Consider the following 85,083-nt stretch of genomic DNA (forward strand, 5'->3'; position numbering starts at 1 on the left):
CCCGGTGGTAAAAAGGTGGCTGATATTACGTCTAAAGGCAACGTGGGTAAGTGGACCGCACAGGAGTTTATGACCGCGTTGCGTACGGGTAGCACGCCGGAAGGGCTGATGCTGAAGAACGATGAGATGCCGTGGAACATGACGGCCCAATATTCCGATGAGGAGCTGCAGGCGTTGTTTTTGTATCTGAAAAGCCTGTAGAACCCAGTATAAAGGCAAAGCCCCATTGACATCGTCAATGGGGCTTTGCCTTTATATCTTCGGGAGGCTGGTTACACCTGTTTTTTGTCTTTGCTGAAGAGGTCGGAGATTTTGTCTTTGGCATCTTCCGCCCAGTCTTCCGCTTTATCTTTCCAGTCCTCTGCTTTGTCTTTCACATCATCGAGGAAGTCGTTGGCTTTGTCCATAAAACCTTCTTTCTTTTCGCCGGGCTTGTCAGACATATTGGCAAACCAGGTATCTACAGTACCCGCAATAAAGGGAGGAAGTTTGCCTTTCACATATTCTTTGATCACTTCAATCGACTGGGCGGCCTGTTCAGGGGTAAGGCCGGCTTTGGCCTGTAGTTGCTGAATAAGTTCCTGCATAATAGTGGGTTTTAAAGGTTATTACAAATTACGGATTACAGATTACCGATTACGAATTACGAATGGGGCCCTTTTAAAGGAGGTTATCTTAATAACCCTGTTATCGAAAGTGCTTCATTCGTAATTCGTAACGCGTACTCCGTAATTGATTATGCTACTTTGAGCTTAGATAAAGTAGACTGTTCCAGTTTGGCCTGGGCGTAGTCTTTCGTCAGCGCAAAAGTGGTTTCGTTGGCGGATGGCAGTTCATACATGGCATCGCTCAGTACCACTTCACAGATAGACCGGAGGCCGCGGGCGCCCAGTTTGTATTCCATGGCTTTGTCCACGATGTATTCGATCGCTTCGGCTTCCACCTGGAGTTCTATGTTTTCGATAGAGAACAGTTTCTTGTATTGTTTGATCAGCGCGTTCTTCGGCTCGGTGAGGATCGCTTTCAGGGTGTCGCGGTCCAGCGAGTTGAGATAGGTCACTACCGGCAGACGTCCCAGTAATTCGGGGATCAGGCCGAAGGATTTCAGGTCCTGGGAATTTACATACCGGAGGATCTGTTTTCTGTTCTCTTCTTCTTTGTCTTTGTTGACAGTGAAGCCGATGGAGTGGGTTTGTACTCTTCTGCTGATGATGCGGTCTATACCGTCAAAAGCGCCGCCGCAGATGAACAAGATGTTGCTGGTGTTCAGCTTGATCAGTTTCTGTTCGGGATGTTTACGGCCGCCCTGCGGGGGAACCAGTACTTCGGCGCCTTCCAGCAGTTTGAGTAAGCCCTGTTGAACGCCCTCGCCGCTTACATCACGGGTGATGGAAGGGTTATCGTTTTTACGGGCAATTTTATCGATTTCATCGATGTATACGATGCCGCGTTCAGCAGCTTCCACGTCGTAGTTACACACCTGCAGCAGGCGGCTGAGGATACTTTCCACGTCTTCCCCTACATAGCCGGCTTCCGTGAATACGGTGGCATCTACGATGGTGAAGGGCACGTTGAGCTGTTTGGCGATGGATTTGGCCAGCAGGGTTTTACCGGTGCCGGTTTCACCGACCATGATGATGTTGGATTTTTCAATTTCCACTTCATCGTCTCCTATCTGCTGGTTGAGCCTTTTGTAGTGATTGTAAACCGCTACGGCCAGTATTTTTTTAGCATCGTCCTGCCCGATCACGTATTCATCCAGGAACTTTTTCATGTCCATGGGCTTGGCTACTTTGGGCATAGCGCTGGCGGTAGTAGGTGCAGATTTTTTGCCGGGAGTGAAAAGCTCCGCGTCAATGATCTCCTGCGCGTTGGCCACACAGTTTTCACAGATATGTCCTTCTGCGCCCGCAATCAGTATCTGCACATCATCTTTGGAGCGGCTGCAGAAAGAACAACGAATTTTCGATTCTTTCATTTTGAGAATAAATTATTTTTCGACGAATCTCAAGTCCTGCAATCTCGTTACAGGGTTACAAATTTACACTAAAAATCCGGGTAGGCGGAAAATAAAACAGCCCCGCCTGAGGCGGGACTGTTAAAGTTATCTTAACCGGCCAGGGTGTTCCTGATCAGTCCGGATATTGTCGTTGTTGCGGGATAAATCAAGCATTCTCAGGATTTAACAATTAGTAATTATGCTATATCTGTTGTTTCTTGATGCCCGGCTACCGGATTACTGGGGAGTATCCAGTTGTTTTTTCGGATTTTTCTGAAGAACGTCGTCAATGATGCCGTATTCTTTGGCTTCATCAGCGGTCATCCAGTAGTCACGGTCAGAATCTTTTTCCACTTTTTTCACGGGTTGACCGCAGTGGCCGGCAATGATTTCGTTCAGCTCTTTTTTCAGCTTAACGAACTCACGCGCAGTGATTTCGATGTCAGAAGTCTGGCCTTCAGCCCCGCCGTGAGGCTGGTGGATCATTACACGGGCGTGTTTCAGGGCAGTACGTTTGCCTTTGGTGCCGGCTACCAGCAGTACAGCGCCGAAAGAGGCGGCCATACCGGTACAGATAGTGGCTACGTCAGGAGAAATGATCTGCATGGTGTCATAAATGCCCAGGCCTGCGTATACGCTGCCACCGGGGCTATTGATGTACATCTGAATATCACGGTTGCGATCGGAAGACTCCAGGAACAGTAACTGTGCGGTGATAACGTTCGCCACATAGTCATTTACCGGGTCGCCGAGGAAAATGATACGATCAGCCATCAGCCTGGAGAATACGTCCATCTGCGTCATATTCATCTGGCGTTCTTCCAGGATGTAGGGAGTCAGGCTGTTGATAGAGTGGCTCTTGGCATAGCTGTCTACTACCAGGCTGCTGATTCCGCGGTGTTTAATGGCATATCTTCTGAATTCGTCGTTATTAATGTTCATGATGGTGATGTTTATGAGGTAAATTAACAAATTCTTCTGCTTTGATTTCCTCTTCTTTCACGTTCACCTTGGTCTCAGCCCAGTCAAACAACTTGGCGGTGATCATTTCGCGGTAAGTCTGGTCAACAAATTTTTCGTCCTGCAGCAGGCGGTCCAGGTAGCTGTCCAGCCATTCAGCTCCATCAGCGGCAGCACCGCCGTAGTAGCCCAGTACTTTTTGTTTGGCGTTCTCTCTCAGGTCTTCGAAAGAAACTTCCAGTTTATTGTCACGAACCAGTTTATCGCTGATCAGCGTCCAGCGCAGTTGGTGGTCGAAACCCGGGAATTCTTTTTCAGCTTCTTCTGCGGTTTTAGGTTTTTCACCACCTACCTGCAGCCAGCGTTTCAGGAAATCCTTTGGTAATTCGATCGGCGTTTCGTGAACCAGCACTTCAAACAGGTCGTTGTGCATGTGGTTGCGGCTTTCTGAATCCCAGTATTTCGCGATCTCTTCTTTCAGTTTAGCGCGGAAAGCTTCTTCAGTGGTGATGCTGTCAGCAGGATAAACTTCTTTGAAGAACTCTTCGTTCAATGCTCTTTTTTCGATCAGGGTGATCTTGGTGATGGTCAGTTTGAAGTGCTTTTTAGCGGCTTCTTTATCGCCGGTTTCAAAGCCCAGGTCTTTCAGGATCCAGCCCAAACGTTGTTCATCGAAAGATTTGCCCAGTTCGATAACAATGCTGTCGTTGATTTTTTTGCCTTTCAGCTCAGCCTGAACAGCGTCAGTGAAGTATTTTACCAGCAGGCTGTTTTCTTTGGTGATACCACCTTCCACTACATTGCCTTTAGCATCAGCTTCCTCGAAAGTAACATTGATGATGTCGTCTTCGGTGGAAACAGCTTCTGCTTCAGAAGGTTTGCCGCCTTTCAGCTGTAAACGCTGCAATTCGTCGTTTACCATCTCGTCGGTTACGGCTACTTTGTAACGGGTAAGGGTGGTTTTGTTGCTCTCGAGCGGAGTTACCTCAAAAGATGGTTTCAGACCTACTTCAAACTCGAAGGCATATTCTTCCGGATTAGCAAAATCGAGGTTTTTAGCAGTTTTTTCCAGAGAGAGCGGCTGACCGAAGATCTCCAGTTTCTCTGCCTGTACATAACCCATCAGTTCTTTTTCCACGGTTTTCAGCACTTCGTCGCCGAAAATGGCAGGACCGTGCATCTTCTTAACCATACCTGCAGGCACCATTCCTTTACGGAAGCCCGGGATGTTTGCATTTTTGCTGAATTGTTTTACTGCTTTGTCAAAATTAGGAAGGTAATCTTCCTGGCTCACTTTCACAGTGATCTTATCGTTCAATAAACCAATGTTTTCTCTGGTAACGGTTGCCATAATTGAATTGTATAAAAATGTTCTTTAAGAAGCAATAATGATTCCTTGTTTGATTTTCTGCCATGAAGTCACAAACGGCAAGCAGGAATGGCAGGAAACTAAAAAATAATAAAAGACAATTGATTAGGTGAGAGTGCGTCAGATAGGAACGCAGTGACAATGTAAGTGAAGGAAAGCATAGCATTATCACGTTGCCATATTGACACATTGCCACTTAATGTAAAGTGTCCGGGTGGAGGGACTCGAACCCCCATGCCTTGCGGCACCAGATCCTAAGTCTGGCATGTCTACCAATTTCACCACACCCGGAACTGATAAAAATAAGAACTTTTGCTTTTCAGCCGTCAGCCCCGAGAGCCGCGTGAAAATAATAAAAAAAGCAGTCCTTTCTTGCTCAAAAAGGACTGCAAAGGTATTATTTTCTATGAATTAAAAAAATTTGTGAACAGAATCCGGGAGAAAGGTCCCGGCGGTATGGCTTACAGCCAGCCCATGGCGGAAAAGCGGCCATTCAGCCTGCTGTCGGTCTCCAGCCATCGGCCGGCAATAGTGGCATACAGGCTGCGGAAATCGGTCTGCACCGGCAGGTGCCCTCCGGCCAGCGTACAGGGCTCAATTCCCCACTGCTTCAACCGGCTGCCGAAAATATAGACCTGCCCGCCCTCGCCATGGTCGGTACCCCGGCGCACGTTCTCGCCTACACTGCGGCCAAACTCCGACCAGGTCACTACCAGCGTATTTTCCAGCTGTCCGCCCCGCTCCAGCTGCTGAAGGAAACGGCTGACTCCCTGCGCATAAACGCCCAGCAGCCCGTCGTGCTGCACCCGCTGGAACTGGTGGGTGTCAAAACCATCCAGCGCTACATGATAAACACGGGTGGCATCTCCCTGTATGATCCTGCGGGTGATATCTTCCAGGGAAACATCAAAATCCTGTTCTCCGTAATCTGCTACAGGTGTGCCGGCGGGCAACCAGTGATTGGCTTGCAGCCCCTGGCAGCAGCCGGTACGCCAGATCTCCCCGGAATGATAATGGGAAGGGTCGGTATCCGGATAACCTACCTGTTGCAAGACGAGCAACTGCCGCCGCTCGTAAAAGGGCAACAGCTCCTTCAGCGCCGGATGGAAGCCCCAGCCATCGGCCACCGGCAATACTTCGTTCGCCGGAACAGCCAGCTGCGGCCGCTGCTCATAATATTGCGGCTGTCCATACGGGACCACGGTATTCAGCCCGTCATTGCCGCCCTGCAGGCGGATAAAAACCACCCTGCGCCCTGCAGCCGCCATCGGCGCTCTGCCGGCGGCAGCCTGCATAAAGGCTGGTAACAACAACATGCCGGATGCCAGGCCCGACTGCCTTAAAAAATCTCTCCTTTTCATACTGGCTGTTTTGATGTTTTATATCCGTTGAGGCCATAAAACAGGATGTAGAGATAACAGATAACCGGTACCAGGAATGCCATCTGCCAGGTGGCATGGTCTTTCAGCAGGCCCTGGGCATAGGAAATCACGGCCCCGCCGCAAATAGCGGTGGACAACAGTCCCGATGCCGCCGTGGTATGACGGCCCACGCCTTCTACAGAAAGCGAAAAAATAGTGGCAAACATCACCGCATTGCATAAGCCTACGGCGATCATGCTCCATACTGCCACCAGGCCGGTAGTGCTCACGGACAACAGGATCAGTGCCACAGCCCCTGCGGCGCATACGGCCAGCACCTTCGCCGGCGGCAGCACGCGTAACAGGCCCGCACCGGCTAAACGCCCTGCCAGCATACCTCCCCAGTAAAACGCCACGTAGTTGTTGGCTACGTTCTCGGGAACGTCTAAAAGATCGGTGATGTAGTTGGTCAGAAAAGTACCAATAGACACCTCCGCACCTACGTACACGAATATCCCGATAATGCCGAAACGCAGGTTCCGGTGGGAGAAAACGCCTTTGCCTCCGTCGTGGCCGGCTTTACCGTCGCTGCCAGCGGTGCTGATAACGGGAAGGGACAAACGAGAAACGACGAAGGCGATCAGCAGCAGCAGCGCAGCAATGCCCAGGTAGGGATACCTGACCGCTTCGCTGGACGCATGCGATTCTTCCAGCTTCGCCAGGATAAAATGAGCGCCGAACAACGGCGCCACCGTAGTGCCCACAGACCCTACGCCCTGTATCATCGTCAGCCGTGCGGAGGCGGTATTGGCCGGCCCCAGCGCCGTGATGTAAGGGTTGGCGGCCACCTGCAGCAGTACTATGCCAATGGCGATCACGAACAGCGCGGCAAGGAACAGCACATACTGATGATATACAGAAGCCGGGTAAAATAACAGTCCGCCCACGGCCGCAATAGCAAAGCCCAGCACCATCCCCTTCTTGTAACCGGTACGGCTCACGATCCTGCCGGCAGGCACGGACATGATGCCGTAGGTGAGAAAGAAATAAAACTGCACCAGCGACGACTGGGAATAACTCAGGGTGAACCCTTTCTTGAAAAAGGGCACCAGCGTATCATTCAGACAGGTGATGAAACCCATCATGAAATACAGTACGGCCAATGAAATCAGCGCGGGCATGTAAGACTGCCTGCTGCCGGCGACCGTGGCAGATGACTGGTTAGTGGTGGATATTATCGCCATAATTATTTTGGTTGAGTAGATAATGTTTGTCTGGCCGCCAGCTGCTGCAGCGTGTTCCAGCTCTGGTAAAGCCCTCTTGGCACATGGAAACAGCCTTTCCATTTACCGCCTTTGAGTGGAAGCAATGGTTGTCCCTGCCTGTTAAGATAACCAAACCATTCACCATTTTCAGGATCAGGGAAATGTTTCCAGGTATAATCGTGTACTTTTTTAAACCATTCCCAGCATTTTTCGTCGCCGGTATGCAGGTAACCTTTCAGCAGGCTGATGATGGTTTCAATGTGCACCCACCAGAGCTTCTGGTCCCACTCCAGCTGCTGCGGCGGATATCCTTTTACATCCAGGAAATAGAAGATGCCTCCGTGTTCCTTGTCCCATCCGTATTCCAGCAGGTTCAGCGCGATGTCTTTGGCTTTGGCGATCAGCGCGGTATCGTTGGTGCGGGTAGCCAGGTCCATCACAAACCACATGGCTTCCAGGCCGTGGCCGGGATTGATCAGCCGGCCCTCGAAAGAGTCCGAGAGCTGACCTTCGGGCGTGATGTTTTCCATGATCAGCCCGGTGTCCGGTTGATAAAAGACTTCCATTACCGTATGGATACCTTTTTGAATGGTGTCTTCCACCAGCTGTTTGTCCAGCAGGGATTCCATCTCCAGCACAAGATTACAGAGGATCATGGGCAGGGCGAAATTCTGCAGCGGACGGGTATCGGCGATGGCTTTCGAATAATGTCCTTTCGGGTTGTCCTGCCGGCGGAGAATATGATGAAAGGTGCTGATGGCGATGTCGCTGTAGTCCGCGTTACCGGTGGCCTGGTACAGCTGTCCGAAGGCCATGGCAGCGAAGCAGTCTGAGAAAATGTTGTAGGGCGCTGTCAGTGGTTCACCGGTGCGGGTGAGCGAAAAGTACCAGCTGCCGTCTTGATCGCGGCCGTGTTTCCGGAGAAATTCCGCGCCCTGGACGGCTATATCCAGCCATTCCTGTTTTTGTTCCACCTTGTTGTACAGCATGGCGAAACACCATACTTCCCGGCATTGCAGCCAGATGAATTTGTCGGTGTCGAAGACTTTACCGTCCCTGTCGAGGCAGGTAAAGTAGCCGCCGTACTGCATGTCGGGCGAATGTTGCATCCAGAAAGGGATAACGTCATTCAAAAGGTTGTTGCGGTATAACGCGGCATAATCGTGAAATTCCATTGTTCTGTTCATGCATCAGAGGGTTTTGAGGTATTCTTTATAGCGGTTATAGAGGTGCCCGGCCTGCAGGTAAGCGGACTGGGGGCTCATGAAATGGGAAAATTCGAAGGTGATGGCTTTGTCGTAGCCTGCTTTACGGGCGGCTTCCAGTTTCATGCGCAGCTTTTCGAACTTGATGGGCATGAATTTGATGGGCATGTCGCGGTCGAAGGATTCCGCGTTGGTCCAGCATTGGATGCCGTAACGGTCGGCCATCCTTTTGTTTACGGCAAAGAAATCGGGCAGTTCATGGAATTCGATGTGGCCATCCTGGAAGGCTACGGCGTCTACCACGTCTTTGATGCCATCGAATATTTCACTCCACTCGCTTTCATGTTGTTTCAGCGACACGGCGTCTTCCTTGGTGATGGTGGAGGAGGCGGCCATCACGGCCTTTTTGCCGTCTATCCAGGGAGAAATGAGCGTGGGCAGGTTGTTGGAGATGTCTTTGCAATGTTTGCCCAGTTTGGCGTAGAGGTCTATCACTTTACCGGTGCGGCGGCTGACTTCCTGCGTAAGGTACCAGCCCTGGAAGGATTTATAATGACCATAATTTTTCCATACTTCATCGATCACTTTCAGGTTGATGTCCACCTCTTTCTGGAAATCGCCTTTCCACCAGTATTTACCGGAGTCGTAGAGGCCGAAGTAGAATTTCATGTGGTGTTTGTCGGCCAGTTCGAGGAACATCTTTACCAGGTCCACCGGGGGTTCATAGCCGCCTTCCTCCTGCATGACCACTTTGGAAGGGTAGGTGAGCCAGCGTTGGAACCCGCTGCGGATGAGGAATACCGTGTCTATGCCGACGGCTTTCATGTGGGAGAAGTCGGCGTCCCATTCTGCGCGGCCCCAGTTCTGGTGGGGGATATCGTGACTGATTTCGTCAAGGAAAGTGCCTGTTATTTTCATAATGCAGTTGTTTTTATGGTTGAATTGCGCCGGTGAAGGACACGGGAATATCAAACGGGTGAAGGAAATGATCGGTCAGCACAGCGGCCATTTCGCGGTTGAGCGGCTGGTCGTTGCGCAGGGGGGTGCTGAGCTGCAGCTGTTGCCAGGCGGTGGCCAGCTGATCGGTGGTGACGGTGGCGCCGGCCGCCTGCAGTGCTTTCAGCAGGAACGCCGGAGTGAGGTCCTGCCCGGTGGGCGCCAGTTTGCGGGTGGCCGGGTAATAGCTGAGCAACCCTTGTGTGAATTCGTATTCACTGATGGGACGCTGTGGATAAAACCAGGTTTGGTTGGCCCATGTGTAGGGTATGCCGGTGCCGCGAAGGATACCGGTGGCGCCTATACGCTGTATGGCATCGAAGTGGGGATGTTCTTTCGGCACGTCGATGTAGGGCATCAGGTATACCCCGGCTTTCAGCAGGGCTTGTTGCACCTGTCTGACGGCCACTTGCCTGGGGGGTATTTTTTGTTGCAGGGAGATGGCCGCCAGCGCGCCGGCGGCCTGGCCCAGCTGTAAAACTACCGGTTGCAGGCGGGTGGCGCCGTTGACAATGTTAGTGACGCTGATGCTTTTCTCCGCTACGATCAGGTCGTCTGTAGTGGCGGGTATCAGCGATCCCAGCGGAATATTGTAAGAGGGTACTTTGGCTTTGGAGAAATCTATTTTCGGTACGGCCGGATCTTTTTCCTGGTGATGATCGATCGGATAGTCTCCCACGGCAATGCCTGTACGATAATAAGCTTCCGGCTGATCGAAGGGATGTGCCACATGATTAAAACCCAGTGTGGCGATGCCTTTGAGGCGACGGGCTTCCCGGTAGTAAGGGATCATGGGCAGTTTGTCGGCTGTGGGATATTCATCGTCTGCGAGGCCGAGGTGTTTGTATCCCAGTTCGGTTTGCAGGTAATAGAGATAACGGAGGGTGTGCAGTTTGGCCTGCTGCAGGGCTTTGGTGCGGGCTTCGCGGGTCATTTCGATGACGTTGAGCGGGTAGTCGTTGCCGCAGCCGGGCCAGTTGATCATGTATTTATGATTGGGCAGTTTGCCGTACTGCATCATGTGGTCGCAGTTCATTTTACCACCGCCGTTACCGCTGTAAGGATCGTCGTTGGCGCAGCAGCAGCGGAAGATGCCGGGATCGTATCCGGCAGGGCGGGGGATGGTTTTATCGGCGCCGGCGCCATAATCTTTCAGGGTGGCCACGTAGGTAAGCACCTGGATGTAATCATTGGCTTTGAGCGGGGCGACGGCTTCGCCGGTTTCGAGGCGGCTGTCCATGCCGGTGCGGTAGCCGGTATGGGTGGCGGCCATGACGTCGCCCAGTTCGGTGGCGTCTATGACCAGCGGAGCTTCGATGGTGCCGCGGCGTTTGTTACGGATAAAGTTCACCTGCCAGCGGCCGTTTATTTTTTGGATACTTGTCCAGCTGGTGTTGAAAAGCACCTGCAGCTGTTTTTCCCGGGCGGCCAGTTGTTGCAGGATGCGGTTGCCGACAGACGGTTCGAAGAGGGTGTTGCTTACCCAGCCGGTGGCGACAGCTTTAGGGCCGCCGTAGTGCTGGTACAGCTGTTCGCGGAATTCGCCCCAGAGGCCGGATGGCAGGGCATTGTTGCCGTCGATGGCGGATACGCCGGCGGCGGTGAGCATGCCTCCGAGCCAGGCTGTTTCTTCCAGGATGGTGACCTTTACGCCCATGCGGGCCGCCTGTATGCCGGCGGTGGTGCCGCTGGCGCCTCCTCCGATGATGAGGAGGTCTGTTTGCTGCGACTGGGCGCTGAGTTGCCAGGTAAGCAGACAAAGAAGCTGGCTGATAAATATGCGTCTGATAGCAATCATAAGAACCGGATAGGCGACTAAAATAAAAAATTTAATTACTAACTGGTAATACTAATTAATAAAATTTATTTATTCTTGCTAAATAATAAAATAATTTTTGAAATATTGTGAATTTCTGTAAATAATCAGTTTGATTACGCCCGCTTTTAATAATTATTAAGAATAACGTTATTAACTTGGTCCCTCAATTAAGTAAAGCACACTATATATGGCTAAAACCTTTTTCGAAGAACTGAACAATGAAAATGTTACCGGGGTAGCCTATAAAAACATTAACCTGAAGAAAGCCGCCCTGGCCTACTTCGCCAACATCGGCAATGCCACCATTGCCGACATGTGTAAGCAGCTGAACCTCAGCGCCCCCAAAGTAACCACCCTGCTCAACGATCTGATCCAGGACGGACTGGTAAAAGATTATGGAAAAGTGGAATCCACCGGCGGCCGTAAGCCCAATTTGTACGGCCTGGTGCCTGATTCCGCCTTCTTTATCGGGGTAGATGTCAAACAGCATCATCTCAACCTGGGACTGTCTGACCTGCAGAAAAACCTGATCTGCACGGAAGAAAACATCCCTTATAAACTGGATAACAACAAAGCGTCCCTGGAAGAACTTTGTACGCTTATCAGCAACTTTATCAACGGGCTGCCTGTACCAAGGGAAAAAATACTGGGCATCGGCATTAACCTTTCCGGGCGAATCAATTACGCCACCGGGTATAGCTACAGTTTCTTTTATTTTGATGAGGAACCGCTCAGCAAAATTATCGAGACCAAAATAGGCATCCGCGTTTTCCTGGAAAACGACTCCCGGGCTATGGCCTATGGGGAATTCTGCTCCGATGCCGTACACGGGGAACGCAATGTGCTTTTCCTGAACCTGGACTATGGGATTGGTATGGGCGTGCTGATAGACGGCCAGTTGTACTACGGGAAATCTGGCTACAGCGGTGAAGTTGGGCATATTCCCCTGTTCGACAATGAAATCATCTGTCACTGTGGAAAAAAGGGCTGTCTCGAAACAGAAGCTTCCGGTTGGGCGCTCACCCGTATGTTCCAGGAAAAACTGCGGGAAGGCTCCTCGTCTATGCTCAGCCGCAGGCCGGGCGCACCGGACAACATCCAGCTGGAAGATATTATCGACGCCGCCATTCACGACGATGTACTGGCGATAGAACTGATCGCCAAAATAGGAGAGAACCTCGGCCGTGGTATTGCGCTGCTGATCAATATTTTCAACCCTGAACTGGTGATCCTGGGCGGAAGCCTGGCTGCCACACAGGATTACATCCGGCTGCCCATCAAAAGCGCCGTCAATAAATACTCACTCAGCCTGGTGAACAACGATACCAAGCTGCGGATCTCCAGCCTCGGCGAAAAATCGGGTATTATCGGCGCATGCCTGCTGGTAAGGAATAAAGTGCTGATTAACTAACACCCGCAGGTTCACGCAAAGGCGTCACGCAAAGGCGCCAAGCAGCAAAGCACGCAAAGAATACAATATAAGTGAGCAGAGAAAGCAAAGGAGCGGAGATCAAATTTGATCTCCGCTCCTTTGCTTTCTTATTTAAACTTAAAAAAATCTTTGCGTGCTTTGCTGCTTGGCGCCTTTGCGTGACGCCTTACTCTTTTTTCTTCCTCAGAAATGAAAACAGTCCCCCGTTATTTTTCAGTCCTGCTTTTTTGTTGACCGCCGGCTGGAAGCCCGGGTCTTTCTCAAGAATACGGTCGATGGTTTTCCGGCAGGCGGCCAGATCGCCTTTTCCTTCCTGTGCCAGCGCTATGCTGTAGTAGAAAGCGGAGGATTCTGCGTCCCAGCTCCAGTTCATCTCTTTGTAGGTTTGCACGCACTGGTTGGCATGCAACAGGGCGTTGTCATAATCCTGCAATCCGAGGTAGGCTTCTGCGAGGAAGGAATACACGCCGCAGCGGTTGTTGGGCGAGTTGTCCGATTCATCACCATGGGACATGATGTCAAGGGTTTGCAGCATATCCTGGATGGCGGCATCATAGCGTCCCAGTTTAAGGGCTGCTTTTCCCCTGAAGTAGTAGATTTTCATCTGCGATACCAGCGGCAGTTTAGCGATACCGCCAATGGATATACGATTATTCACAGCGCCGATGCAGTGTTCATACTGGCCGTTGTCATAATACAGGTACATCAGGTTGAAATAGGCGTCGCTGTCGTCCGGTTTTTCTTCGAGATGTTTTTCCAGTGCGAGGATCCTTTCGTGCAGGTCGTCCTGGCTGTCTGTCTTGATAAAGGCGCGGCCGGTTTTGATGCGGTCTATATTGTAAATGATGATATCTCTTTCTTCTTCTTCCAGTTCATCCATGTCGCCGGCTATCCATTCTTCGTATTCCGCCAGGATCTTGTTGTACAGCGCCATAGCTTCATCGTAGCGTTCGAGCGCGGTGAGGTCTTCGATGATCCGTTCATGGATGGATACGTAGTATACCAGCGGCAGGGTGGAGATGAAAGTGTTGAGGATCATCTGCCGGTCGGCCACGGCTTCGGCATATTTGCCCAGCTGGTGAAACGCATCTGCTCGGGATTCCAGCTGTTCCCAGAACGGCGACATATTGTAGCCAACGCTGTGGATGTGGATAGCTTCTTCGTATGCGCCCAGTTCGAACAGGGTGATGCCGTAGTTGTTGCAGCACATGGCAAAGTGATGTGGATGGCCGGCATAGGAGGAGCCTGTATTTTCGTACCAGTACGGATAATACAGGGTGTAGGCTTTCTGGTAAAGGTATTTTTTCAGTTGCGTCAGTATCTGCCGGGTGGTGGCGTCCTGTTCGTCCTGCAGCAGTTCATTGCATACCACGCCGGCGGTATACCAGTCGTAGGCGATGGGGTAATCGATGTCGGTCCAGTTGTCGGGGAACTGTCCGTGTGTTTTATAATGGGCATAATACCACCGGATAATGGTGGACGGGTAAGGGCGGAGGGCCATGGCTTTCTCGTAATAAGGCAGCGATTCGCTGAAGCTGCCGATATTAAAGAGGGCCGTAGCGGTGAAGTGATAAAAGTAACTTTCTTCCGGGTATAGCGCGATGAAGCGTTTGCCGGTGGAGATCTGCTCCAGCGTACCGTCGGCCTCATCTTCTCCGTAAAACTGGTGCCAGAAGTCGATGGTGCCCCAGCAGAATTCCCTGGCCAGGGCCGGGTGCCGTACGCCCTGGTCCAGCAGCGTTTTCACCTGTTGCAGGATTTTCAGCATGTCTTCCTCTTCCTGTTCACCGGAGGTGCTGGCGATATGCAGCATTTCCGCTGCGAAATCGTAATCCGCCATTTCCAGGGCGAAATGCAGGGTGGAGAGGGTCCTGTTATTGTAAACGGTGCATTGGAACGCCTGCCGGTAATAGTCCAGTGCGGTGGGTTTATGATCGTTATGGTAGTATACGTCGCCGATGCGGGTGTAGCATTGGAACTTTGCCACGTTGAGCTGCGGAAGATCATCGTGGTAGAGCGCCTGGTAAATTTCCAGGTTGCGTTGCATATCGGCCAGCGCCTTGTCTGTTTCGTTGAGCAGCACCCATATCTGAAAGCGGTATAGCAATGCTTTGGTAATCAGCTCGTCGTCGCCGTTGTCGATGATCAACTGGCAGTCTTCCAATGTTTCTTCGGCTTTATCGTTGATGACATTGGCGCCCATATAGGCACGGTGTACCCTCGCCTGAACGTGTTGAGGGTCATGTTCCAGCGCTTTGGTGAATGCTTCGTATGCAGTTTGGTATGCAGTGATCATTTCCTCCCTGTCTTCCGCGGATTTGGCTATTTCCAGCCGGCACTTGCCCATCAGGTACCACGCCGCGGCTTCTGCCGGGTGCTCTTCCAGATATGTCTCCAGTTCAATTGTCGCTACCGTGTATGCCTGTTCCTGATATAGCCTTTCCAGATCTTCCAGATTCATAATACCATTAGATTAGAACGTGCAATTTATTAAGTTTGAAGCAGGTTGTCCAGCTTCACAAACAATTTCTGAATATTAAAATCGTTTATATATATTTATTGAATTAATCAGGATGCTGTAAAATTTCACTGCCTGTACAGGAAAGTCTTAATGGGTGCGTGTTTGGGGGTTGACTTTCCAAGTCCTGTCAGGTCTTCCGGCAATAAAAAAACGAATATCTTAACAATAATAAATATCCGGCCATGCAATTCCTTGCAAGGCCTTTTTTAATGCGGTGTAGCTACAGGGAATATTGAATAGTATGCTCCAGTATGCCTTTTAGCAGCTGATTCAGTTCATGCAGGCTATTGGGCTTGGTAATAAAATAAGAAGCGCCCAGTGCACGGGTTTCCTTTTTATCAGATTCATGGGACGACGTGGTATAGATAATAACCGGGATATGACGAAGATGTCCTATCTGCCGCAGCTCTGCAAGGAACTGCTTGCCGTCTACCCGCGGCATGTTCAGGTCCAGGAAGATCAGATCCGGTACTAACCCCGCTTCCAGCTTGGCCAGGGCATCTTCACCGTTGATGGCTTCATTGTAAATAATATCCGGCACTAATTCCTTCAACACGTCGCCAAATATCATCCTGTCATCAATATCATCATCAATTAAAAGTACAGAGGAATACTTACAGCTCACCATATGAGATTTAGAATAAAGACAAATTTATGATTTTGTTGTTATTTTCATAGCACTGGTTTATTCTTAGGTATACGGTTTGTGAAGCCATTTACCCGGTATTTATTTTTTCCTGATTAAAATTAAACGAGCTCAGGCGGATGAAGAAATTTTTTATGCAGCTGCCACTGCCCAGGAAGTTATTCCTGATTGCTATTGTTCCCTTGGTATGCCTTATTTATCTGGGTATTCAGATATTCAACAAACAAAGTGAGGATATCCGCAGTATCGAAAACCTGCTACAGGACGTCAATACAGCTGCCACTATCATGAAAGTGGCCGATGAAATACACATGGAACGCCGCTCCAGCGTCAACTATGTGCTGGGCAACTATTCCATGAACGACCTGTTGATGCAGCGGGCCAAAACAGACCTCTCTATTGACGCGGTGAAATCCCGTCTGCTGGCGGCCGACAGCCGCTTTTTTACTTATTCGCTGCTCAATACGCTCCCGAAAAAAAGGAAAGAGATCGACAATAAGACCATGCCACAGCGGGAAGTGCTCGATTATTATTCCAACCTGATCTTCCGGCTCAACAACCTCGCACACGCCAGTACGCCGGATATCGCGGTGCTGAAAGCCCTGCAGCAGGATCTCAACTCCCAGTACCTGCTGGCGCAGATGGCGGCCTATCAGGGGTTGATACGAATGGACATCTACTACTTTATCCTGAAAAAGGAAGTCTGGCCGGATGATTTCTCCCGTATCGAGAATAACAACGACATGTATACCTCGCTGCGGGCCGAATTCCTCGATAAATCCTCCCCCGCCTATGCCGCCGCGCTCCTGAAAGCGGAGAAAAGCAACGAGTCGGTCATCACCACGGACTTCATCACCAGTACCATCAAGAACAGGAAAATAGATACGCTTTTTAATGCGGACTCCTGGTGGGACAATTCCAGCATGGCGGTGGACCAGCTGAAACAACTGCAACGCAGTATTGTGGACAAGGTAAGCAAAGAGGCCCGTTCTATTTCCCAGAAAGAGAACGAACTCAAAACACGTTACCTTGTTTTCCTTGTTCTGATCGTGGTGATCGTCATCGCCTTTGTTACCTATACCATCAAAACCATCACGGAAAGTTTGAACATACTCCGTTCCGCAGCCGATAAGATCGCTAAAGGCATGAGCGGCGAAGCGCCAGATATCCGTACCAAGGATGCCATCGGCAGCCTCGCCAAATCGTTGACCGCTATCGACATAACAGGCCAGGACCTGGCCACTGCCGCGGACAGCATCGGCAGAGGGGATTTTAATATCGACGTGAAGCCCCGCAGTACTGACGATACGCTTGGTAACGCGATCGTGCAGATGGCAGCCGACCTGAAACTGTTCCGCGAGGAAAACAAACAGGAGATATGGGTGCAGGCCGGTCTCAATAAGATCAACGAAACGCTGCTGACAGAAAGGGACATGCAATCGCTCACCAATGATGCCCTGTCAGACCTGGTGAATTACACCGGCGCGCAAACAGGCGTGCTGTACATCCGCCAGAATGGTGATCTGCATTTCTCCGCAGGCCATGCCCTGTCAGACCAGTACCCGGCGCCTCCCGTGATTGCTGCCGGCAAAACCCTGATGGGACAAGCGTTGCAGCAACGGGGGCTGATCCATCTCCGCGAAGCCCCTGATGATTTCCTGCATATCGCCGGCGGGACCGCCTCGGCTAAACCAGGGCACGTGCTCATTATGCCGCTGATACATGCCGGCATCGCCGAAGGCGTGGTAGAGATAGGGTCGCTGTTCCCCTTCTCTGAAAGCGCCCTGAAATACCTGAAACAGGCGGCCTACAGCATAGCGGTGGCCATACAGAGCACCCGCAGCCGCATCCGCCTGCAGGAACTGCTGGAAGAAACACAGTCGCAGGCCGAAGAGCTGCAGGTACAGCACAGCGAACTGGAAAGCCTCAACGCCGAACTGGAAGCACAGACCCAGAAACTGCAGGTGTCGGAAGAAGAACTGAAAGTACAGCAGGAAGAACTGATGCAGTCCAATGCTGAGCTGGAAGAGAGAAGCCGCCTGCTGGAAGAGAAAAACCAGATCATCGTGGAACGTAATCTTGACATCCATAAAAAAGCAGAGGAGCTGGCGCTGAGCACAAAATACAAATCCGAATTCCTCGCCAATATGTCGCACGAGCTGCGTACGCCGCTCAACTCCATCCTGCTGCTGTCGCGGTTGTTGTCTGAAAACCACGACCACAACCTGAATGCGGACCAGGTGGAGTACGCACAGGTGATCAATTCGTCCGGTAAAGGACTGCTGACACTGATCGACGAAATACTGGACCTGTCGAAGATAGAATCCGGTAAGATGGAGCTGGAATACAGCCAGGTATCCATTGATAATATCTTCTCCAATATGCAGGCGCTGTTTGAACCGATTGCGCGCGACAAAGGACTGGCCCTGCAATTGTTTGCCGCCCCCGGCGCGCCCGCGGCGATAGAAACAGACCAGACGAGGCTGGAACAGATACTGAAAAACCTGTTGTCCAACGCGCTGAAGTTTACCGCCAAAGGTTCCGTTACCTTGTCGGTACAGAAAGGTGAAATAGGCAGCACCATCCGTTTTGCGGTGAAAGATACCGGCATTGGTATCCCGGAAGAAAAACAGCAGGTGATCTTCGAAGCTTTCCAGCAGGCAGATGGCTCTACCCGCCGCAAATACGGCGGTACAGGGCTTGGGCTGTCCATCAGCCGCGAACTGGCCAAACTGTTGGGCGGACATATCTCCCTTGAAAGCAACGGAGAAGACGGTAGCGAATTTGCTGTAACGGTACCGGTAGTACGAAAAAGTGAACGGGCAGCCGCCGTGCCGTCATTTGCACCGGCCTCCGTTAAAGAGCCTACCGTGGTAGATGAAGGGCTGTCCGTCAGGGAAGGTATCTCTTACCTGGCACCGCTGATACCAGCTGACATTCCGGATGACAGGGACCATATTCAGCCGGGCGATTCTATTGTGCTCATCGTGGAAGACGATACTTATTTTGCGAAAGCGCTGCTTGAGTTCACCCGTCAACGGGGATATAAGGGCGTAGTGACTGTCAGAGGGGATATGGCCGGAGAGCTGGCCCGTAAGTACAGGCCGGTCGGCATCCTGCTCGATATTCAGTTGCCCGTGAAAGATGGCTGGCAGGTGATGGAAGAACTGAAGAACGATCCGGCCACCCGCCCGATACCCGTGCATATCATCTCATCGCTGGAAGCAAAAAAAGAAAGCCTGATGAAAGGTGCCGTGGATTTTGTGAGCAAGCCGGTCACCATGGAAAGTATGCAACACATCTTCGAGAAGCTGGAGTTTGTGCTGCAGCGGTCCACCAAAAAGGTATTGATACTCGAAGAAAACGCCAAGCACGCCAAAGCACTGGCATACTTCCTGGGCAACTACCAGGTGAACTCGGAAATCAGCAGCACGGTGGGCGACGGTGTACAGCTGCTGCAACAGAAAGATGTGGACTGTGTGATCCTGGACATGGGTATCCCCGACCAGCAGGCCTACGAAGCCCTGGAAACCGTCAAGGAAATCAAAGGGCTGGAAAACCTGCCTATCATCATCTTTACCGGTAAAAGCCTTTCCCGCGCGGAGGAACAACGGATACGGCAGTACGCTGACTCCATTGTGGTGAAAACGGCGCACTCCTATCAGCGTATGCTCGACGAAGTGTCGTTGTTCCTGCACCTGGTGTCGGAGAACAATGCCGCCGCACAGGGCGCCAATGGTAAGATGGCGCTGCTCAATGAAGTACTGAAAGGTAAAACGGTGCTGGTAGCCGATGACGATGTACGGAATATCTTCTCACTCACCAAGGCGCTGGAGATGCATCAGATGAAAGTCCTTTCCGCCGTAGACGGCAAAGAAGCATTGCAGCAACTGAGCGAGCATGCCGTGGATATTGTACTGATGGATATGATGATGCCGGAAATGGATGGTTATGATGCCATTGCCGCTATCAGGAAACAGCCTTCCATGGCGCACCTGCCGGTGATTGCCGTTACGGCCAAAGCCATGATGGGTGACCGGGAGAAATGTCTGAAAGCCGGTGCATCGGATTATATTTCCAAGCCCGTGGATGTAGACCAGTTAATATCTTTATTACGTGTATGGTTATATGATAAAGGCATGAAATAGATATGGAGCAGAAAAAAGTACTGATTATAGACGATGATGCCCGCAATATTTTTGCGCTGAAAGCGGTGCTGCGCTCCCGGGGAATACCCTGCATATCAGCCTCCTCAGGGGCTGAAGGGCTGGCGCTGTTGGATAATGCACATGAAGTAGGCGTAGTGCTGATGGATATCATGATGCCGGACATGGACGGCTATGAAACCATCGCGGCCCTGCGCGCGAAAGAAGGGGAGTCGCATCTGCCGATTATCGCTGTTACAGCCAAAGCCATGGTGGGCGACCGCGAGAAATGCCTCGAAGCCGGCGCGGACAATTATATTTCAAAACCCGTTGATGTAGATGTGTTGCTGTCGCAGCTACAACAATACTTATTCGTGTAGCCGGTGAACAGAAATCATATCAGTGAACAGGAAGTAAGCATGTTGCTCAACGATGTGCTGGAGAAATACGGGTACGACTTTACCGAGTACGCACATGCGTCTATTAACAGGCGGGTGAACCATCTTTTCCAGACAGACCGTTTTCCGAGCTTTGCCGAATTCCGCTATCGTATTATTTCAGATGCAGGCTATGCCCTGCGTTTTGTGGAGGAGATCACGGTAAATGTAACGGAGATGTTCCGTGATCCGCAGTTTTATTACGCGCTTCGCCAGCAGGTGCTGCCGGTGCTGGCCACTTATCCGCTGATCAGGATATGGCACGCCGGCTGTTCTACCGGGGAGGAAGTGTACTCTTTTGCCATCCTGCTGAAAGAAGCGGGCCTGTTGCACAAGTCGGTGATTTATGCAACGGATATCAATACCAGTGTGCTGGAGAAAGGGCGGACCGGTATCTTCCCGCTTTCACAGATGCAGCAGTATTCGCGCAACTATATGGAAGCGGGCGGCCTGCAGGACTTCTCTTCGTACTACACCGCCAATTACGAATACGCCAAGTTCAGGCAGGACCTCGGCGGGAAGATTATCTTTTCTCCTCATAACCTGGTGACGGATGGCTCGTTTAATGAATTCCAGCTGATCATCTGCCGCAACGTGTTGATCTATTTTAATAAAACGCTGCAGGATAAAGTGCTGCGGCTGTTTTGCGACAGCCTGGAACCATTAGGCTTCCTGGCATTGGGGAGCAAGGAATCGCTTAACTTTACCAGCGTGTCGGGACAGTTCAGGCAGCTGGACGGTAGAGAGAAGATCTGGCGTAAACATCATCTGTAATCAACAAAATATTGCCCTTATGTCTATGGCTACAGCTTCCCGCGTGGTGCTGATCGGCGGCTCCGCCGGTGGTTTACAGGCTATCCTGACATTGTTGCCCGGCTTATCCTCCGGGCTGAATGCCGCAGTGATCATTGTGCTGCACCGCCAAAGCAGTACCGACTCTGTACTGGCGGAGCTGTTGGCGGCGAAAACCACGCTGCCTGTACACGAGGCAGAGGAAAAAGAACCGCTCCTGCCGGGCGCCATCTACATCGCCCCGGGAGATTATCACCTGTTGGTCGAAACAGACCACACCCTGAGCCTGGACTATTCCGAAAAGATACACTTCAGCCGGCCCAGTATCGATGTTACCTTCAGTTCGGCAGCGGATGCATTTGGCGCAGACACGATGGCGATACTGCTGTCCGGCGCTAACAGCGACGGTGTGGAGGGGCTGGCGGAAGTACACGAAGCCGGCGGCATTACTATGGTGCAGGACCCGGAGACTGCCATCGTGGATTTTATGCCCCGTCATGCATTACAGACAGTGCCGGTTGATCATGTGGCAGCGGCCGATGCAATGGCCTCTTTTATTAATAATTTTGCCGGCGTGATGGCCGGTTGAGGTATGGTTATTGAAAATGTATTTTTTGTATGATTTTGATTGTTGATGATAAGCCAGAGAATATTTTATCCATCAGGAAAACGCTTGAGCTGTATCAGTTTGAAGTGGATACAGCCCTGTCCGGCGAAGAGGCACTGAAGAAAATACTCCGGCACAGTTATACCCTTATCATCCTGGACGTACAGATGCCCAGTATGGACGGCTTCGAGGTGGCAGAAGCCATCTCCGGCTACAGCAAAGCGAAAGATATTCCCATCATATTCCTGTCTGCCGTTAACAAAGAGAAACGTTTTATTGTAAAAGGTTACGATTCAGGCGGCATCGACTATCTCACCAAACCGGTAGATCCCGATGTATTGCTGATGAAGGTGAAAACTTTTTCCCGGCTCTACCAGCAGTCCCAGGAGCTGAAGCAGATGCACCAGTCGCTCCAGGAAGAAGTGGAAGTCCGCAAGCTGGCGCAGAGCGCGCTCAGTGAAAAAGTCAATGAACTGCATACCATGCTGGAGGTGCTACCACAGATAGCCTTCACCGTTACTCCGGACGGACAGATAGAATATGCCAATCGCAATTGGTTTAAATACGCGGACAGCCTGGAGCAGCTGCCGGAAACGCTGCCGATGGACAGAAGCCTGCGGCAGTGCCTCGATGACACGCTGAAGGCTGGCTTGCCGCTGGAAAAGGAAGTATACCTGAAAGACCGTACAGACGATAACTTCCGCTGCCATCTGTTACGTGTCATCCCGGTACGGGAGAGCGCCGGCATCAGTAAATGGATCGGTACTTTCACCGATATCGCCCATCAAAAACAAGCCAACGAAATACTGGAACAGAAAGTACGGGAACGCACAGAGGAACTGGTGGAGATCAACAAGTCTCTGGAAGCCAGCAACCATGACCTGCAGCAGTTTGCCTCCGTTGCCTCACACGATCTCAAAGAACCCTTACGTAAAATACAGTTGTTCGGCGCCATCGTCCGCGACCGCTTCCTGAAAACCGATCCGGGCGCCATGTCCTACATGGAAAGGATCGTAGGCTCTTCAGAAAGAATGGCGCGGCTTATCAACGATCTGCTGAACTATTCCCGCCTGTCGGCGGCAAGCATATACGAAATTACCGATCTCAATGTGGTGGTACAGGAAATCATCAGTGACCTCGAGTTGACCATCACGGAGAAAAATGCGGTAGTGTGTGTAGAAAAATTGCCACAAATTGAAGCGGTTCCTGGGCAGATCCGGCAGGTGTTCCAGAATATTATCAGTAACGCACTAAAATTTTCCCGGAAAGACCAGGCGCCGGAAATTTTTATCTCCGCCGAAATGATAAAGGATGGTGGTATTAACAACCCTTCAGAGGTAAATGCCGACTTGTGCCGTATTGTCATCCGGGATAATGGTATCGGGTTTAATGAAAAATACCTGTCTAAAATATTTACCATTTTTCAGCGCCTGCACAACGCGGACCACTACGAAGGCACAGGTATAGGACTGGCTATCGCCAAAAAGGTAATCGACAAACATCAGGGTACTATTACCGCTACCAGCGTGGAAGGAGAGGGCACCTCCTTCATTATGGTATTGCCTGTAAAACAGGCGAAAGTGCCGGCGGCATGATATATCAACGCGGTATTTTTTTTTGCTGGCCTATGATCAACTAAAATCATTAATTTAGGAGTCCTGCCCGGGGGCATCCCGGTAAAGCAGGCTGTGAAAAACCTCGTAACAGATTATTACGTACATAGACTATCGCTATCACGTTTGAAAATCCTGAATAACCATTTCTTAAATCGCTTTGATCATGGGCCTCGCAATTGTTAACACAATCTTTGCATTGGGTACTGCATCCACTGACGTAAAACAGCAACGAAGCATTCTGATTGTCAACAGAATGGCCGTCATCCCTGCTATCCTTGCCTTTATCCTTGCCCCGTTCCTGTATTATGTTTCCGGTATCAGTCAGATGTTGTACATGCCCATATTGGAGGGGGTGCTCATGTTGTGTGTCCCGCTGCTGAACAGGCTGGGGTATCACTTCACGGCCGCCACAGGCATGGTGGCCATTCACTGTGCCAGCACCTTTTATTTTGGGTCCATCATGGGTGAGCTGGCAGCTGTTGAGTTCATTGCCGTATACCTGTTCCTGATGGCTTTCCTGATCTATAAAGACCGGGGCAGGAGAGCGGTGTTGCTTAGTTTGATCATCCTGACGCTGGTAACGCTGAAGCTCAATTACCTTTTCCCTTTTCTGAAAGCGCTGCCTTTCCCGGCAGAGAGCGTGGCGGTAGCAAGGATAGCTATACAGTGCGCAGTTGTGTTCCTGGTGGGCTATACGATTTCTTTTTATGTGAAGGCCGCTGATGAACGGCTGTCAGTGGAAGAAGTGAAATCAGCCATACAGGAAAAGCAGATCGAACGACTGAAAGAAGCCAAAACAGAGATTGTCCGGAATGCAAAAGTGGCCGCCCACGAAATAAGAAACTATTTGTCCAGCGTTACCTGCTTCTCCGAGAAGTTCAGCCGGCTGGGACAACGCGCCACTTCCAGCGTGCCGGTCAACAAAGGAGAGATATATGGCATGAAGGTTTGCAGCGATGTAATGAAAGATATTGTGGATACCATGCTGTGTAAAGATCTTTCCGTGGCTTGTATTGACAGGAACTGCGTATCCGTATTCCCCTGGAGAAGCTGGGCCGAAGATATTTTATGCATGTACCTGCTGACCGCAGAAGGTATGAAGAAAACACTGTTCTATAAAATCGCCGACGCTGACTTTCATTTCATCAGGGCCAATAAATATCTGCTGACAAAAGTTTTTTCCAACAGTATCATTAACGCCCTGAAGTACTGCCACAAGCAGGTCCATGTAGAAGTAAGCCTTTCAGGCGCACATGTTTTATCATTGGTGATAGCTAATGACGGCGAGGGCCTGAGCCCTGAGGTCCGTGAAAGAATCGAGAACGGTTGGGCGGAAGACCTGGCCGAAGTGAAGGGAGGCAACGGGTTTGGTATTCCTACTGTGATAAAGGCTGTTCAGAAGCTGGAAGGGAAGTTATTGATAGAGGAAACAAAAAAATGGGCTACCGTGTTTATATATCAGATACCGACGGAGCTGGTGGAAGACAATGCTGAAGCCATGTCGGAAGCAGTATCGGCGCCGGCGGCTGCTCATCTGCAGGAGCTGAAAATATTGCTGGTAGAAGATGATTTCATGAGCACATCTCCTTTCAGAAGCTGGGCCCGCACAAACGGTTTCACGCTGTGGCTGACGGACAATCTGCCGGAAGCCATTGATGTTATCCGGTATGAACGGCCCGATATCGTTTTCCTGGACGCGCATATATCCGATATCCCCATGGAGGAAATGCTCCGCCAGATCAGGATTGCAGATCCGGGCATCCCGGTGGTGGTGATCTCCGGAGATGCTACGGTAGCCGAATGTGCACGGGTGAAAGAACCTGATATTGCAGGGGTGCTGCTGAAGCCTTTTACGGAAAATGAATTTTTTACAGTCATAAAACCCATCTGCCAGCAGGAAACAGGAATCTGATCCAAAGGATGCAAAAATGATTGTTCGCCCTGAACCCCAAAGTATCCCTTTCCGACAGTGCATCTCCCGTTTCCCCGGAGAAAGGAATATCTGGGAACGGCTGTAAATGGTGGTAGTAGCGGCTTACAGCCGGTGCGTGTAGTCATATAGGTTGACTGCTGCCATTTTGCCGGCTAAATAATTATTTTGTGAATACACAGCATTGTCAATGGATGACCTGATAATTCCACCACTTTATTGTCCATTCCGCCCTTTTATAAGTACGCACTTCCGGGCTGTCCGCAGGCATACGGATTCATGGATCGCCGGCTACAAGCTGCTTTCCGAAGATGAATATAAAAGGTATGACAAGGATAATTTTGCTGCGATGACCTGTCGGTTTTACGAAGGAAGTGCAGAACGGCTGGCTATTGCCAACGATCTCCTTACGTTGTTCTTCCGGCTCGATGATCTGGCGGACCATGCTGATAAAGGTGTTTCTGATTTTTTCCTGAGAGAGTTCCTGGTAGTGCTGCACGACGGTCATTACTACGGGGCCGTGCCTTTCTTCCGGGCGCTGGGAGATGTGTGGGAACGGCTGGTGAAGCACAGCGCTGTATCGTTGCAACAGCGGATTACGGCAGACATCCGGTCGCTGTTTAACGGTATTGCCTGGGAGCAGCGCAATGCAGCGGCGAGGCGCTGGCCTACACTGGATGAATATTTCAAAATGCGTCCGGCTGCCGGCGGAGCTGCATTGGCGGGTACGCTGGTCCTGTTTGTAAGTAATATCAAACTGCCGGCTAAATTCCTTGACAGTAAGGAATTTATGGCCCTGAACACTTTATGCGGCCGTTTGGGTTGTGTGGGAAATGATATCCTCAGTGTAAAAAAAGAACTCGCCCACAACGATTATCATAACCTGATCATGCTGATGCAGCAGATGTTCGGGTTTTCGCTGCAGGAAGCCATCAACCAGGCGGTGCGGCTGCATAACCAGCATATGGAGCTTTTTTCACGGATCATTGCGGGCGTTTCCCGGCGGGAGTGGGGCGCTGCGGTGCAGCAGTATATTGACGGATTGATTGGTATTGTCCGTGGTAATCTTGACTGGAGCCTGAATGACTCGGAGCGGTATGGCTATCAGGGCATTAATACCGACGGTTATGTGGTGGATGATATCGATGATATCCTGGAAAAATTAAATATCGGAGAGGGATAAGCCGGCTCTTTACGTTGTTATGATAAAGGGTGTCGTTTTGTTTCTCTGTTATATCTTTATCATATGTCCGGTTACGTTACAAATCCTGCTTTGCTGAAAAAAATTTTATGGGCTGACTTTGCGCTGGGCTCCGGGACAGCTGTTATTGGTCTCGCTGCATATCCTGTATTGTCGCCTTTTCTGGGCCTGCCGGTGTCGGTGGTAGTGGTGGTGTCGGCGGTGACTTTGCTTTATGCGCTGGTTGCCTTGTGGCTGGCAACAAGGAATAGTCCTGCTGCAGGTTTGGTACGGCTGCTGATGTATGCCAATGCTTTCTGGACGCTGGTCAGCATCGGACTGTTGGTCCGCTGTATCACAGACGCTACTATTTTCGGTGCTATTTTCCTGGTGTTACAGGTGGTGGTGGTAGGAGAACTTGCACTGTTGGAAAAGCGATGTATCAGTAGATAGCGGATAGAAAATCCACGGAGAAGGTATAAATGAAAAAACCGCGCCAGGCGCGGTTTTTAGATATTTTGGGTGGAGGATAGCGGGCTCGAACCGCTCACCTCAAACATGCCATGCTTGCGCTCTACCAGATGAGCTAATCCCCCATATTTTCCCTTTCGGGAATGCAAAAATAGATAATTTTCTGAATCCGCCAACTTTTTACACAAAATCTTTAAAAATTCCTTCTACTGTTTCCTTCAGTTCCTTTAGGAGTAAGGGTTTGCGGAGTAATTTGATGACGAGCGGATTGGCGTTGGTACGGGTGATATCGCCGTAATCAAGCGAGGAGGATACCATTACAATATGGCATTGCGACTTGATTTTCTGGGGGTAAGTATCGAACGCCTGCAGGAATTCGAAGCCATCCATTTCGGGCATCTGGATATCCAGCAGAATGATGGTCGGAGGAATTTTAGGCAGGGCGATATTGGACGATAAAAACTCCAGGGCTTTGTTGGCGTTGGCGAATGAAATCACCGTTCTGCTGATTTGTTGAAAGGTAATCAACTTCTCATGCAGCAATAAATCAATCTCATTGTCATCTATCAATATGACGCGCAGGTCAGGTATCGAATTCATTTCTGTTCGGGATGGTAATTTCAAATTGGGTGCCCTCGCCGTATTTGGACTCTACATTTATAGTGCCGCCAATTTTGCTGAGGGCTTCTTTTACGATATACAGGCCAATGCCACTTCCTGGCTTATTGTTGTTTTTGGAGCGAAAGAACATTTTAAAAATGTTGTTCAGATGCTCGCTCAGGATGCCGATACCGTTATCCCGGATGCAAATGGTAGCTTTATGCGGTTCCGCTTTTACCGACAAATTGACCATCGGTTCTGGTTCTTCCGGTTTTTGGTACTTAACAGCGTTGGAAATCAGATTGTTTAAAATAACGCTGATCCGGAACGTATCGCCCCGGAATTCGGCTACCTGGTCTACATGGGTATGAAAGCGGATGGCCGTGTTCTGTGGCTGAAAAGCGGTGATGCAATCGTTCAGCAGGTTGTTGAAGTCGATCTTTTCATATTCTACTTCCAGCCGGGAATTACGGTAATATTCGATAATTTTCTGGATAAATCCATCCAGCTTCAGCACACAGGATTCCACCATGTTCATATAGCCGTTGGGATCTACCACGGAATTGTCGAGCCGCGAGAGGTTAATAATGCCCAATACAGACATCAGCGGGGAGCGAAGGTCATGCGAAGTGGAATAGATAAAGCGGTTAAGCTCATCATTGGTTTTTTCCAGTTCCACGATTTTTTCCTTGAGCTGCTTGCGGGTAGAATAGATCTCATAGGCGTTGTTGATCGTTCTGTGCAGCTCATGCTCGTCCCAGGGCTTCTTGATATAGGAAAAGATGTGCCCCTTGTTAATGGCATCAATGATATCTTCCACATCGGTATAACCGGTCAGCAAAATGCGCATTGGGTCCGGAAGGGTGTCTTTTATTTCGTTAAAAAACTCCACCCCGGTAGAAACAGGCATTTTCTGGTCCGCTATGATGATATGGACCATAATCTCCTTCAGCAGCTGTTTGCCTTCCTGTGCAGAGTTAGCGGTATAAATCTCATAACTTCTGCGAAAGCTGGCCTTGAAGGCGTTCAGATTATGGATCTCATCATCGATATATAATATTCTAATGCGGTTTTCTTTCATTAAAGGGTCTTATGGTTAAGATTGATGATTCGTGATGTTGAGAGGTAAATATATAATAAATTCCGCTCCTTCCCCGGGGGTGGAATTTACGATGATTTTACCCCTGTGTTTCTCTATGATGCTGAATACGATAGAAAGTCCGAGCCCTGTACCTTCCCCCACATCCTTGGTGGTGAAGAAAGGGTCGAATATCTTCTGCTGCACCTCTTCCGACATGCCGATACCGGTATCCTTAATCCGGATAATGACGGTCTGGTCTTCCTGCCGGGTGCTGATGGTAATGGATTCATCGTGATGCTCTTTTTTGCTTTTGATCGCATTCAGGGCATTGGAGAAGATATTCATGAACACCTGATTGATCTTGCCGGCGTAACATTCCACTTTAGGCAGTTCCGCGTAGTTTTTGATGATGTTCACATTCGGCGGAATAGCGTTGCGTAGCAGTACCAGCGTGGAATCCAGCCCTTCGTGAATGTCGATGGACTTCACATCGCTTTCATCCAGGCGGCTGAAGGTACGCAGCCCTTTTACGATCTCAGCAGTACGGGCGGCGCCGTCTTCGATGCCTTTGATCAGGGAGGAGATTTCTTCATGGATATAGTCGATATCGATTTCCCGCTTAAATTGTTCGATAGACTTTAGTTCGCTCTGTATGTCGGCTTTGCCGGCCAGCCCGTCGTATCGGTTGAGCAGGTCCTGGAGGTCTGCAATGTCCAGTTTCAGCGGTTTGATATTGGAGGTGACGAAGTTGATCGGGTTATTGATCTCATGGGCAATACCGGCGGTGAGCTGACCGAGGGACGCCATTTTTTCCTTTTCCACCAGCCGCGTCTGGGTGTCTTTCAGGTTGGTGAGCGCCACGTTCAGGTCCCGGTTACTGTTTTGCAGTTCTTCGGTGCGTTCCTGTACTTTGGCTTCCAGTATAATATTTTGTTCTCTTACCAGTTGTTCGTTTTCTTTGGAGATCTCGAGGGCGATGGCCTGTGAGGCTTCCTTTTCTGCTTTAAAAGTGTTGATCTTGTCGGCCAGGGCAAAAGACAGCAGGATGACCTCTATCGCCGACCCTATCACAATAATGTGGCTGGTAAAGATATTATAGGGGATGATACCCACGTCTTTCAGTACAAAACAGATGATGGCCAGGATAAATACTGTCCATGCCAGTACGAATATTTTAGCGGTGCGGGAGTGTTTTACCGCTTGCATGATGGCGAACAGTAGGATGAAGCTCACACCGGTAATGGCGAGGAAGTCGATCAGCGCGTAGGCGATCGAGAAATATCCCAGCAGTGATAAAACGATGGTACTGGAATAAACAATCACAAAGAGGGTCATGATCCGGTAAGCCCAGGGAGCTTTTTCCCGTACATGGAGGAAGCTCTGTACAAACAACAGCACGGAAATGCCGGAGAGGGCCCCGCCCCAGAGTACAGCCTGTTCGGTAATATACAGGTTTTCATGCCAGAATAAGCGGTACCCGAAGCCATGAAGGCAGATTTGGGCCAGCCCTACGCAGGCGATATAGATGATATAATAGAAATAGCTCCAGTCTCTTACAGAAAAGAAAATAAAGGTATTGTAGAAGATCATCACGAGGATGATGCCGATGTAGATAGACAACAGCAGGTCGTCGTTGTACAGCTTACTGTATATCTCCCGGGAGGTCCCGATATAGATCGGTACCAGGATGGTCTCCCGGCTTTGTATGCGCACGTAGAAGGTTTGGGCGGTGCCGTTAGGAATGCTGATGTTGTACACGAAATTCTGATGAACGACCGGTCTCTTTTTAAAAGGCCGTAGCTCGCCGCCGGGAATCACTTCATAGCGGTTGTCCGGCCCGGGGTAGTAGAGGTCTATCAGGTCCAGGATGGGATAAGTGATATTAAACATCAGCTCGGGCTGCTGCGTATTGTTTTTGACCGTAAAGCGCAGCCAGATGGCGTCTTGGGTGAGACCGAAATTAGGGATCTGTTTCTGCAGCTTCTGGAAGCCGGAGGAATGCTCCACTTCAGCAAAAGAGAGATGGCCGGCCGGGTCCAGCAGGTATTCCAGCTGACCGTATTCGGCCAGTTGGACCGGGTAGTTGGGGGAGATGTTAATCGTATCTGCCCAGGCGGGTATACATCGGACTGTTACTAACAGCAACAGACATACGAACCTGTAAAATGCCGGTCTGATCAGAAGTCGCATGGCTTTTTTCGGATCATTTATCGTGATTAAAAATCTGTTCCAGGTCTACGTAGTAACGGCCGGAGGCTATTGCGCTGTTCAGCCCCACTTCCCGGCACACATGGGCGATAGCGGCGCCTCCCAGCATCACGGCCGAAGCCAGTTGGGGCCACGTGGTAATAGTTTTACCGATCTCCGCGAGGGAGGCTTGCATTTTGGTTGACATGGCATTGAAATTAACGATACGGTCTACCAGTTGCATCCTTTCCGTTCCCTGCATGTTTCTGATCTGGGCGGCGGTGATATCTTCCGGTATACGTCCATGCAATATAGGTAAATCATGCTGGAGATCAAACCGCTCTACATCTATCATGCCCCGGTCGCTGGTGTCCATTACCACCGGTATGTGCATGGCCCTGGCACGCTGGCGGGCCAGTACCTTGATATCCAGGCCGTCACATTCTTCCACCAGGATGTCCAGCGGGCCCCCGTCGGTCAGAAAAGCGTCAATATTATCTTCAGAAATACCATTATCATAACAGCGGACCTGCAGAAAAGGATCGATTTCTGCAATTTCCCGGGCGACCAAAACGGTTTTCAGGATGCCCACATGGTGAACGCCTGTCCGGATGCGGTTCATATTGCTGAGATCGAGCTTGTCAAAGTCGGCTATACGAAGTTCTCCGCACAGCCTTTCTATGGCGAGTGCCAGGGCTACGGACTGTCCTACGGAGAGGCCGATGACGCCTATTCTTTTGGTTTGGAGGATTTTCCGCTCTTCCTCCGTGATTTTATGCTGATTGCGGCTGGTGCGCAGCTGTATAAATTCGGCTTCGTCGAGTATATGTACTACGCGCCCGGACCAGGGATAATACACCCATACGCCATAAGCTGCCGGTGGCGTGTTGCCCAGGTGGGCGGCTACTTTTTCGGCAATGGCTGATTCAGATAATCTTTCTGTTGGATGCTGAAGGCGGATAAGCTCCGCCAGCTGAGGCTGTATTTCGTCGAAGACCCGGATACCGGGCTGTTGGGCTATTAGCTGGGTAAGGGCTTCCAACTGGGCGGGGTCCTGTAACCTGAAAAACCTTACTTCCCGTTCTGCTGATTGTTGTTGGCTCGTTGCTATGGCATCTACTAGTACGTTGTTCATTGTTAAGTTATTTATTGCTACCGGGATAGCGGCAGGTCGCTCGTGGCTGCCGACATGATCCTCAGATCATAGTCGACCTGCATCTCTCCCTTGGGCCCTTTTTCTACAATCGTTTGCACCGGATTGTTGCGTAAACTCATCATTCTTTCCCGGTCTTCCGGGTGAGCGCTCTTCAGTTCCAGGGGGTCGTTCAGTATGAGCGCAGTGGCGATCAGGTCTTCCTTGGGGTAATAGAAGGTGCCCTGGTTGCCGATATTGGTCATAATCTGATACCCGGTACGAATACTGTTACGGAAAGTAGTCTGTGCGCAAAAACCCAGAAAAGTGGTGACGGGCAACTGGTTCAACACGGCGTTCACCACCCTGAAAAGGACAATGCTGCCAATTCCCCAGCCGGCTACCTCCCTGGAATTCCACAGGCCGCAGAATTCCCCCGTGCCGCCCGTTGCGGCCAGCTCCTTTACAATATCGTATATCCTGGGGTCCATACTGTTGATGGCACTTTCAATGGGCAGCGGAACGCTTCCGCCGGCGAGTTGTATCCGGCAGCCCCCATACGTTTTGGTATAGTCGTCATTGCTCACGGTAATAATGTAAGTATAAGGTTCGTACATCCAATCCACATTGGCAGAAGTAACTTTCGTGACACCATATGCTTCCAGCACTTTCCGATGTCCTGCAATATATTGCAAACATTCTTCGGGATATTCGATTGCCTTGAATACTCTTACCTTGAGCATGTATGGGAATGCTTTTAATTTTTTTTTAGTTTAGTTAGCCAGGGTCGGGTGGCCCTTAAAAAAATATTCGGTGTTTATATAAGCATTACGTCAGCAAAAAAGCTACCGCTTTTTCACTACGCTGTTACAATGGCGGGTGTAAGCAGCATAGTATCGTTGGCCATTATAGCAGGGATTGCATCTCCATCTCGCAGTTAGCTTCTCCCGGGATAAATAGTTCCATTTGTTGAAAAAGATTAAAAAGCTCTACATCTTCACATGAAGGTAATGGTAAAATAGTATTATTTCCATAATAATCCATAAAGAAAGTCCCGTTTTTTGAATAAATGCTAAACACGTCCGATGTCGGGTACTGGTATTCAATAGTATAAGTATTTGTAAATATTTTAAGGATGCTAAGTGCCACTTTCATTGGTGTAAATTTTGCTGCATTGAATCCCTTTACAGTTAGATTTGTACTTGTGTTATTTCTATAAACAAATTTCAATTATTTTAATATGAACAAAAGAGAATTCATAAAGCTGACCAGCCTGGCTGGCGTAGCGGCGCTCAGCGGCCCTCTCAGCAGTCTGGCCATGCCCGTTACTTCCGTGAAAACCAGCTCCGACGACCCGAAGGCTCCCTTTGTGGTACCACCACTGCCTTATGCTTATGACGCCCTGGAACCTTACATCGATAAAATGACGATGGAAATACATCACGACAAACATCACGGCGCCTATGTGAAAAATCTCAACGAGGCCATAAAAGGCACTGCCTTCGCTACCCTGTCGCTCGAAGAAATATTGCGTAAGGTGACGGATAAGGATAAAGCCATCCGCAACAACGGCGGCGGCCATTACAACCACTCCCTGTTCTGGACCGTGCTTTCTCCCGGGAAAACAGCCCCGTCCGATAAACTGAAAGCAGCGATCAATACCCATTTTGGCTCCTTTGAAAAATTCCGGGAGAAATTCAACGACGCGGGTAAAACACAGTTTGGCTCCGGCTGGGCATGGCTGATCGTTGGCCCGGGCAAAAAACTGTCCGTGATCAACACGCCTAACCAGGACAACCCGCTTATGCATAACATCGTGAAGGAAAAAGGCACGCCCATCCTCGCGCTCGATGTGTGGGAGCACGCCTACTACCTGAAATACCAGAACAAACGGCCGGACTATATCAATGCATTCTGGAACGTGGTGAATTGGGACGAAGTGGAAAAACGCTACAACAACGCGTAGATTTCACGCAAAGCTTCCCTGAGAGAGCAGAGGCGTCACGCAAAGGCGCTAAGCAGCAAAGCCGCAAAGAAATAAGATAAGAAAGCAAAGGAGCGAAGACCAATTCGATTTGATCTTCGCTCCTTTGCTTTCTTATTATCTCATAAAACCTTTGCGGCTTTGCTGCTTAGCGTCTTTGCGTGATTATTTGCGTTTCAGAAACACAAATCCGTTCTTTTCTCCAATCACCTCCAGGTTCGGATGATGAACGAATTCTTCGCTGTCCGTAATCCGGCAGATGAAGTAAGCAGGCTTGTCAATCGCGCCGTTCAGCAGCCAGTCGGTATCATAATAGTTTTTATTGCTATGGGGCTGTTCCCGCGAATAGTAATGTTGCGCATAACTATGGTAGCCGAGCGCTTTTACATACACATCTTTGCCCTGCAGAGAGATAAAGAAGTCGATGGCCGCCCCCTGTGAATAACGCTCCACTTTGGGCACAAAATGCACTACCGTCACCTGTATGATCAGGATGGTACTGAGAAACAGGCATAGCAGCCCGTTGGTGATTTTCTGGCGGGACAATAACACGGCGCTGACGATCACCAGGATAATATAGGCGATACCGTAGCCGGTTTCCGCTACAGACCAGGATACCTGGGCCTGCAGGTTGGCCACCGCGAATTTGTCGCCGATATACGGAATCAGTTTGTCTTTGTACACGCCCACCAGCGGCAACGCCGCAATAGCAATACCCAGTACTACGCCGATCACGCACAGCAGGGCAATGTTCCAGCCACGCAGGCGCAGTTTGCCGTTGGACAGTTTATATACCTGGTACGCCGCCAGGTAAGACAACGGGAAATAACACAGGGAAGAATAGTGCACGATCTTGGTTTTCACGATGGAAAACAGGATCAGCACCACCCAGAATAATACCCACATCCACACCTTAAAATCTTTCTGTTCTGTGGCAGCCGGTTGTCCGTAGATGGTTTTTTTCCGGCCACGGATATACGAAAACAGGAAGATGCTGGCCGGAAAACAACCAATCAGGAGTACTACCCAGTGGTAGAAGAACGGGCCGCCGTGGCCGGCATCTTCTGTGGTAAGCAGGCGGACCTGGTACGCCACAAATTCATTGACAAACCACCAGCCGTGGGCGATGATTTCATAACCAAACCAGAGCAGGGTGGTAATAGACGCAAAAAGGGCAATGAGGCCCAGATGCGCCAGTTTAATGCCAATACGGAATTTATTCCAGAGCCAGTACACCAGGAGGGTGAGCATAGACACGAGGATGGCCACAGGTCCTTTGGTGAGCACTGCCAGACCCAGGAAAAAGCCGCTCAGCATGGCCATGCGGTAAGACTTTTCACTATAGGCGATCCGGTACGCAAAATAAATAGCGAGGAAAATGAAGTAGTTGAAGGTAGGGTCGATGATACCTGACTTAAAATAGAAGTGGGGGAGCCAGGAGCCGGCATACACCAGGGCCCACCAGATGCCCATTTTCTCGTCTGCCAGTTTTTTACCGATGGCGTAGAGGCTCAGCAGGGTAGCGATACCGATGATTGCATTCGGAAGACGGGCCGCGAAGTCATTAACGCCAAAGAGCAGCATGCTGCCGGCCTGCATCCAGATAAACAGGGGCGGTTTTTCCCAGAAAGGCCGGAAATCGATTTGTACCTGACTGTAGTTATGGCTTACAATCATCTCGCGGGCTGCTTCTGCAAAATTTATCTCGTCCCAGTCAAAAAGGTGTACAGCCCCCAGAAAAGGTATAAATAGCAGGGCTGCCACAAGGGCAATCAACAGGTATTTCATTATAACGGTTTATAAAAAATAAGCATTACGGCTCGCTAAAAAGCAAAGGAGCAAAATCCGCAAAGGTGCTTTGCGAACTTTGCTCCTTTGAAAAAAATTGCGGGATTTACGCCGCATTGGCGTTTACAATGGCTTCCGCGCATGCTTCCGGAGAAGTGGCGGAGTCCCGGAACCTGAAGAACCCGCATACAATAACAGTGCTCAGGGTCCCTACGATGCTGCCTACGTATACGTCAGCGAAAAAGTGTTGTGCCAGGTAAATGCGGGAATAGCCTGCTGTCAGCGCTAATACAATAAACAGCAATCCCAGCTTTTTATTGCGCAGCCATACCGACAGGAAACTGAACATGGCAAAAGCTCCTGCAGAGTGCCCGGAAGGGAAACTGCAGCTGCTATGCACGGTGATCCATTTTACAGTATGTACCAGCGTGGCGGCTTCATCACCAAAATAGCTGATGGGCCTGGGCGCATTAAAATAATGTTTAGCTACCTGTACTACAATGACTGCCAGCAGAAATACTGCCAGACCAATAAAAAATACCCTGAACTTCTGCATGAGCAGCATCAGCAGCAGTATTAAGCTAAACATAATACCATCCCCGAGATAAGTGATCCCGGTGACCAACACATCTCCAACCGTTGAGTGTTCCCCGTTGATGCCAAGAAACAGCTCCCGTTGACTGTAGGTTGCCAGCATTACTCCCCCTACTATGAGCCATAGCAGGAAGGGCAGAAAGAAATATGCATTCCTTCTGAACAGTGTAAACAGCGTTTTCAAATCTGTAGGTTTTAAATTGTAGGTTGCTTTTTAAACTTGTTACGTCTAAACTTTAGTAAGAACTTTTTTACTTTTTGATATATGCGAAAATAAAATTCTTTATTGAATAAGTTGGAATCATTCATGGCTTTATAAATTAAAAAGCCGGCGATCGGCACCAGAACGATATTTGACAGCCACATGCCCGACCAGGTGAACATCACTCCGCTGCGGGCCATCTTTTCCCCGATCATGAAAAATATATTGAAGATCACGAAGAAGATCACGGCAAATACCAGCGGGGTGCCCAGGCCTCCCTTACGGATAATGGAGCCCAGCGGGGCGCCGATCAGGAACATTACCACGCAGGCTGCGGCGAGGGTGAACTTACGCTGCCATTCTACTTTATGCATCAATATAACGCTGTGCTTGTCTGAATATTCTTTGGTGGGGGCTTCGAGGGAACTTAAAGTTTCCCGTACGCTCTGTTCGGCCCTGTCCAGCACATTGTGGCGGCTCTTTTCCGGGACGATCTCTTCGAAATCCTTCACTTTCAGCGGCGGAACGGTCGCCGCCCAGGCAGAATCTTTCCATTTGAAGAAGGGAAAACGTACAGTCACGTAGGCGTTGACGGTCCGTGCGAAAACATTTTGGGATTTCTGCAGGGAGTCGATGGCCAGGTCCAGCTGGCGGATATTGAGCATCTGCTGGTTGGAAGCAAACAGGTCCGTATTCAGGCGGTTGAAGGCGAAAGAGCTGAGATCAAAGGCCTTGGAGTATTTTTTAAAGCTGAAGCGGATCATGTCGCCGGGAACGGAATAGCCGTTATTGCCTTTTTCCTCGTATCTCCAGCCATTTTCGAGGATGAAATAGAGGAAACGTTTGTTGGCGGTGAGCACCATCTGGCCTTTTTCAGCGAGGATGATCTTGTCGCCGCCACCACCGCCGGTGGAATGATCAAAGATCATTACCTGGTGGATGGTCTGGTTGTCTTTATCTTTCTGGGCCACCTTGATGGTATAGCCGGGGATATCGCGGTAAAATACGCCTGCCTTGATGTTAAAGGCCGGTTTGGAGTAGGTGATGTCATACAGCAGGGATTTGGCCTGCAGGTTGGCTACGGGGATGACGTAGTTGGCAAACAGGAATGCCAGTACCCCGATGATGCTGCACACCACCATGAGGGGCCGGATGAAACGCAGCAGGGAAATACCGGCTGATTTCAGGGCTACCAGTTCAAAGCTCTCTCCGAGGTTGCCGAAGGTCATGATAGACGACAGCAGTACGGCCAGGGGGAGGGCGAGTGTTACCAGCGTGGCGCTGGTATAGGCGATCAACTGCACGATCACCATTGTGTCCAGTCCTTTTCCTACCAGGTCATCCACATATTTCCAGAGAAACTGCATTACCAGTACAAAAAGCGTCACAAAGAAGGTCGCCACGAAGGGGCCCAGGAATGTTCTAATAATTAATTTATCGAGTTTCTTCACTGATAATGCCTGATTTTTTTCTCGCAAAGAGACAAAGTAAGCAAAGAATGTAAAAAAGCGCCCAACGTACAGGTTTATTAGGTAAACCCGGTTTGAAAGGGTGTTGCGTTTACACCGGCAAGTTGATGTCATATGTCAACTTGCCGGCGTCATATGTCAATTTCTTAGCGTTCTTTGCTTACTTTGCCACTTTGCGAGCAAAGGTAGTACGATTTCACAAAGGAGTGTTAAAGCATCCCTGAAAATACCGTTAAATTATATGGAAAATTTTTATCTGACAGCAGAAGAGGCAGCCATTGTATTTACGCCGCGGGTCATGGAGCTGAAAAACAGGGCGATAGAGAAGGTGATGTTGTTAATGGGACAGTTACAGGAAGCGCTGGCAGCGTGGGATGCAGCCTCCGGATTTCCTTTTGATCCGGTATGGCTGCAGCAGGGACCGAAGATCTCGAAAGGGGAGCAGTACAAGTCACTGCCGTGGGTAATACTGGATTATCCGCGGTTTTTCAGTAAAACTGACGTGTTTGCTTTCCGCAGCATGTTCTGGTGGGGGCATTATTTCAGCTGCACCCTGCACCTGGCGGGGATGGTCAAAAAGCAATTTGAGGCCTCGCTGCTGGCGGCCTATGGGCCACTGGCGGCTGCCGGATTTCAGGTGTACCTGCCGGACGATCCCTGGGAACATGACTTTGAAAACGGAAATTACCGGTCCATAGGTGATATGAGTTTAGCAGACTGGAATAGGCTGGTTGGCCGGAAAAATTTCATTAAACTGGCGAAACCGTTTGCATTGGAACGCTGGGGAGAAATAATTACTGATATAGTGGAGGCTTATGCGACCCTACTCAATGAATTGACGGTGAAAAGGCCGTGATTAGTTTCCTATCCGATGGAACAGATCTTTTACCTGGGATTCCCAAAGCTGGCTTTGGTCTTTAATCTCTCTCTTGTCAGCGAAGTCTTTCACGACCAAAATGGTCATATTGGTGACTTCTGAAATCTGGATGCGGAACTCAAAGAATTCCTCCTTTGGGGCATGGAGCCAGTGGAACCGGATAAATTCGTCCTCCTCCTGTTCCAGAATTTCTGCTTCTTCAGAACTGCCATTCCAGGAAAAGGAAAATACATTGTCCCTGAAGTCTACCCTGTCTGCGAACCATTCCTGCAAACCAGCGGGGGTTGACAGGAATTCGTATAGGATACCGGGGGAGCACCTAACCGGGAATTCCAACTCGTAAAGCACTTTCTTAGACATCTCTCAAATAATTAGTAAATCAATATCATCAGGTTGCAATTATAGAAAATATTTTATTCTGTCAAAATAATTTACGGTTTTTTTTTAATTAATCTGAAGAATGTATGAACATCTTATATATTTTACAAATATTATAATATTTTACTATTTGTAAGTGCCCTGTCAGTGATGATTACAGCCGATGCCGTATCGGTAGCGGGTTTAGCGGGAAAATAATAAGCTCTTAAAGATCAATCGATTTTATTTGGAAATGATTTAAAAACGACAGATTTTTTTTGGTCGGCTTCTAAAAAAAGTTATTTTTGTCAGGCATTCATCAAATCTTAACTTTTTCTTAACCTGTAACTGTTCCGACTCTATGTCAATGCGCCAACTTAAAATCACTAAATCCATTACCAACAGGGAATCTCAGTCCCTCGAGAAGTACTTGCAGGAGATTGGGAAGGTGGATTTAATTACGCCGGAAGAAGAGGTAAACCTCGCTATCCGCATCAAGCAGGGCGATCAGAGAGCGTTGGAAAAGCTGACTAAAGCTAATCTCCGCTTTGTGGTATCCGTTGCCAAACAGTATCAGAACCAGGGTCTGTCACTCAGCGACCTGATCAACGAGGGCAACCTGGGGTTAATTAAAGCTGCACAACGTTTTGATGAAACACGCGGTTTTAAATTCATTTCCTACGCTGTATGGTGGATCCGTCAGTCCATCCTCCAGGCACTGGCCGAACAGTCCAGGATCGTAAGGCTGCCACTCAATAAAGTGGGCCTCAGCAACAAGATCAGCAAGGCATATTCCCAGCTGGAACAGGAGTTTGAAAGAGAGCCGTCACCCGATGAGCTGGCCACCATCCTCGAGATCAACACCGACGAAGTGGAAGCCACCCTCGGCGTAGCCGCCCGCCACGTTTCTATGGACGCACCGTTTATCGACGGGGAAGACAACTCCCTGCTGGACGTGCTCGAAAATCCAAACGCTGTCAGCGCTGACGAGGAACTGGACCATCACGACTCCCTTCGCCGGGAAATTGAAAGGTCCCTGTCTACCCTCACAGACCGTCAGAAAGATGTGATCATGCTGTACTTCGGTATCGCCGTGGAACATCCCATGTCACTCGAAGATATCGGGGAGAAATTCGGCCTCACCCGCGAAAGAGTACGCCAGATCAAAGACAAAGCCATCACCAAGCTCAGGACTACCTCCAGAAGCAAACTGCTCCGGAATTACCTGGGATAGGCAATTACGGATTACGGACCGGAATGCCTGGATGTAGCCGGAAATGCCTGTTGATGCCAGGCGGAGATATTTTTATTGAAATTATATTGAATTTGTTGGATAATAAACGCTTTGAGCGGAGATCATGGGGAAAGCTCCATCGTCTCCGCTTTTTTTGCGCCCTGAGATGCCCTGTGCTTAGTAAATCACGGTCGTACCTGTCTGAGATGCCCTGTCTGTGATATCCTGTCGGAGGTTACATCATCATCTCCGCTTTTTCAGGGCCTTCTGCACCCGCCCCCGCGCCATCATGCTCACAAAGAACCTCCAATTTGTAATTCGTAATCCGTAATTCGTAATTGAAAAGCTGTATTCTCACCCAAAAACAATAATTTTGCTGTCCGTTTAAAATATCAACAATGTTTGAATCATTATCAGAGAGATTAGATTCCGCGTTTAAGCAGCTTAAAGGGGAAGGCCGTATTTCGGAAATCAATATCGCCAGTACCGTGAAGGAAATCCGCCGTGCACTGGTGGATGCGGACGTGAACTACAAAATAGCCAAGGAATTTACTGATAAAGTAAAGGATAAAGCCATGGGGGAAAAGGTGCTGACCGCCATCTCTCCCGGACAGCTCATGGTAAAGATCGTGAAAGACGAGCTGGCCGAGCTGATGGGCGGCACCGAAGCGGAAATTGATATCAAAACATCTCCTTCCATCATACTCATCGCTGGTTTACAGGGTTCCGGTAAAACTACCTTCTCCGGTAAACTGGCCAACTTCCTCAAAACCAAAAAGAGTAAGAACCCTTTGCTGGTGGCGGCAGATATCTACCGTCCGGCGGCGATCGACCAGCTGAAAGTGCTGGGCGAGCAGATCGGGGTGGAAGTGTACAGCGAGCCTGAAAATAAAAATGCCGTGCAGATCGCGGAGAATGCGGTCAAACACGCCAAAGCCAATGGCAATAACATCATCATCATCGATACCGCCGGCCGCCTGGCCGTGGACGAGGTGATGATGACCGAGGTGGCCAATGTGAAAAACGCCGTGAAACCGCAGGAAGTCCTGTTCGTGGTAGACTCCATGACCGGCCAGGATGCGGTGAACACCGCCAAGGCGTTTAACGACCGGCTGGACTTTACCGGCGTGGTGCTCACCAAACTCGACGGTGATACCCGCGGCGGTGCGGCCCTGACCATCCGTTACACCGTGACCAAGCCGATCAAATTCGTGAGCATGGGCGAAAAGATGGACACCCTCGACGTGTTCTATCCGGAGCGTATGGCGCAGCGTATCCTTGGCATGGGTGATATCACCACCCTCGTGGAACGTGCACAGGCCCAGTTCAACGAAGAGCAGGCTAAAAAACTGGAGAAAAAAATCCGCCAGAACCAGTTCGATTTCGACGATTTCCGGGAACAGCTCCAGCAGATCAAGAAAATGGGTAACCTGAAGGACCTGATGGGCATGATCCCCGGCGTGGGCAAAGCCGTAAAGGACCTCGATATCAGCGACGACGCCTTCAAAGGCATCGAAGCCATGATCAACTCCATGACGCCCGATGAACGCGGTAATCCCGACCTTATCGACGGCAGCCGCCGCAAACGCATCGCCAAAGGCAGCGGTAAAAATATCCAGGACGTGAACCAGTTCATGAAACAGTTCGAACAGATGCGGCAGATGATGAAAATGATGAACAAGTTTGGCGCTGGTGGCAAGGGTCTGAGAGGACTGGTGAAATAAAATATTTCGCTTCGCAAATTTTTTTTTGCAAATACCAATTAGAAGGTTACATTTGCATCCCTAATTAAACAATATTTCCTAACTCGCAAAAAATAACTCGACTTATTTATGCCAGTAAAAATCAGACTGCAGAGACATGGCGCAAAGAAGAGGCCTTTCTATTTTATCGTAGTAGCCGACGCTCGCGCTCCCAGAGATGGTAAATTCATCCAGAAAATTGGTACTTACAATCCATTAACAGTTCCGGCTTCCATCAACATCGATACTGAAAAAGCATTGCGTTGGTTGCAGAAAGGCGCTCAGCCTACCGATACTGTTAGACGGATCCTGTCTTTCAAAGGTGTATTGTATTTGAAACACCTGTTAAGAGGTGTTACCCTGAACCTGTTCGACGAGCCTACTGCTTACCAGAAATTCGCACAATGGCAAGCTGAACACGAACAGAAAGTATCTGCCCGTCGCGACGGTCACAGAAAAGCAAGAGTTGCCGCTCCTATCGTAAGAAAGGTTGAAGACACTCCTGCTGCTCCATCCGCACCCGCAGAAGGAGAAGGTACAGAAGCATAAAACGGCAACGTTTTAACAATACCTGAAAAAGGAAATGTTTGCATTCGCAAATATTTCCTTTTTTAATTTCATGGCAGGGCACGCTCAATATGATGAACAATTATTTCAGTATAGGAAAACTGGTGTCTGCGCACGGATTACAGGGTGAATTGCTGGTAAGGCACAGCCTCGGCAAAAGATCCGCCCTCAAAGGCGTTACCGCTGTTTTCCTGGAAGAAAGGAAAAACAGCTTTATTCCCTATTTCCTGCAGCAGGCGACGGTTAAGGACGCAGCGCATATCTACATCCGCCTTGAAGGGATAGACTCCAAGGAAGCCGCTCAGAAGCTGCTTCCCGGACAGATATACCTTCAGGAAGACGATTTTAAGGCGCAAACAGCGGCTTCCTCCCCGCTGGCCTTGCTGGGCTTTACAGTGGAAGACGCTCACCACGGCGTACTGGGCACCGTGGAGGAAGTGATCGAAATGCCGATGCAGGTGCTGATAAAGGTGCAAATCCAGGGAAAAGAAGCCCTGTTGCCCGTCAATGACCAGTCCCTCGTAAAAGTGGACCGCAAGAAGCAGGTGGTACACCTCGATTTGCCGGAAGGACTGGTAGAATTATATACGAACCCATAAGTCAGCCCCTGGGACGACCAGACTGATGTGGAGAACAATACGCCAAAACGGAGGCTATGGGTCCTGCGCTTTGGGGTAACCCAGGGTTTCAGCCCCGGGGAAAAAAGCAATATCATTATGCGGATAGATATCATTACCGTACTGCCGGAGCTTCTCGAAAGCCCGCTGTCCCATTCCATCATGAAGCGGGCCCAGGCAAAAGGGATGCTGGAAGTACATGTGCACCCGTTGAGGGCCTATTCCAGCCTGAAACATAACCAGGTAGACGATTACCAGTTTGGCGGAGGCGCCGGCATGGTCATGATGCTGGAACCGATCGTCAACGCCATAGAATCGCTGCAGGCCAAAGTAAAGTATGATGAAATCATCTACCTGACGCCTGACGGGGAAACGCTGAACCAGCAGATGGCCAACCAGCTGTCGCTCAAGGGCAACCTCCTGATGTTGTGCGGGCACTACAAAGGTATTGACCAGCGTATCCGGGACCATTTCATTACGAAGGAGATCTCTATCGGCGACTATGTGCTGTCCGGCGGGGAACTGGGTGCCGCGGTGCTCGTGGATGCCATCGGGCGGTTGCTCCCGGGGGTGCTCAACGATGAAACCAGCGCTTTGTTCGACTCGTTCCAGGACAACCTGCTGGCGCCGCCGGTATACACCCGGCCCGTAGAGTTCCGCGGCTGGAAAGTGCCCGATGTGCTGCTGAGCGGCGACCATAAAAAAATTGAGGAATGGCGGCATCAGCAGGCCGTGGAAAGGACCCAAGCCCGCCGACCTGACTTGTTGTAAATTAACTACTTAAAAAATAACAGAATTGACCATGTCTGTGTTTTCCGCAGGCAAATCCGGAAAAAAGGTGGATAATCCCAAGATTTATTCGCGATTTAATTTGGTAAATGCCAATTCTTGTTTTACTTTTGCACTCCCATAAATATTTGAAAGATGAACGCAATTTCGTTTGTTCACGAACAACTGACAGCTAAAAAACAGTACCCTAAGTTTAAAGCAGGCGACAACGTCACTGTCAATTATAAAATCGTGGAAGGTAATAAAGAAAGGATTCAGTCCTTTAAAGGTGATGTGGTGAAAATCCAGGGTACAGGGTTTACTGCGTCTTTCACTGTTAGAAAAATTTCTGACGGTATTGGTGTGGAAAGACTGTTTCCGCTTTACTCTCCTCATATCGATGCTATCGTGTTGAACAAGGTAGGTAAAGTAAGAAGAGCGAAACTTTATTACCTGCGTGAACGTGCTGGTAAGAAAGCCCGTATCAAAGAAAAAAGGGTTTAGTATAAAATACAGGGAAATTAGTTACAGGCGGGGCCGCATGGCTCCGCTTTTTTCGTGTTCTTAAAATGCTATTAAATCTGTGTTTTAACAACGCCAACGGGTGAAAAAGCGGATTTTATAAGCTATCTTTGTTGAGTTAGATAACTTAAACAAACATTTGAGAAGATGACTGCTGTTTTTGTAAAACCATCATTTTTGATTCTCCAGGATATTGGCATGTCTGAACTGCTGTTGATTGCCGTTGTGGTATTACTGCTGTTCGGTGGCAAAAAGATCCCTGAACTGATGCGGGGATTAGGTAAAGGTATCCGTGAGTTTAATGACGCCAAAAACAATGTGCGCCAGGAAATTGAAGAAGGTATGAGGGAAAAGCCTGTGCAGCCCGCTACTACCGACACTAAGCCAACTGATGCTCAACACAACGCATAATCCGGCGTAACATAACTGTCCCTGATTTTAATATTTTAACTGATTTAGCTTTGACTGAATTCAGCAGTATTGCTTCTTTTCATAAAGCATTATACGCCGGCAGTACAAGCTGTACGGAACAGGTACGTGCGTATCTCGACCGGATAGCGCAGTTAAAACATTTGAATGCCTTCCTGGAAGTGTATGAGGAGGAAGCCCTGGAAAAAGCGCGGGAGCTGGATGAACGGATCAAAAACGGTCAACCGGCAGGTGCGCTGGCAGGAGTGGTGGTAGGTATTAAAGATGTGATCTGCTATAAAGGCCATCATGTAGGTGCCGCTTCCAGGATACTGGAAGGGTTTACCTCTATTTATTCGGCTACAGCCGTGGAAAGGCTGCTGGCTGCAGATGCTATTATCATTGGTAATCTAAATTGCGATGAATTCGCGATGGGGTCTACCAATGAAAATTCGGCTTATGGGCCTACCCTGAACGCGTTGGACAATACCCGGGTACCGGGAGGCTCCTCAGGAGGCTCTGCCGTAGCGGTGCAGGCGGACCTTTGTCTGGTAAGTTTAGGCAGTGATACTGGCGGCTCTGTTCGCCAACCGGCGGATTTCTGCGGTATCATCGGGCTTAAGCCGACTTACGGCCGGATCTCCCGCCATGGCCTGCTCGCCTATGCCTCCTCTTTTGATCAGATAGGCATTTTCGGCAAGGAAATTGCTGATGTGGCGGCGGTTCTGCAGGTGATCGCAGGACCGGATGAGTTTGATAGTACAGCAGCCCAGCGGGAAGTCCCTGATTATCAGCAACACCTGTCACACAATAAAAGTTACAGGTTTGCGTATTTAAGAGATGCCCAGTACCATGAAGGATTGGATGCTGAAATGAAGGATGGCTATATAGACCTCTTTGAAAGCCTTGTAGCAGCAGGACATACCGTTACCGGTAAAGGTTTTGACTACCTTGATTATGTGGTTCCCGCCTATTATGTGCTGACAACGGCAGAAGCATCCTCCAACCTGTCCCGTTATGACGGGGTCAGATTTGGGCACCGGACCAACGAAAAAAACCTTGAACTGGTCGATTTTTACAAAAAAAACAGGTCAGAAGGGTTTGGTATAGAAGTAAAACGTCGTATATTACTCGGGACTTTTGTATTGAGTGCTGGTTATTACGACGCTTATTATACGAAAGCACAACAGGTAAGAAGAATCGTTACAGACAAGCTGAACGAGATACTGGATGAGTTCGACGCCATTTTAATGCCAACGGTGCCGTCGACAGCTTTTAAACTAGGAGAGAAGACAGAAGACCCGATCGCCATGTACCTGGCTGATATATACACGGTACTGGCAAATCTGGCAGGGGTCCCGGCCATTTCGGTGCCGTTGGGCCGGCATTCAAACGGAATGCCATACGGTGTACAGATCATCACAAAGAAGTTTGACGAAGCGGCCTTGTTACAAATTGCTCATCAGCTGATGGCAACTGACAGGGCATCGATTGTTTAAAATAAATTGTATGAGAAAAATCTTTTTACTATTGCTGTTGCCAGCATTGAGTTTAGGAAGTGTGGAGGTAATGGGTAGCAACAGCGTACCTAAAGAGACGGCGTTTCCCCGGGTCTCGCCCGACACTACAGTGAAATTCCGCAAAGTACATTTGCCGAAAGACTCTGTAGTGCCTACTCCCACCACCATGGCAGTGAAGAAAGCTGCCCAGAGCCTGCCGAACACCATTCGCAGCGCTAAAGTATACGAACAGATCAACAACAACCTGGTGGCCGGTTATGTAAACAACTACGCTACCCGGTACAGCCAGCATCTGCAGATCATGGTGGAAAAAGGTCAGCCTTATTTTGCCATGGTAGAGAAAATCTTCCGCGAACACGGTATCCCGGAAGAGATGAAATATCTCGCTGTTATCGAATCCAGCTTTAATACCAATGCACGTTCCAGGGTAGGAGCCGTTGGCGCCTGGCAGTTTATGGCCGGTACCGCCCGCATCTTCGGTCTGAACGTAGGTAAAAAAGTAGACGAACGGAAAGACTTTTACAAATCCACTATGGCTGCGGCACAGTACCTCAACAAACTGTATGAGCAGTTTGATGACTGGTTGCTGGTAGTAGCAGCTTACAACTGCGGTCCCGGTGGCGTACAACGCGCCATGAAGGCCAGCGGCCGTGAAGACTTCTGGGGTATGCAATATTTCCTGCCTGCAGAATCCCGTAACCACGTTTACAAATTCATTGCTACCGGTTATATCCTCGATCGATTCAACAATTTCTTCGGCGTGAGCGATGAACCCGGCATGCCCGTAGCAGAAAATACCGCTGCTCCTGCGGCTGCTACCACCGCTGTGGCAAGAGGCCCGCTGACAGAAGATGAGATCTTCGGTAGTGTGGAAATCAACGTGACCGGCAAATATCGCCTGGAAGCCATCGCCAAAAAACTGGAGATGTCTGTAGCGGAATTGGACCGTTACAACCCGGGTTTTGCCAAAGCAATGGCCAGCGCTGAAAATAATTACGACCTGCGCGTCCCGAAAGAAAAAATGAAACTTTTCCTCGCGGAAAAAGACGAGATGCTGAAAGAGTCCGTTCAGATGACGCTGGACGATAAGGCAGTAGGGGTGGACAAATCCAAGTTCCCGCCTCCGGCTAAAATGCCTGCGGCGAAAACAGCGCCTGCCAAAAAAGTGGCTACCAGCGCTAAAAAACACAGCAGCACAAAAAAATATACCGCTGCCAAAAAACACACGACCAAAAAGAAGGCCACTACCCGCAAAAGGTAGTTCCTTCTGCTGATAAAAGAAAATAAGAAACCCGTGCAGGTATTACTGCACGGGTTTTTTTATGACTTGACCGGTTGTTTTATCAACGTGTAACCAGCAGCGTTATAGCCGTTTCACTATGCTGCCGGCAAAAGAAAAATACGGATTTGCAGGGTGGAAGTCTTTTACCTGCAAATCCGTAATGCTGTTATGTTTGATAGATATTACAATCAGATGGCTGCGATGCCGGGCAGTACCTTGCCTTCGAAGAACTCCAGCATGGCGCCGCCGCCGGTAGACACGTAGCTTACCCTGTCGGCCAGTCCGAACTGGTTAACCGCCGCTACAGAGTCACCGCCACCTACGAGGGAGAACGCTCCCTGGGCGGTGGCCAGCACGATGGCGTCCGCAACGCCTTTGGTGCCTTTCTGGAATGCTTCCATTTCGAAGACGCCCATAGGACCGTTCCAGAGGATGGTTTTGGAGGCCTGGATGGTTTCGCTGAAGAGCGCTACGGAAGCAGGTCCGATATCGAGGCCCATCCATCCGGCGGGAATGTTATCGTTGGACACCACCTGTGTAGCAGCGTCGGCAGCGAATTTGTCCGCCGCAACGGAATCTACCGGCAGGACGAGCTGAACGCCTTTGGTGCGGGCTTTCTCCAGCAGTTCATTGGCGAGGTCCAGTTTATCATTTTCACAGAGGGAGTTGCCTATTTCCTTGCCTTGTGCTTTGAGGAAGGTATAAGCCATGCCGCCGCCGATAATGATGTTATTGGCGCGGTCCATCAGTGTTTCGATGATCAGTATTTTATCGCTCACTTTAGCGCCGCCGAGGATGGCGGTGAAAGGGGCGGTAGCGTTGTTCAGCACTTTCTCTGCGTTGGACACTTCTGCTTCCATGAGGAGGCCGAACATACGGTCAGGTTGCGCGAAGAACTGAGCGATCACAGCAGTGGAGGCATGTGCGCGGTGGGCGGTGCCGAAGGCGTCGTTGACATATACGTTGCCCAGTTTGGCCAGCTGTTCAGCGAAGGAGGCATCGCCTTTCTCTTCCGCCTTATGGAAACGCAGGTTTTCCAGCAGGAGCACTTCACCCATTTGCAGGTCGGCAGCGGCTTTTTCGGCTACGGGGCCGGTGCAGTCTTCTGCAAATTTAACGGTGGCGCCGTCCAGCAGGGAGATGAGGTGATATACGAGGTGTCTTAAAGAGTATTTATCAGTAGGACCATCTTTCGGGCGGCCAAGGTGGGACATCAGGATGACAGCGCCGCCATCTTTGAGGATTTTTTTGATGGTGGGAACGGCAGCGCGCATGCGGGTGTCGTCCGTAATCTCGAACTTATCGTTCAGGGGAACGTTGAAATCCACGCGGACCAGGGCTTTGCGGCCATTGAAGTTATAGTCGGAGAATTTGCTCATATGTAGCGATTTAAGAGAAAGGATTTAGCCATAAAAAAAACCGCGGGCCAACAGCACAAAGCGAGTTTCAACCAAAATGATCTGGCCTGGCTGCTGCTATGGTGTAGTTGTTCCGCGGAATGTAAAAAGTATCCCGGCAGTGGCTGCCGGGGATACGATTGATTATTTGCTGATCAGGCCGGCGAAGTACTTCACAGTACGAACCAGCTGAGATACGTAGCTCATTTCGTTGTCGTACCAGGACACGGTTTTAACCAGCTGGTGATCACCAACGGTCATTACTTTTGTCTGGGTAGCGTCGAACAGGGAACCGTAGTGGATACCGATGATGTCGGAGCTTACGATTTCGTCTTCGGTGTAACCGAAAGATTCGTTGGAAGCTGCTTTCATCGCTGCATTCACTTCTTCTGCTGTTACTTTTTTGCCGAGGATGGTAGTCAGCTCCGTGAGAGAGCCGGTGATGGTAGGTACACGCTGTGCGTTACCGTCCAGTTTGCCTTTCAGTTCAGGCAGTACCAGGCCGATTGCTTTTGCAGCGCCGGTGCTGTTCGGAACGATGTTGGCGGCAGCAGCGCGGGCACGGCGCAGGTCACCTTTCGGATGCGGGGCATCGAGGGTGTTCTGGTCGTTGGTGTAAGCGTGTACGGTGGTCATCAGGCCGGTAACGATACCGTATTTGTCCTGCAGCACTTTGGCCATAGGAGCCAGGCAGTTGGTGGTGCAGGATGCGCAGGAGATCACGGTTTCGCTGCCATCCAGCAGTTCGTGGTTTACGTTGAACACGATGGTTTTCAGATCACCGGTAGCAGGAGCGGAAATTACGACTCTTTTAGCGCCAGCAGTGATGTGCGCAGCAGCTTTGTCTTTATCAGCAAAGAAGCCGGTGCACTCAATTACTACGTCAACGTCGTGTTCTTTCCAGGGAATTTGAGACGGGTCTCTTTGTGCATATATCTTCACATCTTCGCCGTTCACATTAATTGCGTTCTCGGAATGTTTAACTTCTGCATCAAACCTACCCTGCGCTGAATCATATTTCAGCAAATGCGCCAGCACGGTTGGGCTGGTAAGGTCATTGATAGCTACCACATCAATGCCGGGCATTTTGTAAATCTGGCGGTATACCAAACGACCGATACGGCCGAATCCATTAATACCAATTTTGAGAGTAGTTCCCATTTTTTGTCGTGATTTGAGTATGAAAAAATCGAGAGCGAATTTACAATCAATGCGTTTATTAATCAATATAAATTTGAGTTATCAAAAATTTTTTTGGAAATATAAAACAATAATGTACTTTTGCAATCCCAAAACGATACGCCGCGTTGGTCAAGGGGTTAAGACGCCTCCCTTTCACGGAGGAATCACGGGTTCGATTCCCGTACGTGGTACGAAGTAAAGCTGACAGATCATCTGTCAGCTTTTTTTGTTTTATCCCATTTTCTATTTTTTATATTGATTATCAATTCATTAGAAAGATGCCTTCCGATAGTGGCCTGACTCGGAAAGTTCCTGCAACCGCCATACCCATACCAACAGGACGTTGCCACTGTGTTTTTTGTTGACCTCCATCCGCTGATCTATATTTAGAGGATTATCTGCCATCTTTATTTTAATATCGATTTATGCCCCGATATCGGTTCCCCTTCCTCATGATGCTACTGCCGGCATTTATACAGAAAATACATTGACTCGGTTTTTAAGGCGATTAAAAATGCCAACATCCGCCATCTGATCATTGATCTCCGGAATCATCCGGGAGGAGATAATCTGCGATTATCTTATTTCCTGTTTTGCGTCCAAACCTTTTCGATGGAACGCTGATTTTACACTCCGGACCGGTGTTATCCTGAAACGCGAAACCCGGAAACAAAAGGATACCGCCAACGATTATTCCCGTGCCATTCTGCAACATTCAGACGGGGAAGTATACCGGTATGATTTGCCCGCTCAACAGCCGAAGGCTGTCTCGCAAAGATTTAATGGCGGGGTATATGTGCTGGTAAACCGTCAGACATAATCCATGGCTGCGGTGGGCGCCGCATTAATACAGGACTATGGGTTTGGCAAAATTGTGAGAGAGGAAACGGGTGATATGCCTACGTTGTATGCGTCGCAATTTTCGTTTCAGTTGCCCCGGACGAAGATGGTTGTTAAAGTGCCCAAAAGATATATTGTCCGGCCCAACAAGAGTGAAAAGCCAGAGGGGGTGCGTCCTGATATTATATTGCAAGACCATTTGCTGGATGATACAGACGAAGTACTGCCGGTATTGCTACGGACCCTGACTAAAAAATAAGTGCGCAGCCTGCTGAAAAATACTGAGGGGACCCTGCATAAAAATGCTATTTTTAATAGCACATACCTCAAATCCGCAAATCTTATGGCAAAACGGAGAAAGCTTAATGATGTCATCCGTCTCTATCCTTTACAGCGCAGTATGATCAGCCTGGGGCTGACGGCACTTGTGTGGACAATATTGAGGGTATGTCACGTTCCCATCAGTCCATTGGTGCTTTCCGTGCTTTTATGGGATGTTTTCGCCCTTTCCTATATCAGCATCGCCTGGCTGGTGTTTGTGTGGCGGAAGGTGCCTGAAATTCGCGCGTGGGCCCGGGAAGATGACGGCGGACGTACATTCGTGACCATCTTCCTCCTGGTGTCTTCTTTTGCGAGTATGATCATTGTTGCGTTGCTGATGGTGTCTGACGAGCCGGAGAAACCGGGTATTTACCTGCCGGTGGCTATTGTTGGCATCTTATCTTCCTGGGCGCTGGTACATACCACCTACAGCTTTCACTACGCGCATCTGTTTTACGACGATGATGTGAATGACAGCAGCCGTCATGCTGGCGGACTGGATTTTCCGCAGGAGAAATATCCCGACTATGTGGACTTCGCTTATTTCTCTTTTGTGATCGGTATGACTTTCCAGGTTTCGGATGTGGAGATCAGCAGTCGCGCTATCCGGCGCACCGTGCTGATACATGGATTGTTGTCTTATCTGCTCAATACTTTTGTGATGGCATTGACGATCAACCTGATCGCGGGCCTGATTCACCGATGAAGTGCTCCATAAAAAAGCAACTCTTTATCATGTCAAACATCTCCCGAAAAATAAATTAAAAAAAAATTTTGTGATGTAAAACTATTCCCTATCTTTGCAATCCCAAAACGGAAATGCCGCGTTGGTCAAGGGGTTAAGACGCCTCCCTTTCACGGAGGAATCACGGGTTCGATTCCCGTACGTGGTACAAGAGCTGAAGGCTCCTCATGACGAGGAGCCTTTTTCTTTTGCGCTGATTTCACTACTACACTAACCTCCTGTTCCTTTTTCTAAACCCTCCGTACCCGCCGGGTTTCCACTGTTACTGCAGGTCTTGTGCAGCACTACCGTGTATATTTATCGTTCATTAAACCATCCTGTTATGAAAAAGAAAAACATTGACCTGCAGAAAAAAGTCGGCCTGAAAAAAGTAGCGCTGGCGTATTTGAACGTTGAACAGCAAAACGATGTTCGCGGTGGTGGCCGGGCTATCAACACCAGATGTAATGGATGTGACAGTTACGACCCTTCCTGCCCATCCATGGCACGTCCCACTAAGATATGTAAGTGATCAACAGTTTTAGTTTAATTTGTAAGTCGGAATTAACATGGTTTAGTATCTTCTGACTGCAGTCTTTTGCTGAAATAGTAGTGGCAGATGCATGGAAGCGCTGCCACTACTATTCACATAAACAAACAGGATGACAAACTTCGCGATACCCTTATTGCCCAGCACTTCCATCAATGATACCGTAAACTTCTACATGGCCATTGGCGCTGTTATCACCTACCAGCAAAAAGCTCCCAACAATTACGTCGGACTAAAAATCAAAGACATAGAACTTCATTTCTTTGGATTAAAACAGTTGAAGCCGGCAACCAACTTCAGCACCTGTTTCCTGAGAGTAGATGAGATAGATACGTTTTACAATCATTGCAGAGCAGGGTTGAAAGCGCTGTACGGCAAAATTCCGCTCAAAGGAATACCAAGAATCAACCAGATAAAAGATATGCCCGCTTATGGGGCCAGGCAGTTCGTTTTGGTGGATCCTTCAGGAAACTATATCAGGGTAGGGCAGCCCATCGCTAAAACAGACAGCCTGCTGTTTGAAGAAAACGGAAAGAAACCGGCCAGCGGCACTGCGCTGGGCAAAGCCTCCGAACTGGCAGACAGACTGGCCAACGGAAAAGAAGATTTCGAAGAAGCGCTGCGGGTCATCGACAAAGCATTAAAAAACGATGCCGGCGATGAAGCAGACATCACCTTTAAGTTACTGGTGCTGAAAATGAGCATCGCTCACAGAACGGAGGACCCGAAAGCAGCGAAACAATTACAGCCAACCGTGATAAAGCAGCTGGCGAAAATACAGGACCATCATCTCATTAAAGACGAGATCGCCATTTTTGAAAACATACAGGAAGAACTGGGATTACGTTGATCAATCCTTTTCCGGGCTCCTGATGATCTTCTTCCGGTGCGCTTTTCCCCATTTGATCATCTCCAGGATAATATCTCCGAAGGTGCGGCAATAACCGGTAGCGGTATATTCCACGGTTACCGGAACGGTCGGAGTCACCGTTCTTTTAATCAGCTGATTAGCTTCCATCTCCTTCAGCTCCCTGGATAACATCCGCGTGGTGATGCCGGGAATGCTGCGCTCTATTTCCCTGAAACGGTTGTTGCCATTGCAGATGGAATTGATAATGGGCAGCCGCCATTTTCCGCCGATCACGTAAATAGTATCCTGTAACGCCTGCAGCTCATCCTTCTGGCTGCGGGGATTGCTCAGCACTTCGGCTATTTCTTTCCCTCTTTTTTTATCTGTCATACTGGTATACTCTGTTATACTGGTTACAAAGTTATACCAATTCCCTCATACCTTTGCCATGAATTATTAAATCATACCAATCATGGAAACACTGAAAGGAAAAACAGCCGTTGTGACCGGCGGTAACAGCGGCATCGGTTATGCTACGGCAAAGGAATTAAAACAACAGGGCGCGACAGTCATCATCACCGGACGACGTAAAGAAGCTGTAGACGCCGCCGCGGCGGAACTGGGCGTTACCGGGCTCGTAGCTGACCAGGGTAACCTCGCAGCCATCGAAAACCTCGCAGACACGGTCAGTACAACATTCGGAAAGGTGGATATCCTGTTCATCAATGCCGGCGTACTGGGCGGAGCGGCTATCGAGCAGGCCACGGAAGCGGTATTCGATCAGGTGATGGATATATCACCGGCGCAGAATTGGTGATGGACGGCGGCATGAGCCTGTAACTGCCGCTGGCCCCACTTTTCATGCCCATGCCAGGGGCCGGCCGGGCTATGCAGAGGGTGGTACGGACTGCATCAACACTAAGCGGGACCGATTTTTGAAATAGGAAGATAAACATTTAGTACTTTTATCTTGCAGCCACTTTTTTCCTGAACACCATGATCGAACAGATTATCTGGTCAATCGCTCCATTACGGTATGGCACAACGAGGTATCTCTGCACCCTGTTGTGCTGCCTTTTTGTAATGTTTACTGCCAGTGCACAGCAGGAAAACATTTCTTATCATTTCCGGCACCTTGATATCAGCAACGGCCTCGCCAGCAACCATGTATCTGCCATCCTGCAGGACCGTAAAGGATTTATCTGGATCGCCAGCACCGCCCTGCAACGGTACGACGGTACCAATCTCGTTACCATGGCTAATTTCGACCGGGTGCCGGGCTCCATCTACTACGACGATATCTGCCTCTGTGAAGATAACCGTGGCCGCATCTGGATGGGTACCCCGGACAATATCCGTGTATACGATCCGGTAACGATGCTCATCAAAACCCTCAAAGTGGCCGACAGGACGGAGCTGCCGGAGGGACTGCAATGCAGCAATATCATACAGGACCACAGCGGCGTCATATGGGCCACCACCCGCGATGGCCTCATGCAGTTCGACGAAACTTCCTTCAGTTTCCATAAAGCCTCCATGGTGCCCGAAACCGACCGCCTGCAAATGCAGGACGGCATTATGGAAGACGAAGCCGGAAACCTCTGGCTCAGCGGAGAAGAACACCTGTATATCCTTGACCGTAACCGTAAACAGTTGTTCTCGCCCGGTAATAATCCCGGCCACCTGCCGGTACTGGATATCCGCAACAGCTTTAAAAAGATTTATACCGATAAACGCCACCGCATATGGCTGGCAGGGAGAGAAGGTATCCTCTACGAATACACGCCCACCGCGAATACGCTACGGGAGCACCGCTTCAATACCCCGGAAGCTGATCATATCTTTGACGTAATGACCGACGGTAACCAGCAACTCTGGGTGGCTACGGAAAAAGGCGGCATCTTCCGGTTGAACGATTCCCTGCAACGGTTCGATTTCAATATCAGGAGCAACAACGCGGATGAAAGAGGGTTTCATTATGACTACGAAGCCAATTGTATGCTGAGCGACCGGGAAGGGTACTTATGGATCGGTACAGACAGAGGAGTGAACATCCTCAATATTCATGATACTTCATTCCGTATGCTGGACCATCGTACTGTTTTTGAAAAAACAACAGAACGATTGCCTGCCGGAGAGGTGACCGGTATTTTTCAGGCGAGTAACGGCGACGTATACGTAGGATACTGGGGAAAAGGGTTCAGCCGATTGTCAGCCCGTCTGCAATTGCTCGGCAATTATTTTCACGGTGCAGATACGACCACAGCTATTCCTGAAGAAAGAGGGTTGGTTTGGAGTTTCGCAGAGCTGACAAATGGTACTATTCTCGTAGGACAGGAGAACGGCAACCTGTCGCTCTTTAATCCCGTTACCGGACGGTTTGTCCGTCATTTCAACTCCCCGGTATTCCATGAACAAACGTTGTTACGGATATTCGCGCAGCGAGATACGGCTGTATGGATCGGACTTTACAAACGTGGTTTGGCCGGTTGGAATCCACAGACCAACCAGTTTACCTATTATCATGAAATCACAGATTCGTTAAAACGGCCTTTGTCGGTGTTACAGATCGTGACAGAGCGGGATTCGCTGCTATGGCTGGCTTCCAGCGGCGGTGGATTGATCCTTTTTGATCCCCACAGGCGTCAGATCGTTACCCGGCAGAACTTTGAATGGCTTCAGCACAGCTATAACAATGTTACCTCCCTGGTGAGATATAATGACAGCACGCTGCTGGCCGGGACCGATCACGGGCTCTGGATGTACAACACCCGGCAGGGCACTTACGTACCCGTGAGGATTGACGGACAGCTCTTTGACGAATGGGTGCTGAATATCCGGGAAGATGCGCACGAGAAATTCTGGTTCATCACGCCCTATGGCTTTTACCGCTACACCATCCCCGATGGAAAGTTGGAGACATTTACCCAGAACGACGATATTATCGCTAACTATCGTAAGGTACGGCGCCGTATTACGTGGCTGAAAGATGGTCGTTTGCTGATCGGCGCATCTGACTATTTTGTCGTATTTGAACCGGATAAACTACGGGTGGCGCCACCTCCGCCCGATGTGACCATCGTCAATATGAAAGCGTTGGACAGCATTGTATTGATAGAAGAAGCACTGCTGGGTAATAAACCTGTTGAGCTGAAGCGCCACCAAAATATCATCAGCATAGAATTCAAAAGCCTGTCCTATCACCAGGAAAAGATCCGTTACTTCTATCAGCTGGAGGGGCTGGATGAAGACTGGGTGAGTGCGGACAACATGTTGGTGGCCAAGTATACCAACCTGGCGCCTGGGAATTATACTTTCAGGGTAAGGGCGGTCAACTCGGCCGGCACCGCCTCTCTGCATACCAGTGTGCTGAAAATATTTATCCGGCCGGCGTTCTGGCAAACGCCCTGGTTCCGTATTCTCTGCGTATTGCTGGCACTGGGACTGATATATCTTTACATCAGGCTGCGCATCTCCTCGGTGAAGAAGGAAGCGCGCGAGCGAGCCGCTATCCAGCAGCAGATGGCCCAGCTGGAAATGAAGGCGCTGCGGGCACAAATGAACCCGCATTTTATTTTCAATGCGCTGAATTCTATCCAGACATTTATGATGAAGAGTGAAACGGAGCAGGCGCTCGCTTACCTGGCGCGGTTTGCACGGCTTATCCGTAATGTGCTCGACAACTCCCAACTGAATAATATTCCTGTTTCCAAAGAGGTGAATATGCTTACCAATTACCTGGAGCTGGAAAAGCTGCGTTTCGCAGACGCCTTTGAATATGAGTTCATCGTAGACCCTGAGCTGGAGCCGGATTTCGTGGAGATACCCACCATGATCCTGCAGCCATTTGTGGAGAATGCCATCTGGCATGGCATCCTGCATATCCCCGATAAGGGAAAAATCAGGATCATGTTTGCCCGTATAGGCGACAGGGTATTATGCACCATCGAAGATAACGGTATCGGCAGGTCCAGGTCGGCAGCGCTCCGGAGAGGAGACAGCCAGCATTACTCCCGCGGACTGCAGATCACCCGCGACAGGCTACAGCTCTATAACAGCCGTTTTAATATGGACGCCAGCTTTGATATCGAAGATTTGAATGACGGCGCCGGAAACGCCACGGGGACGAGGGTTAACATCTGGTTTCCCTATGTACATGAATAACGGACCACAGGGCGGCTGTAATCCGTTATTCATGCGTGTTTATCTCAAACCAATTTCATAATGTCTTTCCGGGATTTCTATATCGAGAAATCCTTTTTTGAACAACCATTTTTTGAAGATCGTTTGTACGTCGTATTCGCCGTGCACGAGGAATAATTTCTTTATATCTCCCGGATGCTGGCAGGCCAGCCACTGGCTGAGATCTTCGTAGTCGCCATGTGCGCTCATGGAGCGGATAACGCCTACTTCCGCTTTTACGGCGTAGCGGGTACCATAGATAGATACTTCTTTGGCGCCTCGCATGAGCCGTCCGCCCAGCGACTGTGGTTCGCAATAGCCTACAATGAGGATGGTGTTGCGCTCTTCGTCGATGTTGTTGGCGATATGATGTTTCACGCGGCCGGCTTCCGCCATACCGGAGGCAGAGATGATCACGCATGGCTCCCTGCGGAAGTTAAGGCCTTTGGATTCATCTACAGATTTTACATAGTGGAGTCCCGGAAAATCGAACGGGTCGTTGTCCCGTTTCAGCAGGTCAGAGACTTCCCTGTTAAATACTTCCGGATGCGCTTTGGTAACGGCTGTAGCCTCAGTAGACAGCGGGCTGTCCACGAAGATGTCCACGCGGGGGAGGGTACCGTTGATCTGTGCTTTGTTCAGGGCATACAGTAGTTCCTGTGTACGGCCTACGCTGAATGCCGGGATGATCAGCTTTCCTCTTTTTTCCACGCAGGTTTCTTTGATATACCGCAGTAGTTCTGCATCGGCGGGAGCTGCGTCGGCATGCAGGGTGCTGCCGTAGGTAGACTCGATCAGGATGTAGTCTGCCTGCGGGAAGGTAGCGGGTGATTTGAGGATGGCGTCATTATAGCGGCCGATATCGCCGCTGAAAGAGATCTGTTCTGTTTTGCCGTTTTCCGTGATGCGCAGGTGTACAGAGGCGGCGCCTACGATATGACCGGCGTCGGTAAACATCAGCTGTATATCCGAATCAATGTCGATCCAGGTGTTGTACTTACCGACTGGTTTCAGTGACCGGATCGCGCTTTTGGCGTCTTCTACGGTGTACAGCGGCAGCACATATGGTTTGCCTTCGTTCGCTCTTTTTTTGTTGGTGAACTTCACATCATCTTCCTGTATTTCTGCGGAGTCGAGCAGCAGGATCTCGGTGAGGTCGCGGGTACCGGGCGTGCAATAGATATCGCCGTTGTAGCCCATTTTCACCAGGCGGGGAATCAGGCCGGAGTGGTCGATGTGGGCGTGGGAGAGGATCATATACGTGACTTCAGCCGGGTCAAAACCAAAGTCTCTGTTCAGCTCATCTGTTTCTGCGCCCATGCCCTGAAACATGCCGCAGTCCAGCAGGATCTTTTTTCCGTTCTTCAGTGTGATCAGGTGCTTGGAGCCGGTAACGGTACGGGCCGCACCATGGAATGCTATTTTCATTATCCTTGATTTAGGGTGATGACCACCATTTATGATTTTCCTTTAAAAGACCAGGTGACCGCGAACGAGGCAATTAGCGTGCCTTGTTTGTCCCTGCCTTCGCTGCGCATGGTAACGGTGACTGCCTCGTCCTGGTTCATGGCTTTGCTTATGGCTGCCTTCATGGCGGGGAGATCGTTACAGGTGAAGTAAGTGAGGCCCGTGGCTTTTTTCACGAAGGTGGATTCCAGTCCGGTAACAAGCATGGATATACGTTTGGGTGCGCTCTGAACATACATCATGGCGGGCAGGCCGGTGCTCATTTCCGCAGCCATAGCCAGACAGGCGAAGTAGGTGGAACGGAACGGGTTTTGTGACAGCCACCGGTAGGGTACAGAGGTGGTGCAGGCATCTTCTCCGATGGCCCGTACCCGTACGCCGGCCAGCCAGGCTGCCGGAAGCTTCCAGAAGAGGTAAGCCCTGAATTTAAACGGATGCTGCGCAAACTTTATAAAAGTATGCACAGCATCCGTATTAAAAGTAGTTATGCCGTTGTTCATGGCAGTATTATTCGTTGACGTAATTGGAAGGCTGCAAAGCAGCTGGCGACCATTGTCTGAAGAACTCCGTCAGTTTCTTTTTGTCGTAGGAGTCAGCCGATTCCAGCAGTCCCGTATTCTGCGTATGCAGCCGGTTGCCTTTGCCGTCCAGTATTACCAGTACCGGGAAACCGAAACGCTGTGGAAATCCCAGTTCTTTCAGGATGGGCAGGTTTTTGTTTTCTTTGCTGTAGTTAAGGTGATATACCACGTAGTCTTTGTTCATGGCGGCTTTCAGCTCGGCGTCGTCTTCCACGAATTTATACAGCCGTTTGCACCAGATGCACCAGTTGCCACCTATCTGTACCAGCACATGTTTATTCTCCCGGGCAGCCTTTTTAACGGCGGCGGCTATATCCGCCTTTGCATCGGCGGCCGGGTTGTAAATGTGTTCCAGGTCATGTGTCTGCGCCTGTACGTCCATCGCCGGTAAGGCGAAGAACAGTCCAAGAAGTAATGCCCATACTATCTTCTTCATAATACTCAATTTATTCATCGTATCTAATTTACACTATATTTTGCACATAAGCCTGTATGGCTTGCTGCGCCTGGTGGCCGTCGGCCAGTTGAAGCGACACGATGTCTTTCAGCTGCTGCCGGAGGGTGGTGTTATATACGGGCACGCATACTTCAATACGGCGGTGCAGGTTCCGGTTCATCCAGTCGGCCGAGCCCATATATATTTCTTCCTGCCCGTTGTTATGGAAAATAAACACCCGCGCGTGTTCCAGGTACCGGTCCACGATACGCACCACACGGATACCTTCGCTTTCCGGGATACCGGTCTGCAGGCAGTTGATGCTGCGCACCACCAGGTCCACCGTTACACCGGCCTGACTGGCCTCGTACAGTTTCGCGATCATCGCTTTCTCCTGGAGATTATTGATTTTGATGGTGATCCTGGCCGGCAGTCCTTTTTGCACGTTGGCGATCTCCCGGTCTATCATGTCCGTAAAGCGGGTAAGCATATTGAACTGGGCTACCAGCAGGTGTTCAAACTGCAGGAAGTGGTAAGCCATAGGCTGCTCCCGGCTTTGCAGGTAGAGGAACAGCAGTTCCATTTCCCGGGTGATGCCGGCATGGGAAGTGAACAATACGTGGTCTGTATAAAACCGGGCGGTGCTTTCGTTGAAGTTACCGGTGGCGATCAGGCCGGAATAGTCCCAGCGGTAGCCGCGCCGGCGCTTTACCAGCGCTGTTTTGGCATGTACTTTCATGCCTGGGATGCTGTAGATCAGTTTTACGCCGGCTTCTTTCATTCTCTTGGACCAGCGGATATTATTGGCTTCGTCGAAGCGTGCCTTGAGTTCCACGAACACCGTTACCGTCTTGCCGTTTTGTGCGGCGCTGATCAAAGCCTGCGCTATCTGTGAGCCGGAAGCAATGCGGTAGAGCGTTACGTATATCTCTTCCACGTCAGGGTCTACGGCTGCCTCGCTGAAGAAGCGCAATACGGGATCGTATTGCGCATACGGGAGATGCAGCAGCAGGTCGCGGCGTTGTATCAGGTCCAGCAGGTAGTCGGCGGCGGCAGCTTCGGGCTGCGCTACCGGGTGGGCTTTGGGATACAAGGCATGGGGGAGGCCTGCCGGCATGGGCAGGTCTGCCAGGTCTTTCAGGTTGTGATAACGGCCACCGGGCACCATTTCATTGTCGGCCACCTCAAACTGGCTTGCCAGGAAGTTGCGGAGCGACAACGGCATGGAGGCATCATACAGGAAGCGGGTAGGCACGCCCAGCTCGCGCTTGCGGATCATGGTTTCCACTTCTTCCAGCACGTCGCCTTTCATTTCATCCATATCTATTTCCGCATTGCGTGTGAGTTTGATGCCATAGCTCTGATGGATGATATACCCCCGGAAGAGGTAAGGCAGGTGGGCGCGGATGATATCGTCGAGCAGCGCAATGTGAAACTGTCTATCGGGCGTATCCAGCGTCATGAAACGTTTTAGCCCGGAAGGAATGTTCACCAGCACGATCTCCTGGCTATCAGGTGTGACCTGCGGGCTGACGGTCACTACGAGGTACAATGCGTTGTTCTCCGGGAAGAATTTTTTATGCCGTTGACTAAGCCATACAGGCTGCAGCCACGCTTGTACGGTTGACTGGAAATAGGACCTGGTGCGGGCAGCCAGTTCAGGTGCGGGAACGGGGCCGTAGAAGAGGGTAATGCCCTTTTCCTTCAGTGCCGGTAGCACCATGCCGGCAAATATCTTCCCGTATTCTTCCTGGTGGCGGTTGATGGTGTCCATCACTTCCTGTAAGGTCTCGGGCGCAGGTGATTCTTCGCCGGCGGCGTCAGGCTCCCGCTCCAGCACTTTGTTGATCGCCAGGATGGCGGGCATGCGTACCCGAAAAAACTCGTCGAGGTTGGAAGAGAAGATGGACAGGAATTTAATGCGTTCGTATAGTGGTACCTGCGGATCGGCGGCCATCTGCAATACCCGGTAGTTGAAGGACAACCAGCTGAGATCGCGGTTATATAAAGGAATAGCCATGAATACTTATGCTTTTACCGGGAAAAAGATGGCGGCGATCATGAAACCCATCACAGAGGCGATCAGGCCAAACATAAAAACGTTATAGGATATACGGAGCAGTTTGTATTTATGCGCCAGTACTACGCCAAGATGGTATACGTCTTTGGTCATACTGCCGTAAAGGAAATCGGCGTCGTCCATCATCTTCCGCATCCCCCACTCGTATTCATCCAGCTTCATCTTATAAAAATTACCGAAGAACAGCAGGTTAGCGTTTTTGTTGTTGATATCTTCCGCGGTGAAGGTGCCGCTGGTGACGTTGGGCCGGGTGGCCAGCACTGCAAAGATGATAGTGGTAACAGAGGTGACCAGGAAGATGACCGCCGGGAGCACCATGTTGGGATAATCTTCCAGCCGCCGTACCAGCACGGTGAGCATAAAGGAAATGATAATGGAGTTGACCGATATCATAATATGCGCCTTGCTGTCGGCCATGGAGCTCAGGCGGATATGGTTGGTGGAAGTGATGCGGAACATGGTTTCCACGCCGCGGTCCGGCTTTTTATCCTTGTCTTTCTTTTTGTTTTTCTCCGGCAGCTTCGCATCGGCGGTGGCGGCGTTGTCTGTTACAGCGGCTACCGGTGTGGCAGCTGCTTTTTCTGCGGCTTCGGCAGTTTTTTTCTCCATTTTTTTATACAGCTTCTGCAGGTTTTCTTCTTTTTGTTGTTTGGTATAGGTCTGTGCGTAGTCCGTCCAGTAATGGTGGGCGGTGAGGAATTTGATGTTGCTGGCCAGCCAGGTGCTGCCGGGAATCTCCTGCTGTGTTCTCAGCTCTACTTCTTTGCGCAGCAGTTTGTTCCGGTCGGCATAGTCTTTAGATCCAAGGTGAAACAGGTCGGCGTCGCACACGATCTGTTCTACGAGGTTATGAGGCGATTGTGGCATTTTAGTGGCGAGGATAGCGCCTTTTACCATGGCTTGTATTTGCTCGGGCGCCTGTTGGCTTTGTAAAAAGTTAACTGCTTCTGTAGCGCCGTTTTCTTCGTGTTTACCGGCTTCTCCCAGCAGATAGCCCGCGTCATGGAACCAGGCAGCTACGTAAACGGCCAGCAGTTCTTCGTCCTGAAGGCGGTAGTGGGCGGCAATCTGTGCGGCCGCTTTTACCACCTGCAGCGTATGTTCCAGGTTGTGGTATACCAGTTCAGGATGCGGATGCTGCTGGTACTGGGCCATTACAAAGTCTCTTGCGGCATCAATGAGTGAGCTGTTCTGCATATGCTTAGTTTTGTCAGGCAATGGGAGAAAGCGGTACTTTTGCATGCATTCCCCGATTTGCGCCTTTGCGTGACGGAAGTTACTGCATTTTTGAGTTAAATTTATGGTACAAAGCTGACGTATGAACCGAATAACCCTGTTGATAATCATGTTGGCGTTCCTTTCCTGTAATAACATCAGCGATCAGGAACAGAAAGTATTTGCATCCCCGGCAGGCTACGACCTGAAAGTGCCGGTACGTTACAGGGTCAGGGAGTCGATGCAGGAGATCTCCGGCATAGTAGCTTTCCCTGACGAAACCAATATGATCGCCATTAATGATGAAGAGGGCAGGGTGTACCGGATTGATGTACATACCACCAAAGCCTATCCCTCCTGGAAATTCGCCAAAAACGGAGATTACGAAGATATATGCCGTACAGACAGCGGCTGGTTTGTGCTCAAAAGCAACGGCTCATTATACGAAGTACACGGCCTCTTTACCGACAGCACCTACAGTACACACTATAAATTTCCCAAACACGGCAAACGGGAATTTGAAACCACTTATTTCGACAGCGCCCGCAATGCGATCATCCTGGTTTCCAAAAATGCAGCAGAGGATAAAAAGGCAGGGTTGACCAGCGCCTTCCGCTTCGACCTGGCCACCCGTACGTTCGATACGGTGCCCGTCTTCCAGCTGAACAACCAGGAGATCGCCAAACTGGCCGGCACGGACATGCGTTTCTTTAAGCCCTCCGCAGCAGCGATACACCCCGTGGAAAAACGGCTGTATATCGTAGCGTCGGTCAACGGCCTGTTGGTGATCACCGACCTGCAGGGGCATGTACAGGAAGCCTATAACCTCAAACACCGGCTCTTCCGGCAGCCGGAAGGCCTTACCTTTGCCGCCAATGGCGATCTGTATGTCTCCAACGAAGGTGGTGACGACGGCTCCGCCAATATTCTTAAATTCACTTACCATCGCAAATGAGCAACAGAGCCTTTATCCTTGTCACACTCGCTTTTCTGACCTTCGGCCGCGTATTTGCGCAAGCCCCCGCTGTCGTTAAAAGGATCATTCTGATCGGCGATGCCGGCGAACTGCACGAAAACGGGCGTAACCCTGTTGTAGATGCGGTAAGGCAAAAATACAACCTGCAGGAAGACATCAACACCGTTCTCTTTCTCGGTGATAACGTATACCCGAGAGGGTTACCCGACCCCTCGCAGAAATCCTACCCCGTTGCCAAAGAGATACTCGATTACCAGGTAGGACTGGTAAAAGGTACCCGCGCCCGGGGCATCTTCGTGCCCGGCAATCATGACTGGGACAAAAGCAAACCTGATGGATGGCAGGTGATCCGTAATCAACAGGAGTATATCGACTCGCTGCACCTCGATAATGTAGACTTCCAGCCGAAAGAGGGCTGCCCCGGCCCCGTAGAAGTGAAGCTGGCGGATAATATCACGCTCATCATTATGGACAGTGAATGGTGGGTGTTCCCTTACGCCAGGCCCGGCGTTGAATCTTCCTGCGATTGCAAAGACAAAGAAGAGGTGGTGGACAGACTGGCAGACATCGTGGCCAATAACCGGAACAAGCTGCTCATTTTCGCGACGCACCATCCTTTCCGCAGCTATGGCCCCCACGGCGGTTACTATACCATCAAACAACATATTTTCCCGCTCACAGACCTGCGGCCCTGGCTGTATGTGCCTTTGCCGGTGATAGGATCGATCTATCCGCTGGCCCGCGGCGTATTCGGGACACCTGAAGATATCCCCAATCCTAAATACCAGCATATGATCAAAGGGGTGGAGGAAGCTTTCAGACCCCATGGCCCGGTAGTCTTTGTTTCCGGCCATGATCATACCCTGCAGCTGATCAAAGACAAGTCCAATACCTACATTGTAAGCGGTAGCGGCGCCAAAAATAACCGGGTGAAAAAAGGCGGCAAATCGTTGTATGCCACATCGGAAAACGGTTTCAGCGCACTCGAGATAATGTCCGACGGGACAGTGAGGGCGCAGTATTTCCTGGCAAAAGACCTGTCAGCGCCGGCATACAGTGATACGGTGTTAAAGATCCAGGATATCCAAAGCCAGGGGCTGCCGTTCCGTGAACCGGCCAATCTCCCTGAATTCGTGAAGGTCGCCGCGGATACACAATACGCCCGGGTAAACAAGTTTCATCGTTTCCTGCTGGGCGATAACTACCGCAGCGTGTGGAACACGCCCATGCATTTCCCGGTGATAGACCTGCAAAAAGAAGGACTGACCATCCTGCAACGTGGCGGCGGCAAACAAACCCACTCGCTTCGGCTGGCAGACAGTACCGGGAAAGAATACGCCATGCGCTCCCTGAAGAAGTTCCCGCTGGCGGCTATCCCCGAGATGCTGCGGGAAACCATCGCCCGTGAAGTGGTACAGGACCAGATCTCCGCTGCCAACCCCTATGCGCCGCTGGCAGTGAGCGTGCTGGCAGAAGCGGAAGGCATACCGCATACCCATCCGTCTTTTGTATATCTGCCCCTGGATACATCGCTGGGTACTTACGCTAATGTCTTCGGTAATGAAGTGTTTCTGCTGGAAGAGAGAGAACCGGTCACCGGCGATAAGGATAAAACCTATAATACGCCCAAGGTACTGTCTAAAATACAGGGTGACAATGATATTCATGTAGATCAGAAAGCAGTGCTGCGCGCCCGTATTTTCGATACCTACATCATGGACTTCGACCGGCATGATGACCAGTGGCGCTGGTACCGGGAAAAACACAAAGGCCAGGAATATTATTACCCGGTGCCCCGCGACCGGGACCAGGCCTTCTTTGTCAACGAAGGGCTGTTGCCCCGGCTGATATGCAGACCGTGGCTGCTGCCCGGTATCCAGGGCTTCCGTGACCGTATTCCGGATGTGAACGGGTTCCAGTTCAGCGCCCGCTATTTTGACCGCTCTTTCATGAATGAGCTGGAGAAAAAGGACTGGGAAAAACAAACCGACAAGTTCCTCGGTAAAATGACGGACAGTGTGATACAGGCTGCTGTTAACGCTTTCCCGGACACGATCCGGTCACAGGTCGGACCAATGATGCTGCATCGGCTCTCCGTCCGCCGGAATATCCTCAAAGACAACATGCTCAAATATTACCGCTTCCTCGCAAAAGGGGTAGACGTGCCTGCCACACAGAAAAAAGAGCTGATACAGGTGGAGAAGAAGGAAGGAGGCGCTGTAGCGCTGAATATGTTCAAGATCAGCAAAAAGGGCGAGGTGGAACAAAACATCTATTCCCGCACCTTCGATCCTAAAGAGACCAAAGAGGTGAACGTATACGGCCTGGGCGGCAACGACCGTTTTGAGATCAAAGGCGACCACGGCACTCCTATCCGGATAAGGCTGATAGGAGGTAAAGGGGCAGATACTTATATCGACAGTTCCACCTCCGGTGCGGGCAAACGGATACGTATATACGACCAGCGCACCGGCAAGGACACCTTCCTGCTGGATGGCCATACCCAACGCCGCCTGTCCGATGATCCGGGGAACATCCGTTATAACCGCAACGCCTTCCAGTACAACAAAACATTTCCTATGCTGGCGGCCGGCTATAACCGGGACGATGGTGTTCAGCTGGGGGTAGCGCTGCAAATGATCCGGCATTCGTTCCGCAAAGAACCCTATGCAGCCAAACATATCTTTACGGCTACCCATGCACTCGCCACAAAAGCCTGGAACTTCCGCTACGAAGGGGAGTTTACCGATGTTATCGGTAAATCGGACCTGTTGCTGATGGCAAGGGCCAAAGCACCGAATAATACCATCAATTTCTTCGGGCTGGGCAATGAAACCGTTTTTGATAAAAGCGGTGGTAAGAAGATCACCTATTACCGCGCGCGGTTTAACCTGTATACGCTGGAAGCGTTGCTGCGCACCAAATTAAGCAATCATTTCAGCGTGTCTTATGGACCTTCGGTGAACCACTACGCCTTTGATAAAGATGAAAACAACAACCGGTTTATTACCAATTTTGCGAAGAACGGGCTGGACTCCGCCAGCGTGTTCACCAATAAATACTATGCAGGGCTCAGGCTTATGGCCCAGGTAGATACCCGCAACAATACGCTGGCACCAACAAGAGGGATCTTATGGACGACTTCCTGGACGGGTAACAAAGGGCTCAGCAGCGACAGCAAAAACTATATGCAGCTGCAGTCCGATCTGAGTCTGTATATGAGTTTCCGGGTACCGGCCAATTTTGTGATCGTCAGCCGTTTCGGAGGCAGCAAGATCTGGGGCGACTATGAGTTTTTCCAGGCGGCTACCATCGGTGGCACCCAAAACCTGCGGGGTTTCCGCAACTACCGTTTTGCGGGCGGCGCTGCTGCGTATAACAATACAGAGATACGGGTGAAGCTGTTTGACCTGAAGACTTATGTGCTGCCGGCGACGGTGGGCCTGCTGGCGTTTAATGACGTAGGCCGTGTATGGAAAGACAATGAGCATTCACACGTATGGCACGACGGGTACGGCGGCGGCCTGTATCTGGCGCCGGTGAACGCGTTGATTATTACAGCGGTGGTAGGGCATTCCAGTGAGGAAACGATTCCCTATGTGACGTTGGGCTTTAAATTCTAAAAAGGATGCCCGGGGCTTTTAAGGAAGTCAGTTTTAAATGCTGACGCCATAAAAGAACCCGGGCATCGTTCCCTATTGTGGCCCGGACTTTACTCCTGGGTTTCGTGTTCCATGTTCACCCGCACACGCAGGGCTTTGAGGCCGCTGACACCCTGAAGCTCTTCGAGGTCCAGCATTTCGATATCAGGCAGCAGGATATTCTTTGCCTGCAGGAAAGAAATATATTTTCTCAGTTCTTCCATCTCCCGTACATAGGAATATACCATGGCGATGGTACCTGGTTGGGTAAGGCGTTCGCCGGTATCTTTCACGTGTACTTTATCGATTCTTTTTTTGATGATCTCATAGCGGATATTATAGGCGCCTTCCACGTCGAAGCGGCGTTCGTCGCTGCGGAAACTGATGGTGATGGGGGCGCTGTGCATGAGGATCATCTGTGTGGTTTGCAGTGGTATTTTCAGCTGCGGTGATATTTTATTGGTTAGCCGGGCAATCCGTGCCATAGACGAAAGTTGCCACAGGCGGAGGTTACGCAGGTATAGCTGGTCAAATTTCTTTTCCTGCGCAATGGACTGCCCGATGTAGATCGTGTATTCGATACCGTCTGTACGGTATTTTTCGAAGTAGCAGGGGAAGGACTGCTGTATGTACAGCCGTTCTTTTTCCAGGTACTGGCTAATGGCCCGGTTGATGACGGAGAGGCTTTCTTCATATTCGCGGCGGTGGCGGAATACGTGGCCCTGTTCTTTATCAATTTTATTGAAATAGTTGTTCAGCACTGGTTTCAGCGTTTCGCTGCCTTCGCACAAATGTTCAAGTATGGGCTGTATTTCCTGCTCCATGAACTCGTTGATCTTCAGGTCTTCGCCGGCGGTGAGGTTGTCGCTAAGGCCCTGCAGCAGGTCTTCTGTTTTAAACATCAGCTCTTCCAGCAGCGGGAGGTGTACCTCCTGCGCTATCTGTTGCAGGGTGAATTTGATCAGTTCCAGTTGCTCCTGCAGGTCTTCCCGCAGGGCGTTGCCCTGTTGCACGGAGGAATTGCGGATATCGATGGCGCCATAGAGCGGGTATACTTCTTCAAAGGAAATATTTTCGATGTCTTTGCGCTCTTCCGGCGGTGTCAGCAGGTAGTTCCATGCCGCTTCGGTGAATTTCCATTCCACGGACGGTTGCAGGGCGGTGAACTGGTCTTTCAGCACTTCGTTGAGGCGGTTGTCGAGGATGCTCATGCTGCGGCTGAGCATCATAACGATCAGCGGGTAGGTGCTTTCCAGTTTCCACAGCGGTTCAGCAGATAATGCATTGGGTGTGGAAGATGCCAGTTCCAGTACACCCAGTATTTCTTTTTTATGGGTGATGGGGAAGAGGATAAAGCTCTGGATATTCTTGATAGGCAGGTACTTCAGGAATGGGTACTGGGTGATGCTGGCGTCAGTGACCGTTGGCAGTATCAGTGGGGTGGGCTGTTTGGCCCCATGGTCCAGCAGCAGCTGAAAGAAATGTTGTTGTTGCTTTTTGTTGCCCACGCCGAGGATAGGGTCGGCGTTGGAGAATTGTTCTTCCAGCACGTTTTTGCCATTCACTTTCGGGAAGGGAACGATATGTGCCGTGATCCCCTTGCCCCCCATGATGGTGGGGATCATTTTTTCCAGCGTACGGTAGCTTTCGGCTTCGTTGCTGGCTTTCATGTTCATCACCAGCCCTTTGATATTGTTCAGTATTTCTGCCTGGGTGACGTCTTCCACAGTCCAGATCACAAAACCTTCCAGCGTGAAATTATCCGGGGGGATAATATCTTTCAGTGCATCGGGGCTGGTCTGGTAGGAGCAGTAGTTGGTATAATCCAGTGGCGGCGGGTTGTCGCCTTTTACTTTCACATCTACAAAACGAGGGTCTATGTTTACTTTCACATATCTTTTGGTGCCGTCGGGCAGGTCCATATGATGGATGATCTCGTTCTGGTAGTTCATCGGGAAATGATATACCCTTTCCAGGATGAGTTTATAGAGCCAGGTCAGTTTGTCTTTTTTTACTTTGTTGACTGAGATGCCCTGCGGTACTACTACCAGGCCGGACCCGTTGTCGGTAAACATTTGGCGGAACAGGTCGGAGTAGTAGAAGATGGCGAACTTAAACGGTACGCCGATGCCGTAGATATCGCGGGTGGTATCGGTAGTGACAGGGAATATGGCGGCTGTCAGCAGATCGAGGTATTCTTTGTATTCCGTAAGGTCGGCAGATGGCGGAATGGGTTGGAGGATTTCGGGATGGCCTTCAAATTTCCGTATGATCATTCGATAAAAAGCGGAGCGTGGATCGTCTTCATTCTTCGCTTTTTCCTTGAGAAACCGAACGAAGGGGACGAAAGATATATTGGACTCAATTACCTGTTCATCATGTATTACACTGGAGTGTGCAGTTAAAATCTTCATATAAACGGTATATAATTATCACCAAAGGCTGTTCATTTGTGCGCCAGCAAAAAAAGTTCTTATTACAATTTACAGTAAAAACAGTGTGCAGGAGTAACGAGGGGAGATAGTATGCAGACGTAAAGGTAGGATCAATATTTTAAAATTTTCGGATTTTGATATTTCTTGATTTTTGTTTGTTGATAGATAATTGATAACAGATAAAAGGATTATTCAATAACTAACAGCCAATCAGGAAACGTCAAAATCCGAAAACAGCGGTATGTCTTAAGCGAGTTCGATCTGGTTTTTCAGCAGGTCTTCCAGGGTATCGCGTTTGCGGATCAGGAAGGGCTTGCCGTCTTTCACCATCACTTCTGCCGGTTTCAGGCGGGAGTTGAAGTTGGAAGACATTTCGAAGCCGTAGGCGCCTGCGTTATAGAACACGAGGTAGTCACCTTCGCGTACTTCGTTGATTTTGCGGTCCCAGCCGAAGGTATCGGTTTCGCAGATGTTACCAACTACGGTATAAATGCGTTCGGTGCCTTTCGGGTTGGATATATTGCGGATCAGGTGGAAAGCGTCGTAGAACATGGGCCTGATCAGGTGGTTAAAGCCGGAGTTAACGCCTACGAACACGTTGGCGGTGGTTTGTTTGATCACATTGGCTTTTACCACGAAGTACCCGCACTGGCTTACCAGGTATTTTCCCGGCTCGAACCAGAGCTGGAGCGGCTTTTCGTAGTTTTTGGCGAAGCTATTGAAGGCGTCGCTCAGTTTTTTGCCCAGCAGGTCGATGTCTGTTTCAGGATCGCCCTGTTGGTAGGCTACTTTAAATCCGCTGCCCAGGTCGATGGACTCCAGGTCCGGGAAGTGCTGGGTCATTTCGAACATGATTTCCACGCCGCGAAGGAAAACGTCCACGTCTTTGATTTCGGAGCCGGTATGCATGTGCAGGCCGGTTACTTTCAGTTTGGTGGATTTCACGATTCTTTCGATGTGGCGCATCTGGTGGATGGAGATACCAAATTTGCTGTCGATATGCCCGGTAGAGATTTTAAAGTTGCCGCCCGCCATGATGTGCGGGTTGAGCCGGATGCTGATGGGATAACTGCCGCCGAATTTGTTGCCAAACTGTTCCAGGATGGAGAGGTTATCGATGTTGATAATCACGCCGAGGTCTTTGGCAGCAATAATTTCCTGCAGGTCAACGCAGTTGGGGGTAAAGATGATATTTTTCGGATCGAAGCCGGCTTTGAGGCCCAGCTGTACTTCCTGTATGGAAACCGTGTCCAGTCCGCAACCAAGGGAGTTGATGTACTTCAGGATGTTGATATTGGTCAATGCCTTACAGGCGTAGAAAAAGCGGGTGTTGGCCTTATGAAAGGCTTTCTGAAGCTTTTCGTACTGGGTTTTGATCTTTTCTGCGTGGTATATATATACCGGGGTACCAAATTCATCTGCTATTTTCACGAGGAAGTCGGTAGCAAGAACGTCGCTTTGTCTAGGCATTGATTTACTCCTTGATTTAAGAATGAAGAGGCAAAATTACTACGCAAAACTGAAATATTATAATAAGGCGGGTGAAATCACTCTTCGCCGGTATCGCCTTCCATAAATCCCTCGATGCTTCTCCGGTCTTTTTTGGTGGGGCGGCCGATTTTGCTTTGTCTTTTGCCGGTATGGAATACGGCCGCCACGGCTTTGGGAGCTGTTTTGTCCTCTTCCGGGGTATTGTCCACGTAATATTTTACGGCTTCACTGTAGGCTACCCGGTTGGCCAGCAGGCCGGTGACCTGTATCACCCATTTGCGGCCTTCTGTTTTGATTTCGAAGTTATCGCCGATAGCCACGGGTTTGGCGGCTTTCACGTTGTTGCCGTTCAGCTTCACTTTTCCGCCGTCACAGGCTTCTGCTGCCTGGCTGCGGGTCTTGAACACGCGGATGGACCAGAGGTATTTATCTACCCGTAATTTTTCGGTGTTACTCATATTATAAAAAATTTATGGATTTTCGATTTTTTGATTTGGGGATGTTGGAGGTTTTCGATTCCAGTAAATTCCGAAATCAAAAAATCGAAAATCAAAAAATTACTTTTTTGATTTGGGGATGTTGGAGGTTTTCGGTTCCTGTAAATTCCGAAATCAAAAAATCGAAAATCAAAAAAGTAATTTTTTGATTTGGGGATGTTAGAGGTTTTCGATTCCTGTAAATTCCGAAATCAAAAAATCGAAAATCAAAAAATTACTTGCTCATCTCGGCAAAATACTGATGGAAATACGGGATGGTTTCAATGCCTTTGTAGTAATTGGCCACGCCATATTTCTCGTTGGGGGAGTGGAGGTTGTCGCTGTCCAGTCCGAATCCCATGAGTACCGTTTTGAGTCCGAGGGTTTTTTCAAAGAGGGCTACGATCGGAATGCTGCCGCCACCGCGCACGGGGATGGGCTCTTTGCCGAAAGTGGCTTCTATCGCTTTGTGGGCTGCTTTGTAGGCCACAGAGTCGGTAGGTGTTACGTAGGGGCTGCCGCCGTGGTGTTTGTTCACTTTTACGGTCACGCTCTTCGGTGCGATCGCTTCGAAGTGTTTGGCAAACAGGTCGGAGATCTCGTGCCAGTCCTGGTTAGGAACGAGGCGCATGGAGATCTTCGCGAATGCTTTGGAGGGCAGTACGGTTTTGGAGCCTTCGCCGGTATAGCCGCCCCAGATGCCGTTTACTTCGAGGGTAGGGCGGATGCCGGTCCTTTCGATCGTGCTATAGCCTTTTTCGCCCCATACATCGTTGATGCCCAGGTCTTTTTTGTACTCCTCTTCGTCAAACGGAGCGGCGTTGAGGGCAGCTCTTTCTTCGGCGGTCAGTTCCTGTACCTTATCGTAGAAGCCGGGGATGGTGACGTGGTTGTTTTCATCGTGCAGGGAGGCGATCATTTTGGCGAGGATGGTAGCCGGGTTGGCTACGGCGCCGCCATAAACGCCGCTGTGCAGGTCGCGGTTAGGGCCGGTCACTTCCACTTCCATGTAGGCGAGACCGCGGAGGCCTGTGTCGATGGAAGGGTTGTCGAGGCTGATCATGGAGGTGTCAGAGATCAGCACCACGTTGGCTTTCAGTTTCTCCTTGTTTTGTTCCAGGAAGATACCGAGGTTGGCGGAACCTACTTCTTCTTCCCCTTCGATCATAAATTTGATATTGCAGGGGATGGTGTTGGTGCGGTGCATGGTTTCAAAGGCTTTTACGTGCATGTAAAACTGTCCTTTGTCGTCTGCGCTGCCGCGGGCGTAGATGTTACCGTCTTTAATCACCGGTTCAAAGGGGCCGCTGTGCCACAGTTCCAGCGGATCTGCGGGCTGTACGTCGTAGTGGCCGTAAACCAGTACGGTGGGCAAAGAAGGATCTATGATCTTTTCTCCGTAAACGATGGGATGTCCTGCGGTCGGGCATACTTCTACATTATCCGCGCCGGCTTCCTGCAGGCGTTGCTTTACAGCTTCGGCACATTTTTGTACGTCGCCGTTAAAGCGGGAGTCAGCACTCACAGACGGAATGCGCAGCAATTCCAGTAATTCTTCCAGGAATCGGGCCTGGTGTTGGGCCTGGTAATCTTTCCAAACTTGCATGATTCAGAAAATTAAGTTCACAATGGGGTGCAAGTTAACGGAAAATCAACATTCGGGAATTTGGGATCCGGAGATTACTGTAGGGAGCAGGGGTAAATATTTAAATGATAAAATATCTAAATATCTAAGTATTAGGAGATCAATTTTTGCCGTACGAGGAATTCCAGTTTTTCATTGACGTCCAGCAGCTTGGCGGTCAATTCTTTGTTTTCTTTACGCAGGGAGTACACTTCATAGGCTTTTTCAATGTTATGCCTGAGCTCCTCTTCGTTCCAGGGTTTGGAGAAGTATTTATACACCTGTCCCTTGTTGATGGCGTCTACCACAGCGTTGATATCAGCGTAACCGGTAAGCAGCATCCGGATGGGTTCAGGGTATTTTTCCAGTATAGACTCGAAAAACTCTATTCCGGTCATTTTGGGCATGCGCTGATCGGAAATAATGATATGAAATTCCTGTTCTTCCAGCAGTTTCACCGCTTCTTCTGCCGACGAGGCGGTAAAAACGTTGTAAAGACGCCTGAATGAAGCTTTAAAGGCATTCAGGTTGTGTATTTCATCATCAATATAGAGTATATGGATGTGTTGTGCACTCATTTAAGCAGACTTAGTTCCAAGTTAGTAATAATAAATGAGTTAGAAACAATGAAACCAGTTATATCGATTTAGTATTAATCCTGCCCCATTCACTTTTTTGGCATTTATCGGCAAAACGGTCAAACGATAAACGTTACTATAAAGGTACATATAAACATACTGTATTAGTGTGAATTTTTCAAGTATGGATGAACTTTTTTTAAAATTCATCGTTTCCCTAAGCAATAGCGATTTAGTGCATTAGTTTCCATATTTTCGTGTAGGGATGAAAAACGTGCGTTTACCGCGTTTTTTATAGCATTCACCGTGAAAACAACTACTTACACCGGCAGGCCGTGAAACAGGAACATCTTTTGCTTCATGGCAGGCACAAAACTTTAAATTCTTATTCATGAAAAAAGGGATCATTGTAATCATTGTTATTGTATTACTGGGTATGTTAGGTTGCAATAAGTACAATGGATTGGTTAAACAGGACGAAAATGTAAAGAATAAATGGGGTGTAGTACAGAGTAGCTATCAGCGCAGGGCCGACCTTATTCCTAACCTGGTAAGTACAGTGAAAGGCGCCGCCAACTTTGAAACCACCACGCTCACGCAGGTAATGGAAGCCCGCGCCAGCGCCACACAGATCAAAGTGGACGTAAATGACCTCAGCCCCGAAAAAATCCAGCAATACCAGGCTGCCCAGGGCCAGCTGAGCCAGGCGCTCGGCCGCCTGCTGGCTGTTTCTGAAAGCTATCCTGAGCTGAAAGCCAACCAGAACTTCCTGAACCTGCAGGCGCAGCTGGAAGGTACCGAGAACAGGATCAACGTAGCCCGTAACGATTTCAACGAGTCTGTAAAAGGTTATAACAACAGCGTACGCGCCTTCCCCGGCAATATCGTGGCTGGCCTCGGCGGCTTCAAACAGAAAGGTTATTTCGAAGCAACAGCCGGTTCTGAAAAAGCTCCGGAAGTGAAATTCTAATATTTAGAAATTATATCATTTGGTTATCTGGCTATTGTGGTAAACACATTAACCAGATAACCAAATATTCAAATAACAATATAGCATGCGTCTGTTCCCTTTCAACAAAAAGAGAGAGATTTTTTCCGAAGCGGATAAAAACAAATTGGTGCAGGCTATCCGGATAGCCGAAAGGCTCACATCCGGTGAGATCCGGTTATTTGTAGAAAACCATTGCAGTTATGTAGATCCCATGGACCGGGCCCGCGAAGCATTTGTATCGCTCGGCATGGAAAAAACAAAACAACGCAATGGCGTATTGGTATATGTGGCCCTGAAAGACCATCAGTTTGCCATCCTCGGCGACCAGGGGATCCATGAGAAAGTAGGCAACGACTTCTGGCAGAAAGAAGCCATGCTCCTGAAAACACATTTTCAGGCCGACCGTATCATCGAAGGGATCGAAGTATGTATCCGTGAAATCGGCGAATCCCTCCGTACCCACTTCCCGCACGAGACCGGCGACGCCAACGAGCTACCGGACGATATTGTCTTCAGTATCTAGCGGCCACTATTTTAAACGACTTTTAGCATAGATGAACATGAGGATATTACGCTGGTTTTTACCTGTATTATTGTTGTTGACGGGGTTGCTGGCGAAAGCACAGAATATTCCGCCAAGGCCCAATCCTCCCACTTTAGTGAATGACTTCGCCGGCATCCTCCTGAAAGATGAAGATGAAAGGCTGGAACAAAAGCTGGTAGCCTATGACGACAGTACCTCCACGCAAATCGCGATCGTTACCCTTAAATCCATCGGCTCCTACGATATCAGCCAGGTAGCGCTGAAAATTTTGAGAGATTGGGGTATTGGCAGAAAAGGAAAGAACAATGGCATCCTTATTCTTGTTTCCATAGAAGACAGGAAGATAAGGATCGAAACAGGTTATGGCATGGAAGGTGCTGTACCTGATGCAATAGCCAATGAGATCATAGCACAGGTCATTAAGCCCGCTTTCCGCGAAGGGCAATACTACCAGGGCCTCGATAAGGCAGTAGACGCCATCATCAAGGCTGCGGCCGGCGAATACAAGGGAGATCCCCGGCGAAGCGAACCTGGTATCAGCCCCGGCGCTATCTTCCTCCTGATCCTGGTGATTGTGATCATCATATCCATCATCAGCCGCGGCGGCGGAGGCGGTGGCGGCGGCACCACCTATAACAGGCGCGGTGGCTGGATATGGCCGGTGATCGGCAGTATGGGCGGCTTCGGACGCAGTGGCGGCGGAGGCTGGTCCGGCGGCGGCGGAGGCGGAGGCTTCGGTGGTTTTGGCGGTGGTTCCGGCGGCGGCGGAGGCGCCAGCGGCAGTTGGTAATACTTTGGAAACCTTTTGAAAAATAACGCTATGTCATTCATGTATGTGTTAAACGGAGATGCTACATTGTCCCTGCTGCGGCAAAGCAAGCTAAAAGGCGGTGTAGTAGTGTGCCGGGAAATGATGAGCGAAGGCAAAGTGAAAATCACCAAAGACGCGGAGGCGTTTTTTGAAAGCCGCGCCAAACATCTGGAGTTCCACTACGGAATCGATAAACAAACTTATTTTACCAATGTGGTACATGAGCTGGAGAAACTAAAAAACTCCGGCTCATTTGATGAAATCGTACTCTGGTTTGAGGCAGACCTCTTCTGCCAGATCAATCTCCTCTTCATTATCCATTACCTTAAAATCAATCTCAGTACACTGCCTCCCATCAGCCTGGTAGACCTGCCCCATCACCGCGAAGCGGCAGATTTCCCCAGGTTGCTGGAAGAAAGAGTGCTGCTGCAGCCGGCAGACATCCAACATGCCCTCGACGCCTGGGATGCCTATTGCGCCGACACCCCGCAGGCATTGGAAACAATCGGCCGCATGCCCGCAGGTAACCTCAAACACCTGCCAGCCGCCATCCACGCCCACCTGCAACGGTTCCCCGAAGTAAACAGCGGACTCAGTGCCATCGAAAAATTTTTTCTGCAGAAACTGTCCCTTGGCCGCTACCGGATATATGACCTCTACATCGCTTTCTGGGACGAACTCTGGATCTATGGTTTCGGCGATTTTCAGCTGGAGCTCTTCCTGCAGCGCATGCAACGTGCCGGCGTCATCGAAGAAGATGCACAGATGGTAGGTATCACCAGTCTGGGGCGGGAAGTACTGAATAATGAGGAAAATTATCTCGATTATGTCCCCCTGGAACACCGATGGCTGGGTGGTGTAAGGATGGCCAGGTCATCCTGGTGGTGGGACCCGGTAAAAGGCAGCATCGTAAAAAAAGCATAAAAACAAAGAGCGAAGACCCAACGGCCTTCGCTCTTTATTTTATATCATGGTGTAATACTATTCTTTGATGGCTGTCCGGATAGTATCAGAAGCCTTACGCATGTAGGCGGCCTGCTCACGCAAACTGTCACTGTCCTTGCCGGTAACGGCGGTAGCGTCGCCGTCTTTCTTCCGGGCTATCTCCTGTAACCAGTTACTGATATAAGTGTTCACCTGGCCGTTCCTGAACTGCTCGGTCATCGCCTTTACCTGGTCCACACCATGCTGTACGGCAGCGGTGTTGTTGATTTTGGAAAGGAAACCGAGATAGTCGAACGCGGCGTTCAGCTTGTCCTGGCCGGAAGTCTCGTCGAACTTGGTGGCCACGAAAGCCACATCTTCGGGGTTGCCCTGGCGGGCATAGATCCCTGCAATAGCGCTCACCAGTTTACCTTTCGTGTCTTTCTCCAGTTGTTTCGCGATACCATACGCTTTGCTGAGGTCCAGGTCAGACAAGGCTTCCAGCGCGGCGGCTTCCACCCCGTAGGATTTATCTTTGGTAGCGGCTTCAAACAGCGCGCTGTACTGTACGTCTTTCAGATCACCCAATTGTTTGATGGCGGCGGCTTTGGTCAGCGTGCTCGGGTCTTGTTTGGCCATTTCCGCCAACGCCGGTACTACAGCGGCTTTTACGGCCGGCAGCTTCAGGTTGAGTGAAGAAACGGCCAGCGTACGCAGCCCGTGATATTTGTCTTTCAGCGCCTGTACCAGCAGTTTCACGGCTTCGGGGTTGCGGCCCTGTTCTTCCACGGCTGCTTCAATAGCTGCCCGGCGGTCCAGGTAATTGGACGCGTGGGCGTATTGATAGGCATAAGTGGAAAAGTCGCGGTGGTCGTCCTTTTTGGAAAGGATCACCTTATCGGCGTCTACATTCACCAGGTCTGGTTTGGTGGTATAGGCAAAAGTGAAGGAATCCACACGGTTGGTCACCGTTACCTGGTGACGCTCTTTTTTGCCACCGCTGTAAATATCGATGGCCATCGGCAGCTGCCATACCTTGGCGTCTTTCTGGATCTGCCGGATCAGCACCGTTACCTTGTTATCATTGTATTTGTAGCTGATGTCCAGTTCAGGGAAGCCCTGACCAAAATACCACTGGTTGAAGAACCAGTTCATATCCCGACCGGTCACTTCTTCGAAGGCGAGGCGCAGCTGGTGAGCTTCGGTGGCTTTAAACGCATTGCTCTTCAGATAGAGGTTCAGCGATTTGAAGAAAGCGGAATCCCCTACGATATTACGCAGCATATGCAGGATACGGCCGCCTTTCTGATAGGTGATCTGGTCAAACATGTCTTCCTTGTCGTGATAGTGAAAGCGTACAAGGTGTTTGTCGCCGGAGTACTGCACCATAGAGAGATAGGACATCGCGGCATCGTAGCCGTGTTCATCAGCGGCGTCTTTACCATATTTGTGTTCCAGCCAGAGATATTCACTGTAGTCGGCGAAAGACTCGTTGACGGTCAGGTTGCTCCAGGATTCAGCCGTGGCCAGGTCGCCAAACCAGTGGTGGAACAGCTCGTGCGCAATAACGCATTCGTTGTAGTTGTTGTTGTCGAGCAGCTCGCGGTCTGTTTTCTGCAGAAATTCACCGTGCAGGGTGGCGGTAGTGTTTTCCATGGCGCCGGACACGTAGTCGCGGCCGGTGATCTGGGAATATTTCACCCATGGGTATTGGTATCCCAGTATATCCGAGTAAAAGGTGAGCATCTCCGGGGTGTTGCCAAAGATGTTCCTGGCGTATTGCTCATAAGGTTTTTCGAGATAATAGTTGACTTCTTTGCCTTTCCATTTATCTCTTACGATGGCATAGTCGCCTACGGCCATCATAAACAGGTAGGGGGAGTGGGGGAGGTCCATCTTCCAGGTATCGGTACGGGTGCCGTCGGTATTGTTTTTCTGGCTGACCAGTTTGCCGTTGGAGAGGGTCACATATTTTTTAGGAACGGTCATACTGAGTTCCTGCGTGCATTTCTGATTGGTTTTATCTATCGTGGGGAACCATACCGAGGAGCTTTCCGTTTCGCCCTGTGTCCATATCTGGGTAGGCTTGTTGGGCTCTGTGCCGTCAGGGTTAATGAAATACAGGCCTTTGGCATCGGAGATGGCAGCGCTGCCTTTTACTTTCAGCTCATTGGGCTTGCTGGTATAGTTTATATAGACGATATAAGATTCTTTGGCGGAATAATCTTTGTCCAGTTGGATATGCAGCTGGAGGCTGTCGTAGCTGTAACGCAGCGGAGTGTTTTTCCCGCCTTTTACGATGGCCACTTCATGGATATCCATGCCTTTGGCGTCGAGCGTGAGCGAATCGGTAGTGTAAAAGTGGGGTTTCAGGGTAATCCAGGCTTTGCCGTAGAGGTACCTTTTGGGGTAATCAAACCGTACGTCCAGTTTGGTGTGTACCAGGTCGTTGACCTTGGTGGCTGCTGCTCTGTAGATCTTCAGGGCCGGGTCATCGGAGGCTGCTTTCCCGGATTGGGCCATCAGGGAAGTAGTGGCGCTCAGGCCGGCCATCCCACCCATCAGTACACCCAGAAGGGACCGCTTCAAGAGTTGATTCATGTAAAAAACTGTTTTGATTAAATATATCAGCTTCTGATTATATAAAGCGCCAAATTTAAACAAATGGCCTTATAATGAGCCAAGTGGTTAAAAATGCTATTTTTGTTAGACCAAGAGGCTAATAAATACAGCAAATTATGATCAAAGCAACAGTTAACGGCAAGTCTGCGTTCAGCATCACCCAGGATTCAACCATTACCTGCAACGGGCAGGCGGTAGACTGGTCAGCGGTAGAGGTACCATCAGGAGACTATAGCATCATCATGGACGGTAACAGCTATCAGGCCCAGGTACTGAAAGTGGACAAAGAGAGCAAAACAGTGACTTTGCAGATCGATCAGCAGCAGTATGAGGTAGCTATTGAAGAACCGATAGATCAGCTGCTGGCGTCGATGGGCATTAAAGACGCCATGGCCAAAAAAGTAAATGATATCAAAGCCCCGATGCCGGGACTGGTGCTCAAGGTGCTGGTGACCCCCGGACAGGTGATCCATAAGGGAGATCCGGTATTGATCCTCGAAGCCATGAAAATGGAGAATGTATTCAAGGCAGCTTCAGATGCCGTGGTCAAAGAAATCAAAGTAGCAGAGCGCACCGCCGTGGAAAAAGGGGAGGTGCTGATCGTACTGGAATAATATTTGCGTAAGGACAGTTTTATACCAATTTTTAGTATGCTTCTCAAATACAGGACAGTATTATACCTACTGGCATGCTTGTTTTTCTGTGGCCAGGCATGGGCACAAGGCCAGCAGCATTATGTATATATACAAAGTGAAAAAGGCCAGCCCTTTTACGTGAAGGTGAACGGCCAGGTGCTGAGTTCCACCGAAAGAGGATATATCATCCTTCCCAAGCTGGACGCCGGTACCATACCGATGTCTATCGGGTTTGCCCAGAGCGAAGGTCCTGCACAGGAGCAGAAGTTCTATGTGCGGATCGGCAAAAATGACCAGGGCTTCCTGCTGAAGAAAGGCGCGTTGTACAATCTGCAGACATTCAGGGAAACCAAAGCCGACAATGGCGATGGCAGCGCTGCTACAGCAGCTGCCGGGGAACCGGCCCCGGAGGCCGTGGCTGCCAATGCCCCGGAAGATACCGCCCGCAAAGAGATGATGGGTAACCTTCAGAAAGACCTGGAGACTACTTTCGCCCAGAAAGCCACGGTGAGCGGCCCGGGCAAGCCGTCTTCCCCCAAAGCCGGGAATGCGTTTTCCTCTGCACTCGATAAAGTGGTGGTGTCCGGCGATGACCGCGACGAACCGGTGGAGGTGGTAACCCCCGACAAACCGGAGCAGGGTACTACGGTCCCTGCGGAAGTAGTGGAAGTAAAAAAGCCCCGCGGCAAAAAACATAAGGCTGAACGGGAACCGCTGACGGAGGAAGAACAGGATATATTAAAGTCTGTGATGGCGGAAGAAAGCAAAACCGCTGCCAGCGAGGCTGCTATAGAAGACCAGCCCAGGCAGGCCATGGAAGAAGAGTCGCCAGCGCCCAAAAAGCAGAAGAAACATAAAAAAAGGGAAAGTGAGCCTGATTTCATAGAATTCCAGGAGGAAGGCAAACCTGCGGCTACGGCCCCAATAGCTGCAGCGGCGGCTCCGGTGGAAGCCGTGGCGCCGACAGCAGATCTGCCCGCTACGGAAGCGGCGCCGGTACGCAAGAAGAAAAAACGGAAGCTGTTTGACGATACCGAGCACCCGAACAATGTCATTACCGACTCCAGCGGCTATGGCCTGGCAATGGAAGCGGCGCCTTCCAGGAAAAAGAAAAGAAATGAGGAGGCGGTAGCTGAAACGGCAGAAAAGAAGGATGCCGGTACCCGTTTAATCAACACTGATTGTGGTAATATCATGGACGAAGCCACTTTCCGTAAGGTGCTGCGCAAATTTGTGAGTGCCAGGTCAGACGACAGCATGATCGATATCTTCCGTAAATCCACCCGCAACTATTGTCTCGAGACCCAGCAGGTCAAATCACTGGCATTGTTAATGAACAGTGACGAGGCCCGTTATCGTTTGCTGGACATGGCTTACGCCAAGACGTACGACACCGAGAAATATGGTTCCCTGGAGTCGTTGCTGACTGAAAGCTATTACAAAGGCCGTTTTAAGGCGATGTTGCATAAATAATTATATCATAGGATATTGGCCTTCGGCCGATGAATGAGCGGAGATGACCATCTTCGCTCATTTTTTTTAATTGTATTATTTTCGCCCCCGATGAACAGATATTTTATAGAGGTAGCTTATAAAGGCGCGCAATATAGCGGGTTCCAGGTGCAGGAGAATGCCCACACTGTGCAGGCTGAGGTGGACAGGGCCCTGAGCCTGTTGCTCCGGGAGAAAGTAGAAAGCACCGGGTCCAGCAGGACAGACGCAGGAGTAAACGCCCGGCAGAACTTCCTGCATTTTGATACCGCGCTGCCGCTGCACCCGCAGTTCCTGTATAAGATCAATGCGATTCTTCCACCTGATGTAGTGCTGAAGGGAGTGTACCGGGTGCCGGAAGATGCAAACAGCCGTTTCGCGGCGCTGGGACGCTCCTATGAATATACGTTGTATACCCGTAAGGACCCTTTTATGCAGGACCGCGGGTATTTCTTCCCTTATAAGCTGGATGTGGACGCGTTGCAGGAAGCGGCGGGTATCATCCGGGAATACAGTGATTTTACTACATTCTCCAAGCGGAATACGCAGGTCAGGACATTTATCTGTGCGATAGAGCAGTCTTACTGGACCGTATCGGGAGAGCGTATAGTCTATAACGTTAGCGCCAACCGTTTCCTGCGGGGGATGGTCCGCGGGCTGGTGGGTACCATGCTGCGGGTGGGCCGCGGAAAGCTGACCATACCGGAATTCAGGGCGGCCATTGAGAGCCGGGATTGTACCCGGGCGGATTTTGCGGTACCGCCGCAGGGATTGTTCCTGATGGAAGTCCGTTACCCGGAAGGGTTGCTGCAGCCGGTGTCTTTTATCCGGTAGATGTTGAAGATATTTAAGGGAAGGGGATTGATCTGAATGGTCAGTCCCTTTGTTTTTAGGGCCGACGGCGCCGGGATGAAAGGGACGTAAGATGACAGCGTATTCCATCCGGCAGGTATGCAGGAACGGGCATAAAGCGATACGCCGGATTCATTTGCTGCGCTGTTGTGCCTGACAGGCTGCATCATAGTTACACGGGCAAATCCGGCGTTTATTGTTGTGGGGCTGAAGTGCCATACTATGATGACGTGCCGGATAATGCCCGCTTTCTTTTGCCAGGCAAGCGCACGTGCCGGGTAAACACTTATGCTTCCCTGGCATACCATGGAAGGGTATTGCGGGCATATATACCAGGGTTCTCCCTGCCAACAAGTTCCTTGTATACAACGGAAGCACGGCATACCTGCCAGCCTCCTCTCTGCCAACAAAACGCTTTGGAAGAGCTGTGCTAAGATGCTGCGCTGCGCAAATATCTGCATTGCCGATGTGTACGGAATCAGGAGCTTTATTAGCGGTGTCGCTGAAGCATCGGGCAGTGATGATATACTGCATCTGTACCTGCATGCTTCCGCAGCCTGCATTGCCGATGCATACAGAATCCGGAGCTTTGCTGGCAGTGTTGCTGAAGCATCGGGCGGCGATGATGTACTGCATCTATACAAATGTTCCCTGTAAAGGGAATTGAATAATATTGTGGCCCTGGGATTTCGTGATGCCACAAGGCAATTTTCCGGTAAGTAGCACGATCAGAGGCATCATTGCCACGTACCCGGATAAAAATTTTTAAGACTGAAAGTCTTTATGGTAAAGGATTTGGTGAGTTCGCTGAAAAATAGTTCAGCAAAAAAGTTGGAAGTAATAAAAATCCGCCTACCTTTGCGCTCCGCTTTGATAGAAAGCACGCATACAAAAGCTCTTCACATACTTCATTTTTACACTTGCCGGATGAACAACGTATCGTTGCAGATGATGGATGACAGTGCATTTGCGCTGGCGCTTCTCCGAAAAGAAAAAATAAAAAATCTTGAAAAAAGATTTGGTAGAAATGAAAAGTTGCTTACCTTTGCAACCCCAACGATAACGGGGCAACGAACGGGAAGCGAAGTTGCGAAATTGAAATAACAGGATGTACGGCCAAACGGGCCACAGAGATCGGATCTCAGACATCAGCTAACGATCAGTAAGTGATCGAAAGTTCTTTGAAAGAATGGAAACAACAGCACGAATCAAATTAGTGATAGTTTGATTCACTTTAACACAGGTAATGTTATAGCTAAACATAATTTAAATATCCGATTAATTTTCTGAAGAGAATTAGTCAGGTATCAACTTCTTTACAATGGAGAGTTTGATCCTGGCTCAGGATGAACGCTAGCGGCAGGCCTAATACATGCAAGTCGAGGGGCAGCATGGGTAGCAATACCTGATGGCGACCGGCAAACGGGTGCGGAACACGTACGCAACCTTCCTTCAAGCGGGGAATAGCCCAGAGAAATTTGGATT

At 49.9% G+C, this 85,083-nt stretch carries 73 protein-coding genes, 4 tRNA genes and 1 rRNA gene (1 of these 78 only partly in view); 41 read left to right on the forward strand and 37 right to left on the reverse strand.

Annotation, left to right across the window (positions count from 1 at the left end; genetic code table 11):
- Positions 1-201, forward strand: partial view of a c-type cytochrome gene (locus B5D63_RS18345; protein WP_078670187.1) — the 3' portion only. The gene continues 675 nt to the left of window position 1, outside the view; 201 of the gene's 876 nt are visible here — the last part of the coding sequence; its start codon lies off the left edge, out of view; its stop codon occupies positions 199-201.
- Positions 202-272: 71 nt separating this feature from the next.
- Here B5D63_RS18345 and B5D63_RS18350 read toward each other — a convergent pair whose 3' ends face one another.
- The 10 genes from B5D63_RS18350 to B5D63_RS18395 form a co-directional block, all read right to left on the reverse strand.
- A complete protein-coding gene (locus tag B5D63_RS18350; RefSeq protein ID WP_078670188.1) occupies positions 273-587 on the reverse strand; it encodes a YtxH domain-containing protein in 315 nt (104 codons plus the stop codon).
- A gap of 149 nt (positions 588-736) precedes the next feature.
- Positions 737-1,978 carry an ATP-dependent Clp protease ATP-binding subunit ClpX gene (clpX, locus tag B5D63_RS18355; protein ID WP_078670189.1) on the reverse strand — a complete coding sequence of 414 codons (1,242 nt, stop codon included), beginning with the start codon at positions 1,976-1,978 and terminating at the stop codon, positions 737-739.
- Positions 1,979-2,236: 258 nt separating this feature from the next.
- Entirely contained in the window at positions 2,237-2,941 is a 705-nt protein-coding gene (gene clpP, locus B5D63_RS18360; RefSeq protein WP_078670190.1) for an ATP-dependent Clp endopeptidase proteolytic subunit ClpP, read from the reverse strand.
- Positions 2,931-4,310 carry a trigger factor gene (tig, locus tag B5D63_RS18365; RefSeq protein ID WP_078670191.1) on the reverse strand — a complete coding sequence of 460 codons (1,380 nt, stop codon included), beginning with the start codon at positions 4,308-4,310 and terminating at the stop codon, positions 2,931-2,933. The genes clpP and tig overlap by 11 nt, the downstream gene beginning before the upstream one ends.
- A gap of 227 nt (positions 4,311-4,537) precedes the next feature.
- Positions 4,538-4,619: transfer RNA gene (locus B5D63_RS18370), tRNA-Leu, on the reverse strand.
- A gap of 170 nt (positions 4,620-4,789) precedes the next feature.
- Positions 4,790-5,689, reverse strand: a complete 900-nt coding sequence (locus B5D63_RS18375; RefSeq protein WP_078670192.1) for a DUF1501 domain-containing protein — start codon at positions 5,687-5,689, stop codon at positions 4,790-4,792.
- Positions 5,686-6,933: a sugar MFS transporter gene (locus B5D63_RS18380; RefSeq protein ID WP_078670193.1), complete on the reverse strand. Its 1,248-nt coding sequence runs from the start codon at positions 6,931-6,933 to the stop codon at positions 5,686-5,688. Before B5D63_RS18380 ends, B5D63_RS18375 begins: the two co-directional genes overlap by 4 nt.
- 2 nt (positions 6,934-6,935) lie before the next feature.
- The gene (locus B5D63_RS18385; RefSeq protein ID WP_200817017.1) at positions 6,936-8,141 is read right to left on the reverse strand and encodes a n-acyl-d-glucosamine 2-epimerase; all 1,206 of its coding nucleotides are present in this window, start codon (positions 8,139-8,141) and stop codon (positions 6,936-6,938) included.
- Between the two features lie 3 nt (positions 8,142-8,144).
- Positions 8,145-9,077 (reverse strand): DUF4434 domain-containing protein, encoded by a 933-nt coding sequence (locus B5D63_RS18390; RefSeq protein ID WP_078670195.1) that lies wholly within the window; start codon positions 9,075-9,077, stop codon positions 8,145-8,147.
- Between the two features lie 13 nt (positions 9,078-9,090).
- Positions 9,091-10,953, reverse strand: a complete 1,863-nt coding sequence (locus B5D63_RS18395; protein WP_078670196.1) for an FAD-dependent oxidoreductase — start codon at positions 10,951-10,953, stop codon at positions 9,091-9,093.
- A 208-nt stretch (positions 10,954-11,161) separates the two neighbouring features.
- On the opposite strand from B5D63_RS18395, the gene B5D63_RS18400 reads away from it, so the two are divergent.
- A complete protein-coding gene (locus B5D63_RS18400) occupies positions 11,162-12,385 on the forward strand; it encodes an ROK family protein (protein WP_078670197.1) in 1,224 nt (407 codons plus the stop codon).
- Between the two features lie 187 nt (positions 12,386-12,572).
- Here B5D63_RS18400 and B5D63_RS18405 read toward each other — a convergent pair whose 3' ends face one another.
- Both B5D63_RS18405 and B5D63_RS18410 read right to left on the reverse strand, forming a co-directional pair.
- On the reverse strand, positions 12,573-14,867 hold the full coding sequence (locus B5D63_RS18405; RefSeq protein ID WP_078670198.1) for a tol-pal system YbgF family protein: 2,295 nt from the start codon (positions 14,865-14,867) through the stop codon (positions 12,573-12,575).
- A gap of 280 nt (positions 14,868-15,147) precedes the next feature.
- Positions 15,148-15,555, reverse strand: coding sequence for a response regulator (locus B5D63_RS18410; protein ID WP_078670199.1), 408 nt, complete (start codon positions 15,553-15,555; stop codon positions 15,148-15,150).
- Between the two features lie 137 nt (positions 15,556-15,692).
- On the opposite strand from B5D63_RS18410, the gene B5D63_RS18415 reads away from it, so the two are divergent.
- The 8 genes from B5D63_RS18415 (at position 15,693) to B5D63_RS18450 (ending at position 26,733) form a co-directional block, all read left to right on the forward strand.
- Positions 15,693-19,721, forward strand: a complete 4,029-nt coding sequence (locus B5D63_RS18415) for a response regulator (protein WP_078670200.1) — start codon at positions 15,693-15,695, stop codon at positions 19,719-19,721.
- Positions 19,722-19,723: 2 nt separating this feature from the next.
- The gene (locus B5D63_RS18420; protein ID WP_078670201.1) at positions 19,724-20,098 is read left to right on the forward strand and encodes a response regulator; all 375 of its coding nucleotides are present in this window, start codon (positions 19,724-19,726) and stop codon (positions 20,096-20,098) included.
- Between the two features lie 3 nt (positions 20,099-20,101).
- Positions 20,102-20,929, forward strand: a complete 828-nt coding sequence (locus B5D63_RS18425) for a CheR family methyltransferase (RefSeq protein ID WP_235021571.1) — start codon at positions 20,102-20,104, stop codon at positions 20,927-20,929.
- Between the two features lie 19 nt (positions 20,930-20,948).
- Positions 20,949-21,536 carry a chemotaxis protein CheB gene (locus tag B5D63_RS18430; protein ID WP_235021572.1) on the forward strand — a complete coding sequence of 196 codons (588 nt, stop codon included), beginning with the start codon at positions 20,949-20,951 and terminating at the stop codon, positions 21,534-21,536.
- Between the two features lie 29 nt (positions 21,537-21,565).
- Positions 21,566-23,149, forward strand: a complete 1,584-nt coding sequence (locus tag B5D63_RS18435; protein WP_078670204.1) for a hybrid sensor histidine kinase/response regulator — start codon at positions 21,566-21,568, stop codon at positions 23,147-23,149.
- 184 nt (positions 23,150-23,333) lie between these two features.
- Positions 23,334-25,082: an ATP-binding response regulator gene (locus B5D63_RS18440; RefSeq protein WP_078670205.1), complete on the forward strand. Its 1,749-nt coding sequence runs from the start codon at positions 23,334-23,336 to the stop codon at positions 25,080-25,082.
- A gap of 367 nt (positions 25,083-25,449) precedes the next feature.
- Positions 25,450-26,283, forward strand: a complete 834-nt coding sequence (locus tag B5D63_RS18445) for a terpene synthase family protein (RefSeq protein WP_143312962.1) — start codon at positions 25,450-25,452, stop codon at positions 26,281-26,283.
- A 90-nt stretch (positions 26,284-26,373) separates the two neighbouring features.
- Positions 26,374-26,733, forward strand: coding sequence for a hypothetical protein (locus B5D63_RS18450; RefSeq protein WP_235021573.1), 360 nt, complete (start codon positions 26,374-26,376; stop codon positions 26,731-26,733).
- Between the two features lie 70 nt (positions 26,734-26,803).
- Here the strand turns inward: B5D63_RS18450 and B5D63_RS18455 are convergent.
- The 6 genes from B5D63_RS18455 to B5D63_RS18480 all read right to left on the reverse strand — a co-directional run bounded on the left by B5D63_RS18455 (position 26,804) and on the right by B5D63_RS18480 (position 32,494).
- Positions 26,804-26,876, reverse strand: a tRNA-Ala gene (locus tag B5D63_RS18455).
- A gap of 55 nt (positions 26,877-26,931) precedes the next feature.
- On the reverse strand, positions 26,932-27,351 hold the full coding sequence (locus B5D63_RS18460) for a response regulator (RefSeq protein ID WP_078670208.1): 420 nt from the start codon (positions 27,349-27,351) through the stop codon (positions 26,932-26,934).
- The gene (locus B5D63_RS18465; RefSeq protein WP_078670209.1) at positions 27,335-28,432 is read right to left on the reverse strand and encodes a sensor histidine kinase; all 1,098 of its coding nucleotides are present in this window, start codon (positions 28,430-28,432) and stop codon (positions 27,335-27,337) included. Before B5D63_RS18465 ends, B5D63_RS18460 begins: the two co-directional genes overlap by 17 nt.
- 15 nt (positions 28,433-28,447) lie before the next feature.
- The gene (locus B5D63_RS18470) at positions 28,448-30,622 is read right to left on the reverse strand and encodes a sensor histidine kinase (protein WP_078670210.1); all 2,175 of its coding nucleotides are present in this window, start codon (positions 30,620-30,622) and stop codon (positions 28,448-28,450) included.
- A 13-nt stretch (positions 30,623-30,635) separates the two neighbouring features.
- Positions 30,636-31,754, reverse strand: a complete 1,119-nt coding sequence (locus tag B5D63_RS18475; protein WP_078670211.1) for a ThiF family adenylyltransferase — start codon at positions 31,752-31,754, stop codon at positions 30,636-30,638.
- A gap of 17 nt (positions 31,755-31,771) precedes the next feature.
- Complete coding sequence (locus tag B5D63_RS18480) at positions 31,772-32,494, reverse strand: hypothetical protein (protein ID WP_078670212.1); 723 nt, start codon at positions 32,492-32,494, stop codon at positions 31,772-31,774.
- Between the two features lie 497 nt (positions 32,495-32,991).
- On the opposite strand from B5D63_RS18480, the gene B5D63_RS18490 reads away from it, so the two are divergent.
- A complete protein-coding gene (locus B5D63_RS18490) occupies positions 32,992-33,717 on the forward strand; it encodes a superoxide dismutase (protein ID WP_078670214.1) in 726 nt (241 codons plus the stop codon).
- Positions 33,718-33,900: 183 nt separating this feature from the next.
- Here B5D63_RS18490 and B5D63_RS18495 read toward each other — a convergent pair whose 3' ends face one another.
- The 3 genes from B5D63_RS18495 to B5D63_RS18505 form a co-directional block, all read right to left on the reverse strand.
- Complete coding sequence (locus B5D63_RS18495) at positions 33,901-35,523, reverse strand: ArnT family glycosyltransferase (protein ID WP_078670215.1); 1,623 nt, start codon at positions 35,521-35,523, stop codon at positions 33,901-33,903.
- 106 nt (positions 35,524-35,629) lie between these two features.
- Entirely contained in the window at positions 35,630-36,301 is a 672-nt protein-coding gene (locus B5D63_RS18500) for a phosphatase PAP2 family protein (protein ID WP_078670216.1), read from the reverse strand.
- A gap of 11 nt (positions 36,302-36,312) precedes the next feature.
- Entirely contained in the window at positions 36,313-37,770 is a 1,458-nt protein-coding gene (locus B5D63_RS18505) for an LptF/LptG family permease (protein ID WP_078670217.1), read from the reverse strand.
- A gap of 259 nt (positions 37,771-38,029) precedes the next feature.
- Between B5D63_RS18505 and B5D63_RS18510 the strand changes: the two genes are divergently transcribed.
- Entirely contained in the window at positions 38,030-38,644 is a 615-nt protein-coding gene (locus B5D63_RS18510) for a hypothetical protein (RefSeq protein ID WP_078670218.1), read from the forward strand.
- On the opposite strand, the gene B5D63_RS18515 is transcribed toward B5D63_RS18510, so the two are convergent.
- On the reverse strand, positions 38,645-39,025 hold the full coding sequence (locus tag B5D63_RS18515; protein WP_078670219.1) for an START-like domain-containing protein: 381 nt from the start codon (positions 39,023-39,025) through the stop codon (positions 38,645-38,647).
- Positions 39,026-39,389: 364 nt separating this feature from the next.
- Between B5D63_RS18515 and B5D63_RS18520 the strand changes: the two genes are divergently transcribed.
- The 9 genes from B5D63_RS18520 (at position 39,390) to B5D63_RS18560 (ending at position 47,661) form a co-directional block, all read left to right on the forward strand.
- On the forward strand, positions 39,390-40,256 hold the full coding sequence (locus B5D63_RS18520; protein WP_078670220.1) for a sigma-70 family RNA polymerase sigma factor: 867 nt from the start codon (positions 39,390-39,392) through the stop codon (positions 40,254-40,256).
- A 398-nt stretch (positions 40,257-40,654) separates the two neighbouring features.
- On the forward strand, positions 40,655-41,980 hold the full coding sequence (ffh, locus tag B5D63_RS18525) for a signal recognition particle protein (protein ID WP_078670221.1): 1,326 nt from the start codon (positions 40,655-40,657) through the stop codon (positions 41,978-41,980).
- 108 nt (positions 41,981-42,088) lie between these two features.
- Positions 42,089-42,547, forward strand: coding sequence for a 30S ribosomal protein S16 (gene rpsP / locus B5D63_RS35785; protein ID WP_078670222.1), 459 nt, complete (start codon positions 42,089-42,091; stop codon positions 42,545-42,547).
- A 38-nt stretch (positions 42,548-42,585) separates the two neighbouring features.
- The gene (rimM, locus tag B5D63_RS18535; RefSeq protein ID WP_235021574.1) at positions 42,586-43,164 is read left to right on the forward strand and encodes a ribosome maturation factor RimM; all 579 of its coding nucleotides are present in this window, start codon (positions 42,586-42,588) and stop codon (positions 43,162-43,164) included.
- Between the two features lie 117 nt (positions 43,165-43,281).
- Positions 43,282-43,953, forward strand: coding sequence for a tRNA (guanosine(37)-N1)-methyltransferase TrmD (gene trmD, locus B5D63_RS18540; RefSeq protein WP_078670223.1), 672 nt, complete (start codon positions 43,282-43,284; stop codon positions 43,951-43,953).
- 153 nt (positions 43,954-44,106) lie between these two features.
- Positions 44,107-44,454, forward strand: a complete 348-nt coding sequence (gene rplS / locus B5D63_RS18545; protein WP_078670224.1) for a 50S ribosomal protein L19 — start codon at positions 44,107-44,109, stop codon at positions 44,452-44,454.
- Between the two features lie 165 nt (positions 44,455-44,619).
- Positions 44,620-44,883 carry a Sec-independent protein translocase subunit TatA/TatB gene (locus tag B5D63_RS18550; RefSeq protein ID WP_078670225.1) on the forward strand — a complete coding sequence of 88 codons (264 nt, stop codon included), beginning with the start codon at positions 44,620-44,622 and terminating at the stop codon, positions 44,881-44,883.
- 50 nt (positions 44,884-44,933) lie between these two features.
- Positions 44,934-46,379 (forward strand): Asp-tRNA(Asn)/Glu-tRNA(Gln) amidotransferase subunit GatA, encoded by a 1,446-nt coding sequence (gene gatA / locus B5D63_RS18555; protein WP_078670226.1) that lies wholly within the window; start codon positions 44,934-44,936, stop codon positions 46,377-46,379.
- 10 nt (positions 46,380-46,389) lie between these two features.
- The gene (locus tag B5D63_RS18560) at positions 46,390-47,661 is read left to right on the forward strand and encodes a lytic transglycosylase domain-containing protein (protein ID WP_078670227.1); all 1,272 of its coding nucleotides are present in this window, start codon (positions 46,390-46,392) and stop codon (positions 47,659-47,661) included.
- A gap of 209 nt (positions 47,662-47,870) precedes the next feature.
- On the opposite strand, the gene B5D63_RS18565 is transcribed toward B5D63_RS18560, so the two are convergent.
- Complete coding sequence (locus B5D63_RS18565; protein WP_078670228.1) at positions 47,871-49,061, reverse strand: phosphoglycerate kinase; 1,191 nt, start codon at positions 49,059-49,061, stop codon at positions 47,871-47,873.
- 162 nt (positions 49,062-49,223) lie between these two features.
- The gene (gene gap, locus B5D63_RS18570; protein ID WP_078670229.1) at positions 49,224-50,240 is read right to left on the reverse strand and encodes a type I glyceraldehyde-3-phosphate dehydrogenase; all 1,017 of its coding nucleotides are present in this window, start codon (positions 50,238-50,240) and stop codon (positions 49,224-49,226) included.
- A 140-nt stretch (positions 50,241-50,380) separates the two neighbouring features.
- Here gap and B5D63_RS18575 point away from each other — a divergent pair.
- The 7 genes from B5D63_RS18575 (at position 50,381) to B5D63_RS18605 (ending at position 53,546) form a co-directional block, all read left to right on the forward strand.
- Positions 50,381-50,452 (forward strand) — tRNA-Glu (locus tag B5D63_RS18575).
- A 347-nt stretch (positions 50,453-50,799) separates the two neighbouring features.
- Positions 50,800-51,081: a hypothetical protein gene (locus B5D63_RS35470; protein WP_078670230.1), complete on the forward strand. Its 282-nt coding sequence runs from the start codon at positions 50,800-50,802 to the stop codon at positions 51,079-51,081.
- Between the two features lie 3 nt (positions 51,082-51,084).
- Positions 51,085-51,360 (forward strand): hypothetical protein, encoded by a 276-nt coding sequence (locus B5D63_RS18585; RefSeq protein ID WP_078670231.1) that lies wholly within the window; start codon positions 51,085-51,087, stop codon positions 51,358-51,360.
- An 84-nt stretch (positions 51,361-51,444) separates the two neighbouring features.
- Positions 51,445-52,128, forward strand: a complete 684-nt coding sequence (locus B5D63_RS18590) for a DUF1345 domain-containing protein (RefSeq protein ID WP_200817018.1) — start codon at positions 51,445-51,447, stop codon at positions 52,126-52,128.
- Between the two features lie 115 nt (positions 52,129-52,243).
- Positions 52,244-52,315, forward strand: a tRNA-Glu gene (locus tag B5D63_RS18595).
- A 174-nt stretch (positions 52,316-52,489) separates the two neighbouring features.
- Entirely contained in the window at positions 52,490-52,678 is a 189-nt protein-coding gene (locus tag B5D63_RS18600; RefSeq protein WP_078670232.1) for a class I lanthipeptide, read from the forward strand.
- 130 nt (positions 52,679-52,808) lie between these two features.
- The gene (locus tag B5D63_RS18605) at positions 52,809-53,546 is read left to right on the forward strand and encodes a bleomycin resistance protein (protein WP_143312963.1); all 738 of its coding nucleotides are present in this window, start codon (positions 52,809-52,811) and stop codon (positions 53,544-53,546) included.
- On the opposite strand, the gene B5D63_RS18610 is transcribed toward B5D63_RS18605, so the two are convergent.
- Positions 53,547-53,936 carry a winged helix-turn-helix transcriptional regulator gene (locus B5D63_RS18610; protein ID WP_078670234.1) on the reverse strand — a complete coding sequence of 130 codons (390 nt, stop codon included), beginning with the start codon at positions 53,934-53,936 and terminating at the stop codon, positions 53,547-53,549. It abuts the gene before it with no gap.
- 82 nt (positions 53,937-54,018) lie between these two features.
- Between B5D63_RS18610 and B5D63_RS18615 the strand changes: the two genes are divergently transcribed.
- Positions 54,019-54,363, forward strand: a complete 345-nt coding sequence (locus B5D63_RS18615; protein ID WP_078670235.1) for an SDR family NAD(P)-dependent oxidoreductase — start codon at positions 54,019-54,021, stop codon at positions 54,361-54,363.
- A gap of 179 nt (positions 54,364-54,542) precedes the next feature.
- The gene (locus B5D63_RS18620; protein WP_078670236.1) at positions 54,543-57,710 is read left to right on the forward strand and encodes a ligand-binding sensor domain-containing protein; all 3,168 of its coding nucleotides are present in this window, start codon (positions 54,543-54,545) and stop codon (positions 57,708-57,710) included.
- Positions 57,711-57,749: 39 nt separating this feature from the next.
- On the opposite strand, the gene B5D63_RS18625 is transcribed toward B5D63_RS18620, so the two are convergent.
- From B5D63_RS18625 to B5D63_RS18645, 5 genes are read right to left on the reverse strand one after another with little or no spacing between them, the layout of a single operon-like run.
- Complete coding sequence (locus B5D63_RS18625; RefSeq protein ID WP_078670237.1) at positions 57,750-59,156, reverse strand: MBL fold metallo-hydrolase; 1,407 nt, start codon at positions 59,154-59,156, stop codon at positions 57,750-57,752.
- A gap of 29 nt (positions 59,157-59,185) precedes the next feature.
- On the reverse strand, positions 59,186-59,695 hold the full coding sequence (locus B5D63_RS18630; protein ID WP_143312964.1) for a DUF4442 domain-containing protein: 510 nt from the start codon (positions 59,693-59,695) through the stop codon (positions 59,186-59,188).
- 7 nt (positions 59,696-59,702) lie between these two features.
- Positions 59,703-60,212 carry a thioredoxin family protein gene (locus tag B5D63_RS18635; protein ID WP_078670381.1) on the reverse strand — a complete coding sequence of 170 codons (510 nt, stop codon included), beginning with the start codon at positions 60,210-60,212 and terminating at the stop codon, positions 59,703-59,705.
- 28 nt (positions 60,213-60,240) lie between these two features.
- Positions 60,241-62,232 carry a polyphosphate kinase 1 gene (ppk1, locus tag B5D63_RS18640; RefSeq protein WP_078670238.1) on the reverse strand — a complete coding sequence of 664 codons (1,992 nt, stop codon included), beginning with the start codon at positions 62,230-62,232 and terminating at the stop codon, positions 60,241-60,243.
- 6 nt (positions 62,233-62,238) lie between these two features.
- Positions 62,239-63,489: a Pycsar system effector family protein gene (locus tag B5D63_RS18645; RefSeq protein WP_078670239.1), complete on the reverse strand. Its 1,251-nt coding sequence runs from the start codon at positions 63,487-63,489 to the stop codon at positions 62,239-62,241.
- Positions 63,490-63,610: 121 nt separating this feature from the next.
- Between B5D63_RS18645 and B5D63_RS18650 the strand changes: the two genes are divergently transcribed.
- Both B5D63_RS18650 and B5D63_RS18655 read left to right on the forward strand, forming a co-directional pair.
- On the forward strand, positions 63,611-64,462 hold the full coding sequence (locus B5D63_RS18650; protein WP_078670240.1) for a hypothetical protein: 852 nt from the start codon (positions 63,611-63,613) through the stop codon (positions 64,460-64,462).
- The gene (locus tag B5D63_RS18655; protein WP_078670241.1) at positions 64,459-68,106 is read left to right on the forward strand and encodes a BamA/TamA family outer membrane protein; all 3,648 of its coding nucleotides are present in this window, start codon (positions 64,459-64,461) and stop codon (positions 68,104-68,106) included. Before B5D63_RS18650 ends, B5D63_RS18655 begins: the two co-directional genes overlap by 4 nt.
- An 89-nt stretch (positions 68,107-68,195) precedes the next feature.
- Here B5D63_RS18655 and B5D63_RS18660 read toward each other — a convergent pair whose 3' ends face one another.
- The 5 genes from B5D63_RS18660 to B5D63_RS18680 all read right to left on the reverse strand — a co-directional run bounded on the left by B5D63_RS18660 (position 68,196) and on the right by B5D63_RS18680 (position 74,728).
- Positions 68,196-70,538, reverse strand: coding sequence for a hypothetical protein (locus B5D63_RS18660; protein ID WP_143312965.1), 2,343 nt, complete (start codon positions 70,536-70,538; stop codon positions 68,196-68,198).
- 267 nt (positions 70,539-70,805) lie between these two features.
- Complete coding sequence (lysA, locus tag B5D63_RS18665; RefSeq protein ID WP_078670243.1) at positions 70,806-72,029, reverse strand: diaminopimelate decarboxylase; 1,224 nt, start codon at positions 72,027-72,029, stop codon at positions 70,806-70,808.
- A 77-nt stretch (positions 72,030-72,106) separates the two neighbouring features.
- Entirely contained in the window at positions 72,107-72,508 is a 402-nt protein-coding gene (locus B5D63_RS18670; RefSeq protein ID WP_078670244.1) for an RNA-binding S4 domain-containing protein, read from the reverse strand.
- 253 nt (positions 72,509-72,761) lie between these two features.
- Entirely contained in the window at positions 72,762-74,132 is a 1,371-nt protein-coding gene (locus tag B5D63_RS18675) for a dipeptidase (RefSeq protein WP_078670245.1), read from the reverse strand.
- Between the two features lie 131 nt (positions 74,133-74,263).
- Positions 74,264-74,728: a response regulator gene (locus tag B5D63_RS18680; protein WP_078670246.1), complete on the reverse strand. Its 465-nt coding sequence runs from the start codon at positions 74,726-74,728 to the stop codon at positions 74,264-74,266.
- A gap of 391 nt (positions 74,729-75,119) precedes the next feature.
- On the opposite strand from B5D63_RS18680, the gene B5D63_RS18685 reads away from it, so the two are divergent.
- The 4 genes from B5D63_RS18685 to B5D63_RS18700 all read left to right on the forward strand — a co-directional run bounded on the left by B5D63_RS18685 (position 75,120) and on the right by B5D63_RS18700 (position 77,998).
- Positions 75,120-75,698, forward strand: a complete 579-nt coding sequence (locus tag B5D63_RS18685) for a LemA family protein (protein ID WP_078670247.1) — start codon at positions 75,120-75,122, stop codon at positions 75,696-75,698.
- An 85-nt stretch (positions 75,699-75,783) separates the two neighbouring features.
- Positions 75,784-76,242 (forward strand): TPM domain-containing protein, encoded by a 459-nt coding sequence (locus tag B5D63_RS18690; RefSeq protein WP_078670248.1) that lies wholly within the window; start codon positions 75,784-75,786, stop codon positions 76,240-76,242.
- Between the two features lie 31 nt (positions 76,243-76,273).
- Positions 76,274-77,053, forward strand: a complete 780-nt coding sequence (locus B5D63_RS18695; RefSeq protein WP_078670249.1) for a TPM domain-containing protein — start codon at positions 76,274-76,276, stop codon at positions 77,051-77,053.
- 30 nt (positions 77,054-77,083) lie between these two features.
- Positions 77,084-77,998, forward strand: coding sequence for a DUF1835 domain-containing protein (locus B5D63_RS18700; RefSeq protein ID WP_143312966.1), 915 nt, complete (start codon positions 77,084-77,086; stop codon positions 77,996-77,998).
- Between the two features lie 57 nt (positions 77,999-78,055).
- On the opposite strand, the gene B5D63_RS18705 is transcribed toward B5D63_RS18700, so the two are convergent.
- The gene (locus B5D63_RS18705; protein ID WP_078670382.1) at positions 78,056-80,599 is read right to left on the reverse strand and encodes a M1 family metallopeptidase; all 2,544 of its coding nucleotides are present in this window, start codon (positions 80,597-80,599) and stop codon (positions 78,056-78,058) included.
- 137 nt (positions 80,600-80,736) lie between these two features.
- Here B5D63_RS18705 and B5D63_RS18710 point away from each other — a divergent pair, with 137 nt between their 5' ends.
- From B5D63_RS18710 to truA, 3 genes are all read left to right on the forward strand, one after another.
- The gene (locus B5D63_RS18710; protein WP_078670251.1) at positions 80,737-81,234 is read left to right on the forward strand and encodes a biotin/lipoyl-containing protein; all 498 of its coding nucleotides are present in this window, start codon (positions 80,737-80,739) and stop codon (positions 81,232-81,234) included.
- 36 nt (positions 81,235-81,270) lie between these two features.
- Positions 81,271-82,728, forward strand: coding sequence for a proline and serine-rich protein 1 family protein (locus B5D63_RS18715; RefSeq protein ID WP_078670252.1), 1,458 nt, complete (start codon positions 81,271-81,273; stop codon positions 82,726-82,728).
- 90 nt (positions 82,729-82,818) lie between these two features.
- Positions 82,819-83,580, forward strand: coding sequence for a tRNA pseudouridine(38-40) synthase TruA (gene truA, locus B5D63_RS18720; RefSeq protein WP_078670253.1), 762 nt, complete (start codon positions 82,819-82,821; stop codon positions 83,578-83,580).
- On the opposite strand, the gene B5D63_RS18725 is transcribed toward truA, so the two are convergent.
- On the reverse strand, positions 83,538-83,906 hold the full coding sequence (locus B5D63_RS18725) for a hypothetical protein (RefSeq protein WP_078670254.1): 369 nt from the start codon (positions 83,904-83,906) through the stop codon (positions 83,538-83,540). The two genes, truA and B5D63_RS18725, sit on opposite strands and share 43 nt — an antisense overlap.
- A gap of 475 nt (positions 83,907-84,381) precedes the next feature.
- Between B5D63_RS18725 and B5D63_RS18735 the strand changes: the two genes are divergently transcribed.
- Both B5D63_RS18735 and B5D63_RS18740 read left to right on the forward strand, forming a co-directional pair.
- Positions 84,382-84,702: a hypothetical protein gene (locus tag B5D63_RS18735; protein WP_078670256.1), complete on the forward strand. Its 321-nt coding sequence runs from the start codon at positions 84,382-84,384 to the stop codon at positions 84,700-84,702.
- 214 nt (positions 84,703-84,916) lie between these two features.
- A 16S ribosomal RNA gene (locus tag B5D63_RS18740) occupies positions 84,917-85,083 on the forward strand; the annotation flags it as partial.

The organism is Chitinophaga eiseniae (genome assembly GCF_900167135.1).
GTDB classification, from domain to species: domain Bacteria; phylum Bacteroidota; class Bacteroidia; order Chitinophagales; family Chitinophagaceae; genus Chitinophaga; species Chitinophaga eiseniae.

Coding starts and splice junctions, on each gene's coding strand:
- B5D63_RS18395 (WP_078670196.1), bottom strand. CDS start 10,953: ATGATTGCTATCAGACGCATATTTATCAGCCAGCTTCTTTGTCTGCTT.
- B5D63_RS18610 (WP_078670234.1), bottom strand. CDS start 53,936: ATGACAGATAAAAAAAGAGGGAAAGAAATAGCCGAAGTGCTGAGCAAT.
- ffh (WP_078670221.1), top strand. CDS start 40,655: ATGTTTGAATCATTATCAGAGAGATTAGATTCCGCGTTTAAGCAGCTT.
- B5D63_RS18440 (WP_078670205.1), top strand. CDS start 23,334: ATGGGCCTCGCAATTGTTAACACAATCTTTGCATTGGGTACTGCATCC.
- B5D63_RS18705 (WP_078670382.1), bottom strand. CDS start 80,599: ATGAATCAACTCTTGAAGCGGTCCCTTCTGGGTGTACTGATGGGTGGG.
- B5D63_RS18445 (WP_143312962.1), top strand. CDS start 25,450: ATGACCTGTCGGTTTTACGAAGGAAGTGCAGAACGGCTGGCTATTGCC.
- rpsP (WP_078670222.1), top strand. CDS start 42,089: ATGCCAGTAAAAATCAGACTGCAGAGACATGGCGCAAAGAAGAGGCCT.
- B5D63_RS18630 (WP_143312964.1), bottom strand. CDS start 59,695: ATGAACAACGGCATAACTACTTTTAATACGGATGCTGTGCATACTTTT.
- B5D63_RS18430 (WP_235021572.1), top strand. CDS start 20,949: ATGTCTATGGCTACAGCTTCCCGCGTGGTGCTGATCGGCGGCTCCGCC.
- B5D63_RS18620 (WP_078670236.1), top strand. CDS start 54,543: ATGATCGAACAGATTATCTGGTCAATCGCTCCATTACGGTATGGCACA.
- B5D63_RS18685 (WP_078670247.1), top strand. CDS start 75,120: ATGAAAAAAGGGATCATTGTAATCATTGTTATTGTATTACTGGGTATG.
- B5D63_RS18515 (WP_078670219.1), bottom strand. CDS start 39,025: ATGTCTAAGAAAGTGCTTTACGAGTTGGAATTCCCGGTTAGGTGCTCC.
- B5D63_RS18405 (WP_078670198.1), bottom strand. CDS start 14,867: ATGAATCTGGAAGATCTGGAAAGGCTATATCAGGAACAGGCATACACG.
- lysA (WP_078670243.1), bottom strand. CDS start 72,029: ATGCCTAGACAAAGCGACGTTCTTGCTACCGACTTCCTCGTGAAAATA.
- B5D63_RS18635 (WP_078670381.1), bottom strand. CDS start 60,212: ATGAAGAAGATAGTATGGGCATTACTTCTTGGACTGTTCTTCGCCTTA.
- B5D63_RS18520 (WP_078670220.1), top strand. CDS start 39,390: ATGCGCCAACTTAAAATCACTAAATCCATTACCAACAGGGAATCTCAG.
- B5D63_RS18510 (WP_078670218.1), top strand. CDS start 38,030: ATGGAAAATTTTTATCTGACAGCAGAAGAGGCAGCCATTGTATTTACG.
- B5D63_RS18410 (WP_078670199.1), bottom strand. CDS start 15,555: ATGGTGAGCTGTAAGTATTCCTCTGTACTTTTAATTGATGATGATATT.
- B5D63_RS18385 (WP_200817017.1), bottom strand. CDS start 8,141: ATGAACAGAACAATGGAATTTCACGATTATGCCGCGTTATACCGCAAC.
- B5D63_RS18435 (WP_078670204.1), top strand. CDS start 21,566: ATGATTTTGATTGTTGATGATAAGCCAGAGAATATTTTATCCATCAGG.
- B5D63_RS18560 (WP_078670227.1), top strand. CDS start 46,390: ATGAGAAAAATCTTTTTACTATTGCTGTTGCCAGCATTGAGTTTAGGA.
- B5D63_RS18590 (WP_200817018.1), top strand. CDS start 51,445: ATGGCAAAACGGAGAAAGCTTAATGATGTCATCCGTCTCTATCCTTTA.
- clpX (WP_078670189.1), bottom strand. CDS start 1,978: ATGAAAGAATCGAAAATTCGTTGTTCTTTCTGCAGCCGCTCCAAAGAT.
- B5D63_RS18460 (WP_078670208.1), bottom strand. CDS start 27,351: ATGAATTCGATACCTGACCTGCGCGTCATATTGATAGATGACAATGAG.
- B5D63_RS18415 (WP_078670200.1), top strand. CDS start 15,693: ATGAAGAAATTTTTTATGCAGCTGCCACTGCCCAGGAAGTTATTCCTG.
- B5D63_RS18675 (WP_078670245.1), bottom strand. CDS start 74,132: ATGCAAGTTTGGAAAGATTACCAGGCCCAACACCAGGCCCGATTCCTG.
- B5D63_RS18670 (WP_078670244.1), bottom strand. CDS start 72,508: ATGAGTAACACCGAAAAATTACGGGTAGATAAATACCTCTGGTCCATC.
- B5D63_RS18695 (WP_078670249.1), top strand. CDS start 76,274: ATGAACATGAGGATATTACGCTGGTTTTTACCTGTATTATTGTTGTTG.
- ppk1 (WP_078670238.1), bottom strand. CDS start 62,232: ATGGCTATTCCTTTATATAACCGCGATCTCAGCTGGTTGTCCTTCAAC.
- B5D63_RS18735 (WP_078670256.1), top strand. CDS start 84,382: ATGGTAAAGGATTTGGTGAGTTCGCTGAAAAATAGTTCAGCAAAAAAG.
- B5D63_RS18710 (WP_078670251.1), top strand. CDS start 80,737: ATGATCAAAGCAACAGTTAACGGCAAGTCTGCGTTCAGCATCACCCAG.
- B5D63_RS18725 (WP_078670254.1), bottom strand. CDS start 83,906: ATGGTATGCCAGGGAAGCATAAGTGTTTACCCGGCACGTGCGCTTGCC.
- B5D63_RS18350 (WP_078670188.1), bottom strand. CDS start 587: ATGCAGGAACTTATTCAGCAACTACAGGCCAAAGCCGGCCTTACCCCT.
- truA (WP_078670253.1), top strand. CDS start 82,819: ATGAACAGATATTTTATAGAGGTAGCTTATAAAGGCGCGCAATATAGC.
- B5D63_RS18375 (WP_078670192.1), bottom strand. CDS start 5,689: ATGAAAAGGAGAGATTTTTTAAGGCAGTCGGGCCTGGCATCCGGCATG.
- B5D63_RS18480 (WP_078670212.1), bottom strand. CDS start 32,494: ATGCTCAAGGTAAGAGTATTCAAGGCAATCGAATATCCCGAAGAATGT.
- B5D63_RS18465 (WP_078670209.1), bottom strand. CDS start 28,432: ATGAAAGAAAACCGCATTAGAATATTATATATCGATGATGAGATCCAT.
- tig (WP_078670191.1), bottom strand. CDS start 4,310: ATGGCAACCGTTACCAGAGAAAACATTGGTTTATTGAACGATAAGATC.
- clpP (WP_078670190.1), bottom strand. CDS start 2,941: ATGAACATTAATAACGACGAATTCAGAAGATATGCCATTAAACACCGC.
- B5D63_RS18680 (WP_078670246.1), bottom strand. CDS start 74,728: ATGAGTGCACAACACATCCATATACTCTATATTGATGATGAAATACAC.
- B5D63_RS18715 (WP_078670252.1), top strand. CDS start 81,271: ATGCTTCTCAAATACAGGACAGTATTATACCTACTGGCATGCTTGTTT.
- B5D63_RS18625 (WP_078670237.1), bottom strand. CDS start 59,156: ATGAAAATAGCATTCCATGGTGCGGCCCGTACCGTTACCGGCTCCAAG.
- B5D63_RS18600 (WP_078670232.1), top strand. CDS start 52,490: ATGAAAAAGAAAAACATTGACCTGCAGAAAAAAGTCGGCCTGAAAAAA.
- B5D63_RS18550 (WP_078670225.1), top strand. CDS start 44,620: ATGACTGCTGTTTTTGTAAAACCATCATTTTTGATTCTCCAGGATATT.
- B5D63_RS18475 (WP_078670211.1), bottom strand. CDS start 31,754: ATGAACAACGTACTAGTAGATGCCATAGCAACGAGCCAACAACAATCA.
- B5D63_RS18585 (WP_078670231.1), top strand. CDS start 51,085: ATGGCTGCGGTGGGCGCCGCATTAATACAGGACTATGGGTTTGGCAAA.
- B5D63_RS18470 (WP_078670210.1), bottom strand. CDS start 30,622: ATGCGACTTCTGATCAGACCGGCATTTTACAGGTTCGTATGTCTGTTG.
- rplS (WP_078670224.1), top strand. CDS start 44,107: ATGAACGCAATTTCGTTTGTTCACGAACAACTGACAGCTAAAAAACAG.
- B5D63_RS18690 (WP_078670248.1), top strand. CDS start 75,784: ATGCGTCTGTTCCCTTTCAACAAAAAGAGAGAGATTTTTTCCGAAGCG.
- B5D63_RS18380 (WP_078670193.1), bottom strand. CDS start 6,933: ATGGCGATAATATCCACCACTAACCAGTCATCTGCCACGGTCGCCGGC.
- B5D63_RS18420 (WP_078670201.1), top strand. CDS start 19,724: ATGGAGCAGAAAAAAGTACTGATTATAGACGATGATGCCCGCAATATT.
- B5D63_RS18700 (WP_143312966.1), top strand. CDS start 77,084: ATGTCATTCATGTATGTGTTAAACGGAGATGCTACATTGTCCCTGCTG.
- gap (WP_078670229.1), bottom strand. CDS start 50,240: ATGGGAACTACTCTCAAAATTGGTATTAATGGATTCGGCCGTATCGGT.
- B5D63_RS18655 (WP_078670241.1), top strand. CDS start 64,459: ATGAGCAACAGAGCCTTTATCCTTGTCACACTCGCTTTTCTGACCTTC.
- B5D63_RS18605 (WP_143312963.1), top strand. CDS start 52,809: ATGACAAACTTCGCGATACCCTTATTGCCCAGCACTTCCATCAATGAT.
- trmD (WP_078670223.1), top strand. CDS start 43,282: ATGCGGATAGATATCATTACCGTACTGCCGGAGCTTCTCGAAAGCCCG.
- B5D63_RS18390 (WP_078670195.1), bottom strand. CDS start 9,077: ATGAAAATAACAGGCACTTTCCTTGACGAAATCAGTCACGATATCCCC.
- B5D63_RS18565 (WP_078670228.1), bottom strand. CDS start 49,061: ATGAGCAAATTCTCCGACTATAACTTCAATGGCCGCAAAGCCCTGGTC.
- B5D63_RS18495 (WP_078670215.1), bottom strand. CDS start 35,523: ATGAAATACCTGTTGATTGCCCTTGTGGCAGCCCTGCTATTTATACCT.
- B5D63_RS18645 (WP_078670239.1), bottom strand. CDS start 63,489: ATGCAGAACAGCTCACTCATTGATGCCGCAAGAGACTTTGTAATGGCC.
- B5D63_RS18650 (WP_078670240.1), top strand. CDS start 63,611: ATGAACCGAATAACCCTGTTGATAATCATGTTGGCGTTCCTTTCCTGT.
- B5D63_RS18400 (WP_078670197.1), top strand. CDS start 11,162: ATGGCTAAAACCTTTTTCGAAGAACTGAACAATGAAAATGTTACCGGG.
- B5D63_RS18660 (WP_143312965.1), bottom strand. CDS start 70,538: ATGAAGATTTTAACTGCACACTCCAGTGTAATACATGATGAACAGGTA.
- B5D63_RS18615 (WP_078670235.1), top strand. CDS start 54,019: ATGGAAACACTGAAAGGAAAAACAGCCGTTGTGACCGGCGGTAACAGC.
- B5D63_RS18490 (WP_078670214.1), top strand. CDS start 32,992: ATGAACAAAAGAGAATTCATAAAGCTGACCAGCCTGGCTGGCGTAGCG.